Source organism: Streptomyces bugieae (genome assembly GCF_036352915.1).
In the GTDB taxonomy this organism is placed as follows: domain Bacteria; phylum Actinomycetota; class Actinomycetes; order Streptomycetales; family Streptomycetaceae; genus Streptomyces; species Streptomyces endophytica.
Genome location: NZ_JAZBJP010000018.1, coordinates 57,672 through 151,409 on the forward strand (window position 1 = coordinate 57,672; position 93,738 = coordinate 151,409).

The 93,738-nt window shown below is 71.1% G+C and carries 87 protein-coding genes, 1 tRNA gene and 2 pseudogenes (1 of these 90 cut by a window edge); 55 read left to right on the forward strand and 35 right to left on the reverse strand.

The window, feature by feature from the left end; genetic code table 11:
* Positions 1–1,255: the 5' portion of a DEAD/DEAH box helicase gene (locus tag V2J85_RS24710; protein ID WP_261956477.1), read on the reverse strand. Its footprint begins 1,112 nt before the window's first position; the window shows 1,255 of its 2,367 coding nt (coding positions 1–1,255); the start codon lies at positions 1,253–1,255; the stop codon falls past the left edge of the window.
* 162 nt (positions 1,256–1,417) lie between these two features.
* On the opposite strand from V2J85_RS24710, the gene bldG reads away from it, so the two are divergent.
* The 7 genes from bldG (at position 1,418) to V2J85_RS24745 (ending at position 8,645) form a co-directional block, all read left to right on the forward strand.
* Positions 1,418–1,759, forward strand: a complete 342-nt coding sequence (gene bldG, locus V2J85_RS24715; protein ID WP_004571875.1) for an anti-sigma factor antagonist BldG — start codon at positions 1,418–1,420, stop codon at positions 1,757–1,759.
* Between the two features lie 109 nt (positions 1,760–1,868).
* Positions 1,869–2,312: an ATP-binding protein gene (locus V2J85_RS24720; RefSeq protein ID WP_261956476.1), complete on the forward strand. Its 444-nt coding sequence runs from the start codon at positions 1,869–1,871 to the stop codon at positions 2,310–2,312.
* A gap of 595 nt (positions 2,313–2,907) precedes the next feature.
* Positions 2,908–5,313, forward strand: a complete 2,406-nt coding sequence (locus tag V2J85_RS24725) for a sodium-translocating pyrophosphatase (RefSeq protein ID WP_330822753.1) — start codon at positions 2,908–2,910, stop codon at positions 5,311–5,313.
* Positions 5,314–5,531: 218 nt separating this feature from the next.
* Complete coding sequence (locus V2J85_RS24730; protein WP_261956474.1) at positions 5,532–6,116, forward strand: small secreted protein; 585 nt, start codon at positions 5,532–5,534, stop codon at positions 6,114–6,116.
* A gap of 98 nt (positions 6,117–6,214) precedes the next feature.
* The gene (locus V2J85_RS24735; protein WP_330822754.1) at positions 6,215–7,765 is read left to right on the forward strand and encodes a DUF7059 domain-containing protein; all 1,551 of its coding nucleotides are present in this window, start codon (positions 6,215–6,217) and stop codon (positions 7,763–7,765) included.
* Positions 7,766–7,886: 121 nt separating this feature from the next.
* Complete coding sequence (locus V2J85_RS24740) at positions 7,887–8,084, forward strand: hypothetical protein (protein WP_261956472.1); 198 nt, start codon at positions 7,887–7,889, stop codon at positions 8,082–8,084.
* 156 nt (positions 8,085–8,240) lie between these two features.
* Positions 8,241–8,645, forward strand: coding sequence for a hypothetical protein (locus tag V2J85_RS24745; protein ID WP_330822755.1), 405 nt, complete (start codon positions 8,241–8,243; stop codon positions 8,643–8,645).
* Positions 8,646–8,715: 70 nt separating this feature from the next.
* Here the strand turns inward: V2J85_RS24745 and V2J85_RS24750 are convergent, their stop codons facing one another.
* The gene (locus V2J85_RS24750; protein ID WP_261956470.1) at positions 8,716–9,141 is read right to left on the reverse strand and encodes a DUF2752 domain-containing protein; all 426 of its coding nucleotides are present in this window, start codon (positions 9,139–9,141) and stop codon (positions 8,716–8,718) included.
* Positions 9,138–9,755 carry a hypothetical protein gene (locus V2J85_RS24755; protein WP_261956469.1) on the reverse strand — a complete coding sequence of 206 codons (618 nt, stop codon included), beginning with the start codon at positions 9,753–9,755 and terminating at the stop codon, positions 9,138–9,140. Before V2J85_RS24755 ends, V2J85_RS24750 begins: the two co-directional genes overlap by 4 nt.
* A 442-nt stretch (positions 9,756–10,197) precedes the next feature.
* On the opposite strand from V2J85_RS24755, the gene topA reads away from it, so the two are divergent.
* From topA to V2J85_RS24780, 5 genes are all read left to right on the forward strand, one after another.
* Complete coding sequence (gene topA, locus V2J85_RS24760; RefSeq protein ID WP_261956468.1) at positions 10,198–13,035, forward strand: type I DNA topoisomerase; 2,838 nt, start codon at positions 10,198–10,200, stop codon at positions 13,033–13,035.
* 136 nt (positions 13,036–13,171) lie between these two features.
* On the forward strand, positions 13,172–16,534 hold the full coding sequence (gene tmk / locus V2J85_RS24765; protein WP_330822756.1) for a dTMP kinase: 3,363 nt from the start codon (positions 13,172–13,174) through the stop codon (positions 16,532–16,534).
* Positions 16,535–16,831: 297 nt separating this feature from the next.
* Positions 16,832–18,085, forward strand: a complete 1,254-nt coding sequence (locus V2J85_RS24770) for a DNA polymerase III subunit delta' (protein ID WP_330822758.1) — start codon at positions 16,832–16,834, stop codon at positions 18,083–18,085.
* A gap of 366 nt (positions 18,086–18,451) precedes the next feature.
* On the forward strand, positions 18,452–20,041 hold the full coding sequence (locus V2J85_RS24775) for an alpha/beta hydrolase (protein ID WP_261956465.1): 1,590 nt from the start codon (positions 18,452–18,454) through the stop codon (positions 20,039–20,041).
* A 115-nt stretch (positions 20,042–20,156) separates the two neighbouring features.
* Positions 20,157–20,233 (forward strand) — tRNA-Thr (locus V2J85_RS24780).
* 44 nt (positions 20,234–20,277) lie between these two features.
* Here the strand turns inward: V2J85_RS24780 and V2J85_RS24785 are convergent.
* From V2J85_RS24785 to V2J85_RS24805, 5 genes and pseudogenes are all read right to left on the reverse strand, one after another.
* Positions 20,278–20,493: pseudogene (locus tag V2J85_RS24785) on the reverse strand (tyrosine-type recombinase/integrase); the annotation flags it as partial.
* A 226-nt stretch (positions 20,494–20,719) separates the two neighbouring features.
* Complete coding sequence (locus V2J85_RS24790) at positions 20,720–21,697, reverse strand: carbohydrate ABC transporter permease (RefSeq protein WP_261956445.1); 978 nt, start codon at positions 21,695–21,697, stop codon at positions 20,720–20,722.
* Positions 21,694–22,704 carry a carbohydrate ABC transporter permease gene (locus tag V2J85_RS24795; protein WP_330822759.1) on the reverse strand — a complete coding sequence of 337 codons (1,011 nt, stop codon included), beginning with the start codon at positions 22,702–22,704 and terminating at the stop codon, positions 21,694–21,696. The genes V2J85_RS24790 and V2J85_RS24795 overlap by 4 nt, the downstream gene beginning before the upstream one ends.
* A 132-nt stretch (positions 22,705–22,836) precedes the next feature.
* Complete coding sequence (locus tag V2J85_RS24800) at positions 22,837–24,318, reverse strand: extracellular solute-binding protein (protein WP_330822760.1); 1,482 nt, start codon at positions 24,316–24,318, stop codon at positions 22,837–22,839.
* 253 nt (positions 24,319–24,571) lie between these two features.
* Entirely contained in the window at positions 24,572–25,528 is a 957-nt protein-coding gene (locus V2J85_RS24805) for a GNAT family N-acetyltransferase (RefSeq protein ID WP_261956442.1), read from the reverse strand.
* Between the two features lie 426 nt (positions 25,529–25,954).
* On the opposite strand from V2J85_RS24805, the gene V2J85_RS24810 reads away from it, so the two are divergent.
* From V2J85_RS24810 to V2J85_RS24820, 3 genes are all read left to right on the forward strand, one after another.
* Positions 25,955–26,839 (forward strand): glycerophosphodiester phosphodiesterase, encoded by an 885-nt coding sequence (locus V2J85_RS24810; RefSeq protein ID WP_261956441.1) that lies wholly within the window; start codon positions 25,955–25,957, stop codon positions 26,837–26,839.
* Between the two features lie 484 nt (positions 26,840–27,323).
* Positions 27,324–28,589, forward strand: a complete 1,266-nt coding sequence (locus V2J85_RS24815; RefSeq protein WP_261956440.1) for an acyltransferase family protein — start codon at positions 27,324–27,326, stop codon at positions 28,587–28,589.
* A gap of 307 nt (positions 28,590–28,896) precedes the next feature.
* A complete protein-coding gene (locus tag V2J85_RS24820; RefSeq protein ID WP_261956439.1) occupies positions 28,897–29,847 on the forward strand; it encodes an arylamine N-acetyltransferase family protein in 951 nt (316 codons plus the stop codon).
* 176 nt (positions 29,848–30,023) lie between these two features.
* On the opposite strand, the gene V2J85_RS24825 is transcribed toward V2J85_RS24820, so the two are convergent.
* Together V2J85_RS24825 and V2J85_RS24830 are read right to left on the reverse strand one after the other, a co-directional pair.
* Complete coding sequence (locus V2J85_RS24825) at positions 30,024–30,452, reverse strand: RidA family protein (protein WP_410011368.1); 429 nt, start codon at positions 30,450–30,452, stop codon at positions 30,024–30,026.
* Positions 30,453–30,730: 278 nt separating this feature from the next.
* On the reverse strand, positions 30,731–31,600 hold the full coding sequence (locus tag V2J85_RS24830; protein ID WP_261956438.1) for a spheroidene monooxygenase: 870 nt from the start codon (positions 31,598–31,600) through the stop codon (positions 30,731–30,733).
* Between the two features lie 171 nt (positions 31,601–31,771).
* Between V2J85_RS24830 and V2J85_RS24835 the strand changes: the two genes are divergently transcribed.
* Positions 31,772–32,368 (forward strand): TetR/AcrR family transcriptional regulator, encoded by a 597-nt coding sequence (locus V2J85_RS24835; RefSeq protein WP_261956437.1) that lies wholly within the window; start codon positions 31,772–31,774, stop codon positions 32,366–32,368.
* A gap of 53 nt (positions 32,369–32,421) precedes the next feature.
* Here the strand turns inward: V2J85_RS24835 and V2J85_RS24840 are convergent, their stop codons facing one another.
* The 3 genes from V2J85_RS24840 to V2J85_RS24850 form a co-directional block, all read right to left on the reverse strand.
* Positions 32,422–33,495: an alpha/beta hydrolase gene (locus V2J85_RS24840; protein ID WP_261956436.1), complete on the reverse strand. Its 1,074-nt coding sequence runs from the start codon at positions 33,493–33,495 to the stop codon at positions 32,422–32,424.
* A gap of 118 nt (positions 33,496–33,613) precedes the next feature.
* Positions 33,614–35,296: a bifunctional 3'-5' exonuclease/DNA polymerase gene (locus V2J85_RS24845; protein ID WP_261956435.1), complete on the reverse strand. Its 1,683-nt coding sequence runs from the start codon at positions 35,294–35,296 to the stop codon at positions 33,614–33,616.
* Positions 35,297–35,404: 108 nt separating this feature from the next.
* The gene (locus tag V2J85_RS24850; RefSeq protein WP_261956434.1) at positions 35,405–36,553 is read right to left on the reverse strand and encodes a DNA glycosylase AlkZ-like family protein; all 1,149 of its coding nucleotides are present in this window, start codon (positions 36,551–36,553) and stop codon (positions 35,405–35,407) included.
* Between the two features lie 259 nt (positions 36,554–36,812).
* Between V2J85_RS24850 and V2J85_RS24855 the strand changes: the two genes are divergently transcribed.
* The 8 genes from V2J85_RS24855 to V2J85_RS24890 all read left to right on the forward strand — a co-directional run bounded on the left by V2J85_RS24855 (position 36,813) and on the right by V2J85_RS24890 (position 42,542).
* Positions 36,813–37,058, forward strand: coding sequence for a chaplin (locus tag V2J85_RS24855; RefSeq protein WP_261956433.1), 246 nt, complete (start codon positions 36,813–36,815; stop codon positions 37,056–37,058).
* 243 nt (positions 37,059–37,301) lie between these two features.
* Complete coding sequence (locus tag V2J85_RS24860) at positions 37,302–37,700, forward strand: rodlin (RefSeq protein ID WP_261956432.1); 399 nt, start codon at positions 37,302–37,304, stop codon at positions 37,698–37,700.
* A 363-nt stretch (positions 37,701–38,063) separates the two neighbouring features.
* Positions 38,064–38,297, forward strand: a complete 234-nt coding sequence (locus tag V2J85_RS24865) for a chaplin (protein ID WP_315975500.1) — start codon at positions 38,064–38,066, stop codon at positions 38,295–38,297.
* A gap of 315 nt (positions 38,298–38,612) precedes the next feature.
* Positions 38,613–38,867 (forward strand): hypothetical protein, encoded by a 255-nt coding sequence (locus tag V2J85_RS24870; protein ID WP_261956431.1) that lies wholly within the window; start codon positions 38,613–38,615, stop codon positions 38,865–38,867.
* A 346-nt stretch (positions 38,868–39,213) separates the two neighbouring features.
* Positions 39,214–39,615: a rodlin gene (locus V2J85_RS24875; RefSeq protein WP_261956430.1), complete on the forward strand. Its 402-nt coding sequence runs from the start codon at positions 39,214–39,216 to the stop codon at positions 39,613–39,615.
* A 478-nt stretch (positions 39,616–40,093) separates the two neighbouring features.
* The gene (locus V2J85_RS24880; protein ID WP_261956429.1) at positions 40,094–40,489 is read left to right on the forward strand and encodes a rodlin; all 396 of its coding nucleotides are present in this window, start codon (positions 40,094–40,096) and stop codon (positions 40,487–40,489) included.
* A 147-nt stretch (positions 40,490–40,636) separates the two neighbouring features.
* Complete coding sequence (locus V2J85_RS24885) at positions 40,637–41,248, forward strand: chaplin (RefSeq protein ID WP_315975460.1); 612 nt, start codon at positions 40,637–40,639, stop codon at positions 41,246–41,248.
* A 448-nt stretch (positions 41,249–41,696) separates the two neighbouring features.
* Positions 41,697–42,542: a nitrilase-related carbon-nitrogen hydrolase gene (locus V2J85_RS24890; protein ID WP_261956428.1), complete on the forward strand. Its 846-nt coding sequence runs from the start codon at positions 41,697–41,699 to the stop codon at positions 42,540–42,542.
* Positions 42,543–42,566: 24 nt separating this feature from the next.
* Here V2J85_RS24890 and tatA read toward each other — a convergent pair whose 3' ends face one another.
* Together tatA and V2J85_RS24900 are read right to left on the reverse strand one after the other, a co-directional pair.
* Positions 42,567–42,776, reverse strand: coding sequence for a Sec-independent protein translocase subunit TatA (gene tatA, locus V2J85_RS24895; protein WP_261956427.1), 210 nt, complete (start codon positions 42,774–42,776; stop codon positions 42,567–42,569).
* A gap of 57 nt (positions 42,777–42,833) precedes the next feature.
* Positions 42,834–43,079, reverse strand: coding sequence for a hypothetical protein (locus V2J85_RS24900; RefSeq protein ID WP_261956426.1), 246 nt, complete (start codon positions 43,077–43,079; stop codon positions 42,834–42,836).
* Between the two features lie 75 nt (positions 43,080–43,154).
* Between V2J85_RS24900 and rpmG the strand changes: the two genes are divergently transcribed.
* The 6 genes and pseudogenes from rpmG to V2J85_RS24925 all read left to right on the forward strand — a co-directional run bounded on the left by rpmG (position 43,155) and on the right by V2J85_RS24925 (position 45,750).
* Positions 43,155–43,319 carry a 50S ribosomal protein L33 gene (rpmG, locus tag V2J85_RS24905; protein ID WP_261956425.1) on the forward strand — a complete coding sequence of 55 codons (165 nt, stop codon included), beginning with the start codon at positions 43,155–43,157 and terminating at the stop codon, positions 43,317–43,319.
* Between the two features lie 5 nt (positions 43,320–43,324).
* Positions 43,325–43,576 (forward strand): type B 50S ribosomal protein L31, encoded by a 252-nt coding sequence (locus tag V2J85_RS24910; RefSeq protein ID WP_261956424.1) that lies wholly within the window; start codon positions 43,325–43,327, stop codon positions 43,574–43,576.
* The gene (locus V2J85_RS24915; RefSeq protein ID WP_261956423.1) at positions 43,576–44,724 is read left to right on the forward strand and encodes a CobW family GTP-binding protein; all 1,149 of its coding nucleotides are present in this window, start codon (positions 43,576–43,578) and stop codon (positions 44,722–44,724) included. Before V2J85_RS24910 ends, V2J85_RS24915 begins: the two co-directional genes overlap by 1 nt.
* 88 nt (positions 44,725–44,812) lie before the next feature.
* Positions 44,813–45,049: a 30S ribosomal protein S18 gene (rpsR, locus tag V2J85_RS24920; protein WP_261956422.1), complete on the forward strand. Its 237-nt coding sequence runs from the start codon at positions 44,813–44,815 to the stop codon at positions 45,047–45,049.
* Between the two features lie 31 nt (positions 45,050–45,080).
* Positions 45,081–45,405: pseudogene (locus V2J85_RS41415) on the forward strand (SRPBCC family protein); the annotation flags it as partial.
* A 105-nt stretch (positions 45,406–45,510) separates the two neighbouring features.
* Positions 45,511–45,750 carry a DUF397 domain-containing protein gene (locus V2J85_RS24925; protein ID WP_261956420.1) on the forward strand — a complete coding sequence of 80 codons (240 nt, stop codon included), beginning with the start codon at positions 45,511–45,513 and terminating at the stop codon, positions 45,748–45,750.
* A 213-nt stretch (positions 45,751–45,963) separates the two neighbouring features.
* On the opposite strand, the gene V2J85_RS24930 is transcribed toward V2J85_RS24925, so the two are convergent.
* Positions 45,964–46,458 carry an ATP-binding protein gene (locus V2J85_RS24930; RefSeq protein WP_261956419.1) on the reverse strand — a complete coding sequence of 165 codons (495 nt, stop codon included), beginning with the start codon at positions 46,456–46,458 and terminating at the stop codon, positions 45,964–45,966.
* A 313-nt stretch (positions 46,459–46,771) separates the two neighbouring features.
* Here V2J85_RS24930 and V2J85_RS24935 point away from each other — a divergent pair, with 313 nt between their 5' ends.
* The 3 genes from V2J85_RS24935 (at position 46,772) to V2J85_RS24945 (ending at position 50,392) form a co-directional block, all read left to right on the forward strand.
* Positions 46,772–47,635 (forward strand): helix-turn-helix domain-containing protein, encoded by an 864-nt coding sequence (locus V2J85_RS24935; protein ID WP_261956418.1) that lies wholly within the window; start codon positions 46,772–46,774, stop codon positions 47,633–47,635.
* A gap of 104 nt (positions 47,636–47,739) precedes the next feature.
* Entirely contained in the window at positions 47,740–49,197 is a 1,458-nt protein-coding gene (locus V2J85_RS24940; RefSeq protein ID WP_261956417.1) for an aldehyde dehydrogenase family protein, read from the forward strand.
* Positions 49,198–49,750: 553 nt separating this feature from the next.
* Positions 49,751–50,392 (forward strand): PadR family transcriptional regulator, encoded by a 642-nt coding sequence (locus V2J85_RS24945; protein ID WP_261956416.1) that lies wholly within the window; start codon positions 49,751–49,753, stop codon positions 50,390–50,392.
* Between the two features lie 205 nt (positions 50,393–50,597).
* On the opposite strand, the gene gad is transcribed toward V2J85_RS24945, so the two are convergent.
* From gad to V2J85_RS24965, 4 genes are all read right to left on the reverse strand, one after another.
* Entirely contained in the window at positions 50,598–52,013 is a 1,416-nt protein-coding gene (gad, locus tag V2J85_RS24950) for a glutamate decarboxylase (protein ID WP_330822763.1), read from the reverse strand.
* A 16-nt stretch (positions 52,014–52,029) separates the two neighbouring features.
* Entirely contained in the window at positions 52,030–52,659 is a 630-nt protein-coding gene (gene wrbA, locus V2J85_RS24955) for an NAD(P)H:quinone oxidoreductase (protein WP_261956414.1), read from the reverse strand.
* Positions 52,660–52,732: 73 nt separating this feature from the next.
* Positions 52,733–53,029: a DUF397 domain-containing protein gene (locus tag V2J85_RS24960; protein WP_261956413.1), complete on the reverse strand. Its 297-nt coding sequence runs from the start codon at positions 53,027–53,029 to the stop codon at positions 52,733–52,735.
* Positions 53,007–53,864 (reverse strand): helix-turn-helix domain-containing protein, encoded by an 858-nt coding sequence (locus V2J85_RS24965; RefSeq protein ID WP_261956412.1) that lies wholly within the window; start codon positions 53,862–53,864, stop codon positions 53,007–53,009. Before V2J85_RS24965 ends, V2J85_RS24960 begins: the two co-directional genes overlap by 23 nt.
* Before the next feature lie 117 nt (positions 53,865–53,981).
* On the opposite strand from V2J85_RS24965, the gene V2J85_RS24970 reads away from it, so the two are divergent.
* The gene (locus V2J85_RS24970; RefSeq protein WP_261956411.1) at positions 53,982–54,197 is read left to right on the forward strand and encodes a hypothetical protein; all 216 of its coding nucleotides are present in this window, start codon (positions 53,982–53,984) and stop codon (positions 54,195–54,197) included.
* 20 nt (positions 54,198–54,217) lie between these two features.
* On the opposite strand, the gene leuE is transcribed toward V2J85_RS24970, so the two are convergent.
* The gene (leuE, locus tag V2J85_RS24975; protein ID WP_330822764.1) at positions 54,218–54,925 is read right to left on the reverse strand and encodes a leucine efflux protein LeuE; all 708 of its coding nucleotides are present in this window, start codon (positions 54,923–54,925) and stop codon (positions 54,218–54,220) included.
* Between the two features lie 114 nt (positions 54,926–55,039).
* On the opposite strand from leuE, the gene V2J85_RS24980 reads away from it, so the two are divergent.
* Entirely contained in the window at positions 55,040–55,798 is a 759-nt protein-coding gene (locus V2J85_RS24980; RefSeq protein WP_330822766.1) for a MerR family transcriptional regulator, read from the forward strand.
* An 89-nt stretch (positions 55,799–55,887) separates the two neighbouring features.
* Here V2J85_RS24980 and V2J85_RS24985 read toward each other — a convergent pair whose 3' ends face one another.
* Entirely contained in the window at positions 55,888–56,256 is a 369-nt protein-coding gene (locus V2J85_RS24985; protein ID WP_261956408.1) for a YbjQ family protein, read from the reverse strand.
* A gap of 237 nt (positions 56,257–56,493) precedes the next feature.
* Here V2J85_RS24985 and V2J85_RS24990 point away from each other — a divergent pair, with 237 nt between their 5' ends.
* Positions 56,494–57,204: a DedA family protein gene (locus V2J85_RS24990; RefSeq protein WP_261956407.1), complete on the forward strand. Its 711-nt coding sequence runs from the start codon at positions 56,494–56,496 to the stop codon at positions 57,202–57,204.
* Between the two features lie 250 nt (positions 57,205–57,454).
* Positions 57,455–59,233: a threonine/serine exporter family protein gene (locus tag V2J85_RS24995; RefSeq protein ID WP_261956406.1), complete on the forward strand. Its 1,779-nt coding sequence runs from the start codon at positions 57,455–57,457 to the stop codon at positions 59,231–59,233.
* A 64-nt stretch (positions 59,234–59,297) separates the two neighbouring features.
* Here V2J85_RS24995 and V2J85_RS25000 read toward each other — a convergent pair whose 3' ends face one another.
* The 9 genes from V2J85_RS25000 to V2J85_RS25040 form a co-directional block, all read right to left on the reverse strand.
* Positions 59,298–60,176, reverse strand: a complete 879-nt coding sequence (locus tag V2J85_RS25000) for a hypothetical protein (protein ID WP_261956405.1) — start codon at positions 60,174–60,176, stop codon at positions 59,298–59,300.
* A gap of 144 nt (positions 60,177–60,320) precedes the next feature.
* The gene (locus tag V2J85_RS25005) at positions 60,321–60,518 is read right to left on the reverse strand and encodes a linaridin family RiPP (RefSeq protein ID WP_261956404.1); all 198 of its coding nucleotides are present in this window, start codon (positions 60,516–60,518) and stop codon (positions 60,321–60,323) included.
* Between the two features lie 129 nt (positions 60,519–60,647).
* Complete coding sequence (locus V2J85_RS25010; RefSeq protein ID WP_330822768.1) at positions 60,648–61,244, reverse strand: hypothetical protein; 597 nt, start codon at positions 61,242–61,244, stop codon at positions 60,648–60,650.
* Positions 61,241–62,257, reverse strand: coding sequence for an alpha/beta fold hydrolase (locus V2J85_RS25015; RefSeq protein ID WP_261956402.1), 1,017 nt, complete (start codon positions 62,255–62,257; stop codon positions 61,241–61,243). The genes V2J85_RS25010 and V2J85_RS25015 overlap by 4 nt, the downstream gene beginning before the upstream one ends.
* Positions 62,258–62,330: 73 nt before the next feature.
* Positions 62,331–62,678 carry a helix-turn-helix domain-containing protein gene (locus V2J85_RS25020; RefSeq protein WP_261956401.1) on the reverse strand — a complete coding sequence of 116 codons (348 nt, stop codon included), beginning with the start codon at positions 62,676–62,678 and terminating at the stop codon, positions 62,331–62,333.
* 40 nt (positions 62,679–62,718) lie between these two features.
* The gene (locus V2J85_RS25025) at positions 62,719–63,480 is read right to left on the reverse strand and encodes a class I SAM-dependent methyltransferase (protein WP_261956400.1); all 762 of its coding nucleotides are present in this window, start codon (positions 63,478–63,480) and stop codon (positions 62,719–62,721) included.
* A 310-nt stretch (positions 63,481–63,790) separates the two neighbouring features.
* Positions 63,791–65,275, reverse strand: coding sequence for a phytoene desaturase family protein (locus tag V2J85_RS25030; RefSeq protein WP_261956399.1), 1,485 nt, complete (start codon positions 65,273–65,275; stop codon positions 63,791–63,793).
* Positions 65,272–67,215 (reverse strand): ABC transporter ATP-binding protein, encoded by a 1,944-nt coding sequence (locus V2J85_RS25035; RefSeq protein WP_261956398.1) that lies wholly within the window; start codon positions 67,213–67,215, stop codon positions 65,272–65,274. The genes V2J85_RS25030 and V2J85_RS25035 overlap by 4 nt, the downstream gene beginning before the upstream one ends.
* Positions 67,216–67,631: 416 nt before the next feature.
* Complete coding sequence (locus V2J85_RS25040; protein ID WP_261957505.1) at positions 67,632–68,123, reverse strand: inorganic diphosphatase; 492 nt, start codon at positions 68,121–68,123, stop codon at positions 67,632–67,634.
* Positions 68,124–68,209: 86 nt separating this feature from the next.
* Between V2J85_RS25040 and dacB the strand changes: the two genes are divergently transcribed.
* From dacB to folE, 6 genes are all read left to right on the forward strand, one after another.
* Entirely contained in the window at positions 68,210–69,799 is a 1,590-nt protein-coding gene (gene dacB / locus V2J85_RS25045) for a D-alanyl-D-alanine carboxypeptidase/D-alanyl-D-alanine endopeptidase (RefSeq protein ID WP_330822771.1), read from the forward strand.
* A gap of 536 nt (positions 69,800–70,335) precedes the next feature.
* Positions 70,336–71,481 carry a zinc-dependent metalloprotease gene (locus tag V2J85_RS25050; protein ID WP_261956397.1) on the forward strand — a complete coding sequence of 382 codons (1,146 nt, stop codon included), beginning with the start codon at positions 70,336–70,338 and terminating at the stop codon, positions 71,479–71,481.
* Positions 71,482–71,672: 191 nt separating this feature from the next.
* Positions 71,673–72,680 carry a tRNA lysidine(34) synthetase TilS gene (tilS, locus tag V2J85_RS25055; RefSeq protein WP_330822772.1) on the forward strand — a complete coding sequence of 336 codons (1,008 nt, stop codon included), beginning with the start codon at positions 71,673–71,675 and terminating at the stop codon, positions 72,678–72,680.
* Positions 72,681–72,766: 86 nt separating this feature from the next.
* Positions 72,767–73,306, forward strand: a complete 540-nt coding sequence (gene hpt, locus V2J85_RS25060; RefSeq protein ID WP_030414979.1) for a hypoxanthine phosphoribosyltransferase — start codon at positions 72,767–72,769, stop codon at positions 73,304–73,306.
* A 282-nt stretch (positions 73,307–73,588) separates the two neighbouring features.
* Positions 73,589–75,601, forward strand: coding sequence for an ATP-dependent zinc metalloprotease FtsH (ftsH, locus tag V2J85_RS25065; RefSeq protein ID WP_261956395.1), 2,013 nt, complete (start codon positions 73,589–73,591; stop codon positions 75,599–75,601).
* 117 nt (positions 75,602–75,718) lie between these two features.
* Positions 75,719–76,324, forward strand: coding sequence for a GTP cyclohydrolase I FolE (gene folE, locus V2J85_RS25070; protein WP_030414981.1), 606 nt, complete (start codon positions 75,719–75,721; stop codon positions 76,322–76,324).
* Between the two features lie 79 nt (positions 76,325–76,403).
* Here the strand turns inward: folE and V2J85_RS25075 are convergent, their stop codons facing one another.
* Positions 76,404–77,519 (reverse strand): alpha/beta hydrolase, encoded by a 1,116-nt coding sequence (locus V2J85_RS25075; RefSeq protein WP_261956394.1) that lies wholly within the window; start codon positions 77,517–77,519, stop codon positions 76,404–76,406.
* A 141-nt stretch (positions 77,520–77,660) separates the two neighbouring features.
* Between V2J85_RS25075 and V2J85_RS25080 the strand changes: the two genes are divergently transcribed.
* From V2J85_RS25080 to V2J85_RS25125, 10 genes are all read left to right on the forward strand, one after another.
* Positions 77,661–79,502: a phosphatidylglycerol lysyltransferase domain-containing protein gene (locus V2J85_RS25080; protein WP_261956393.1), complete on the forward strand. Its 1,842-nt coding sequence runs from the start codon at positions 77,661–77,663 to the stop codon at positions 79,500–79,502.
* Positions 79,503–79,624: 122 nt separating this feature from the next.
* Positions 79,625–80,572, forward strand: coding sequence for a dihydropteroate synthase (gene folP / locus V2J85_RS25085; protein ID WP_261956392.1), 948 nt, complete (start codon positions 79,625–79,627; stop codon positions 80,570–80,572).
* A gap of 5 nt (positions 80,573–80,577) precedes the next feature.
* Positions 80,578–81,048 carry a nuclear transport factor 2 family protein gene (locus V2J85_RS25090; protein WP_261957503.1) on the forward strand — a complete coding sequence of 157 codons (471 nt, stop codon included), beginning with the start codon at positions 80,578–80,580 and terminating at the stop codon, positions 81,046–81,048.
* 414 nt (positions 81,049–81,462) lie between these two features.
* Positions 81,463–81,837: a dihydroneopterin aldolase gene (gene folB, locus V2J85_RS25095; RefSeq protein ID WP_030414985.1), complete on the forward strand. Its 375-nt coding sequence runs from the start codon at positions 81,463–81,465 to the stop codon at positions 81,835–81,837.
* Positions 81,821–82,417: a 2-amino-4-hydroxy-6-hydroxymethyldihydropteridine diphosphokinase gene (gene folK, locus V2J85_RS25100; RefSeq protein WP_261956391.1), complete on the forward strand. Its 597-nt coding sequence runs from the start codon at positions 81,821–81,823 to the stop codon at positions 82,415–82,417. The genes folB and folK overlap by 17 nt, the downstream gene beginning before the upstream one ends.
* A gap of 129 nt (positions 82,418–82,546) precedes the next feature.
* A complete protein-coding gene (locus V2J85_RS25105) occupies positions 82,547–83,032 on the forward strand; it encodes a DUF3180 domain-containing protein (RefSeq protein WP_261956390.1) in 486 nt (161 codons plus the stop codon).
* Positions 83,033–83,345: 313 nt separating this feature from the next.
* The gene (locus V2J85_RS25110; RefSeq protein ID WP_330822775.1) at positions 83,346–84,098 is read left to right on the forward strand and encodes an ABC transporter permease; all 753 of its coding nucleotides are present in this window, start codon (positions 83,346–83,348) and stop codon (positions 84,096–84,098) included.
* 3 nt (positions 84,099–84,101) lie between these two features.
* Complete coding sequence (locus tag V2J85_RS25115) at positions 84,102–84,818, forward strand: ABC transporter permease (protein WP_330822777.1); 717 nt, start codon at positions 84,102–84,104, stop codon at positions 84,816–84,818.
* 238 nt (positions 84,819–85,056) lie between these two features.
* Positions 85,057–85,992, forward strand: coding sequence for an ABC transporter substrate-binding protein (locus V2J85_RS25120; protein ID WP_330822780.1), 936 nt, complete (start codon positions 85,057–85,059; stop codon positions 85,990–85,992).
* Between the two features lie 64 nt (positions 85,993–86,056).
* Positions 86,057–87,409 (forward strand): coiled-coil domain-containing protein, encoded by a 1,353-nt coding sequence (locus V2J85_RS25125; RefSeq protein WP_419836829.1) that lies wholly within the window; start codon positions 86,057–86,059, stop codon positions 87,407–87,409.
* Positions 87,410–87,596: 187 nt separating this feature from the next.
* On the opposite strand, the gene V2J85_RS25130 is transcribed toward V2J85_RS25125, so the two are convergent.
* Together V2J85_RS25130 and V2J85_RS25135 are read right to left on the reverse strand one after the other, a co-directional pair.
* Positions 87,597–88,739 (reverse strand): NADH-quinone oxidoreductase subunit D, encoded by a 1,143-nt coding sequence (locus V2J85_RS25130; protein ID WP_261956385.1) that lies wholly within the window; start codon positions 88,737–88,739, stop codon positions 87,597–87,599.
* Between the two features lie 178 nt (positions 88,740–88,917).
* Positions 88,918–89,955 carry an SAM-dependent methyltransferase gene (locus tag V2J85_RS25135; RefSeq protein ID WP_261956384.1) on the reverse strand — a complete coding sequence of 346 codons (1,038 nt, stop codon included), beginning with the start codon at positions 89,953–89,955 and terminating at the stop codon, positions 88,918–88,920.
* Between the two features lie 172 nt (positions 89,956–90,127).
* On the opposite strand from V2J85_RS25135, the gene V2J85_RS25140 reads away from it, so the two are divergent.
* Positions 90,128–91,333 (forward strand): sensor histidine kinase, encoded by a 1,206-nt coding sequence (locus V2J85_RS25140; protein ID WP_261956383.1) that lies wholly within the window; start codon positions 90,128–90,130, stop codon positions 91,331–91,333.
* Between the two features lie 164 nt (positions 91,334–91,497).
* Positions 91,498–92,181, forward strand: coding sequence for a response regulator (locus tag V2J85_RS25145; RefSeq protein WP_261956382.1), 684 nt, complete (start codon positions 91,498–91,500; stop codon positions 92,179–92,181).
* Positions 92,182–92,269: 88 nt separating this feature from the next.
* On the opposite strand, the gene V2J85_RS25150 is transcribed toward V2J85_RS25145, so the two are convergent.
* Positions 92,270–93,379 (reverse strand): DUF5937 family protein, encoded by a 1,110-nt coding sequence (locus V2J85_RS25150; protein ID WP_261956381.1) that lies wholly within the window; start codon positions 93,377–93,379, stop codon positions 92,270–92,272.
* Between the last annotated feature and the right edge of the window lie 359 nt (positions 93,380–93,738).

Genomic DNA, 93,738 nt, shown 5'->3' on the forward strand with positions numbered 1-93,738 from the left:
GCGCGCCCTGCCCGGCCCGTCCGGCCCGGCCGGCCTGCTGCCACAGGGACGCGCGGGTCCCCGGATAGCCGGCGATGATCACGGCGTCCAGGCCGGAGACGTCCACGCCCAGCTCCAGCGCCGTGGTGGCGGCCAGGCCCAGGAGCGCGCCGCTGTGCAGGGAGCGTTCCAGGGCGCGGCGCTCCTCGGGCAGATAGCCGCCCCGATAGGCGGCGATCCGCGCGGGCAGCGAACGGTCCACCTCCGCGAGCCGTTCCTGGGCGATCAGCGCGATCAGTTCCGCGCCGCGCCGGGAGCGTACGAAGGCGACCGTGCGCACGCCCTGGACGGCGAGGTCGGTGAGCAGATCGGCGGTCTCGGCGGTGGCCGTGCGGCGCACCGGGGCGCCCTGTTCACCGTGCAGCTCGGTCAGCGGCGGCTCCCAGAGCGCGAAGACCAACTCGCCGCGCGGCGAGGTGTCCTCGGTGATCTCCACCACTGGCAGACCGGTGAGCCGGGTCGCCGCCCGGGACGGCTCGGCGGCCGTGGCGGAGGCGAGCAGGAAGACCGGCTCGGCGCCGTAGCGGGCGCAGACCCGGCGCAGCCGGCGGATCACCTGGGCGACGTGCGAGCCGAACACACCGCGGTAGGTGTGGCACTCGTCGATGACGACATAGCGCAGCGCGCGCAGGAAGGAGGACCACCGGGGGTGGGCCGGCAGGATGCCGCGGTGCAGCATGTCGGGGTTGGTGAGCACGTAGTTCGCGTACTGGCGGACCCACTCGCGCTCCTCGACGGGGGTGTCGCCGTCGTAGACCGCGGGCCGCACGGCGTTGCCCAGCGGGGCGGCCAGCTCGCGTACGGCGCGCCGTTGATCGGCGGCCAGGGCCTTCGTCGGGGCCAGATACAGGGCCGTGGCGCCCCTGCCGTTGGGCGCCTCCGAGCCGTCCAGAAGCGTGGAGAGGACCGGCGCCAGATAGGCCAGGGACTTGCCCGAGGCGGTGCCGGTGGCCACCACGACCGACTCGCCGCGCAGCGCGTGTTCGGACGTCCGTGCCTGGTGGGCCCAGGGACGCTCGATTCCGGACGAACGGATCGCGTCGATCACTTCCGGCCGGATCCGATCCGGCCAGTCGGCATGGCTGCCGATGCGCGGGGGCAAGTGCTCCGTATGAGTGATGCGCGCAGCGCGGGTCGCGCCCCGGGCGAGACGTTCGAGAATCATGCCTGGGGAAGGGCGCGCGCCCGCATCCGGCGGGAGTCGATTGGAGGCCATCGGCACCGAGTGTGTCACCGGAGTGACGGACAATGCTCAAAGGGCGTCGTGCACGCCTGCTGGTAAGTGATTGAATGCCATCGCGGCTGCCAGATCCGCCCCTACCTTCGGTGGGGAGGCCCCAGGGGGGCGACCGCTCGATAGCAAGGTGCTGGAGGATCCGTGGACCTGTCCCTGTCGACCCGGACCGTTGGCGACCGTACGGTCGTCGAGGTCGGTGGCGAGATTGATGTATACACCGCGCCCAAGCTGCGGGAGCAGCTGGTCGAGCTTGTGAACGACGGAAGCTACCACCTCGTGGTGGACATGGAACGTGTCGACTTCCTCGACTCCACTGGGCTCGGCGTCCTGGTCGGCGGACTCAAGCGGGTGCGCGCCCATGAGGGCTCGCTGCGCCTGGTCTGCAACCAGGAGCGCATTCTCAAGATCTTCCGTATCACCGGTCTGACCAAGGTGTTCCCGATTCACACCTCGGTCGACGAAGCCGTCGCAGCCACTGACTGACGGCTTGCCGGGCCCCCGCGCCGGCAGGCGCGGGGGAAGGAAGGAGTGGGGGGTACCGGACGGGTGTCCGGCCCCCTGCGTCGCACGCCCGCATATCGAGGGGGATGGCATGGCCACCGTCGAACTCCGTTTCAGCGCCCTTCCCGAGCACGTCCGCACCGCGCGACTGGTCGCGGCTGCCGTGGCACGGCGGGCCGGGGTGGACGAGGCCGTCCTCGACGAGGTGCGGCTCGCGGTCGGCGAGGCCTGCAGCCGGGCCGTGGGGCTGCACGAGAGCCATGACATCGCGTCGCCGGTGCGGGTGCTGCTGATCGAGGACGAGAAGAAGTTCTCGATCGAGGTGGGCGACGGCGTGCCCGGCGGGACCACCGCGGCGGGTGCCCGGGGTGCCGGCGAGGCCGAGGGCGCCGCGGAGAGCGACGCCGAGGGCGAGGACGAGATGGGCCTCGCGGTCATCAGCGGGCTGGTCGACGACGTCGAGGTGACCGCCGGTGAAGAGGGCGGCATGATCCGCATGAGCTGGCCCACGACGACGGCGGCAACGATCCCGTAGCCGCGACCGATGGCCGCCCTGCCGCGGCCCGTACCCGCTGGTACCCGTACTCGTACCGAGCGTCTGTCGTCTTCCTGGCGTGCCCCCGCACGTTCCTGGCGTGCCCCTGCACGCCGCTCTGCGCGGTGGCCGCGGGCTTCCGCCACCCGCTCCCCATGCGTTGCGATCCGGCCTCGATCTGACGGGTCCTCATGGGTCGTCGTGAGTTCTCACGGGCCCTCAGAGGGGCGTCTGTGGGCGGTGGGTCACCCGTTCGGCCGCGGCCGGGCGGCTCAATTCTCTCCGGGGTCACCCGTGCCCCATTCGGCGCAACGGCCGGGGACGGCGTCCTTGAGCAGCGGCGATCAATGCGCGACCAAGCGGTGATCGGTACGACGAAGAGATCATCTGTCGACGGTCAGTGAATTCGGCGCATTCCTTCGTCCGGGCGAATTCCGGGCGCCGTCTACCTTTTGATCTTCGCGACTACCGGCGAATTCCCTTTGAGGCGCCCTGTTTTGATCAACCGGGGCTCCCTACAATCCGTCCACATCTCTTGCTCAGGACGCCTGAGCGTGCTTCCGCGCGCCCATGTGCCAAACGTCAAGGAGGACGAATGGCGGGGCCTTACACCCCTCAGTTGCTTGACACCCCCTCTTTTCTGGCCGGGCCGTCACTGACCGCGGGCAACCGCGGCATCGTGCTGGTGATCGCCGTGGTGGCGCTGGCGGCGCTGGCCGTCGCGGCGGTGCTGGTCCGCCAAGTGCTCGCGGCCGGCGAGGGAACCGACAGTATGAAGAAGATCGCGGCGGCGGTGCAGGAAGGCGCAAATGCCTACCTGGCACGGCAGTTGCGGACCCTCGGCGTATTCGCGGTCGTGGTGTTCTTCCTGCTCATGCTGCTGCCCGCGGATAACTGGTCGCAGCGCGCCGGACGCAGCGCCTTCTTCTTGATCGGCGCGGCATTCTCGGCGGCCACCGGCTATATCGGCATGTGGCTCGCGGTGCGCAGCAATGTGCGTGTGGCGGCGGCCGCCCGGGAGGCCACTCCGGCCGAGGGCGAATCCCGGGAAAAGGATCTTACGGCGGTATCCCACAAGGCGATGAAGATCGCTTTCCGTACCGGCGGCGTGGTCGGCATGTTCACCGTCGGACTCGGTCTGCTCGGTGCGTCCTGTGTGGTCCTCGTCTACGCGGTCGACGCGCCCAAGGTGCTGGAGGGCTTCGGCCTCGGCGCCGCGCTGATCGCGATGTTCATGAGGGTCGGCGGCGGCATCTTCACCAAGGCCGCCGACGTCGGCGCCGACCTCGTCGGCAAGGTCGAGAAGGGCATCCCCGAGGACGACCCGCGCAACGCCGCGACCATCGCGGACAACGTCGGCGACAACGTCGGTGACTGCGCCGGTATGGCCGCCGACCTCTTCGAGTCGTACGCGGTCACCCTGGTCGCCGCCCTCATCCTGGGCACCGCGGCCTTCGGGGACGCCGGCCTCGCCTTCCCGCTGCTGGTGCCGGCCATCGGCGTGCTCACCGCGATGATCGGCATCTTCGTCGTCGCGCCGCGGCGCCGGGACCGCAGCGGCATGACCGCCATCAACCGCGGCTTCTTCATCTCCGCGGGCATCTCGCTGGTCCTGGTGGCCGCCGCGGTCTTCATCTACCTGCCGTCCAGCTACCGCGACCTGACCGGCGTCAGCGACCCCGTGGTCCTGGGCCACAGCGGTGACCCGCGGATGCTGGCCCTGGTCGCGGTCGCCGTCGGCATCGTGCTCGCCGCGCTGATCCAGCAGCTGACCGGCTACTTCACCGAGACCACCCGGCGGCCCGTACGGGACATCGGCAAGACCTCGCTGACCGGCCCGGCCACCGTCGTCCTCTCCGGCATCTCGGTCGGCCTGGAGTCGGCCGTCTACTCGGCGGTGCTGATCGGACTCGCCGTCTACGCGGCCTTCCTGCTGGGCGGCGCGTCCATCACCCTGGCGCTGTTCGCGGTGGCGCTGGCCGGCACCGGCCTGCTGACCACCGTCGGCGTGATCGTGGCGATGGACACCTTCGGGCCGGTCTCCGACAACGCGCAGGGCATCGCCGAGATGTCCGGTGACGTCACCGGTGACGGCGCGCAGGTGCTGACCGACCTGGACGCGGTCGGCAACACCACCAAGGCCATCACCAAGGGCATCGCCATCGCGACCGCCGTACTGGCCGCCTCCGCGCTCTTCGGCTCCTACCGGGACGCGATCGCCACCGCGGTACGCAACATCGGCCGGGCGGCCGGCGGCATGGGGCTCAGCCTGGACATCTCGCAGCCCAACAACCTGGTCGGGCTGATCCTCGGCGCCTCGGTCGTGTTCCTGTTCTCCGGGCTGGCGATCAACGCCGTGTCGCGGTCGGCGGGAGCGGTGGTCTTCGAGGTGCGCCGGCAGTTCCGGGAGAAGCCCGGGATCATGGACTACACCCAGACGCCCGAGTACGGGCGGGTGGTCGACATCTGCACCAAGGACGCGCTGCGCGAGCTGGCCACCCCGGGCCTGCTGGCGGTGCTCACCCCGATCGCGGTCGGCTTCTCGCTGGGCGTCGGCGCGCTGGGCTCGTTCCTGGCCGGGGCGATCGGCACCGGCACCCTGATGGCGGTCTTCCTGGCCAACTCCGGTGGCGCCTGGGACAACGCCAAGAAGCTGGTCGAGGACGGCCACCACGGCGGCAAGGGCAGCGAGGCACACGCCGCCACCGTCATCGGTGACACCGTCGGCGACCCGTTCAAGGACACCGCCGGACCGGCGATCAACCCGCTGCTGAAGGTGATGAACCTGGTGGCGCTGCTGATCGCGCCCGCCGTGGTGAAGTTCTCGTACGGCGAGGACAAGAACCTCGGCATCCGGATCGGCGCGGCCGTAGTGGCGCTCGTCGTCATCGTCGGCGCCGTGTACGTCTCCAAGCGGCGCGGGATCGCCGTGGGTGACGAAGGCAACTCCGAGGAGCCCGACGGCGTCGCCAAGTCGGCCGAGACGGCGGTGGCGTCCTAACCGGAACCGACCGTCGGAAGGGCTCGCGGACCGCTCAACTGGGCGGGTGGACGGCGCATTTTGCAGGCGCCGGACACCCGCCCTCGGTCTGCCCGGGTGGCCCTGCGCTCCTTGGTGCAAATGGCTGCAATGAGGGCCGGACCGGCTGCCCGACCCGGGGACCAGGCCGTTCGGACGTGTATGTTCCGGGGCCGAGAGCCATGGAAGGGACCAATCCGGTGAACAAGAAGCTTGTGGCTGCACTGTCCGGCGGGGCGGCACTGATGCTCGCGCTGACCGGCTGCAGCGAGGACAACAGCAAGAAGCTCAACGACTGGGCGAAGAGTTTCTGCGACCCCGCGCAGGCCCCGTTCAAGCAGATCCAGGACGCCAACGCCGCCATGCAGACGGCCGACAACGGCAGCACGGACTCCAAGAAGGTCCAGCAGACCGACTCGGCGGCCTTCCAGAAGATTTCGCAGGCGTACTCCTCGCTGGCCAAGTCCCTGCAGCAGGCCGGGCCGCCGCCCACCGACCAGGGCAAGCAGGCGCAGGAGAACGCGGTCAAGGAGCTCAACTCGCTCTCCAAGGGCTACGCGGACCTTCAGAAGCAGGTCAACAGCCTCGACACCTCGGACAAGCTCAAGTTCGCCGACGGGCTGCGTGACCTGTCCAACGGCATCAACAAGCTCAACAAGCAGAGCGAGGCCGCCTTCAAGAACCTGGAGGCCGGTGACGTCGGCGCCGCGATGGCGAAGCAGAAGGGCTGCCAGAACCAGGCCGCGTCCGGTTCCCCGGTGCCCACGCCGTCCAAGAAGTCGTAACGCCTCCGCGGGCCTTTCACCGGCCCGGCGACGCGCCCGGGAAGGGCGTGCCGCCGGGCCGGTGCCGATTGTCAGTGGCAGCACGGACAATGGTCGGTGTGAGTACGCACCTCCCCACCGCCGATGTCCAGGACCCCGAGAGCAACGCCCGCACCGCCCGGCTGCGCGAGGCGCTGCTGACCGCCGCCTTCACCGCCGACGGGCTGCTGGACCTGCTGGGCGCGCCCGCCTACGCCGCGCTGGCGCGCAACGAGACCGTCCCCGCGCTGCGCGCGACCCGCGGCGACAGCCCACTGGAGACCCTGGTGCGGCTGTTCCTGCTGCAGCGTCCGGTGGAGCCGGGCCGGGCGCGGGCGGCCCTGCCGGTCGAGGACTGCCTCGCCGACGGCTGGGTGGTGCAGGACGGCGACACCCTGCGCGCCACGGTGGACGTCCGCCCGTACGGCGGCCCCGAGGGGCAGGACTGGTGGATCGTCTCCGACCTGGGCTGCGCGGTCGGCGGCGCCGGCGGCATCCGGGGCGCCGGGGAGACCGAGCGCGCGCAGCTGGTGCTCGGCGTCGGCGGCGCGTCCACCACCCTCGCCGGGATCACCGTCCGCCGGCCGGTCGGCAAGGCGCTCGACCTCGGGACGGGCTCCGGCATCCAGGCGCTGCACGCCGCCCGGCACGCCACCCGGGTCACCGCCACCGACCTCAACCCCCGTGCCCTGCGGATCACCGCGCTGACGCTGGCGCTCTCCGGGGCCGGCGCTGCGGACCTCAGGAAGGGCTCGCTGTTCGAGCCGGTCGGGGACGAGACGTACGACCTGATCGTGTCGAACCCGCCGTTCGTGATCTCGCCCGTCGGGCCGGACGGCGCCCGGCTGACGTACCGGGACGGCGGGATGGGCGGCGACGACCTGTGCCGGATCCTCGTCCAGCAGTCCGCCGCGCACCTCAACGACGGCGGGTACTGCCAGATGCTCGCCAACTGGCAGCACGTCGAGGGCGAGGAGTGGCACGACCGGCTGCGCTCCTGGGTGCCGCGCGGCTGTGACGCCTGGATCGTGCAGCGCGAGGTGCAGGACGTCACCCAGTACGCCGAGCTCTGGCTGCGGGACGCCGGTGACCACCGCGCCGGTGACGAGGAGTACGCCGCGCGGTACGACGCCTGGCTGGAGGAGTTCGCGGCCCGTAGGACCAAGGCCGTCGGCTTCGGCTGGATCACGCTGCGCAAGTCCGGGTCCGACGCCCCGTCCGTCACGGTCGAGGAATGGCCGCATCCGGTCGAACAGCCGCTGGGGGACGCGGTCGTGGCCCACTTCGCGCGCCAGGACTACCTGAGCGCCACGGACGACGCCGCGCTGCTGGCCGGGCGCTTCCGGCTCGCCGACGGCGTGGTCCAGGAGCAGGTCGGGCTGCCGGGGGCCGAGGACCCCGAGCACGTGGTGCTCCGTCAGAACCGCGGTATGCGGCGGGCGACGAAGGTGGACACCGTCGGGGCGGGCTTCGCCGGTGTGTGTGACGGCACGCTGCCCGCCGGACGGATCCTGGACGCCATCGCCCAACTCGTCGGCGAGGACCCGGTGCTGCTGCGGGACCGTACGCCCGCCTCGATCCGGATGCTGGTCGAGCAGGGCTTCCTGGAGCCGGTGGCGGAGGAGAAGTAGGGAGGAGTAGGGAGGAGCCAGGGGGGAGCGGCGGGGACGGCACGGGGCTTCGCCCAGGACGGGCGGAAGGCGTTCATCCGGTGTTCGCCGGGATGCCGTCCCGGGGTGCCACGCTGCCCGCATGGAGAGAGGACCCGAGGCATTCGCCGGTGTGGCGTTCGCGCTGTTCGGCGCCGGACTGCTGGTGTGGACGGGGGTGTGCGCCCGGACCGGTACGCCGGTCGCCGAGGGGGTCAGCCGGCCGGTGGCCGCGGTCACCGCGCTGTTCGCGGGGGTGCTGTTCCTGGTCGTCGGGGGCTGGCTGCTGGTGGCGCTGTAGCCGGCAGCCGGAGGTCCGCCCGCGGTGTGCGTCCAGTTCCAGACAGTTCTGTTACAGATGGCCGATCTGTGACGGTACGCGGAACGTCCGCGGGCCGTCCGTCATGTTCCTCGGTGAAGGTCACCACGGCCCACACACCGACAGTGAGGAACTCTCATGAACCGCGCACTCCGCTACGCCACCGTCGGCGTCATCGCCGTCTCCCTGTTCGCCGGGGGCTCGGCCGCCGCCTTCGCCGCGCCGCAGGACCTGCACGCCGCCAAGCCGGTCGTGGCCACCGCCCCGGCCGCCGCGTCGCTGACCGCCAAGGCCAGCGTGAACTCCGTCAAGGCCTGGCAGGAGTTCCGGATCTCCGGCGCCGCCAAGGGCATCACGGCGGGCACCAAGGTCACCGTCCAGCAGAAGCAGGGCACCAAGTGGGTCTCGCTGCCCGCTCAGTCCCCGGTCGCCAAGAGCGGTGCCTACTCGGTGCGGGTCAAGCTCGGCATCAAGGGCGTCAACCAGCTCCGCATCGCCGCGGCCAGGACCGTCTCGCCGGTGGTCTCCGTCACCGTCCGCTGACCCGGGAAGTCTCCGTCACCGTCCGCTGAACCCGGCGGTCACCGTCGCCGTCGGCCGATGCCGCCGGGCGTCAGCCGGCGAGATTGCGGACGAGCATCCACACCGCGGCAATGCCGAACACCACGGCATTGCCGCGGCCGGTGAGCTGCAGCCGGTAGGCGCGCCCGCGCAGCCCCTGGACCAGCCAGCGCAGCAGGACGTACGCGATCGCCGGCACGCCCAGGACGAGCAGCACGGCGTTGTCGTGGAACGCCTGCACCGCATCGCCGTGCAACAGGTCGTACGCCATCCGTGTGCCGCCGCACGCCGGGCACAGCACCCCGGTCATCAGCCGGAACGGGCAGGGGATCAGCACCTGCCCGGACCGGTGCGGATTCGTGTGCCAGAGATAGACGGCGGCCGCCGCACCGGCGGCGAGGGCGAGCGACGCCCGCCGGACGGTGCGGCTCCGGATCGCCGCCCCGGAGGGCGGCCCGGACCGTTCCACGTCGCTCACACGCTCAGCGACCGTGCGTAGTTGACCTGGTTGAGCACGAACATGACCTGCTCGCGCGACTGCACCGGGACCATCGTCGAGTGGTGCCGGCCCCCGCTGGCCACCGTGACCTGCACGAAGCCGGTCGTCGTGCGCTCCTTCATCAGCAGGAAGAGCAGGCCCAGCAGGCAGAAGAAGAAAAAGATGATGGCGAGCACGACCGCGTGCGCCGGCATCTTCTCCTCGGTCCGCGACATGTCCGTCGCGGTCCACACGGCGCCCTTGAGCGGCATCGACCCGGTCGGCGTCATGATCGTGTCGCCGCTCACCGCGATGTCCCCGAGCGACAGCGCCATCCCGGCGGGCTGCGGACCTGCCTGGAAGCCGCCGGGGCCCGGCGGCGGGGGGCCGACCGGAGCGCCGGGGGGCGGGAAACCGGGCGGCGGGGGCGTCGAGCCGGGCTGCGGATAGCCGTACCCGGGCTCGCCGGGGCTGCCGCCCTGCGGATAGCCGTAGGCGGAGTCGGCCGGGGCGGGCGGCGTGGCGTACGGATTCTGGCCGGGCTGAGCGGGCTGAGCGGGCTGGCCGGGCTGACCGGGCTGCTCCGGTGGCGGTCCGGGGTACTGGTTCGCCATGGGTGAGATTCCCCCCGAGAGTGTCACGTGACGACGGCGGTACCCGGCCCGAGCGGTGGGCCGTGCCGTGTCCATCCTGCGCCCATCCTGCCAGCAGGCTCACCTGACGTATCAAGACGGTGACAGGATCCGGGGCCGCCTTGTGACAGTCGCCGTGGCGGCACGCGGACCGGGGATCCGGATCATGCGCGGGCCTCCGGGCGGCGCCGCGGGGCCGTCATGATCCAGATGGCGCGAGCCGGACCCGCGGTGGGCGGCTGAGGTGGTCCAGGCGGCATGAAGGCATGTAGTCGGGTTACCGTTCGAGTGGCGTTGCGGGGTTTTTCCGTTTGACACGGGGGCGGGAGGTACCGTCACACTCCGCAGCGTCAAGCGTCACCGCAGTGCGCCCCCGCATCCGGCCGGGGGGCATTTTCCGCGTCGACCGGAGAGAAGAGCGAAGTTGTCCCCGACCAGCGAAGCCACGAAGGGCGGCGGCCGCCGACTTGTCATCGTCGAGTCGCCTGCCAAGGCGAAGACGATCAAGGGCTACCTCGGCCCTGGCTATGTGGTCGAGGCCAGCGTGGGGCACATCCGTGACCTGCCCAACGGCGCGGCGGAGGTCCCGGCGAAGTACAAGGGCGAGCCCTGGGCCCGGCTCGGGGTGAACGTCGACGCCGATTTCCAGCCCATCTATGTGGTGAACAGTGACAAGAAGGACCAGGTCAAAAAGCTCAAGGAGCTGCTGGCCGAATCCGACGAGCTCTACCTCGCCACCGATGAGGACCGCGAGGGCGAGGCCATCGCCTGGCACCTCCAGGAGATCCTCAAGCCCAAGGTCCCGGTCCACCGCATGGTGTTCCACGAGATCACCAAGGACGCGATCCGCGAGGCCGTCGCCAATCCGCGCGATCTGAACCAGAAGCTGGTCGACGCCCAGGAGACCCGCCGGATCCTCGACCGCCTCTACGGCTACGAGGTCTCGCCGGTCCTGTGGAAGAAGGTCATGCCGCGGCTGTCGGCCGGCCGGGTGCAGTCCGTGGCGACCCGTCTCGTCGTCGAGCGGGAGCGCGAGCGCATCGCCTTCCGCTCCGCCGAGTACTGGGACCTGACCGGCACCTTCTCCACCGGGCGGGCCGGTGACCCGAGCGACCCCTCGACGCTGACCGCCCGCCTGAACAGCGTCGACGGCCGCCGCGTCGCACAGGGCCGCGACTTCGGCCCCAACGGGCAGCTCAAGAACAGCGACGTGCTCCACCTGGACGAGGCGAACGCCCGCGCGCTCGCCGCCGCCCTGGAGAACACCGACTTCTCGGTGCGCTCCGTGGAGTCCAAGCCGTACCGGCGCTCCCCGTACGCGCCGTTCCGGACCACGACCCTCCAGCAGGAGGCCAGCCGCAAGCTCGGCTTCGGCGCCAAGGCGACGATGCAGGTGGCGCAGAAGCTGTACGAGAACGGCTTCATCACCTATATGCGTACGGACTCCACCACGCTCTCGGACACCGCGGTCGCCGCGGCCCGGGCGCAGGTGACGCAGCTGTACGGTGCCGGCTACCTGCCGGACAAGCCGCGCACGTACGCCGGCAAGGTCAAGAACGCGCAGGAGGCGCACGAGGCGATCCGCCCCTCCGGCGACCGCTTCCGCACGCCCGCCGAGACCGGGCTGACCGGCGACCAGTTCAAGCTCTACGAGCTGATCTGGAAGCGGACCGTCGCCTCCCAGATGAAGGACGCGACCGGTAACTCCGTCACCGTCAAGATCGGCGGCACCTCCGCCGACGGCCGGGACGCCGAGTTCAGCGCGTCCGGCAAGACCATCACCTTCCACGGCTTCCTCAAGGCCTACGTGGAGGGCGCCGACGACCCCAACGCCGAGCTGGACGACCGCGAGCGCCGGCTGCCGCAGGTCGCCCAGGGCGACGCGCTGGCCGCCCGGGAGATCACCGCCGACGGGCACGCCACCAAGCCGCCCGCCCGCTACACCGAGGCCACGCTGGTCAAGGAGCTGGAGGAGCGGGAGATCGGCCGCCCGTCGACGTACGCGTCGATCATCGGCACCATCCTCGACCGCGGCTATGTCTTCAAGAAGGGCACCGCGCTCGTCCCCTCCTTCCTCTCCTTCGCGGTGGTCAACCTCCTGGAGAAGCACTTCGGCCGGCTGGTCGACTACGACTTCACCGCCAAGATGGAGGACGACCTCGACCGCATCGCCCGTGGTGAGGCACAGGCCGTGCCGTGGCTGCGGCGCTTCTACTTCGGCGAGGGCGAGGAAGCGAGTTCGGTGGGTGCCGCGTCGGACGCCGGCAACGGTGACGGCGACCACCTCGGCGGGCTCAAGGAGCTGGTCACGGACCTGGGCGCGATCGACGCCCGGGAGATCTCGTCCTTCCCGGTCGGCGAGGGCATCGTGCTGCGGGTCGGCCGCTACGGCCCGTACGTCGAGCGCGGTGAGAAGGACAGTGAGGGCCACCAGCGCGCCGACGTGCCCGAGGACCTCGCACCCGACGAGCTGACCGTGGCGTACGCGGAGGAGCTGCTCGCCAAGCCGAGCGGCGACTTCGAGCTGGGCATGGATCCGGTCAGCGGCCACCAGATCGTCGCCAAGGACGGCCGCTACGGCCCGTACGTCACCGAGATCCTCCCCGAGGGCACCCCGAAGACCGGCAAGAACGCGGTCAAGCCGCGCACCGCCTCGCTCTTCAAGTCGATGTCCCTGGACACCGTGACGCTGGCGGACGCGCTCAAGCTGATGTCGCTGCCGCGCGTCGTCGGCAAGGACCCCGAGGGCGTGGAGATCACCGCGCAGAACGGCCGCTACGGCCCGTACCTGAAGAAGGGCACGGACTCGCGCTCCCTGGAGGGTGAGGACCAGATCTTCAGCATCACCCTCGAAGAGGCGCTGGCGATCTACGCCCAGCCCAAGCAGCGCGGGCGGGCCGCCGCCAAGCCGCCGCTGAAGGAGCTGGGCACGGACCCGGTCAGCGGCAAGCCGGTGGTGGTCAAGGACGGCCGGTTCGGCGCGTACGTGACCGACGGCGAGACCAACGCGACGCTGCGGCGGGACGACGACGTCGAGACGATCACCCCCGAGCGCGGCTACGAGCTGCTGGCGGAGAAGCGCGCCAAGGGGCCGGCGAAGAAGAAGACGGCCAAGAAGGCGCCGGCGAAGAAGACGGCCGCCAAGAAGACGGTGGCGAAGAAGACCGCGGCCAAGAAGACCACCGCGAAGAAGACGACCGCCAAGAAGGCCACCGCGAAGACCGCGGCGGCCAAGAAGACGGCGGCTTCGGCGGAGGACTGAGGCCAGGACCGGGCCGGGCCCTGCGCCCCTGGTCAGGCGTGGTGTGCGGGCGGGCACGACGGACGCGTTCCGTCGTGCCCGCCCGTTTGTTCGGGCGGGCGCTCGACGGTGTGCGCCCTCCCGATAGGCTGGCGGGATGACGCGTGCCGAGCAGCCAACGGTCGTGACCCCCACTTCTGGCGCCCTAGCGGCGGATTCCCGCGAGCGCGCCGTGCGAGCCCTGCTGCGCTTCCCCCCACTGAAGCGGCTGTGGAGCGCCCAGTTCGTCGGGGGCATCGGCGATGCCCTGTCCATGCTTGTCCTGGTGGTACTCGCCCTGCAGGCGGCGCTGTACGTGCCGCTGGGGGGTGAGGCCGTCTTCGGCGGCGGCTATCGCGGTGCCGCCCTCGCGGTCACCGCGGTCTTCGGTGCCCGGATGCTGGCGACGCTGCTCTTCGGGGCCGTCCTCCTGGGCCCGCTGTCCGCGCTCACGGCGCCCTCCGGGCCGCTGGACCGCCGCTGGACGATGATCGCCGCGGACGTGCTGCGGCTCGCGCTGCTGGTCATCGCCCCCCTCTGGATCGACTGGACCCCCGGCAACGCCCTCGCCTGGGTGCTGGTCACCGTCTTCGTCACCGGCGTCGCCGAGCGCTTCTGGACCGTCGCCAGGGAGAGCGCGGCGCCCGGCCTGCTGCCCGCGCCGCCGCCCGAGGGCGCCGCGGTCCGGCCGCTGCCGGACAACCTGGACGCCCTGCGCCGCCTCTCGCTGCGCACCACCTTCGTCTCCCTGCCGATCGCGGCCGCCGCCCTGGTGGTCGTCACCCTCATCAGCAAGCTCCTGGGCACCGGCATCGACTGGTTCGACATCCACCAGGCGGCGCTCGCCTCCTATGTGGCGGCCGGCCTGTTCGCCGCCTCCGTGTCGATCCTGTACTTCATCGAGCTCCCCGGTGGGCAGACGCCGCGGCCGCGCTCCCCGCTGGAGGGGCTGCGCCGCCCGAAGGCCGCGAAGTCCGCGCAGGGCGAGCCGGCCGGCGTCGACAAGGGCCGTACGGGCGCCATCCCGCTGCTGGTCACGGCCTGTGCGGCGGTCGCCGCCGGGATCGCCGCGGCGGTCTCGCTGGCCGTGCTGCACGCCTACGACCTCGCGGGCGGACCGGCCTCCTTCGCCCTCCTGGTGCTCACGCTCACCGGCGGTACGGCCGCCGGCATCCGCGGCGCCCACCGGGTGCTGCCCGCGCTCTCCCGGCGCCGGCTGCTCGCCCTCGCGGTGGCCGCCACCGGCGTCGCCCTGCTGGCCATGGGCCTGGTCCCGGACCCGACGACCGTGCTCGTCCTCGCGCTGCTGGCCGGCGTCAGCGCCGGCATCGCCGCCCATACGGGACACGTCCTGCTGGACCAGGAGGCCGAGGAGTCCCGCACCGCCCGTACGACCGAGCACCTGCAGGCCGTCGTACGGCTCGCGATCGCACTGGCCGCCATCGTGGCGCCGCTGCTCGCCGCCCTCATCGGGCCGCACCACCTGGGCAACGACACCTTCGACTTCGCCTACGGGGGCGCCGCCTACACCCTGATGCTCACCGGCGCGCTGCTGCTGCCGGTCGCCGCACTGGTCCTCGGCAAGGTCGACGACCGGCACGGCGTCCCGCTCCGCCGCGACCTGCGGGAGGCGCTGCGCGGCGGCGACCCGGCGCAGGCGCCCGCGCCCACCGGCTTCTTCATCGCCCTCGAAGGCGGCGACGGGGCCGGCAAGTCCACCCAGGTCGAGGCGCTCGCCGAGTGGATCCGCAACAAGGGCCACGAGGTCGTGGTGACCCGCGAACCGGGCGCCACCGCCATCGGCAAGCGACTGCGCTCGATCATCCTGGACGTCGCGACGACCGGGCTGTCCGACCGGGCGGAGGCGCTGATGTTCGCCGCCGACCGCGCCGAGCACGTCGACAGCGTCATCCGGCCCGCCCTGGAGCGCGGCGCGGTCGTCATCTCCGACCGGTACATCGACTCCTCGGTCGCCTACCAGGGCGCCGGGCGGAACCTCGCCCCCACGGAGATCGCCCGGATCAACCGCTGGGCGACGGACGGCCTCGTCCCGCACCTGACCGTCCTGCTCGACATCTCCCCGGAGACCGCCCGGGAGCGCTTCACCGAGGCGCCCGACCGGCTGGAGTCCGAGCCCGCCGAGTTCCACCAGCGGGTCCGGGCCGGCTTCCTCACCCTGGCCGCCGCCGACCCCGCGCGCTATCTGGTCGTCGACGCCGGTCAGGACCCCGAGGCCGTCACCACCGTCGTACGGCACCGCCTCGACCAGGTGCTCCCGCTGTCCGAGGCCGAGACCAAGGCCCAGGAGGAGGCCCGTAGGGCGGCCGAGGAGGAGGCCCGCCGCCGGGCCGAGGAGGAGGCCGCACGCAAGGCCGAGGAGGCGCGCCTGGAGCGGGAGCGCCAGGAGCAGCTCGCCAGGCTGCGCGCCGAGGAAGAGGAGCGCAAGCGCCAGGAGGCCGAGCAGGCCAAGGCGCTGGAGGCCGCCCGCCAGGCGGCGGAGGCCCGGCAGCGCGCCGAGGAGGCCCGCCAGGCGGCCGAGGCCGAGCGCCAGCGCCGGGAGGCCGAGGAGCGGGCCCGCCAGGCCGAGCAGGAGCGGCTGCGCAAGCAGCACGAGGAGCAGGCCCGGCTGCGCAAGGAGGCCGAGGAACGCCGCCTGGAGAAGCAGCGCAAGGCCGAGGAGGCCCTGGTACGCGCCGAGCAGGCCCGGATCGCGGCTGCGGAGGCGGCGGCCGCGGCGGAGGCGAAGGCGGCGGCCGAGGCGGCCGCTGAGGTCGAGGCCGCGGAGGCGCCCACCAAGGAGACCCCGGTGGCGGACCTGCGCAAGCGGCTGGGCGAGGAGAGCGGCGACGGCTCCTCGTCCGGGTCGGCAACGTCGGGGGCCTCCGGTTCGGAGGTATCCGGTTCCGGTTCGGCGGGTGCCGAGCCGCACGAGCGGACGGAGTCGCTGCCGCGGCCCGAGGCGCGGGGCGGCAACGCGCCCGGCGCGGCGGACGAGACGGCGGTGCTGCCGTCGGTCCGCGACGCCGGCCCCGACGCGGGCACCGACGCCGAGCAGACGGCCGTCCTGCCGCCCGTACGGGACACCCGGCAGGGTGGTCAGGACGCCTGGCACCAGGACACCCGGCCGGAGCGGCAGGACGACCGGCAGGGCCGGAACGACTGGCAGGCGCGGGACACCCGGGGCGAGGACCCCACCGAGCGGGTGCCGTCGTGGATGTTCCGCAAGGAGACGTCGAGCGGCGCCTCGGCCCCGGAGTCGGGCGCCGAGCGCACCCGCGAACTCCCGCAGATCGACCCGTCCACGGGTCACCCGTCGGAGAACGCGCCGCGCGCCCGCCGGCGACCCGAATGGGCGGAAGAGACCCCGCTGGACGATCTGCCCACGCTCGCCGACGAACTGCTCGGGCCGCGGGAGGACGAGGACGCGGACGACGGCGCGGGCGACGACGGCCGCCGCGGGGGCCGGGGCCGGCGCCGCTAGCCCGGACGGGAGCCGTCGCGGAAGTCGTGGCAGGCACGGGCCGTGGCCGCAGTGGGAACACTGCGGCCACGGCCTTTTCGCGGCCTTCCGCGGGCCCGTGCGCCGGCTCCTCGGGCGGCCGGACGGGGCCCGCGCGGCCTCGTCCGGCCGCCCCGGCGCCGGCTTCCGGATTCGTTTGTCAGTGGGTTGCACCACAATGGGTCAGGTCGCGGGCGACGCGCGGACGGCGACCCCGGCCGCGGCGGCGACCGGCGGTCACAGACACGAAGGCACCGGAGAAGAGGAACGGCGGCAGCGATGGCGGTGTGGGACGACGTGGTCGGCCAGGAGCGGGTGACGGCTCAGCTGGCCGCTGCCGCGCGGGACGCGGACGCCCTCGTCACCGCCGAAGCGGAGGGCCGGGCCGGGGCATCGCAGGGCCGGCCCGGCACGCCGCCCGCGGGCGAGCGGGGCGGTGCCTCCCAGATGACCCACGCCTGGTTGTTCACGGGCCCGCCCGGCTCCGGCCGGGCCACCGCCGCGCGCGCCTTCGCCGCCGCCCTGCAGTGCGTCAGCCCCGACCGCGCCCTCGGCGGGGCCCCCGGCTGCGGCTTCTGCGACGGCTGCCACACCACCCAGGTGGGCACCCACGCCGACGTCGAGATCGTCCGTACGGACCTGCTCTCCATCGGCGTGAAGGAGACCCGCGACCTGGTCCGCCGGTCCTCGCTCTCCCCGGCCGGCGGCCGTTGGCAGGTGATCGTCCTGGAGGACGCCGACCGTCTCACCGAAGGCGCCGGCAACGTCCTCCTCAAGGCCGTCGAGGAGCCCGCGCCCCGTACGGTCTGGCTGCTCTGCGCGCCCTCCATCGAGGACGTCCTCCCCACCATCCGCTCCCGCTGCCGTCACCTCTCGCTGCGGACCCCGCCGGTTGCCGCGGTCGCCGACGTCCTCGTCCGCCGCGACGGCATCGCCCCGGAGGCCGCCGACCGCGCCGCCCGCGCCACCCAGGGGCACATCGGCCGGGCCCGCCGCCTGGCCACCGACGAGCGCGCCCGCGCCCGCCGCGCCGCCGTCCTGAAGCTCCCGCTCCGCGTCGACGACATCGGGGGCTGTCTCAAGGCCGCCCAGGAGCTGATCGACGCCGCGGGGGAGGACGCCAAGCAGGTCGCCGAGGAGGTCGACACCAAGGAGACCGAGGAGCTGCGCGCCGCGCTCGGCGCCGCCGCCGGGACGGGCGGCCGGCTGCCCCGGGGCACCGCCGGCGCCATGAAGGAGCTCCAGGACAAGCAGAAGCGCCGCGCGACCCGCACCCAGCGCGACAGCCTCGACCTGGCCCTGGTCGACCTCACCGGCTTCTACCGCGATGTCCTCGCCCTCCAGATGGGCGCCTCGGTCCCGCTCGCCAACGACGAGGTGCGCGACAGCCTGGAGCGCATCGCCGCCGGTTCCACCCCCCAGCGCACCCTCCGCCGGATAGAAGCGGTGATCGCCTGCCGCGAGGCCCTGGACCGCAACGTCGCCCCCCTCCTGGCGGTCGAGGCGATGACCGCCGCCCTCCGCGCCGGCTGAACCACCCGCCCCCGCCGCCCGTAAAGCCGCAGCGGACCCCACCGCCCACCCGACCAGCCACCGCCACCACTCCGCACCCGCCAACAGCCCACCCGCACCCGCACCCGCTCGTCAGCACCACCGAAGCGCCGCCCAAGCACCACCGAAGCGCCGCCCGAGCACCACCGAAGCGCCGCCCGAGCACCACCGAAGCGCCGCCCGAGCACCACCGAAGCGCCGCCCGAGCACCACCGAAGCGCCGCCCAAGCACCACCGAAGCACCGCCCGAGCCCCACCACCACGAGGTACCCACCACCCCCGACCACCGGCTCTCCCGGCTACCAGACCAGGCTCCAGCTTCCAGGGACCGCGACCAAGGGACCGTCCATGGCCACCAGCCGTCTGCTCCGCACCTCCGCCGCCGTCGCGGCGGCCACCGCTCTGCTGATCTCCGGCTGCTCCTCGGGCAGTTCGTCCCCCGATGCCCATGCGTCCTCCGGCCGTACGGCGGAGGCCGGCGCCCAGCGGCCCGCCGATGACGCCACCCTCCGGCCCCTGCCGGCCGCGATCCCGGCCAACCTGCGCCCGTACTACGACCAGAAGCTCACCTGGCATCCCTGCGGGGTCGCCGGCTTCGAGTGCGCGACGATGAAGGCCCCCCTGGATTACGCGCACCCCTCCGCCGCCACCGACCTGAAGCTCGCGGTGGCCCGTAAGAAGGCCACCGGCCCCGGCAGCCGGCTCGGCTCACTCATGGTCAACCCGGGCGGCCCCGGCGGTTCGGCGATCGACTACCTCCAGCAGTACGCCCCCCAGCCCGCGTCGGTCCGCGCGCGCTACGACATGGTGGCGATGGACCCGCGCGGCGTGGCCCGCAGCGAACCGGTCGAGTGCCTCACCAACCAGCAGATGGACCGCTACACCCAGACCGACCAGACCCCGGACACTCCGGCCGAGCTCAGCAAGCTCGTCACCGCGTACCGCGACTTCGCCAAGGGCTGCCAGGCCCGCTCCGGCAAGGTGCTCCGGCACGTCTCCACGATCGAGGCGGCCCGTGACATGGACGTCCTGCGCGCCGTCCTGGGCGACAAGAAGCTGACGTACGTCGGCGCCTCCTACGGCACCTTCCTCGGAGCCACCTACGCCGGCCTCTACCCCTCCCGCACCGGCCGCATCGTGCTGGACGGCGCCATGGACCCGGAGCTGGACTCCCGCACGATCAACCTCGACCAGACCAAGGGCTTCAACACCGCCTTCACCGCGTTCGCCGCGGACTGCGTCAAGAAGAAGGACTGCCCGCTCGGCCACAAGGACGCCGCGGACGCCGGCAAGCGGCTCGCCGCCCTGTTCAAGAAGCTCGACGCCCACCCGGTGGAGACCGGCGAGGCCCGCAAGCTCACCGAATCCCTGGCCACCACGGGCGTCATCGCCGCGATGTACGACCAGCGCGCCTGGCCGGTTCTGCGCGAATACCTCGCCCAGGCCGAGGCGGGCAACGGCCGCGGACTGCTCACCCTCTCGGACAGCTACTACGAGCGCGACCCCAGCGGCAAGTACGCCAACCAGATGTACGCGAACCCCGCCGTCAACTGCCTCGACCTGGCGCCCCCCTTCACCGGCCCCGACCAGGTCCGCGCCGCCCTTCCCGCCTTCCGCAAGGCCTCCCCGGTGTTCGGCGAGAGCTTCGCCTGGTCCGCGCTGAGCTGCGCGTACTGGCCGGTCAAGCCCACCGGCACGGCCCACCGCATCCCCGCCAAGGGCGCCGCCCCGATCGTCGTCGTCGGCACCACCCGCGACCCGGCCACCCCGTACGCCTGGGCCCAGGCCCTCGCCGCCCAGCTCTCCAGCGCCACCCTCCTCACCTACGAGGGCGACGGCCACACCGCCTACGGCCGCGGCAGCAGCTGCATCGACAACGCGATCAACACCTACCTCCTGACCGGCACCACCCCGCCCAAGAACAAGCGCTGCACCTGACCGCACCCCGGCCCACCGCGTGACCCACCCCACACCCCACCCGCCCACCTCTGACCAGCCCCGCAATCGGTTACGGACCACCCCTCACTGGTGTGTAGACTGGGCCGCGCACCACGCCGCCTTAGCTCAGTTGGCCAGAGCAACGCACTCGTAATGCGTAGGTCTCGGGTTCGAATCCCGAAGGCGGCTCCACTTGAAACCCCAGCTCAGATGGATTCTGAGCTGGGGTTTTGCGTTCAGCGGATGTGGCGCTGACGGCGAGCCCGGGCCATGCGGGTGTCGGCGGTCTCGGTTTCGGTCTCAATTGCGGGCCCCGGGCGGGGGATGAGGACGTCCCCCCTCCGCCGCATCGCGTCCGTCGGCAGGTGTGATCTGCCCTTCACGTACCGCCGGGTCCGGCTGATCTGGGTGTGCCGGAGGATCTCCATGATCGTGGGCATGTCCACGCCGATTCCGGCTTCCGTGCTTGGTGCACGTCCTGGCGCAGGGCTGTGGACAGCCGCGCTTGCAGCCCTTGTGCGTGATGCGGTCAGGCTGGCACAGAAGCTGCCCTTGCGGGGTGGAACAACCCCGCCTTCCGCCGCGGGGGAGGCCGAATGGGACTGATCCGGTGTGCCTCGGTCCGGACGAGGTGCCGCGTGTGCCGGGTGCCGGCCCGGCCCTGCCCTGTGTGCGGTGTTACTTGAGGCCGCTGAGCATGACCCCCCGGACGTAGTGCTTCTGCAGCAGCAGGAAGAGCAGCAGGACCGGCAGGACGCTGAGGACGAGGCCGGCCATCATGACGGGGACCATGCGGTCCGGATCGAGGTGGCTCTGCAGCAGTTGGATTCCCACCGGCAGCGTCATCAGCCGTGGATTCGCAGTGGAGACCAGCAGCGCCCAGATGTATTCGTTCCAGGAACTGACAAACGTGAGCAGGGCGAGCGTGACGGCGACCGGTTTGGTCTGCGGCAGCACGATGCGCCACCACACGGTGAATTCTCCCGCACCGTCGATGCGGGCCGCCTCCAGCATTTCGTCCGGGATGGACACCATGAACTGTCGCATCAGAAAGATGCCGAAACTGGAAACCAGGAACGGCATGACGAGGGCGGCAAGGCTGACCGTGAGGCCCGCGCCACCGCGGCCGAGCAGATCGTTCCCGCCGGCGGCCGGCCAGTGCACCAGGATCAAGAAATGCGGGATGAAGAAGAGGAACGGCGGAAACATCATCGTCGCAAGGACCAGCCGGAAGACGAGTTCCCGGCCGGGAAAGCGGAGTTTGGCGAGCGCATAGCCGGCGAGTGAGGAGGTGAGGAGGGTGGAGCCGGTGATCAGGACGGTGGCGAGCGTGCTGTTGCGGAAGAGGAGCGGAAGGTCCAATTGCCTGATCGCGGCTCGGTAGTTGGTGAGACTGAATGCCTCGGGGAGGAAGCGGTACGGGAGCTTTCCGTATTCGCCGGGGCCTTTGAACGACGTCATCAGCATGTCGAGGAACGGGATGACGGTGAGGGCGGCGCCGGTGATGACGATGGCGTACGAGAACCAGGGGGTTCGGTTTCGGAGCCGGAGCCGGAGCCGGGGCCCGAGCTGGAGCCGGATGCGTCGTCCGGTGGGCGGGTTACCGCTCGGCGTGCTCCCGCTTCTCCGCGCCCGCTCGTCCCGGTGCCCGCTCATGCTTCTTCGTCCTTTCGCCGGAACAGCCAGAGTTGCAGTGCAGTGATCACCGCGATGACCAGGAACAGTACGAACGCGGCGGCGCCGGCGATGCCCCAGTCGCCGTACCTGAAGGCCTGCTGATACATCTCCAGTGCTGCGACATTGGTCGCGTCGCCCGGCCCGCCGTCCCCCGTCATCACATTGATCAGGGCGAACGACTGGAGCCCGGCGATGAATTGGGTGAGGCAGACGAAGAGCAGGGACGGTCGGAGCAGCGGCAGTGTGATGCGCCAGAAGATGGTGCGATCTCCGGCCCCGTCGAGTTCCGCGGCCTCGTAATAGACACCCGGAATGGCGGTGAGGCCCGCGGTGAGAATGAGGATCGCCGATCCCGTGGAGGCCCAGGCCTGCACGACGATGACGGACGGCAGTGCGGTGTCGGGGTCCTGGAGAAAAGCGAGGGACGGCAGGCCCAGGCCGTTGAGCACCCCGTTGATCAGCCCGCCGGGTTCGTACATGTACTTCCACACATTGCCGACCGCCACCACCGTCGTGACGAGCGGAAGGAAGTAGAGGGTGCGCCAGAAGCCCCGGAAACGGAGACGGTTGATGCAGTGGGCGATGACCAGGGCACCGCAGAGTGCGAGCACCACCGTGCCGAAGGCGTACAGCAGCGTATTGGTGAGGATCGGGGTCAGGAAGGTGGAGCCACGGGCGAAGAGGGCCGCGAAATTGGCCATGCCGACCGGCCTGATATCGGAAAGGTCGAAGCCGGCCCAGCGTGACAGGGCCAGCAGCGCGGCGAACAGCAACGGCAGCACGAGGAAGACGAGAAAGAAGAGCAGGGTCGGCGCGAGGAAGAGATAGGCGATGACGGTCTGCCGGCGTCGTATCGCGCGGGAGGCACGAGGTACGGCCGGGGAGAGGCGGGGTACGGAGGTCGGGCGGCCGATGCGGTGTAGGGCGGGGCGTTGGGCAGGGGGCGGTGCGGATGGTCGGGCGGGGTCACCGACGGCTGGCGCCATTCGGCATCACCTCTCGATGACGAGGAGGGAGGGGAAAGGGGGAACGAGGGAAGGGGGGAAGGGGGAACGGGGGAAGGGGAGGGCGGAGGAGAACGGCGAAGGCGCGGCGAAGGCGCGGAGCAGGGCCGGTGTTCAGTACGGCCGGGAGAGTTCCTGGTCGACCTGTCTGCTGAGGGTGCGCAGCGCCGCGTCGACCGGGGTGCGGCCGGTCCAGACCTCCTCGATGTTCTTGCGCAGCAGGGTTTTGGCCTGTTGTGCGCGTGGACCGTTCGGTTCCGCAGCCGCGTAGTGCAGGGCGTCCAGGAAGGGGCGGAGGTTGGGGTCGACGGATGTGGCGCCGGCAAGCTCCAGCAGCAGCGTCCGCATATCGTCGGCGCGCCCCGTCATCGAACCCACCGACACCTGCAGCGCGCTCATCCTGGTGACGAGTGACCGCCCCTGCCATGACCTTCCGGCGCCGTGGACTGGCTTCCCTACGGCGCCGCCTGCCTTGCTCCCGTTGGCCGGGACCTTGGCCGCGTTGAGCCAGCGCAGGAATTCCCATGCCTCCTGCGGATGTTTGCTCCGCGCATTCACGCCCATCAGGAACCCCGTGGCGAGCGTCCCGCGGTCGTCCGCCGTACGGCCGGGCACCGGCGCCACCCCCACCTCGCGGTAACTCGCCCCCATCACGTTCCGCAGACTCGCCGTCCACCAGCCCGCATTGATGGCCATCGCCACCTGGCCGGCCGGAAAGGCCTTGAAGAGGGAGACGCCGGGGTCCGCGGCGCCCCGTTCGATGAGCCGGTGCTCCAGGTCGAGCACCGCGCGGCCGGCCGGGGAACCCAGGGCCGTACGCCGGCCGTCGGGCGTGAGGAAACGGCCGCCACGCGCGGCCAGGAGGGCGAGGGTCTGGCCCACGACCGTGGAGTCGTCACTGCGCGAAAGCCCGAAGCCCTGCACCAGCGTGTTGCCGTGGCGGTCGCGCCGGGCGGTGCGGTACGCCGCGTCCTCCAACTCCTCGCACGTACGCGGCGGCCCCGCGATCCCGGCGGCGTGCAGCAACCGCTTGTTGTAGTAGAGGCAGTAGGTCTGCACCTCCGTGGGATAGCCGTACAGGGTGCCGTCCACGGAGGCGCCCGCGACGGCCGCCGCGGAGTAGTTGCGGCGGATCTGCCGCGCGACCTCCGGGGGCGCCGGCCGCAGCACGCCGGCCCGTACGAGCTGTCCGGTCCACAGGCAGTACGGGTGGAGGATGTCGGGCTCCTGGCCCGCGGCCTGCCGCACCATGTACGTCGTCAGCAGATCGGGGAACGCGACGGCGGTGGTGCGGACCTGGATACGCCGGCGGGCCGTCTCCGCATCTGCGTCCGCGTCCGCGCGGGCGCCGCCCGCACCCGGACCCACACCCACACCCATACCCGCGCCCGCATTCCACGCGTCGACGGCGCCCTGCAGCGCCGACTTGAGGGGTTCGTTCGCGTAGTGCGTGAGCACGGTCAGCGTGACGGGCCCTGCTCCGCCCCGCCCTTCCTCCTCTCGACCGCCTCCGCCCTCTCGTAACGCCTCGTTCCCCGGTGCCGTGCAGCCGGCGAGGCCGGACAGCGCACCGCCCGAGGCCACCGCTCTGGCCATCGCGCCATTCGTCATGAGACTCGCCAGGCCACTCGCCATGCGACTCGCCAGGCGACTCGTGATGCCACCCGCCGTGCCGCCCACGGCACGCCCCACGAACGTCCGTCGCTTCATCCGGCCTCCCTCCGCCCCTCGACCGCACGCCCCCGCCGCCCTCTCCCCGACCTCACTCCCACTGCGACCTCACTCCCACCGAGCCCCTTACTCCCACCGGTCCCCTCACTCCCACCGCGACGTCACCCCCACCGCGACCTCACTCCGCCTCCCACCCCAGCACCGAGAAGGTCCGGGTCGTGGTGAACCCGTTCGCGCGGTACAGATGCCCCGCCGGGCTGTGTTCGCCGGTCCACAGGAACCACGCGCGGTGCGCGCCGAGCGCCCGCATCCGCTCCAGAGCCAGGTGGAGCAGCACCTTCCCCAGGCCGGCGCCGCGCAGCTCCTTCCGTACGCCGAAGGGGCCGAATCGCTCGGTCATCCCCTCGTACGCGCCGTGCACGGCCCAGCCCGCCAGGCGTCCGTCCGGTGCGTGGGCGACGACGATCCGGTCCAGCGGCGCACCGCCGGCCAGGCACTGCCGGATCGCCAGCGCCCAGTCGGGGGTGAACTCGTCGGCGGCCAGCGGGAGCAGCTCCACGAGGTCGTCGTCCTCCGGGGTGCCGAAGCGGAAGCCTCGTGCCACCAGGTCGTGCTGGTGGCGGCGGACCGTGTCCGGCATGCGGTGGCCGACCAGGTTGCGGTGCATCGCGGCCGCCTCGCAGCGGAGCCGGAAGCCGAGGTCCGCCATCAGCCGTGCGGCTTCGGGGTACGCGGCCCGGTCCAGGCCGGGGAGCACGTAGTGCGGGGTGTACGGGGCGAAGCCGACCCGGGTGCGGCCGTGCCCGCGCAGCCAGTCGAGGGCGTCGCGCAGCAGTCGGCGGCCCAGGCCCGTGCCACGGTGCCGAGGATCGACGAAGAAGAAAAGGATCCAGCCATCCTGCGGCTCCAGGTCGGTGCCGGCCAGCGGGGTGCGGCGACGCACCGCATACGCGGCGCCGACGACCTGACCACCGAGATCGGCCACCCGTAGTCCCTCGGGGGCGAAATTCGGATCGAGCAGGATCAGCGTGCGGAAACGGGCGGTGGTGATCGGGTCCTTTGGGGCGCTGCGACACCAGGCCGCCACTACGGCGGGCCCGTCACCACGACGGAAGGAACGCAGGCGCGGCTCCATCGGCACTCCCGGCGTCTCGGCGTACGGCGGGTACGGGGGCGGGGCCCCAGGCGGCCCAGACCGCGCCATGGCGCCGTACCGCACCGCCCCCGGCATACCGCAGAACCCGGCGCTTGGCGAGGCGGCCGGGCGCGGCCTCACGGATACGGCTGCCGGGTCACCGGAACGGACGCGTGCCCGCCGGCCGTTCACCGGTCTCCCCGCTCACCTCGCCCCCTCCTCCCACCACCGGCCCTGACCTGGGGAAACCTGCGGAGGGGCGCTGCGGCGAGCCAGCGGCGCAGCGGCCCGCGCCCGACCGTCACCGGACCGTCCGCGTGGCCGACCCGCCGGGCCGCAGGCACGTTGAAGGTCTACGAGTCCTCTGCGCCCACGGGCCTATGTGGCGGGGGCCCGGTGTGCGCGGGCCGAGCTGGAGGCTGCCGCATGCTTCGGAGATCGTTGCGGATACCGGCCGCCGGAGTCGCGTATCTGGTGACGGCGGCGATGTCGTCGTCGGCCATGGCGTCGGGGCCGGAGGAGTACGCGGACGTCACCGTGAGCAGCGGGGCGCGGGCCGGGCCCGGCACCCCCGCCGCCATGGTCATCGCGCACCGCGGTGCCTCCCGTTACGCGCCGGAGAACACGCTGGCCGCCGTGGACGCGGCACATCGCCGCGGCCTCATATGGGTGGAGAACGATGTGCAGCGCACCAAGGACGGCCGGCTGGTGGTGATGCACGACACCACGCTCGAGCGGACCACCGACGCCGCGAAGGTGTTTCCCGGGCGGGCGCCCTGGCGGGTGGGGGATTTCACGGCCGCCGAGATGGCGCGGCTGGATGCCGGGAGCTGGTTCGGCAAGCGGTTCGCGGGGGAGCGGGTACCGACGCTCGCCGACTATCTGCGGCGCCTGGACCGTAACGGGCAGCGCCTTTTGCTGGAGATCAAGTCCCCTAAGGACTATCCCGGAATCGAGGCTCAGGTCGTCCGGGAACTGCGGTCCCGCGGATGGCTGGATCGCGACCATGTGCGGAGCCGACTGGTGGTGCAGAGCTTCAGCGTGGCCACCGTGAAGACCGTGCACGAACTGGTGCCACAGGTGCGTACGGGAATCCTGGGGGCGCCCGATGTGCACAAACTGGCGGCCTATGCCCGCTTCGCCGATCAGATCAACCCCCGTATGTCCGCGCTGAGTTCGCGATGGCTGGCGGCGGTCCACCGGCTGCGCGGCCCGCACGGGCGCCCCTTGCAGGTCTACGCCTGGGACGTGGCGAAGAACACCAACGCGCGGTCCGTGCGCGCCAGAGGAATCGAAGGTGTTATTGAATAGCGGGTGGCGTCGCCGACGGTGCGCCGGCCGGCTCCGGCCCCTGACGGTGCGTGAAGGTGCTGTGGAGGGTGGATGGGTGCCGGGTGGCTGCCCCAGGCGGGGATTTACGTGATTCCCGCCGCGGAGCTAAGGTGCCTGAGATGTTCGACGCCGCCACCCTTCCCGTAAAAGAACTAAGACGCAGGATTTGGCTTTTGGGTTCCGATTTGCGGCCCGGCGCGGGCCAGCTTCCGGCTCCTCCCGTGGGCCCGTTCCGGGAGGCTTCTTGAACAACGATTTTCCGGTATACGGCCAACGGCGGGTCCCACTCCCCCCGCCGCGGCAGACGCCGAACGGCACGAACGACGGTTCCGGGGCCGGCGCCCCGTACTCCTCCTCGTACTCCTCGCCGTATTCCTCCGCGTCCTCGTATGCGTCCCCCTACGCGTCCCCGGCAGCAGCGACGGCCGCGACGACGATGGCGCCCGCCGCCTCGGAATCGTCCGTGTCCGAACGCGCCATGGGCGACCTCGCCATGGGTGAACGGGCCCTGAGCGACGGGGTCGTGGCGGACGGGTCGGTGGCGGAACGTTCCGCGGCACCGGCGGGCGGACGGGCCCCCGGCTCGGCCTCGCACGCCAGGCCCCGGGGCCGGGCCAAGGGCCGGATACAGGGCCGTGCCGTGAACGACGGCACCGTCGACGCCAAGGCCGGTGCCAGTGCCCAGGCCGCGGGCGGCGCCAAGCCGAAGTCGCGCGACGCGTTCTTCGACAACGCGAAGTACCTGGCCATCGTGCTGGTCGCGATGGGGCACTCGTGGGAGCCGCTCCGCGACGGCAGCCGGTCGGCGGCGGCGCTGTATATCACCGTCTACGCGTTCCATATGCCGGCCTTCATCATCATCTCCGGCTATTTCTCGCGCAGTTTCGATATGCGCAAGGACCGTTTGCAGCGGCTGATTACCGGCGTCGCCGTCCCGTACATCCTCTTCGAAGTCGCCTATACCTTCTTCAAGAAGTGGGCGGATAACGACCCGCACTACCCGATAAGCCTGACGGACCCCTGGTATCTGACCTGGTTCCTGCTGGCCCTGTTCATCTGGCGGCTGACCACCCCGCTGTGGAAGATCGTGCGCTGGCCCGTACCGCTGGCGCTCACCATCGCCGTCCTCGCGTCCGTCTCCCCGGACATCGGCGACGACCTGGACCTCCAGCGGGTGCTGCAGTTCCTCCCGTTCTTCGTGATCGGGCTGTCGCTGCGGCCCGAACACTTCAAGCTGGTCCGCCACAAGAAGGCCCGGATCGCGGCCGTCCCCGTCTTCGCGGGCGCCCTCGTCTTCGCGTACTGGGCGGCGCCGCGGATGAACGCCGCCTGGTTCTACCACCGGGACGCGGCACAGGAACTGGGCGCTCCGTGGTGGAGCGGCGCGGTGATGACGCTGGCGATGTTCGGGTGCTCGCTGGTACTGGTGGCGTGCTTCTTCGCATGGGTACCGGGCCGCACGATGTGGTGCACGGCGCTGGGCGCGGGCACCCTGTACGGCTATCTGCTCCACGGTTTCCTGGCAAAGGGATCGCGCTTCTGGAACTGGTACGACGTGCACTGGGTCCACACCCCGTGGGGCGCGGTGCTGCTCACCCTCGCCGCCGGCACCCTCATCACGCTGCTCTGCACCCCACCGGTCCAGCGGATGTTCCGCTGGGCCATGGAGCCGAAGATGACCTGGGCCTTCAAGAAGGACCCGGTGGAAATGGCCCGCGGCCGCACCTGACCACCGCCGAGAGCGGCAAGAACAGCACCAGGGGCGCCTGCGCCGCCGGGAATCCGGCGCGCGGGCGCCCCTGGCGCGTACGGGCTCCCACGCGTACGGGCTCCCACGCGTACCGCCGGTCCTGGCACCCGTGGCGCGTGCTTCCGGCCTGGCGCGTGCCTCCGGCTCTGGCGCGTGCCGGGGCCTCATCCGGGATGGACCTAGGTCGCCTCGGGGAAAGGCCTTAGGACGAATAGCCGATCCCGCCGCAGCGGCACTTCTCCTACGCTCGGAAGAGAAAAGACCAGGTCAACGGGGAGGACGAAGCGTGAGTACCAATGCCGCTTGGGGCGGTGATCGGCTGGACCTGGAGGCGTATCTCGCCCGCATCGGCTACGAGGGCGACCGCCGGCCCACCCTGGAAACCCTGCGCGCACTGCACGCCGCCCACCTGGCCTCGATCGGCTTCGAAAACCTCGAGATCGTGCTGGGCCGTCCCGTCCTGCTCGATCTGGAGTCCTTGCAGACCAAGATGGTCGCGCAGCGCCGCGGCGGCTACTGCTACGAACAGAACCTGCTCTACGCCTCCGCTCTGGACCGCCTCGGTTTCCGGATCTCCGGCCTCTGCGCCCGGCCCCGCATGGGCGACCGGCGCATCCGCCCGGCCACGCACGCGCTGCTCAAGGTCGAGCTGGACGGTGAGGACTGGATCACCGACGTCGGCTTCGGCGCCGAGGGGCTGCTCGAACCCCTTCCGCTACGGGACGGCGTCGAGTCCCACCAGGGGGAGTGGGCCTTCGACCTGGTCCACGAGAAGGAAACGGAGACGCGGAACGAGACGGAGACGGTGAAGGGGACAGAGACGGGCAAGGAGACGAAGACCGGGAAGGAGGCGAAGCCCGGGAAGGAGGCGGAGACGCAGGAGGAGGCGGACCCCGAGGCAGAGGCCTGGGTGCTCCGAACGCGCCACGCGGACGACTGGTTCGAGCTCTACGCCTTCGGGACCGAACGGCGCTTCCCCGTCGACTACGCGGTCTTCAACCACTACATCTCCACCCACCCCCGCTCGCCGTTCACCGGCCAGATGGTGGTGCAGCGCCCGAGCCGCGAGCTGCGCAGGACGCTGATCGGCCGGGAGTACGCCGTGACCCGCCCGGACGGCACCCGCGAAGCGCACGAGGTGAGCCCCCAGGAACTCCCGGACCTCCTGGCCACCGAATTCGACATCACCTTGACGGCAGCGGACGCGCGTGCACTGGTGGCGTTCCACGAACGCTGAGGGAGACACCCCTGGGCCGCTAAGGGAAGACCGTCTTAGACGGGCGGGCAGTCGCCTGCCCCCTGCCCCCTGCCGCCTGCCGCCTGTCGCCACACGCCAGGCGGCAGACGGGCAGCCCAGGCGACCTCTCGTCCCCTCCCCCTCCCCGCTACCAACTACCGGCCATCGGCGGTCAGCTACCGCACCACGGCGATCCCCTCGATCTCCACCAAGGCCGCCTCGTCCCAGAGCCGGGTCGCGCCGATCACGGCCATCGCCGGGTAGTCACTGCCGACCAGCCGCTTCCACACCCGGCCGATCTCGCGAGCGTGCCGGCGGTAGTCCGCGATATCGACGGCGAAGACGGTGAGTTTGGCGAGGTCCGACGGCGCCGCCCCGGACGCGGCCGCGACGTCCAGGAGGTTCGTCAGCGCACGCTCGAACTGCTCGACGATCCCGTTCCCCACGATCCGGCCCGTACCGTCCAGCGCGGTCTGACCGGCGAGGAAGACCAGCGTTCCCGGCGCGGCCCGGACGGCGTGACTGAACCCGGTGGGCGGGGCAAGGTGCGGCGGATTGATCCGCTCCAACTCCCCGTCGGACACGGCCTTCCGCCCACCATCCACCGAGTTACGCGCAACGGACGGGCCCAGCGCGTCACCGGCACCGTTCGCCGCCTGCTCCGACTCACCACTCATCTCACTCTCCGCACTCATCCCACGAACTCCCCTCCACCGCCAACTCGCATCGCACCCGCACCCGTCTCACACGCGTACTCGTCTCACACCCACACCCACCCCCACACCCAAACCCACACTCACATCCACGCTCCAGGGATTGAAGCCCGTCGGGGTGGGCCACCATCACACCCTGCCCCGAGCCGCCGCCGTCAGCACGCGCTTGATCAGTGCGCTTCCCCGCGGTGGGTGGCAGCAATGGCCGTTGCCGTTGTCGTGCCAGCAGTCGCCAGCGGGTCCCGGCCGTCCAAGGTGCCTTGGGCGGCATAGGGGAGGCAGCGTACGAATCCGGCCTCGTGGTGGAACGGTGCTCTCTGATGCGCCTGGATCGCTGCCTTGTGATCGGGCTGGGCGCTGCCGTACGCGTAGCGGCGCATCGCGTCCACGCTCTGCCATATGGAGAACGTGCTGACGAAGCGCGGTGGTCTGGCCAGGGCGAGGGACGCGAGCAGCGCGGGATCGGCGGCCGCTCGCCCGGCGGCCCGGGAGTTGGCGCGGAGGAACGGCAGGGCGCGACGGAGGCGGAGCTGTCCGAGGGTGAGGACGGCGACCGGGGTGGCGGCCGGGCCGGCCGCCACCCCGACTTGCCGCTCGCAGCCTCCCCGCCCGCGGCTTCCCGGCGCGCGATATTCCTGCTCGCCGTCTGCCTGCTCGCGGAATGCCTGGTCGCCGCCGTATTTCTGCTCGCCGCCGTATTCCTGGTCGTCATCCGCCGCTGTGCCGGGTGCGACCTCCACCGGCATTGCGCTCCACGATCCGGACATCCGGATGGGCCGTAGTCGTACGTGCCAGCCGTCTGCCAGCCGTTCCGCCAGCGCATGCTTTTCGAGGAAGCCGTCGAGTGCGGCGTCGTCGTCCCAGGAAGCGAGCAGGGCGACCCGGCCGGGGTGCAGCTTGGGTGGGCCGGCCGCGATGGCCCCGGTCAGTGTGGTCTCGGCGGAGCGCAGCCCCGGGACGGCGTCCGGATGCGGACGCGCGCGGAGGAGGGTGGGTACGGCGCGCGCTCCCACGTCGGCGACATGCAGGGAAATGATCACAGCGACCCCCGTATCCGGGCGCCTCACGGTGAGCCGACCCGTAAGTTACTTATGCGTATACCAAGTGGTACACGACCTAGTATCCTTCATCGCAGCGATGATTGCGAGAGGAATCGAGCAGTCGAAATCGGCCAAACGTGAGGGCTGGACGTGAGGGGTGGCGAGGGTCGTATGAGGGAGATCGACCGGGGGCGCGCGGCGCGCGCCGAGGCCAGGACGCGTATCGAGGACGCCGCCGCCCGGCTGTTCGCCGAGCGCGGCTACGCGGGCACGACCATCGGGGAGATCGCCGCCGAGGCCGGTCTGAGCAAACCCATGCTCTACCGCCACTTCGACTCCAAGCAGGAACTGCACCTGGCCCTGCTGGAGCGGCACCGCGACGAGCTGGCGGCCGCCCCGGTCCAGCAACTCCTGCACGGGGAGGGCGATCTGGACACTCGCATGAGGGCGATGTACGACGCCTGGTTCGGATATGTGCAGAGCCATCCGTACACCTGGCGGATGATGTTCCGCGACACCACCGGGGACGCGGAGGTCCAGGACTTCCATCGTGAACTGCAGCGCAGGCAGCGCGAGACGGACATGGCGCTGCTCCGCGAGTTCGCCCCCGGTCTGCCCGAGGGCGAACTGGAGCCGCTGGCCGAGGCGATCCGCAGTTCGCTCTACGGACTCGCCCTGTGGTGGCTGGACCAGCCCGACCGGCCACGGGAACTATTGGTGTCGGCGATGACCCGGATCACCCGTGGCCTGATGTCAACCGTCGAGTAGCCGGGGGACAGGCAGCTCACCGCGCCCGGATCGGCGCAGTGGGCGCAGCGCGCTCAGGCTTCCGCCCCCGCCCCTTCCGCCGGCTCCGGATAGAGCGCCGACCGCACATGATCCCTCCAGTGCGCCTTCGTCTCCCTCGCGAGGCGGGTTCCCGGAGCGTGCAGTTCGAAGCCGTGCCAGGCGCCGGGGACGTTGCGGACGGTCACCGGCACGCCCGCGTCCATCAGGCGCCGGGCGTACGCCAGACCGGTGTCCCGCAGCGGATCGAGATCGCAGACCATGACGTACGCGGGCGGCAGGCCGGAGAGGTCGGTGGCGCGAGCCGGCGAGGCATAGGCGTCCGGCACCGTCGTCCCCTCGGGGAGGTAGTGCTGCCAGACCAGGCGCACCGTCCGCAGGCTGTTCAGCCAGGGGTTCGGCGGGGCATCGGCCCCGGAGCCGGCGCCCGCGTCCTCCATGACCGCCGGGATCGGCTGCTCGGCGGCGCGGTCGTCCACGTCCGGCACGCACATCGACTGATAGACCAGCGCCGGACCGCCGCGATCGCGCGCCATCAAGGCGACGGCCGCGCTCAGCCCACCACCCGCCGAATTGCCGGTGACGGCGATCCGGTCCGCGTCGATCCCCAATTCGCCCGCCTGCTTGGCCGCCCACTCCAGGGCGAGATAGCAGTCCTCCACGCCGGCCGGGTAGCGGTGCTCCGGAGCGAGGCGGTATTCCACCGTGACGACAATGGCCGGCAGGTCACGACAGAGCGCGATCGCCGACCGGTCCTGACCGGGCAACGAGCGGCCGATGGCGTATCCGCCACCATGGAAGTGCAACACGGCGGGCAGCGGGTCTTCCCCCGCCGGACCCTCCGCGCCCTCCGCGCTCCCCGTACGCTCCGGCCGATAGACCTCGACCGTGAGGGCGCTCCCGTCCGGCCGCGCGATGTCGTACCGCGCGCTGCTCACCCCGGTCCGATCCGCCGGGCTCAGCGCCAGCAGCCCGAGGAACCTCTCGCGGGTGGCCTCGATGTCCTCGTACGGATTCGAGAACGGCCGCAACTGGCCCAGATAGGGGACGAGTTCGGGATGCACGGCACGACCGGGCGGGACGATCACAGGGAGTCTCTTCTCAGCCATATGCGTTTTCCTATCAGCGTTGAGGTGCGGAGGGGGCGGCATAGCGAAACCCGGGCGCGCAACAGAGGAGACCGCGAGGCAGGAGAGGCCCCTCACGCACGAAAGGGAAGGGTGCACCTCACTTCGCGTCGGCGTAGCACTCCACCACCGCCGTGGTGAAGGCGAAACGGACGGGCGTCTCGCCGAAGGCGGTCCGGCCCGCCGTCGCGGCCGCTGCCGTGATGGCCTCGGACACCTCGGCCGCCTCCTCCGCCGGGCAGTGCACGATCACCTCGTCGTGCTGGAAGAACACCAGCTCGGCACGGAGACCACCCGCCCACAGCGCCCGGCGCAACGCGGCCAGCAGCAGCAACGCCCAGTCGGCGGCGCTGCCCTGCACGACGAAATTACGGGTGAACCGGCCGCGGGCGCGGGCGGCCGCCGAACTGCCGCCGTACGCCGTGGACGGCTCCTCCTCCTGGGGCAGACCCGCCTCGTCGGGTGGTGCCATGGAGGCGGGCGGGCAGGTGCGGCCCAGCCATGTGCGCACCAGGCGCCCCTCCTCGCCCGCGCGTGCCGCGTCGTCCACATACGCCACGGCCGCCGGATAGCGGCGGCGCAGATCGGCCATGTGCTTGAGGGCGTCGCCCGACGTCTGGCCGTAAATCGCCCCCAGCAGGCCGAGCTTGGCCCGGTCCCGGTCGCCGCCGAACGCGCGGGCGGCCAGGCCCGCGTAGAGATCCTCGCCGCTGCCGGCCACCTCCATCAGCCCCCGGTCGCGGGAGACGGCGGCCAGCACCCGCGGCTCCATCTGGGCCGCGTCGGCGACCACCAGGCGCCACCCCGGATCGGCGCGCACCGCCCGGCGGATCACCTTCGGGATCTGCAGCGCGCCCCCGCCGTTGGTCGTCCAGCGGCCGGAGACCGTGCCCCCGGGAAGGTACTCGGGACGGAACCGGCCGTCGTGCACCCACTGCTGCAGCCACGCCCACCCATGGGCGGTGTGCAGACGGTAGAGCGTCTTGTACTCCAGCAGCGGCGCCACCGCCGGATGATCAACCTGTTGCAGCTCCCACTTACGGGTCGAGGTCAGCGAAATCCCGGCCCGGCCGAACGCCTTGATGATGTCGTTCGGCAGGTCGGGACGCACCCGCGCGCCCGGGCCGAACGCCCGGGACACCTCGTCCGCCAGCTCCGCCATCCGCCGCGGCTCCAGCCCACCCGGAAAACGCTCGCCCAGGAGCTCGTCGAGCAGCGCACGATGCACGTCCGCGCGCCACGGCACCCCCGTACGCCCCATCTCCGCGGCCACCAGCATGCCCGCGGACTCGGCGGCGAGCAGCAGCCGCATCCGCTCCGGATGCTCGGCCCGTGCCGTCCGCGCCACCTGCGCGGCATAGACCTCCGTCAGCGCCGACAACTCGTCCGTACCGGGCGGCAACGGCACCGGACCCGGCTCGAAGAGGGACGGCTGGGTCTCCGCCGTGCGCGGCGGAGCGTCCGGCGGTACCGGCAGGGAGCGCAGCCGCGCCCAGGCCGCGGCCAGCGACCGAGGCTGCCCCGACTGGCCCTCCTCATGGCCGATCAGCAGCGCCTCCGCCGCCTCCACGTCATAGCACCGCTCGACGCGCACCCCGGCGGCCAGCAGCCGCCGGTAGATCTCCGCGGTGGACCGCCACACCCACCGCTCGACCTCCGGCCGCGACCGCACGGCCCCGGCGAGCGACGGCTCGCTCACCACCGGCCCCGCCGCCCGGCCGTCCGGAGTGAGCGGGCAGAGACGAGCACCCCCGTCGCCCGTCTCCACCACCGCCCATCTCATGTCCTGAGTCTTGCACCAGGGTCTGACAATCGCTTTGACCTGCACGTTCGCCACACGGCAGCAGCGCAACCCGCCCCGGGCAGCCACGAACACGGTCGCGGCCGCGGCCTACCCCACCCGCACCACCAGCCGCCGTTCGCGGCCCGTACAGCGGGCCAGATGGGCGGCCTCCGCCTCCAGGCCCGCGGCCGGTACCGCACCGTGCTCCGCGAACAACGTCACGTCCACCGTCTCCTCGGTGAACTCCCATACGCCCGCCACACGGCCCTCGTGCACCACCACGGGCGAGATCCAGCCCCCGCTGCGGCTGACCGCCGTACGCCGCGCGGCGGCGATCAGCCGCGTATCGGCCGTCCCGGGACCGAGGACGTACTGATCGAAACCCGCCAGCAGCCGCACCTCCTGCGACGGCTTGATACGCGCCAACTCCGCCACGTCCGCACTCCGCACGTACGCCGTACCCCCACCCGCGCCCCCGTCCGTACTGCCGCCCTCGGCCTCGATCTCGACCGGTGCCAACCGGTTGCCGAGCGACGCGAACCACCCTCGGAGCACTGCGTTACGGGTCGCGCCGCGCAGCAGCCAGGCGTCGAACGTGGCCGGTGTGGCCGGACCGTGGGCCGCCAGGTACGCCGAGATCACCGCCGGCGCGGCCTCGTCCGGGTCCGGCACCCCTGGCCATCCGGGCACCCAGGAGCGCGGCGCGGTGAACGTGACGTTCTGCCCCTGCGGCGGGCCCTGGATCAACCGGCCCGTCCAGGCCAGCGGTTTGAGGACGGTGCCCCAGCCGGACGCCAGCTGCTCACCCAGACCTCCGAGGCCCGGCCGGGCCAGCACCGCGTCGATCAACTCCCGACGGGTCAGCACCTTCCCGTCGAGGATCTCGTCGACCGCCTCACCCAGGGCCACCATCTGCTGCGGACCCACCCCGAACGCCCGCTGCCAGGACGGTTTTTCCCACGTACGCGCCGCCCCCAGCAGTGCCAGATACGCCGCCGCCCCGTCGGCCGGCAGCAGATGCAGCGTGCCCCGCATCGCCCACGTCCTGACCAGGGAACGGGCCGCGAGCGCCTCCTGGACGACGCCGCGGCGGGGATCTTTCTGCCGTGTCGCCAGGGCGAGTTCGGCCGCGGAGGCAACCTGCGCCTGCACGCCGGCCAGTTGCCCGACGAGCCGCTCCACCGGGGCGGTCGTCCGCGGCGTCAGGCTCTGCTGCCGCAGCCGCCACGCCAGCACCTGCGCATGTGTCACCTTCATACCGCCATTGGAACCGACGCCACTGACAATCCGCTTCGACCAGGCCTGAGTTGGCGATATTGCGCAGCCGCGACGCGCACGGCGATGACGACGAGATGCCCGACAGGACGAGCTGCCGAACGCCAGCGGTCGCCAGATATGCGAGACGTCCCTTTCACCCGTTTGAGCCGCTACTTTTACCCCAGTTGGTGAGTTGAACTGCTTGTCGCTCTAAGGGGCGCCGCAAGTAATTGAATGCAGCTCAGCGAAGAGGTTCACCGTGAAGTTTGTCTCTAAGGCCGTCGTCCTGTCCGCAGCCGCGGGCATCGCCGTGGTGGGGGCGGCCGGTATGGCCAGTGCCACCGGCGGTGCCTCCGCCGCGGGTGGCGCCGTGAACTCCCCCGGTGTCATCTCCGGCAATGCCATCCAGATTCCGATCGACATCCCGATCAACGCGTGCGGTAACACCGTCAACATCATCGGACTGCTCAACCCGGCGTTCGGCAACAACTGCCTCAACCGCTGAGCAATGTAAAGAGGTTGAGGAGCCGGGCCGCTGACGCGGGCGGCCCGCCACGAAGGCCGGTACGTATTCCCGTACCGGCCTTTGTGTCGCCCACCACGCATCCGCGGCCGAACGGCCGCCCGGATGCAGTGATATGTGTCTATGGTTCCGCGGCATTCGGGTGAATCGGCGAAACCGCGCCCACAGAAGCGAGTTGACCAGGACGCTCCGGATACGGGCACTCCGCTTCGAGAAGGGTAAAACGTGATCAAGAAGGTCCTGGCCACGACGGCTGTGGCCGCGTCCGTCGTCGGCATCTCGGCGACGGTCGCACCCCAGGCGATGGCGATCGGCAACCACCACGGCACGTCGACGGTCAATGGCAACGGAGCCAAGAGCGCGTTCGGCAACTCCGTCACGCACGGCAGCATGAGCCCGCAGCTGGAGCTCATCCAGGGCTCGCTGAACAAGCCCTGCCTCGCTGTGGGCAAGGTGCCCGTGCAGATCCTGTCCGGCCTCCACGTGCAGGACATCAACGTGCTGTCCAACCCGCAGAACCAGCAGTGCGTGGACAACTCGACGCAGGCCAAGGGCGACGAGACGCTGTCGCACATCATCGACGACATCCCGATCCTGTCCGGGAACGGCGTCGGCAACCACTGAGCCGGCCAACGGCCGCAGGTCCGGACCGCCGGCTCTCACTTTCAGGGGGGTCCGGCCCTGTGGCGTCCCTTACGAACCGTAGGGGGCAGAAATTCTCGATCACCTTTTCGGTAGGAATTCGTATTCGGCGGGTACCTCGTTCGTTCGGACACCGGTGTTTTTTCCGCGTCGTATGCGCAGTGGCAATCCCCTGAAGCGGTCTTGCACCCTTCGGGCGATTCCGCCGAAAACCTCCGGGCAAGAGTTTCGTCCACGAGGAGAAATCGTTACCAATATCGGCAGCGGCGTTACGGGCGAGCAGATCAGCGCCCGTGCGATACGACGGTCGTGTTCGCTACGGACCCGCTGCAGGAAGGGCTGAAAGTGAAGTACGCAAAGGTCGCAGCAGTCACTGCCGGCACGCTCATGGCAGTGGGATCGGCTGCGCCGGCGTTCGCCGACGCGGGTGCCGCGGGCGCCGCCAAGAACTCCCCCGGTGTCATCTCGGGCAACGCCATCCAGGTTCCGATCCACATTCCGATCAACCTGTGCGGCAACACCATCAACATCGTCGCACTGCTGAACCCGGCGTTCGGCAACAACTGCCTGAACCACTGACTCGAAGGATTTCGAGCGATGTTCATGTGAACCGACCCCGGTGCGCGGTCCCTGTGCATCGGGGTCGGTCGGCATTCGCTCGGCCCCGCCGGACAGAATGCGTGCGCCACACCTTTCGGGTGGCGTTACCGGGAAGCCGGAACTTCATAGTTTCTCCGGGCGGCAGCACTCGTTAGTGAAGTGGAAAGCGGTGAACGGAGCAGCGAAGTGCATGCTCACGCGGCGTCGGCGTCGCGGGCCCGTCAAACACCGCCGGAGAAGGGACAGTTGAAAGTGAAGTACGCAAAGTCTGCGGCGGTTGTGGCCGGTTCCGTCATGGCGCTCGGTGCCGTCGTGCCCGCTTTCGCCGCCCAGCCCGGAGCCCCGCGGATGAGCCTCAACGGCGGGCTGACGGACGCGGTGAATTCGCTGCACAGCAAGCTGGACGGGCACCAGCTCGCGCCGGTGGCCAAGAAGGTCAAGCGCGCGGGGGAAAAGGTCAAGTCCGCCAATGCGAACCAGCTGATCCGTGGGGTCACCGGGGCGGCCAAGAGCATTCCGATGCTCGGCGGTCTGCCGCTCAAGCCGTAACCGGGGCGTACGTGCGGCACAGGCCGCCGACCATCGATCGTCGAGTGCAGGCGTAGCAAGCCGGCCGAGGACTTTCCGCGTAATGTGCCAAACCTCGATCGCGGGGATATCGGCGGGTCGTAGAACGCTCCTGTCCGGTTCCGTGTGCAGCGTGATGAGAACGCGCGAGAGACCGTCGCTCTCGCCCTGGATGCTTTCTCGCCGGATGGCGGTTTCGACAGTAAATCCGATCGGTAAGACGGATCAGGGCACCAGCGCATTTGAGTGAATGAGCACAACCAACCTCGCCCTGGTGAGTTGGGCAGATTGCCCGGCCCAAGGGTATCCCGAAACACGAAGGACCAAAATGATCAAGAAGGCTCTGGTGACCGCAGCCGCGGCTGCGTCCATTGTCGGCGTGGCCAGCGCTGCTGCCCCTCAGGCGATGGCGATCGGTAACCAGCACGGGACGTCTTCCGTCAACGGCAACGGTGCGGCGCAGTTCTACGGGAATTCGACCACGTACGGCTACATGAGCCCGCAGATTGGTCTGATCCAGGGCTCGCTGAACAAGCCCTGCCTCGCTTTGGGCAAGGTTCCCCTGCAACTCCTGGGCTGGCTGGCCCAGGTCCAGGACATCAACGTGCTGTCCAACCCGCAGAACCAGCAGTGCGTGGAAAACTCGACCCAGGCGAAGGGTGACGAGCCGCTGTCGCACATTCTGGACAACATCCCGATCCTCTCGGGCAACGGCGCCGGAAACCACTGACCGGCTGAGCAAACGCCCGGGCCGCCCGGCCCTCCTTCTTCCGAGCGGCCCGGGTTTTTGCTGTCCATCTCCGAGCCGGGGAATTGTTATTCGCTCGTTACTGAAATTCGTCGCATCCGGTCGTTAGGAAGGGTGTGTGGAGGGAAGCATGCCAATGCCCTTGCGAAATTGATGGGGTTGCCAGGGCATTGGCATGCCGGCCGGAAACGAGAACAGGGCCTGTGCAGCCGTTCGGCGGCGGCGCGGGCCCTGTGTTGTGGCGCGAGGCCTGATGAGCCGGTGAAGCGGGACAGCAGCAGAACACCGAAATTTCGGCGTGGATTTGTCGCATTGTCGTTTCGGGGCTGGTACGGGTGGCCTCTTTTCCAGAGGCGCGGGACAGCTATTCGGGTGACGTCACGCAACCCGTGGACGCGTGGCGGGTTGTTCAAATAGGGCTCCCGGGCCGGGAGTTCCGTCTCCTGAAGGGTTTGCGTGAATGAAGAAGATTATGGCGGGCGCGGCCGTGGCGGCGTCGCTGATCGGCATCTCCGTTGCGGCCGCTCCGCAGGCCATGGCGATCGGTGACCAGAAGGGCACCCAGTCGGTCAACGGGAACGGGGCGCGGTCGATCTACGGCAACTCCACCACGCACGGCAAGCTGAGCACCCAGCTCGGGCTCGTCCAGGGCTCGCTGAACCAGCTGTGCCTCGCTGTGGGCAAGGTGCCCATCCAGGGCGGGGCCCTGGGCCAGTTCCAGGACATCAACGTGCTGTCCAACCCACAGAACCAGCAGTGCGTCCAGAACTCGACCCAGGCGAAGGGCGACGAGACGCTGTCGCACATCATCGACGACATCCCGATCCTCTCGGGCAACGGTGTCGCCAACCACTGAGGACGGCCGACGGCTTCGGCCGTTGCACCGCTTGTGTCTCCGGGCGGTCGGCGCCGCGTACGCGCTGCCGGCCGCCCGGCCGTATTCGCACCACGGGGGGAGCGGGCCGCGGGCCCGTACGCAACGACTGCAGACGAGGGATGAGAGATGCGACAGAGCCTCAGGACCTGCGTGCTCATGGCCGCGGCGTCGAGCGTGCTCGGCGCGGGCGGCGGGACGGCGTGCGCGGACGCCGGTGCCGGGGGAGGCGCCTCGGGCTCTCCGGGGGTGCTGTCCGGCAACAGCATCCAGGTGAGCGTGGACACCCCGGTCAACGCGTGTGGCAACTCGGTCGACGGGGCGGCGGCGCTCAACCCCGCCATGGGCAACTCCTGCGGGAGCGGTGTGGCGCCCGCGCCGGCCGTACCGCCTCCTCCGGTGGCGCAACGGCCGCCCGTGTCGCCGGGGAAGGCGGCGGAGCCGGTGCGGCGTCCGGAGAAGGCGCGGGCGCGGCATGCGGCCCCCGCGCCGGTGAAGCCGGTGCCCGAGCAGGCGCGCCCGGCCGGCCACCAGCCCGCGCACGAGGCCGTGCACCGGCCCGCACCGCGGTCCGTACCGGATCAGCGGATGGGCGCCGTGGCCCGGGCCGGGGCGTCCGCGGGCTCGGCGCTGCTGGCGTCCACGGGGACCGGCGAGCTGGGGACGGCGGCCGGTGCGGGCGGGGGACTGCTGCTGGGCGGGGCGCTGCTGCTGCGCAGGGCCCGTACGCGAAGCCGGTGATGCGGCGCGGACGACGCTGATCACCGGGTGGCGGACGACGCTGATCACCGGTGGGGGAGGAAGCGCGCGGTGGCGTGCGGTGATTCCGGGGTGCCGGGGGCGCAGCGGCCGGCCGAGCGGGTCCGGCGGGCCGCTCGGCCTGGGCCGCCCGGTCGAGCCGGCCGTCGGCGTCACCGGACGGTTCGACCGCGGGCCGTCGCATCGCTTCCGGCGGGCGGGGCTGCGGCTGGAAGCCGGCCTTCCGGTGGTACGACGGATCGTGCGGATCAACGCCTGAGCGCACGCTCCGGCACGGGAAGGATCGTTCGTTCGCTCATTGGTGGGACCTGCCTCGCAGGGCGTTTGAAGTGCGCGGAAGCGGGAGTTTCGCGGGGTGGGTGCCGGGCGGTTCGGCCTCTGGCAAAATGGCGAAAAAGCCGCAAAAGTGATGAGTCGATGAGGTGGGGACATGCTCATTGCGCTGGCGCAGACCGACTGCGTGCTGGGCGAGGTGGCGGACAACCTCAAGACCGCCCATGAGCAGATCGAGCAGGCCGCGACCCAGGGCGCCGATCTCGTCGTCTTCCCCGAACTGAGCCTGCACGGCTACCACTTGGGCGCGCTCAAGCGCGACGAGTCCCTTCAGGCCAGCGATCCGCGGCTGCTGGAGCTGAGCACCCTGGGCCCCGACGTCCTCGTCGGCTTCCACGAGCAGACCAGCCTGCGCGCGTACAACACGGCCGCTCACTACGCGTCCGGCGCGCTGCTGCACGCCCACCGGAAGCTCTATCTGCCCAATTACCTCGCCTGGGAGGAGCGCAAGCACGTCAGCCCCGGGCAGTCGCTGCGCGCCTACGAGCTGAAGCGGTCCCGGAGCGGCGGCCGGGGCGCGACGCTGGTGTGCAACGACGCGTGGCAGCCGGTGCTGCCGTGGCTGGCGGTGCAGGACGGGGCGGAGGTGCTGTTCGTGCCGACCAACAGCGCGGCGAGCCTGGATCCGGAGGCGATGGACACCGGCCTGTACTGGGACACCCTGGTGTCCTATACGGCGAAGATGCTGCAGTGCTGGGTGGTCTTCGTCAACCGGGTCGGCAATGAGCACGGTGCGACGTTCTGGGGCGGATCGCGGGTGGTGGACCCGCGCGGGGCGGTGGTGGCGCAGGCGCCCAAGTGGGAGCCGGCGCTGGTCACCGTCGAGATCGACCTCGCCGAGGCACGCCGCCAGCGCCGGGCGGTGCCGCTGGTCGCCGAGGCCCGGCTGGGCCTGATCGACCGCGAGGTGCGGCGGCTGATCGACGAGGGCGGCGACCACTGACCGGGGCCGGGCGGCCGGCCGGGATCAGTGGCTGGCGGCGGACTCCGTACGGGGTTCCGCGCGGGGCGTCTCGGCGGCCCGGTCGTCCTTGAGGGCCTTGGCCTCGGACTTCAGGATCCGCATCGAGCGGCCCAGCCCGCGTGCCATGTCGGGCAGCTTCTTCGAGCCGAAGAGCAGCACCAGGACCGCGATGATCAGGAACAGGTGCCAGGGTTCGAAGGCGTTGCGGAGCATGGGCGCACTCGCTTCCGTCGGGGGGCCGCCGGGGGGTGGCGGGCGTTCTGTCCAGTATTACCCGGCCGCGCCGGGCGGTGCGGTCCGGGGGTCGCGGCCGGCGCCGGGCGGTGGAGCGGGGCGCCGGCCGGCGGGGCGGGCGCGGGTGGCGGCGCGACCCACTGCCGGTGTGCGGCAACTGCGGATGACGGCCCGGAGGACGGCCCGGCGGGCCGCGTAACAGGCGACGGCCGCCCGGCGCCGCGCGTTCCCCGTGATCCCGCCCTGCCGCGGCACCGAAGGCGTCGAAGGCATCGAGGGCATCGAAAGTGCTCCTTCCGGTAGAGGCCCAGGTCAGAGCCTATTGAAAATGGAAACCATTTCCGTATACTAGCCGGCATGGCCCGCAACGAACTACGCCCGGTCGTCAAGCTCCGGTCCACCGCCGGCAGCGGATACACCTACGTGACCCGCAAGAACCGCCGTAACGACCCCGACCGCCTGGAACTGCGCAAGTACGACCCGGTGGCCGGCCGGCACGTCACCTTCCGAGAGGAGCGCTGAGCCCCATGAAGTACGGAATCCACCCTGCCTACGGGCCGGTCGTCTTCCGCGACCGGGCCGCAGGCCACGCCTTCCTCACCCGGTCCACCGCCACCAGCGACAAGACCGTCGAGTGGGAGGACGGCCGCACCTACCCCGTCATCGACGTCGAGATCTCCTCGGCGAGCCACCCCTTCTACACGGGCACCGCCCGGGTGCTGGACACCGCCGGCCGCGTCGAGCGGTTCGAGCGGCGTTACGGCAAGCGGGCCCGCTGATGGACCGGCTGAACGTCGTGCTGGTGGGCGGACTGCACGCGGCCGCCCGGCGGGCCACCGTCGAGCGGCTGCTGCACTCCGTCCCCGGCAGCGTCGCCCTCCACCACGACCTCGCCCCGGCCGCCGACGGCACCGTCCGCCGCACGGTCCGCGACGCCGGCGGCACCCTCACCACCGGTGAGACACCGCTCGTCAACGACTGCGCCTGCTGCGCCCTGCGCGAGGACCTGGTGCCCGAACTGGAACGACTGGCCGCCGGCCGCACCTGCCGGCTGGCGGTCGTCGAACTGTGGGACTCCGTCGAACCCAAGGCGATGGCCGAGGTCATCACCGCCTGCGGCAGCGAGAACCTCGCGCTGACGCAGGTGATCACGGCCGTCGACCCCGCACTGCTGCTGCCCTACCTCGGCTGCGGTGACGACCTCGCCGAGGCCGGCCTGGCCGCCGCGGCCTCCGACCGGCGCACGGTCGCCGACACCTGGGCCCGGCAGCTGGAATACGCACCCGTACTGGCGCTCGCCACGGGCGACGAACCGGCCGACGCCGCCGACCTGGCGCTGCTCGCCCAGCTACACCCCACCGCCTGCCAAGTCGCCGTGGAATCCGGACAGTTGGCGGCCGCCGCCACCGCCGGATTCGACGTCGAGGCGGCCGCCGCCCGCCAGCACCCGGCCTGCGCGCTGCTGCCCCAGGAGGCCGACGCGGACGGCGTCAGCACCCTCGTCTGGCGACACACCCGGCCCTTCCACCCCGAGCGGCTCTACACCGCGCTGGAGGACCTGACCTGCGCCGCCGCGCGCAGCCGGGGCCGCTTCTGGCTGGCCGACCGGCCCGACACCCTGCTCTCCTGGGACGCCGCCGGCGGAGCGCTCTGCGTCGAGAACGCCGGGCCCTGGCTGGCCGCACTGCCGGACGCCGCCTGGGAGATGGTGCCGCCGATGCGCCGCGCGGCCGCCGCACTGGACTGGCACCCCGAGCACGGGGACCGCGCCCAGCACCTGGTCTTCACCTCGCCGGGACTCGACCGCGAGGGGCTCACGTCCCTCCTGGACTCCTGCCTGCTCACCGACGCCGAGTACGCGGGCGGGCCGCCGGCCTGGAAGAGCCTGCCGGCCGCCTTCGACGAGCTCCTCGATCCGGTTTCGTAGCTTCGGGGCCTTTCGGCAACAGCCCGCCGCACTTCGCCCTCCGCGCCCCTCCCCGCCCTCCTCGCCGTCCTTCGACAAGGAAGTTCCCATGCCCCGTCGGCACGACCCGCGCCGCCAGACCACGCCCCGCCCCAATCCGCTCGACGCGGCGGGCATCACGTACATCGACTACAAGGACACCGATCTGCTGCGGAAGTTCCTCTCGGACCGCGGCAAGATTCGCAGCCGCCGGGTCACCCGGGTCACCGCGCAGCAGCAGCGGCAGCTCGCCCGGGCGATCAAGAACGCACGGGAGATGGCGCTGCTGCCGTACGCCTCGCGGTGACGGGGGATCCCCTGCGCCATTCCGCGATGCGCCGGCGAAGGCCTGGCGGGCGCTGGTCGAGCCCGGGGTGATCGCCCAGTGGCTGATGCCCGGCGATTTTCGGCTGGCCGTGGGGCACCGCTACGAGACGCGGACCGCCGCGGCCGAACGCCGACTTCTCCGGCACGGTCGCCGCCGGGGTGGTCGCCTTCCGGCCGCGGGCCCTGGAACCCGGGGGACGTGGCACACGTCTCTTCCTCGTCCATGAGGGCTTCGGCCCGGACGGCCCGTACCAGGTACCGGCGCACCGCGTCATGGGCGGCGGCCGGCGATCGATCGTGGGGGAGTGCTTGGGGCAGGTGCTCGACGAGCTGTGACGGGAGCGGCACCGGCTGTCGTGCACGTGCATCTGCGCATGCATCCGCATGTGAACGCAGCTATGATCCCGGGCAGTTGACACCATTTCTCACCGGGAGAGCCCTGTGCCCCACGCATACAACGGCATGGCCGCAACGGATCTCCGTGACGTGACCTGGCAGAAGAGCCGGCACAGCAACTCCCAGGGCTCCTGCGTGGAGTTCGCCAAACTCCCCGGCGGTGAGATCGCGGTCCGCAACTCCCGCTTCCCGGACGGTCCGGCGCTCGTCTACACCCCGGCCGAGGTACGGGCCATGCTGCTCGGTGTCAAGGACGGGGAGTTCGACCACCTCGTACCGGACTGATTCGACCGCCTCGTACCGGCCTGAGCGGCTGCGCGACCGAGCGGCTACGGGGCTGAACGGCGCCACGCGTCGTCGCCACGTGCGTACGCGTCGCCGCCACGCGCGGACGCCTCGTCGGCACGTGTGTACGCGCCGTCGGCACATGCATATGCAAGGAGCGCCTGCCGGCATGGCGGGCGCTCCTCGGGTGCGACGGGTGGCGGGCACGGCCGGCTACGGCAGCCGGAACAGCGCCCACACGATCTTGCCGTGGGTGACGCCGGAGAGCGGGTGCCAGCCCCAGCTGTCGCTGAACGAGTCGACCAGATAGAGGCCCCGCCCCGATTCGGACGCCGAGTCCGCCGCGGAATCCGCCTCGCCGGCCACCGGTGAGTCGTCGCTGGGGTCCCGCACCGCACAGATCAGCCGCTGCGACCAGCGCATCAGATGGAGCCGGGCGGGCGGCGGGGCGTCGGCGTGCTCGGGGGCGGCGAGGACCGCATGTCTCAGGGCGTTGGTGACGAGTTCGGACACCACCAGCGCGACCGAGTCGAAGAGCTCGTCCAGTTCCCAGCCCTGGAGCGTGTCCCGGGTGAACTTCCGCGCGGAGCGCACCGATTCGTACCGCGGGGGGAGCGTGCACGACGCGGATCCGGAGACGGCCAGCGGGTCGACGGGAGGAAAGCCCTGCCATAACGGCTCGAGCATGGTCAAAACCTTGGTCCCCATGCGAGGCACTCCTGGCGTTCGCGGACGTCATGACCCTGGCCGGTTCAGCCGGATCTGGCGGATCTTTCACGAGCGTGCATGCGTGCGCCGCCTATGGTTCCCAATGTGCGAGACAGATGCAAGGGCAGATGCACGTGCACGCGCCTCGATTGCGGCAAAGCAGCCCGGTTTGACGGCAATTATCGCCACCGGTTCTTGTGGAGGGGTTGCGAGAGCGGCTCATATCAGTAACCGGATGAGCACTCAACGAAGCCTGAACGTGGCAGACTGCGGCCCACCATTGGACGGGGTGGGTCACAGGAGGGTCAGAGAGGTGTCCGCAAGTGAGTCGAGCGGGTCGGTGGTGCGGCGGATCCTGCTCGGGTCGCAGCTCCGCCGACTGCGTGAATCCCGTGGGATAACCCGCGAGGCGGCCGGCTACTCGATCCGTGCGTCCGAATCCAAGATCAGCCGCATGGAGTTGGGCCGGGTCAGCTTCAAAGCACGCGACGTCGAGGACCTGCTCGTGCTGTACGGAGTCAGCGATCCGCAGGAGCGCGAGCCGCTGCTCTCCCTCGCACGCGAGGCCAACGTCGCGGGCTGGTGGCACAGTTACACCGATGTGCTACCCAGCTGGTTCCAGACGTATGTCGGCCTGGAAGGAGCCACTTCGCTCATCCGGGTCTACGAAGTCCAGTTCGTACACGGGCTGTTGCAGACCGAGAGCTACGCGCAGGCCGTCATCCGGCGCGGTATGCCGGACGCCGCGCCCGCCGACATAGAGCGCCGGGTCGCGCTGCGCATGGAACGCCAGAAGCTGCTCGTCGCCGAGCGGCCCGCGCAATTCCACTGCGTACTCGACGAGGCCGCGCTGCGCCGCCCGTACGGCGAACGCGAGGTGATGCGCGAGCAGTTGCGGCATCTGATCGACGTATCCGAGCGTCCCAATGTGCGTCTCCAGGTCATGCCGTTCAGTCTGGGCGGGCACGCGGGGGAATTCGGCGCCTTCACCATGCTCGGATTCCAGGAATCGGGACTCCCGGACGTCGTCTTCCTGGAACAGCTCACCAGTGCACTGTATGTGGACAAGCCCGAAGAAGTGGCCCAATACGCACGGGTGATGGATCGCCTCCAGGAAGAGGGACCCAGTCCGGCGGAGACCAGAGACCTTTTGCGTGGTCTACTCCAACTTATGTGACGTCTATCCCATCTCATGTGACGCGTCGGTAGGATGCGCCCCATCAGGAGTCAGCACCCCCCAACTAGGCGCCCCGCGCGCCCTGTTCTCCAGATCGGGATGGCATGTCCTACTTCGACGAGTTGGCCTATCAGTTCATCGACGGTGAGTGGCGCTCCGGAAGCGGCTCGTGGGACATCGTCGATTTCAATCCCTACAACGGCGAGAAACTGGCCTCCATACCCTGCGCCACGGTCGAGGAAATCGACCAGGCCTACCGCGCCGCCGAGCGTGCGCAACGGGAGTGGGGCGCGGTCAATCCGTACACCCGGCGGCTGGTCTTCGAACGGGCCCTGCGGATCATCGACGACCGCGAGGCGGAACTGTCCGAGGCGATCGCCGCCGAGGTCGGCGGCACGCTCACCAAGGTGGGCTTCGAGCTGCACCTGGTCCGGGAATTCCTGCGCGAGGCGATCCAGCTGGCGCTGCGCGCCGAGGGCCGCATCCTGCCGTCGCCCATCGACGGCAAGGAGAACCGCCTCTACCGGCTGCCGGTCGGCGTCGTCGGTGTGATCAGCCCCTTCAACTTCCCCTTCCTCCTGTCGATCAAGTCCGTCGCGCCGGCCATCGCGCTGGGCAACGCGGTGGTCCTCAAGCCGCACCAGAACACCCCGATCTGCGGGGGCGGGCTGGTCGCCAGGCTCTTCGAGGAGGCCGGGCTGCCGGCCGGCGTGCTCAACGTCGTCGTCACCGACATCGCCGAGATCGGCGACGCGCTCATCGACCACCCCGTGCCCAAGACGATCTCCTTCACCGGCTCGGAGAAGGTCGGCCGCCATGTCGCCACGGTCGCCGCCGCCCACTTCAAGCACTCGGTGCTGGAACTCGGCGGCAACAGCGCGCTGGTCGTCCTCGACGACGCCGACGTCGACTACGCCGTGGACGCCGCCGTCTTCAGCCGTTTCGTGCATCAGGGCCAGGTCTGTATGGCCGCCAACCGGATCCTGGTCGACCGCGCCGTCGAGCGCGAGTTCACCGAGAAGTTCGTCGCCAAGGTGGCGTCCCTCAAGGTCGGCGACCCCACCGACCCGTCGACCCATATCGGCCCGCTGATCAACGAGGGTCAGGCCGAGGCAGTGTCCTCCCTCGTGGACCGCGCGGTCGCCGAGGGCGCGTCGGCGCTGCTGCACGGCGAGACCCACGGCACGCTCGTCGCCCCCAGCGTCCTCAGCGGTCTCCCCGACGACTCCCCGCTCCTCACCCAGGAGATCTTCGGCCCGGTCGCGCTCCTCGTCCCGTTCGACGGCGACGAGGAAGCCGTACGGATGACCAACTCCACGCCCTTCGGGCTCAGCGGCGCGGTGCACACCGGCGACATCGAGCGCGGGGTGCGGTTCGCCAAGCGCATCGACACCGGGATGTTCCACGTCAACGACGCCACGGTCCACGACGAGCCGATCGTCCCCTTCGGCGGGGAGAAGAGCTCGGGGGTCGGACGGCTGAACGGGGACGCGATGGTGGAGGCCTTCACCACCACCAAGTGGATCTCCATCCAGCATGGGCGGTCGGCGTTTCCGTTCTGAGGCTCTTCTGGGGGCCCCTCGGGTCTGACCCCATGAGGCTCCCTCGATGAGGCTCCCTCGGGTCTGACTCCATGAGGGCTCCTTGGGGTGACCTTGCCTGGGTGATCTGCGTGAGGGCCCCTTGGTTTGACCTCACCTGGGCGATCTGACTGACGCGGCCTGGACTGACACCACCTGGGCGGGTGCGGTGCCTTCGGGCCGGGCTGCCTCCTTCTTTTCCGGCAACGATTACGGAGGGTAGTTTTGTTCCCCTGAGAGTAGCAGAGAGTGAGGGGCGGGGGGAGGGGGATGGAAGGGCAGACGGACGGAAGGGCAGACGGACGGGTAGGTGGAAGGGTGGGAGGAGCCGGTGGCGTGGCTTGTGCGTTCTAGGCTGGGCGTGAGGGTCGGGGCTTCGTCCGGTGGCGGGCCCGGCCAGGCGTGATGCCGAGATGACGCAATGCCGACGCGATGTCGAGCCGACGCGATGTCGAGACGATGTCGAGACGGCGGGATGTCGAGGCGGCGTGTTGTCGGGTGGCGGACGCAGAGGTGACGGGACGCGAGGGGTGCGATGTCGGCGATCCGGCTGCTGGTACTGGGCGCCGTGCGGCAGCACGGGCGGGCGCACGGCTATCAGGTGCGCAACGACCTGGAGTACTGGGGCGCCCACGAGTGGTCGAACGCCAAGCCCGGCTCGATCTACCACGCGCTCAAGCAGATGGCCAAGCAAGGGCTGCTGCATGCGCACGACATCGCGCCCAGTACGGTCGGCGGTCCGCCGCGTACCGAGTACGAGGTGACGCCGGCCGGTGAGGCGGAGTATTTCTCGCTGCTGCGGGAGGCGCTCTCCCGGGCGGACCAGAAGTTCGACGTGCTGAGCGCGGGCATCGGCTTCGTGGTGGATCTGCCGCGGGACGAGGCGGTGGCGCTGCTCAAGCAGCGGGTGCGGGCGCTGGAGGAGTGGCGGTCCACGGTCACCGATTACTACACGCCGGAGGAGGGCCCGGGGCAGCTCGGCCATATCGGCGAGATCATGAACCTGTGGGTGCACTCGGCGGACAGCGGTGCGGAGTGGACCCGCGGGCTGATCGCGCGGATCGAGGGCGGGGCGTACGTCTTCGCGGGCGAGGGGGAGCCGTTCGTCGGGGTGCTCGCCGAGGGGGAGGAGAACCCGTACGCGACCGGGAAGCCTCATCCCGGGGATGTGCACTGAGACCTTCGAGGACGTTTGAGGGCGGTCCGAGGACCCTTTGTGAGGACCGTCGGGGCCCCTTTTTGTGAGGGCCGTCGAGGTCCCTTTGAGGGCCTTCGAGGCGGCAGCCGCTGCGGACCCTGCGCACCCCCCCCCGGGCCCCGGGTGCCTCTGCGGACCCCGCGCAGACCCGAACGGCGCCCCCTGGTGGTGGAACCGGCGCCCCCTAGTGGTGGAAGGCCGTGGCCAGGCGTTCCGGGCGGTCCAGGGGGGCGGTCTGCTGGCGGAGTTCCGGGAGGAGTTGCGTCAGGTCGGCGAGGAAGAGGTCGGCCAGGTCGTGGGAGAAGCCGTTGCGGCAGACGATCCGCAGGACGGAGAGGTCCTCGCGGTTCGGCGGGAAGGTGTAGGCGGGGAGCAGCCAGCCGCGTTCCTTCATGCGGCGGGAGACGTCGAAGACGTCGTACGAGGTGACGTGGTCGGCCGTGGTGAAGGCGAAGACGGGCAGTTGGTCGCCGCGGGTGAGGAGCGTGAAGTCGCCGAGGGCCTCGATGCGTTCGGCAGTGGAGCGGGCCACGTCGCGGGTCGCCTGCTGGACGGCGCGGAAGCCGGCCCGGCCGAGGCGGAGGAAGGTGTAGTACTGGGCGGCGACCTGGGCGCCGGGCCGGGAGAAGTTGAGCGCGAAGGTCGGCATGTCGCCGCCCAGGTAGTTCACGCGGAAGACCAGCTCCTCCGGCAGGGCCTCCATGTCCCGCCACAGCGCCCAGCCGACGCCCGGGTAGACCAGGCCGTATTTGTGGCCCGAGGTGTTGATGGAGGCGACCCGCGGCAGGCGGAAGTCCCAGGCCAGTTCCGGGTCGAGGAACGGGGCGATCATCGCGCCGGACGCGCCGTCCACGTGGACGGGGATGTCCAGGCCGCTCCGTTCCTGTACCTCGTCGAGCGCGGCGCAGATCTCGGCGACCGGCTCGTACGACCCGTCGAAGGTGGAGCCGAGGACGGCGACGACGCCGATGGTGTTCTCGTCGCAGAGGCCGACCGCGGAGGCGGCGTCCATGTGGAAGCGGTCGCCCTCCATGGGCACCAGGCGGGGCTCGACCTCCCAGAAGTTGCAGAACTTGTCCCAGCAGACCTGCACGTTGGCGCCCATGACGAGGTTGGGGCGGGCGCTGCTCGGGTAGCGTTCGGCGTTCCGTCGCATCCAGCGCCGTTTGAGCGCCATGCCGGCGAGCATGCCGGCCTCGCTCGACCCGGTGGTGGAGCAGCCGACGGCGGCCGACGGGTCGGGTGCGTGCCACAGGTCGGCGAGCATCGCCACGCAGCGCCGTTCCAGTTCGGCGGTGCGCGGGTACTCGTCCTTGTCGATCATGTTCTTGTCCCGGCACTCCGCCATCAGGACCCCGGCCTGCGGTTCCATCCAGGTCGTGACGAAGGTGGCGAGGTTGAGCCGGGCGTTGCCGTCCAGCATCAGCTCGTCGTGGACGAACTGGTAGGCGGTGTGCGGGGACACCGGCCCGTCGGGGAGGATGTTGTGGGGTGGTGACTCCTCCATGCCGGAGACCGGGTCGGCCTCGCCGTAGAAGGGGTTGACCGGACGTGCGGTGCGCTTCCGGTCGGATGCCGATGCGCCTTTGTGCAGAGTCAACTGTCGCCCCTTCGCGTCACGTTGCCGGCGCCAGGCCGTGCTTGATGGCTTTGGTGAACTTCACGACGCGCTGCGCCTGGATACGGGCGGCGGTGCGCGCGTCCTCGTCGAGCGGGGTCTCCGGGCCGCCGACGTGGGAGGTGCCGTACGGGTTGCCGTCCCGGTATTTCGCCGGGTCGGTGTAGCCGGGAGTGACGAGGATGCCGCCGAAGTGGTGGACGGTCTGGTAGAGCGCCAGCAGGGTGGATTCCTGGCCCCCGTGCCGGGTGGCGCTCGCGGTGAACCCGCTGTAGACCTTGTCGGCCAGCCTGCCCTGGTGCCAGAGGCCGCCGAGGGTGTCGAGGTACTCCTTGAGCTGGGCGCTGACGTTCCCGAAGCGGGTCGGCGTTCCGAAGATCACCGCGTCGGCCCAGAGCATGTCCTCGTGGGTGGCTTCCAGGATGTCCGCGGTGGCCTCGGCGTTGGCCGCCCACGCCGGGTTGGCGTCGACGGCGGTCTGCGGCGCGAGTTCGGCGGTCCGCCGCAGCCGTACGTCCGCGCCCGCGTGCTCGGCGGCGTCCGCGATCCACTGGGCGAGCGTGGCGATGGTGCCCGTCGACGAGTAGTAGATGACGGCGACGTGCACGTCGTGCGCGGGCAGGTGCATACGGCATACCTCCTCATGCCCGACAATACGGGCATGAGGAGGGTGGGGCCATTACCGTCGGCCCGACGGTGGCTCAGGCGCCGAGCGTGCCGTTCTTGACGGCGTCGACGAAGGCGGACCAGTGGGGGGCCGCGAAGACGAGCGCCGGTCCGTGCGGGTCCTTGCTGTCCCGGACGGGGACGAGGCCGGGGAGGTCGTCCCGGACTTCGAGGCAGTTGGCGCCGTCGGGGTTGCTGTGGCTGGACTTCCGCCAGTGGGCTGCTCCGATGAAGTCCTCGGCTACTTCGAGGCAGTCGGCGCCGTCTCCGTTGCTGTAGCTGCTCTTGCGCCAGGTGGCTGAGCTCAGGTCAATTCCTCTTCTGCGCTTCATTTCTGTAGCCCCTCGCCGCGTCCTCGATCATGGCCAGGGACGCCTCGGGTGGCAGTGCGGCGGCCCTGAGCCGATCGTACGACTTACGGTATGCCGCCACGAGCGGCGGGAAATCGAGGGCTTCACCGCTGAAGTCGGCTTCGACCCAGACCACGGGCGGCGCGTCTGCGAAGGTCATGATCTTGGCCAGGCCGCCAGTCATGAGCGGGTGGCCGACGGTGGTTTCCGGCAGGATCTGAAGAACGCTCTGGGTGGAGTGCATCACCTCGGCGATGTGCTCCAGTTGGTCGGCCATCTGCGCAGGCGGGAGCAGCGGGTTGCGGATCAGCGATTCGCGGAGGATCGCCCAGTACGTGGGGCGTTCCTCCTGCTGCCAGAGCCTCGCTCGCGCGAGCCGTGCGCGTACCGTCTTGTCGGCAGCGGCGGCCGGCTCCCACGGTTTCACGGCGCGGATGAGTTCTCGGACGTACGGTTCGGTCTGCAGCAGGCCGGGGACCACGTAGGGCGCCCAGTCCTCGATCGTTGCTGCGGCTTTCTCCATCTCGGGGATGTCCGCGTAGTAGCTCGGGTGCCCGACTTGGCGCGCCTTCCGGGCATCTTCACAACGGCGCTCGAAGAAGCCGTCCGTCCCCAGTTTCTGGTCCACATGACGGGCCAGGTCCTCCGGCATCCGTCGCTCTCCGCGTTCGATCTGGCTGAGGAAGGAGACGCCGCGGTAGCTGCCTTCCACCAACTGCTCCAGCGTCAGGCCGGCTTCCTCCCGCTTGTAGCGCAACTCGGCGCCGTAGAAGCAGGGGACGCTCACCGAACCGTCGGGGTCTTTCCGAGGGGGCATAACTCACCACCACTGTTTGCGGGTTGCCGTGCGCAACCCCAGTCCCTTCCACGCTACGCGGCGTGACGTCACGCTGTGAGGGATTCGTCACACAGTGCACAGAAGGGTGCCCAGCTCATGCTCAGCCATTTCCCTCACGACCAGGACGTCCACGACTGCACCGAGGCGCTGCGGACCGCGCTGCGGGCGCACGACATCACGTTGCCGTCGCTCGGCGTCGATCTGCCGGGGCTCGCGGGGAGTTACGCGCTGCCGCTCGTCGCGCTCGGGAGCTGCAACACCGAGACGGCGCGCAGGCTCACGGACGCGCTGCACCGGGCGGCAGCGCGGTAGCCGCGGGCAACGGAAGCGGGTCAGCTCGCGCTGGCCAGGGACAGCTTCGCGGCGAAGCCGAGGAAGGCCGCGCCGGCGCCCGCGGACAGGCCCGCGGTCAGGCGCCGGCGGCGGCGGAAGGTGGCCGCCAGGTACGTACCGCTGAAGATCAGGATCGACAGGTACGTGAAGCTGAACAGCTGGGCCCAGGCGCCCAGGGTCAGGAACGACAGCACCGGGTGGGCGTAGGCCGGGTCCACGAACTGCACGAAGAAGGAGATGAAGAAGAGGATCGCCTTGGGGTTCAGGAGGCTGACGATCAGCGCGCGGCGGTAGGGGCGTTCGGCGGCCTCCTTGCGGGACGCCGAGGACGCCGCGGATGCCGAGGGCGCCGCGCCGGCCGCCTCCGGGGTCTCCGCGCCGCGGGTCGCCTTCCGCGCCTCGCGGCCGCGCCACAGTGCCCAGGCGCCGCGCAGCATGCCGACCGCGAGCCAGGTCAGATAGCCCGCGCCGGCGAACTTGACGATGCCGAAGAGGACCGGGCTGGCCTGCAGCAGGGAGGCCACGCCGCCCGCGGACAGCGTCATCAGGACCGTGTCGCCGCACAGCACGCCGGCGGCCGCCCGGTACGCCACCCGGGGGCCGCGCCGGGCCGCCACCGAGACGACGTACAGCGAATTGGGCCCGGGCAGCAGAATGATCAGCGCGAGCCCTACCAGATATGTCGACAGATCCGTTATCCCCAGCATGGGCGGAAGGATCTCACCCCCGATTCCGCCGCCCCACCGCTTTTCAGAATCCGGACTTGCACCTCACGCGGCGTGAGGACACATCGTGGAGTGCGTACCGAGAAGGGAGCGGAAGTGAGCTATTCGGTAGGGCAGGTCGCGGCCTTCGCCGGGGTGACGGTGCGCACCTTGCACCACTACGACGAGATCGGGCTGCTGCACCCCGGTGAACGCAACCACGCAGGTCACCGCCGCTACGGCGACGACGACCTGGACCGGCTGCAGCAGATCCTGTTCTACCGCGAGCTCGGTTTCCCGCTCGACGAGGTCGCGGCCCTCCTGGACGATCCGGGCGCCGATCCGCAGGAACACCTGCGGCGCCAGCACGATCTGCTGACCGCGCGGATCGGCAAGCTCCAGGAAATGGCCGAGGCCGTCGAACACGCCATGGAGGCACGCAGGATGAACGTACGGCTCACACCGGAGGAGAAATTCGAGGTCTTCGGGGATTTCGACCCCGACGCGTATGCCGCGGAGGCCGAGGAGCGCTGGGGCGGCACCGACGGCTACAAGGAGACGCAGCGCCGGACGGCGGCGTACACGAAGGAGGACTGGAAGCGGCTGACGGCGGAATTCGACGCCATCCACCGCCGGATGGCCGATCTGCTCGCCGAGGGCGTGCCGGCGGACTCGGAGGCGGCGATGGACGTCGCGGAGGAGCACCGGCGGTTCATCGGCCGCAGCTACTACGCGTGCTCCCACGAGACGCACACCGGGCTCGGCGAGATGTACGTCGCCGACGAGCGGTTCACCGCCACCTACGAGGCGATCCGGCCGGGGCTCGCCGTGTACATGCGGGACGCGATGCTGGCCAACGCGGTCCGCCACCTGTGATCCGTACGGGCCGGGGGACCGCAGTTTTCCGCAGGGCGCCCCCGGCCCGTACGACGCGCGTCCGGGCGCCCGCCGGCCGGGGTGCCGGTTCAGGCCATGGGGGCGATCACCACGGCGGTCCCGTAGGCGCAGACCTCGGTGCCCACGTCGGCCGCCTCCGTGACGTCGAAGCGGAACATCAGCACCGCGTTCGCGCCGCGCGAGCGGGCCTGCTCGATCAGCCGCTCCATCGCCTGGTTGCGGGTCTCCACGAGGGTCTTGGTCAGGCCCCGCAGTTCGCCGCCGACCAGCGACTTCAGCCCGGCGCCGATCTGGCTGCCGAGGTGCCGGGAGCGCACGGTGAGGCCGAAGACCTCGCCGATGACCCGTTCCACGTGAAACCCGGGGACGTCGTTCGTCGTCACCACCAGGACGTCGGCCTGTGCGTGCTGTCCGCCGCCGTAATCCTCGATGCCCATGGGTGTGCACCTCCTCAGGGGCCAGGATCACCCGGGTCCGGGGGCACGGCCAGCGGTGGGGGAGCGGTCGGGTGGGACCCGGGGCGGGGGCCGGGGCGGGCGCCTGGAACCGAGGGGGGTCGCGGGGCGTTGATAGCTTTGGGCCGACACCCGGCGCCCGCGCCCGTTCCACAAGCTCGTGTCCCAGCTCGTCGCACCCGCACGATCCGGCGCCCTCGACCCAGGAGCCTTCACCCCGTGAATACTCTCGCGCTCGGCCCCCAGTGGCTGGACCCGGACTATCTGATCGCGACGTTCGGCCTGATCGGCGTCCTGGTCATCGTCTTCGCGGAGTCCGGCCTGCTGATCGGCTTCTTCCTGCCGGGCGACGCGCTGCTGTTCACCACCGGCCTGCTGGTCACGACGAACAAGATCACCCAGCCGCTGTGGGTGGTGTGTGTGCTGATCGTGCTCGCGGCGGTCCTCGGCGACCAGGCCGGCTACCTCTTCGGCCGCAAGGTGGGGCCGTCGCTCTTCAAACGGCCCGACTCCAAGCTGTTCAAGCAGGAGAACGTGGTGAAGGGCCATGAATTCTTCGAGAAGTACGGCCCGAAGTCGCTGATCCTGGCGCGCTTCGTGCCGATCGTCCGGACGTTCACGCCGATCATCGCGGGCGTGAGCCGGATGAACTACCGCCCCTTCATCACCTTCAACCTCATCGGCGGCGCGCTGTGGGGTGCGGGGGTGACGCTGATGGGCTCGCTGCTGGGCAACATCGCGTTCGTCCACAAGAACATCGAGATGATCCTGATCGCGATCGTGCTGATCTCGGTCGTGCCGATCGTGATCGAGTTCCTGCGCGCCCGCGGCAAGGCGAAGAAGGAAGCCCCGGCCGCCCCGGCCGGCCCCCGCCCGCACGGCGCGTCCCCCGCCGAACCGGCCCGGCGCGGCCGCCACGCCAAGCGCTGACCGACCGGCCCGGCACCACACCACCGACGCGAGCCCCCTCCGGCCTCCCCTCTCCCCCCAACGGGAGGGGACGGGCCGGAGGGGGCTTGTGTGTGGGCTTCGCTTCCGACCAACCACCACGGCGGGTCGGCCGGCGGCGTACGCGGACCCGCCCGCCACAGGCACGGCGGGCATGCAAGCATCGTGGGTAGGCGGCACAGTGCAGCGATTCGGCACAGCGCAGCGATACGGCACAGGAGGAGCGAACACCGTGGCGTCGGACCCACAACGCGGCCAGCGCAACAGCAACGGAAAGAGCGGCGACAGCGACGGAGGCCCCCGCGGCGGCAGGGGCGGCGCGGGCCACGAGGCGGCGGGCGAGGAGCGCAAGCCGGCCTCCGACGAGGCGCACAGCGCCTTCACGCCGCCGCTCGGCGTGCCGTACCCGCCGCTGCCCGAGGACGAGCACCCCACCTCGGAGTTCGCCCTGCCGGCGGGGCTGCGCCCGGAGCCGCCCGCCGAGCAGGAGGGCTCCGCGTTCACGCCGCCGGCCGGCACCACCACGGGCCAGACCCCGCTCCCGACGCCCGTGGGCGCGACCGCCATGGGCCTGGCCTTCACCCCGCCGCACGGCATCCCCACGGTCCGCCTCACCAAGGAGGCGCCGTGGCAGGACCGGATGCGCACGATGCTGCGGATGCCGGTCGGGGAGCGGCCGGTCCCCGAGCGCCGGGAGCGCGGCGACGAGGAGACCGGGCCGGCCGTCCCCCGCGTCCTCGACCTGACCCTGCGCATCGGCGAGATCCTGCTCGCCGGCGGTGAGGGCGCCGAGGACGTCGAGGCGGCGATGTTCGGCGTGGCGCACGCCTACGGGCTGGAGCGGGTCGAGCCGACCGTCACCTTCACCCTGCTGTCGATCTCGTACCAGCCGTCGCTGGTCGACGACCCGGTGACGGCCAGCCGGACGGTGCGGCGGCGCGGGGTGGACTACAACCGGTTGTCCGCGGTGTTCCGGCTGGTCGACGAGATCGCCTCCGAGGGGATCACCCTGGAGGAGGCGTACCGCGGGCTGGCCGAGATCCGCCGTAACCGGCACCCGTACCCGAGCTGGGCGCTGACGGTGGCCTCCGGGCTGCTGTCCGGTGCGGCGTCGATGCTGGTCGGCGGCGGGTCGCTGGTGTTCCTCGCGGCGGCGGTGGGCTCGATGCTCGGTGACCGGCTGGCGTGGCTGGCGTCCGGGCGGGGGCTGCCGGAGTTCTACCAGTTCGTGGTGGCCGCGATGCCGCCGGCGGCGGTGGGTCTGGCCTTCGGGCTCGCGCACTCCAGCGTGCAGGCGTCCGCGGTGATCACCGGTGGGCTGTTCGCGCTGATCCCGGGGCGGGCGCTGGTCGCCGGGGTGCACGACGGGCTGACCGGCTACTACATCACCGCCGCGGCCCGGCTGCTGGAGGTCGGCTATCTGATCGTCGGCATCGTCGTCGGCGTGCTGAGCGTGCTGTACATCGGGTTGCAGGTGAACCCGGGCCTGAAGCGGCTCAATCCGGAGCAGGCGCTGGGGGCGTACAACGAGCCGCTGGTGCAGACGCTGGCGTCGATGCTGCTGGCGCTGGCGTTCTGCGTGCTGCTCCAGCAGGAACGTCACACCGTGGCGTTCGCGACGCTGAACGGCGGGGTGGCGTGGGTGGTCTACGGCGCGCTCGCCAACGTCGCGGGGATCAACCCGGTGCCGGCCACCGCGATCGCGGCCGGTCTGGTGGGCCTGTTCGGGCAGTTGCTGTCGCGGTACCGGTACGCGTCCGCGCTGCCGTACGTGACCGCCGCGATCGGTCCGCTGCTGCCCGGTAGTGCCACGTACTTCGGGCTGCTCAACTTCGCCCAGGGGCATCTGCCGCAGGGGCTGACGTCGTTGGTGCAGGCGGCCTCGCTGGCGCTGGCCATCGCGGTGGGGGTCAACCTCGGTTCCGAGGTCGCCCGGCTGTTCCTGCGGGCGCCCGGGTTGCTGGAGGCGGGCGCCGGCCGCCGCGCGGCCAAGCGGACCCGCGGGTTCTAGCGGGCGGGCCCGCCGAGGGAAGAGGCCCCTCGGGGGGAGACACCCCCTGGGGGTGTCTCCCCGGTCAGGCCGCGCTCGCGGCCGGCAGTGCGCGCTTCGCGCCGCAGGCCAGGGCGCGCTTCGCGCCGTCGGCGAGCGCGGGCTTCTCGTTCTGCGCGAGGACGTAGAGGAGCGCCGGGTGCGTGGCGCCGAAGGCCAGCACGAAGCGGTTGAGTCCCATGAACTGCCCGATGCCCAGGTGGAAGAGGGTCATCGAGCCGAGCCAGGCCTTGGCCGCGGGCTTCGGCAGGACGAAGACCAGCGGGAAGCCGACCTCCGCGGCGACCGTTCCCCAGGTGATGAGCTTGCCCAGCATCGGGTACTTGTGCACGAGCTGGAAGATGCGCGGGTCGCCGTAGTTGTGCGTACGGATGACTCCGCTGAACGCCTCGCCGCTGAGCCACACCGGGGACACGAGCTTGACCACGCCGGACGCGACGTAGGAGATGGTCGTCTCCAGTGCCATGGCGCGCATGGCCACGTCGCGGGCCTTCTCACCGTCCTTGAAGGTGCCGGTCGAGGCGAGGACGACGTTGATCACCTGCTGGAGCTGGTCGGCACCGTCACCACCGAAGGGGGTGTGCAGCCGTCCGGCCGCGCCCGTCACGGCGAGGACGGCGCTGCCCGCCGTGCGTACCCCGCGCTTGTGGCCCCAGATCAGCGTGGCGGCAGAAGCACCCGCCTGCACTCCGTAGAGGGCGACCGCCGCCTTCTTGGAGCTGAGGGCGCGGGTCAGCCGGGGAAATCGCTTGGCGAACTTGGGGCGCATATTCGCCAGTTGGCCGCTCAGCAATTCACCGTCTTCGAACTTACGCGTCTGGCTCAGCATTTCCAGTGCGGAGACCAGCGTACCCAGCGAAGCCACTCGGCGTGCCGTGACCTCGGGCGGAGCGTCGAGGAACATGGATGGGTGCTCCTGATGATGTGATGCGAGTACGGTGGAATGGGAAGCGGCGGCACGGTATGCGTATCGGGCGTACCGTGCCGCCGCGTCTTTGATCAACCGGGGCTAACGGTGCCGGTCAGGCAGCACCGTCTGCCGGTCGGCTCAGCCGTGCTGGACGTTGTGCGTGACCTGGTTGAGCGCGATGGCGGTGGCGCAGGTGACCGCGATGCCGGCGGAGACGGCCTCGGGGGTCGCGACGGTGGCCAGCGGGGTCATCATGGTCGGCGCGGCGTCGGAGCCGATACGGCCCGGCTGCACGTCCATCAGGTTGGTGTTGGCGAATTCAGCCACAACAGACATTACTGTCCTCTTTCTCTCAGAAATCTCAGAGCGAGTTCTCCAGCCGTTCGGCGGGAGGGCGCGAACTCACGCGGTGCAGGGGCTTCCGAGTGAGCTCGCAGCTTCCGGCCGAGGGGGTTGATCGGCTCGCTAAGCCGCTACGGGAAACGCGGCCGCTTCAGGGGTGGCGTCACTGGCGTGGTCGCTCAGCGGGAATTGCAGGGAGACGAAGACCGGCTCGATCTCCCGGTCCCCGGGGGCCTTGAGGAACGACTGCATCAGCATGAACTGGCTGTGCGAGGCGCCCTCGGCATGGGGCAGATGGCGCTGGATGTAGCGGGAGAGCAGGCGGTAGCCGGACCCCAGCGTGACGAGGTGCAGTTCCGGTCCGAAGGCCACCGAGCGGCCGATGGTGTCCTGGCTCGCGTCGAACAGGGCCTTCGGGGAGCGGTTGCGGGCGTTCCAGGCCAGGGCGTACCACGGGCGGTCGCGGGTGATGGGCACTTCCTCCCATTCACCGGGCTCGCCGTCGACGATGTCCCGGTAGAGCAGGTGGTTGTCCTTGACTCCGGGGTTCGGCCCGAAGAAGCGCCAGTTCGGGACCGGTATCTGCCACCTCCCGCGCCGCAGGAGGTTGTCGAAGCGGTTCTCGGGCAGCTGCCCCGCCGCCGTCGCCACCAGCCAGGCGGCGAGCGACGCGGTGACGGCGACCGTCTTCACGCGCTCGGTGTTCACCTTCACGATCACGCCAGCTCCTCTTCCCGTTCCGCGGCACGCCTGCCGGCCGGGCGGTCCTTGACGGACTTCTCCCGCTCCGGGCCGGTCCCGGAGGGCGGTTCGCCGGCGATCACCTCCGCCACCTGTGCGGCGTGGGCCGGCACCGCGAGCACGGACTCGTGGTCCGAGCCGTCGATGAAGTGGTGCCGGGACCGCTTCGAGATGGCGGCGAGCCTGGCCTGGACCGCGTGGTGGGTGGCGTTGTCCCCGACGTTGTTCTCCGCGGTGACGACGGTCAACGGGCAGTCCAGGTCGGTCAGTTCGGGGAACGTCATGGCGTCCAGGTACTCCTGGCGGGCGGTGGCCCAGGCACGCGGGTGCGTCATGAACGCCGTGTAGCTCCGGTTGATCTGCGGGCGGTACTGCTTGTTCACGTTCTTCGCCGGGCGGAAGGCCGAGAGGCCGGCCCAGGCGTAGACCTGCTCCATCACCAGCGACTGGCGGGCCCACCGGTCGACGTTGGTACGGCGGGAGTGGCGCAGGCTGATCACTTCGGTGGCGTCGATCATGACCACCGCGGTCACGCCCTTCAGCGCGCCCGGATGCCGCGACGCGTAGGCCGCGACGAAGTACCCGCCCAGGGAATGGCCCGCCAGGACGACCGGGAGGTCGGCGATGTAGGTGTCGCGCAATTCCTGCAACAGCTCGAAGTGCCGGTGCAGACCGTATTGCGTGACCGGCGTGCTGAGCCCGTAGCCGGGACGGTTGAACCGCACGTATCCCATGTCGTCGGGAAGTGCGTCGCACACCCAGTCCCAGTATTCGTGGGGTGCGCCCAGGCCGTTGTCGAGCAGAACGACGCGCCGCGCCTGCGGAGGAATATGGACGGCGACCTCGACGAGGCCGCCGTCCGGCCTCTCGTGCAGCAGGTAGCGGCGCGCACGTTCGCGCCCACCGGTGAATCGCGTTACTGCGCCGGTCAGCAGGCTCGCGCCGGCCAGACCGGCCAGGCCGACGGCGAATTGGCGCTCAAGAGACGCCACATTCCCCTCCCCCGTGATTCGAAGTGGCTGTTGCCGAAAAACCTAACACGCGATTCCCGGATAAAATAACGAGTTAATTGACTCTTTGTGCCGGGTGAGTCCTGCCGCGGGGCAGCGGAACACGGATGCCCGCGCCGCGGCTGTGCTTGCGGAGTTCCATGTAGAGCTCGCCTATCGTGGCCTTCAGGTTGGCGATCTCCTGGGTGAGTTCGGCTATCCGGGAGGCATTCTCGGAGGTCTTGCCGCTCTCGCCGGCGAGGCCATTGCGGCCTCCCTCAATAAACTGCCGGCGCCAGTTCGAGACGGACTGCTCGGAGACTCCGGCCTCGCGAGCTGCTTCTGCTGCGGTCAGTTCACCGGTCACCACTCTCAGTACGAGAGCGAATTTCTTGTCGGCCGGCAATATCGGAGGACGTCCCACGTGCGACCCTCTTTCGTCATCCGTTTTCTCGGTGCTGCCCTCAGGGCTTGACGTAACAGCAGATGAACATCGGGGCGCGTTCGCTGTAGGGGCTGCCGTCCCAGTGCGCCAGATGGGATTCGGGCGTGAGGCCGGCCGCGCGGGCGTAGCCGTCGATGTCCTCCGGCGTGGTCAGCCGGGTGAGTTCGGAACCGACCCGGGTGGTGCCGTCGGCCTGGTAGAGGATGTGGGAGCAGTGCCACAGACCACCGTCGAGCAGGGTGGAGTGGGTCTGTACGCCGCTGCCGGGCTCCGGGTGGGGCATGAAGTAGGTGGTGCGGCTGAGGCCTTCGTGCAGGGCCACGACCGGCGGCTTGTTGTGCGTCTCGATGACGAGCCGGCCGCCGGGGGCGAGGAGGTCGGCCGCGCGTCGGACGGCCTGCTGCTGGTCCTCGGGAGTGGTGAGCACCGAAAGCGTCGCGCAGACGCAATACACCAGGGAGTAACGGGATTCCGAGGTGTAGGTGCGGATGTCGCCGTGTACCGGGGTGACGTCGCCGGCGCCGTCCGTCAGCTTGACGCGGAGCGCGTCCAGCATCTCCGGCGAGGAGTCCACGCCCGTTATGTGGCCGATCTTTTCGGAGAGCGGGAGGGCAATCCGTCCCGTTCCGACGCCGAACTCGAGGGTTCCCCCCTCGGGATCGGGATGGAGGGCCGCCAGCCCCTCGACGGCGGCGGCGGTAATCGCGTCGTCCGGAAGCAGTCGGTCGTACCAGCCGGCGAACTGGCGTCCGTAGCCTATGTCCTGGACTCCATTTTCCACCCGTGTTTCCCCTCTCTTCTGCCCCCACTGTCGATGCCCGGGGAACGTCAAGAAGACGAAGAGCGAGGCAAGGCGCGATACGTCACCAACGGGTGGCCGTACGGGAGAACCGCGGCCGGCTGCGTGGTTGGTCAGACCAGCAGCTGTGGTCGATCCCGCGATGACGTCTCAACGAAGTGTGGGGGGAGTAACTTTAGAACGAACGATATCAGCCACGTCAGCGGGCCCGCAATCGATTATCTGGCTCAATCCCCATGCCTCCAGGGCCGGTTGGGATTGGTTGACGCCGAAACAGATGAGTGTTCCTGCATTAGTTGGCAGGGCTGAATTGACGCGGTGTCGGCGAGAGTGACACGTCGGCTGCGGTGCGTATACCGAAACAATGCCGGAGCGCCGAGAGCGCCGCGAAATAGCCGGACATGCCGTGCACGCCGGGCCCCGGCGGGGTGGCCGAGGAACACAGGAAGACGCCGGGCAGCGGCGTGCGGTAGGGATCGAGGCGCGGCACGGGCCGGGCGATGCTCTGGTACAGCGTCATCGCGCCGGTGCCGATGTCCCCGCCCACGTAATTGGGGTTGTAGGTCTCGTACGACGCGGCGGCGACGGACCGGTGCGCGAGGACGGTGTCCCCGAAACCCGGGGCGTAGCGCTCGATGCGGGCCCGCACCAGCTCGAACGGGTCGGTGGGATCGCCGTTCGGCACGTGCGCGTACGCCCACACCGGGCGCTTCCCGGGCAGCGCGCGACCCGGATCGGTCGCCGCCGGGTCCACGACCAGGACGAAGGGCTCCCGGGTCCGGATCCGGCGGGCGGTCGCCGTCTCCTGCCGGACGATCTCGGCGCGGGTGCCGCCCAGGTGCACCGACCCGGCCCGGCCGACCGCGGGATCGGTCCAGGGGATCGGCTCGGAGACCAGGAAGTCGACCTTGGCGGCGCCCGGGCCGTAACGGAACCGCGCCAGGCCGCGCGCGTACGGGCGGGGCAGCCGGTCGCCGGCGAGCGCCAGGAAGTTCTTGGGGCTGGTGTCGAGCAACACCGCTCGTGCGCCGCCGAGTTGGTCCAGGTCCGTCACCTCGTGCCCGGTGTGGAAGACGCCGCCGTGCGCGGTGATGTCCGCGGCCAGCACCTCGGCGATCCGGGCGCTGCCGCCGCGGGGCAGCGGCCAGCCCGTGCCGTGCGCGAGGTGGCCGAGCAGCATGGCCACCGCGCCGCCCGCGAGGCTCGGCAGCTTGCCGACCGCATGGGCGGCGACACCGGTGAGCAGGGCGGCCGCCTCCTCGCCGGCGAAGTGCGCCGCGCCGAGCCCGGTGCCGTGCACCGCCACCCGGCTCGCCAGCAGCAGGGCTGCCGCGGGGTCCCCGGGCAGCCGGCGCTGCCCGTTCATGACCAGGTCGACGATGCCGTCGCTGTGCTCCAGCAGGGGCTCCATCAGCCGCCGCCAGCGCGGGCCGTCGGCGCCCAGGTGCGCGCAGGTCTCGGCCAGCGACCGGTACGCCAGGGCCGCGCGGCCCCCGTCGAGCGGATGGGCGTAGGCGATCTCGGGCTGCAGCAGCTCGACGCCGCGCTCCGCCAGGCCGAACGCCCGGAAGAACGGGGAGGCGGCGGCCATGGGGTGGACGGCGGAGCAGAGGTCGTGCGGCACGCCGCTGTCGAAGAGGGGCGCGGTGCGCAGCCCGCCGCCGATGGTCTCGGCCCGTTCGTACAGCGCCACCCGCAGGCCGGCGCGGGCCAGGACCACGCCGGCCGCGAGTCCGTTGGGGCCGGTGCCCACGACGGCCACGTCGGTGCCGTTCACCACTGCTCCTCGCTCCTGATGGGCCGGAGCCGGATGGTCTGTTCGTTGAGGGTGGCCGGCGGGAGCCCGCCGAAGGCCAGGGAGAGGGAGAGCGTCGTCTCCGAGTCGCGGGGGTGGTTGCGGTCCGGGACCCGGGCGGGGGCGCGGCCGCCGGAGTCGGCGTGCAGCTGGGAGCCGGCCAGTCGCCGGTAGAGCGCATCGCGGGTCATCAGGTCCTGGTGCCGGCCGGTGGCCCGGACCCGGCCGTCCTCCAGCACCACGATCTGCTCGGCGTCGATCACCGTGGAGATCCGGTGGGCGATGGCGATGACCGCGCAGTGCCGGGAGACCCGCTGCAGGACGTCGCGGAAGTCCCGCTCGGAGTCGGAGTCGAGGTGGGAGGTGGCCTCGTCCAGCAGCATGACCGCCGGCTTCTGCAGCAACGTGCGGGCGATGCACAGGCGTTGGCGCTGGCCGCCGGACAATCCGCTGCCCTGGTCGCCGAGTTCGGTGTCGAGACCTTGCGGGAGCTTGGCCACGACCTTGGCGAGCCCGGCCATCTCCACCGCCTGCCGGATGTCGTCCTCGCCGGCGTCGGGGCTGGCGTAGGTGAGGTTCTCCCGGACGGTGCCGCGCAGCGCAGCGCTGTCCTGCTGGACGTAACCGACCAGCCCGCGCAGGGCGTCGAGGGGCAGCGCCTCGATGTTCCGGCCGCCGACCAGGATGCTGCCGCCGCTGGCCGGATAGAAGCGTTCGATCAGCTGGAACAGGGTGGTCTTGCCCGCGCCGGACGGTCCGACGACGGCGGTGAGTCCGCGCGCCGGGACGTGGAACGAGACGCCGTGCAGGACCGGGGACCGCTCGCCCTGGTCCCCGCGCTCGTAGCCGAAGCGGACGTCGCGGAACTCGACCGCCGCCCGGCCGTGGGCCGCCAGCACCATCGGCGCGGCGCGCCCGGCGTCCGCCGTCCCGCCGCCCTCCTGGGGCATGTCGGCCAGCTCGTCGACCTTCTGGATGGCGGCCCGGCCCTGGACGAACTGGCCGACCGCCATGAAGAACATCACCAGCGGGGACACCAGCTGGAACAGGTACATGATGAACGTGGTCAGGGCGGCCATGGTCATCTCGCCGCGGGCCACCCAGGCCATGCCCACCCCGACGACGACGGCCAGCGCGCCCTGCGTGCCCACGTTCATGGACGGCGTCAGCAGGGCGCCGTAGGCGGTGCCCCGGATGCCGGACCGCCGGGCGTTCCCGGCCAGCGCGCCGATGCGGTCGGCCTCACGGGACTCGGCGCGGGACGCCTTGACCGTGGGCAGGGCGGAGAGCACGCGCTGGACGGCGGTGCCGAACGCGCCGATGTCGTCGCGGTTCTCCAGCGCCACCTTGCGCAGCTTCCGGGCGAGCAGCAGGGAGACCACGCTGGCGGCGCCGAGACAGCCCAGGGTGATGACCATCAGCCCCGCGTCGATGCAGAACATCAGCACCACGCCGCCCAGCACCGTGACGCCACTGGTGATCAGCTGGGTCAGGCTCTGCGAAAGGGCGATCTTCACCAGAGAGGTATCGGTGACCGTGCGGGTGAAGATATCGCCCTGCGGCCGTTTCCCGAATGCGGTGAGATCGGCGCGCAGCAGACGTTCGGTCAGGAGCCGGCGGACGTCGAAGACGATGTTCTCCCCGGCCCGGCCGATGACGTAGGCCTGGAGAGAGGTGAGCAGCGCGCCGGCGCAGAAAAGCGAGACGAGCCAGGTGATGGGGGCGCCCAGCGATTCGCCGCGGCCCGCCGCCTCGATCAGCCGGCCGATGGCCACCGGCTGGGTGAGCGAGGCGGCCACCCCCGCCAGGCCCAGTGCCACGCCCGCGACCAGCAGCGCGGTGTGCTGTCTGAAGACCGTGGCGACCAGTCCCGCGCGTGTGGTCCTGCCCCTCTGGCTTGCGCGGCCCACGCGATGTGCCATGAGTGCTCCCCCCGCTTTGACGACGGTCACGCGGTGCGTGACCCGGAGAACCGCCTTGCCTATTGGGGTGCTCTCGTCAAGGTGGCGAAGCTAGCATCGCCGCGCGCTGTCAACTTAGGGGTTAATTGGCCGCCGGGAGCGCGGTGCGCGGAATAGGCGGGGCCTATGCGGGGCCGCCGTAAGTTAATTTATCTGCCGCTTATTTGGCGATGATCACGGAGCAGCCGGGCGCGGCACGCAAACTTTACTCATTGCTTCCCGCTTTTTACCGGAGAACGGGAATTTCTCCGCGCGTCGCCACGCACACCGGCCGGCACAAACCCCCGGCACAAACGGACGAAGGGCGGCACCCGGTTGGATGCCGCCCGTTCGCGTACGAAATTCACCGGGCGCCGACCTGCGCCCGGGTGCTTCGATCAGTGCCCGCCGTGCGCCTCGGCGCGCTTGTACGAGGCCTCGATCTCGGCCTCGGCCTCCGCGCGGCCGACCCAGTTGGCGCCCTCGACGGACTTGCCCGGCTCCAGGTCCTTGTAGACCTCGAAGAAGTGCTGGATCTCCAGGCGGTCGAACTCCGACACGTGGTGGATGTCACGCAGGTGCTCCACGCGCGGGTCGGACGCCGGGACGCACAGCAGCTTGTCGTCGCCGCCGGCCTCGTCCGTCATCCGGAACATGCCGATGGCGCGGCACTTGATGAGGCAGCCGGGGAAGGTCGGCTCATCCAGGATGACCAGGGCGTCCAGCGGGTCGCCGTCCTCGCCCAGGGTGTTCTCGACAAAGCCGTAGTCCGCCGGGTAGCTGGTCGAGGTGAAGAGTCGACGGTCCAGGCGGATCCGACCGGTCTCGTGGTCCACCTCGTACTTGTTCCGCGAACCCTTCGGGATCTCGATGGTGACGTCGAACTCCACGGGTGGCTCCTCCATGATCAACACATACGTCTGGTGATTAAGTGTCCCCCACGCAGGTGTGTGGTGGCGAAAGGGGCTGGTCCGAGGTGCCGGAGACCAGGAAATGGCAGGTCAGATGGCAGTCGGCGCAGCGTTCGGCGCAGCGCACCGCACGGGAGGCGGCCGACGCGGCCGGGCGCTCGGCCCGGGCGGCGGCCGGCACCGTACGGCAGGCCTGGCAGGACACCCCGCGGCACACCCGGCAGACCTGGCGGCTGACGGCGGTCTCCGCAGCCACCGGCCTGACGGCCGCGCTCGTCGCGGTGGCGGCGGCCGGCCCGTGGGACTCCGGTCAGCGTACGGCCGAGCGGGCCGAGGCGGCGGTGGTCGACGGATCCAGTGGTGAGCATCACGCCGCCGAGCCCGACCGCCCGGCGCCCAGCGCCGCGCCCGTCCTGCCCGCGCTCGGCGTCCGCCCCGCCGCGGGCGCCGGCCGGGGCGCGGCACCGGTACCGACCGGCGCCGGGCTCGCCGACGCCCTCGCGCCGCTGCTCAAGGACCCGGCGCTGGGCCCGCTGCGCACCGCCTCCGTGGTGGACGTCGCGGCCGGCCGCGAGGTCTTCGGCTCCGGCCAGGGCAAGGCCGCCACCCCGGCCTCCACGGTCAAGCTCGCCACCGCCGTCGCCGCGCTGTCCGCCCGCGGCCCGGAGCACCGCATCGACACCACCGTCGTCACCGCCGGCAAGGACCGCATCGTCCTGGTCGGCGGCGGCGACCCCACGCTCACCGCCCGCGCCCCGCAGCAGACCGCCGCCGAGCAGCCCGCGAACCTCCGCACGCTGGCCGACGCCACCGCCCGCGCGCTCAAGCGGCGCCACCTGACCACGGTGGGCCTCGGGTACGACGCCTCCGCCTACTCGGGGCCGGTCGACCACGCCTTCGGCCCCGACGAGAACCTCGCCCCCGTCACGGCGCTGATGACCGACGAGGCCCGCCTCGACGACAGCGACCACGGCCCGGCGCCCCGCGACGCCGACCCCGCCGGGACCACCGCCCGCACCTTCGCCGACCTCCTCCACGAGCGCGGCATCACGATCGACGGCACCCCGAAGGGCGCCAAGGCACCCGCGCACGCCGAGCGGCTGGCCGCCGTCCACTCCCTCCCGCTCTCCTCCCTCGTGGAGCGGATGCTCACCTACAGCGACAACGACATCGCCGAGGCGCTGGCCCGGCAGGCCGCGCTCGGCTCCGGCCAGCCGGCCAGCTTCGCGGGCGCCGCCAAGGCCGTCCACGACGCCCTCGCCCGCCAGCACCTGCCGCTGGCCGGCGCGGTCTTCAAGGACGGCAGCGGCCTGGACCGCGGCGACAAGGTGTCCGCCGCGCTGCTCTCCCGCCTCCTGCTGCAGGCCGCCGCGCCCGACCACCCGGCCCTGCGGTCCGTGGTCACCGGCCTCCCGGTGGCGGCCTTCACCGGCACCCTCAGCAGCCGCTACACGGGCCAGAGCGCGGGCGCCGGCGCGGTCCGCGCCAAGACGGGCACGCTCACCGGCGTCAACACCCTCGCCGGCACGGTCGTCGACGCCGACGGCCGCCTCCTGGTCTTCTCCTTCATGACCACCGGCACGACGGATGCGCCGGGCGCGCAGCGGGCACTGGACAACTTGGCTTCTGCGGTGGCGAATTGCGGTTGTCGTTGACTTCCCACGTACTTGGCCGTCCCGCCGCGGGGCTTGCTCGCCGTTGCGCGCTTTGCGGCGCCTCCCACGTACCTGTCTGCGGCGCCGCGGTTGTTTCTCGCCGTTGCGCCTGCGGCGGGCTGGGTTGTTGTCGGGTGCGGTGACGGGCCTCCGGGGCCGGTTGTGTGGACTGCTGACGCTTTACGTCCACACAACCGGCCCCTCCGGCCCGTCCCCTCCCGTGAGGGGGAAGGAAACGGTGGTGGGGGTGCACGTAATGCCCGCGAGCGTGCAGCCGACTGATCAGGCCTGCCCCCAACCAGCTAAGAACTCCCACTCACGGGAGGGGCTGGACCGGAGGACGAAGTCTGGAGGGCCGGCACCGCACCCGACAGCACCGCGCCCGCCGCCAGGCGCAACGGTGAGACGCCCCGCGGCGGGGCAGGTGGCTACGTGCGGGGCGCCGCAAAGCGCGCAACGGTGAACAACACCCGCGGTGCCGCAGACAAGTACGTGGTCGGCTACCCCGTGGACTCACGGGCCCGTACCGTGAAGTCATGACGAGCATCGGTGGAACCGAGATGGTCGACTGGAATCTCGCGGTCGCGACCGCGACCCGGTTCGTGCGGCCGGGCCCAGAGGTGAGCCGGGACGAGGCGCGGGCGATCGTCGCCGAGTTGCGCAGGCACGCCAAGGCGTCCGAGGCGCACGTGCGGGCGTTCACGCGGCTGGCGCAGCCGGACGCGCAGGGCGAGGTGCCGCACGACACGCCCGTCCTGGTCGTGGACCGGCCCGGCTGGGTCAGGGCGAACGTCGCCGGTTTCCGGGCGGTGCTCAAACCGCTGCTCGCCAAGATGGAGGACCGCCGCTCGACGGTCCCCGGTGGCGCGGTGCTGGGCGCGGTCGGCGGCAAGGTGACCGGCGTGGAGCTGGGGATGCTGCTGTCGTTCCTGGCGTCGCGGGTGCTCGGCCAGTACGAGACGTTCGCGCCGCCCAGCCGGGACCTGCCGGCCGGTGAGCAGGGCGGCCGGCTGCTGCTGGTCGCCCCGAACATCGTCCACGTCGAGCGCGAGCTCGAAGTGGAACCGCACGACTTCCGGCTGTGGGTGTGCCTGCACGAGGAGACGCACCGCACCCAGTTCACGGCCGTGCCGTGGCTGCGCGACCACATCGAGGGCGAGATCCAGTCGTTCCTCGGGGAGACCGACATCGATCCGGGCACCCTCCTGGAGCGGCTGCGGGAGGCCGCCCAGTCACTGGCAGGCGCCCGGCCCGAGGGCGAGGAGGAAGAGGACGGCGGCCGCTCGCTCGTCGATCTCGTCCAGACGCCGGCCCAGCGCGAGATCCTGGCGCGGCTTACCGCCGTGATGTCCCTCCTGGAGGGGCACGCGGATTACGTGATGGACGGGGTGGGGCCGGACGTCGTGCCGTCGGTCGCCGAGATCCGGGAGAAGTTCCAGAAGCGGCGGGCCAGCGGTGCCGGGCGGCTCGACCAGGCGCTGCGTAAACTGCTCGGCCTGGACGCCAAGCTGCGGCAGTACCGCGACGGCGAGCGGTTCGTCCGCGCGGTCGTCGAAGAGGTCGGGATGGACGGCTTCAACCGGGTCTGGACGTCGCCGAACACCCTCCCCACCAAACAGGAGATCGCCAAACCGGCGGACTGGGTCGCGCGGGTGCACCGGAAGGCGGACGGGGCGCCGTAGGCAAACGTTGTGAGCTGGGCACACCGCGTGGCAGTAGAGCGCCCCTTCAATCACCCGTCTGAGGGACCGTTACCGATGGATAGGCGTGCAATGCTCGGGGAACCGCTCGCCTCTGTCACCATCTAGGCACTCTGTGTGACGAAAAGCCCTCACCGGCCGAGGCACCCCCAGCTGAACGATTGGAAACGGACATGGGTCCCCATCCAGCGGTCGCCGCGATACGCCTGGCGGTCCGCCGCGTACTCCACGACGTGCTCACCCACCACAGCGCACAGGACCGGCACGAGCCCCCGCTCGTGCTCGTCGCATGCTCCGGCGGCGCCGACTCGATGGCGCTCGCCTCCGCCCTCGCCTTCGAGGCGCCCAAGCTGGGCGTCCGGGCCGGGGGCGTGACCATCGACCACGGCCTCCAGGAGGGCTCCGATCTGCGCGCCGCCGAGGTCGCGCTGCGGCTGCGGGCCCTGCGCCTCGACCCGGTCGAGATCGTCGCCGTCACCGTCGGCCGCGAGGGCGGTCCGGAAGCCGCCGCCCGTGACGCCCGGTACGCCGCCCTCGACGCGCTCGCCGAGCGCCACGGCGCCGCCGCGGTCCTGCTCGGTCACACCCGCGACGACCAGGCCGAGACCGTGCTGCTCGGCCTCGCCCGCGGCTCCGGTACCCGTTCGCTCTCCGGTATGGCCGCCACCAGCGGCACCGGCGGCCGCTACCGCCGCCCCTTCCTGGACGTCGACCGCCAGACCGCCCGCAAGGCCTGCCTGATCCAGGCGCTGCCCGTCTGGGACGACCCGCACAACTCCGACCCCGCGTACACCCGTTCCCGGCTGCGCCACGAGGGCCTGCCCGCCCTGGAGAAGGCGCTGGGCAAGGGCGTCGTCGAGGCGCTGGCCCGGACCGCCCAGCTCTCCCGCGACGACGCCGACGCCCTGGACGCCTGGGCGGCCGACGCCGAGGGCACGGTCCTCGACGACACCGGCAGCCTCGACGTCGCGGCCCTGTACGCGCTGCCCCCCGCGGTCCGCCGCCGGGTGCTGCGCCGGGCCGTGATCGGCGCCGGTTCCCCCGCCGGTTCGCTCTTCGCCCGCCACATCGAGGAAGTGGACCGGCTGATCACCGCCTGGCGGGGCCAGGGCGCCATCAACCTCCCCGGGCGGGTCGGTGTCCGGCGGCAGGGTGGCAGACTTGTCATCCGGCAGGGCTGAGCCGCAGACGCTGCCTTGCATCTGAAGTCTCACGGCTGACGTGAACACCGAACCGAGCGAGAGTGGCACGGGTGGACGACAAGGACATGGGCTCCGACCTTCAGTCGGTACTCATCAGCAAGGAAGAGATCGACGCGAAGCTGGCCGAGCTGGCGGCCAAGATCGACGCGGAGTACGCGGGCAAGGACCTGCTCATCGTCGGTGTCCTCAAGGGCGCGGTGATGGTGATGGCGGATCTGGCGCGCGCGCTGTCCACCCCCGTCACGATGGACTGGATGGCCGTGTCGTCGTACGGCGCGGGCACCCAGTCCTCCGGTGTGGTCCGCATCCTCAAGGACCTCGACACCGACATCAAGGGCAAGCACGTCCTGATCGTCGAGGACATCATCGACTCCGGCCTGACCCTGTCGTGGCTGCTGTCGAACCTCGGCTCGCGCGAGCCGGCCTCCCTGGAGGTCGTCACGCTGCTGCGCAAGCCGGAGGCGGCCAAGGTCGCCATCGACGTGAAGTGGATCGGCTTCGACATCCCCAACGAATTCGTCGTGGGATACGGCCTGGACTACGCGGAGAAGTACCGGAACCTGCCGTTCGTCGGTACCCTCGCGCCCCAGGTCTACGGCGGCTGACGGTGCCCGCGCGCCCGTCCGGCCGGTGGGGCCGGACGGGTCCGGCGCAAACTGCCGCGGCCCGGCGGGAACCCTTCGCGGCCGCCCGCCGTTGGAGCAGGGAGAGCTAAATCCCCGGGCGCATGTTCTCTGTCGGCGCAGGCGCCGGGTGACAATGCTGGGGTACCGTCCGAAGGCAGTTCTTTTTTCGGGCCAGTAATACACCGTACGCACGACCAGCCCTCAGCGGGCGTTGTGCCTCACTGTGGCAGGAGGGACGGGGCCGACAACGGCTCCGTATGGATGGACGTGAAGCGATACTTCCGTGGGCCGGTCATGTGGATCGTGCTGGCCGTCCTCGCCGTGGTCGTGTTGATGCAGGTCGTCGGCTCGTCCGGCGGCTACAAAACGGTGGACACCGGTCAGGTCGTCAAGGCGATCGCTGACAACAAGGTGAAGTCCGCCGAGCTGACCACCGGCGATGAGAACAAGATCAAGGTCGAGCTGTCGGGCTCCAACAAGGTCGACGGCTCCAACAAGATCCAGGCGAGCTACATCGGCGACCAGGGCGTCGATCTGGCGAAGAACCTGCAGGCCAAGTACCAGACCGGCGAGATCAAGGACGGGTACACCGTCTCCCCGTCGAAGCAGAACCCGTTCGTCAGCCTGCTGGTGACGCTGCTTCCCTTCATTCTGATTCCGATCGCCTTCCTGTTCCTGATGAACCAGATGCAGGGCGGCGGCTCCCGGGTGATGAACTTCGGGAAGTCGAAGGCGAAGCTGCTCACCAAGGACACCCCCAAGACGACCTTCGCGGACGTCGCGGGGTCGGACGAGGCCGTCGAGGAACTCCAGGAGATCAAGGAGTTCCTGCAGGAGCCGGCCAAGTTCCAGGCGGTCGGCGCCAAGATCCCCAAGGGCGTGCTGCTGTACGGCCCGCCCGGAACGGGCAAGACGCTGCTCGCGCGCGCCGTCGCCGGCGAGGCGGGCGTCCCGTTCTACTCGATCTCCGGCTCCGACTTCGTCGAGATGTTCGTCGGTGTCGGCGCCTCCCGGGTCCGTGACCTCTTCGAGCAGGCCAAGGCGAACGCCCCGGCGATCGTCTTCGTCGACGAGATCGACGCCGTCGGCCGGCACCGCGGTGCGGGCCTCGGCGGTGGCCACGACGAGCGCGAGCAGACCCTGAACCAGCTCCTCGTCGAGATGGACGGCTTCGACGTCAAGGGCGGCGTGATCCTGATCGCCGCGACGAACCGGCCGGACATCCTCGACCCGGCGCTGCTGCGTCCCGGCCGTTTCGACCGGCAGATCGCCGTCGACCGTCCGGACCTGCAGGGCCGTCTGGAGATCCTCAAGGTCCACCAGAAGGGCAAGCCGGTCGCCCAGGACGTCGACCTCTCGGCCGTCGCCAAGCGCACCCCCGGCTTCACCGGTGCCGATCTGTCGAACGTCCTGAACGAGGCCGCGCTGCTGACGGCCCGGAGCGACGAGAAGCTGATCAACAACCACTTCCTGGACGAGGCGATCGACCGCGTCGTGGCGGGCCCGCAGAAGCGGACCCGGATCATGTCCGAGAAGGAGAAGAAGATCACCGCGTACCACGAGGGCGGACACGCCCTGGTCGCGGCGGCCTCCCCGAACTCCGACCCGGTCCACAAGATCACGATCCTGTCCCGCGGCCGGGCCCTGGGCTACACCATGGTCCTGCCCGACGAGGACAAGTACTCCACCACCCGCAACGAGATGCTCGACCAGCTGGCGTACATGCTGGGCGGCCGCGCGGCGGAGGAGCTGGTCTTCCACGACCCGACCACCGGTGCCGCCAACGACATCGAGAAGGCCACCGCCACGGCCCGCGCGATGGTCACGCAGTACGGCATGACCGAGCGGCTCGGCGCGATCAAGTTCGGCACCGACAACTCCGAGCCCTTCCTGGGCCGTGAGATGGGTCACCAGCGCGACTACTCCGAAGAGGTCGCCGCGCTGGTCGACGAAGAGGTCAAGAAGCTGATCGAGACCGCGCACAACGAGGCGTGGGAGATCCTGGTCGAGAACCGCGACATCCTCGACAACCTCGTGCTGACCCTCCTGGAGAAGGAGACCCTCGGCAAGGAGGAGATCGCGGAGCTGTTCAAGCACGTGGTCAAGCGCCCGGCCCGCCCGGCGTGGACCGGCTCCTCGCGGCGTACGCCGTCCACCCGCCCGCCGGTGCTCTCGCCCAAGGAGCTGGCCCCGGCCAACGGCGCCGTGACGGCGGCCACCGTCTCCACGGAGAAGAAGGTGGAGGCCACGGAGGAGCAGCGCCCGGAGAGCTGATCCCCAGGCCCCACGGGCCCTGGAATACATACCGCGCCCCCCAGGTTTAGCCTGGGGGGCGCGGTATTTCCGCGATGGAGACCGCGTTCGAGCGGGCGCAGAAGGAACGAGGCACATATGACGGACCCTGTGACGCTGGACGTCGACGGCACGATCGGTACGTTCGACGAGAAGCGGGCCGAGAACGCCGTCCGCGAGCTGCTGATCGCGGTGGGCGAGGATCCGGACCGCGAGGGTCTGCTGGAGACGCCGGCGCGGGTGGCCCGTGCGTACAAGGAGATCTTCGCCGGGCTCTGGCAGAAGCCGGAGGACGTGCTGACGACCACGTTCGACCTGGGCCACGACGAGATGGTGCTGGTCAAGGACATCGAGCTGGTGTCGAGCTGTGAGCACCACCTCGTCCCGTTCGTCGGTGTGGCGCACGTCGGCTACATCCCGTCCGCCGACGGCAAGATCACCGGGCTGTCGAAGCTGGCCCGCCTGGTGGACGTGTTCGCCCGGCGCCCGCAGGTGCAGGAGCGGCTGACCACGCAGATCGCGGACTCCCTGATGGAGATCCTGGAGCCGCGCGGCGTGATCGTCGTCATCGAGTGCGAGCACATGTGCATGACCATGCGCGGGGTGCGGAAGCCGGGCGCGAAGACCACGACCTCGGCCGTCCGCGGTCAGCTGCGCGACGCGGCGACCCGGGCCGAGGCGATGAGCCTGATACTCGCGCGCTGACGCCCCCGGAACGGCGACGGGGCGGCACACCGGCCGCCCCGCCACACGGTGGGCCCTGTGCCGGGCCCGGCGCGGGGGATCACGCCTTGAGGTGGTTCCCCAGCCATTCCAGGGCCGCGGGGATCTCGCGGCGCCAGGTGTTGAAGTTGTGGCCGCCGCTGTCGAGGATGATCGACGAGACGCGGGTGGGCGACTTGGTCTGCTCGATGAAGCGGAGCGTCTGCTTGTAGTTGCCCTCGCCCTGCTTGCTGCTGGTGACCAGGAGGTTCACCGGCGGCGCGGGCAGGTGCCGCTGACGCCACAGCAGGTTGTTCTCGCGCTCCAGCCGCAGGTCGCCGCCGAAGAGGTCACCGGTGGTGGCGTCCAGCGGGGCCTTGTAGGCGCCGGAGAGGGCCACCGCGGTGGAGTACGCCTCGGGGTGGCGCATGGTCATCTTCAGCGCGCAGTAGCCGCCGGTGGAGTCGCCGATGACGCCCCAGCTCTTCGCCTGGCGCCCTATTCGGTAGTGCTCGGTGATGTCCGCGCGCAGGTCCTTGGTGAAGAAGCTCTCGGTCTGCGGGCCGTTCGGTATGTCCACGCACTCGGTGTCCCGCGGCGGCGCGACGGTCGGCCGCATCATCACCAGGACGGTGGGCCGCATCCGGTGTTCCTTGAGCAGGCCGTGCTGGGTCTGCGGGAAATGCAGCTTTTTGTAGAGGGCCTCGGCGGTGCCCGGGTAGCCGGTGAGCACCAGCGCCGCCGGGAATTTCTTCTTCGCGTATTTCTTCTGGAAGTACTGCGGCGGCAGATAGACGAACGCCGGGCTGGCGATCTTGGAATGCTCGCCGCGGATGAGCACCTTGTCGATACGGCCGGCAGAGGAGGGCCGGGAGCCGTTCTGGACGCTGATGCGTTCGGTGCCCAGCATCTGCAGCTTGGTGCCGTTCGGGCCGGTCTGGTAATTCGTCACCACACCCGGCTCCTGCTCCTGGCCGAAGAGGTCGGCCCAGGAGGCGTAGAAGCCGAAGGAGTTGTTGGCGAACAGGCCGACCGCGGCGAACAGGGAGAGCTGGGTCGCCAGCAGAAGCCCGACCCGGCCGAGGACGGCGCGCCAGTTCCCCTTGGACAGGCGCGGCCAGAGCCAAACGGTGAGGATGAACAGTGCCACCGCGACGAGGACGGCAAGAAGCAGCACTTTCTTGCTGGTGAGACCCATGTGGTGCTTTCTTCCGGGCGGCCGGGTCATCCGTACCGCTGGTGGAACCCCGAGCCCTGAAACGCCGTCATACAGGGCGCAAAAAGTCCAGATGCTGCGACTAGGCTCGCACGTCTTCTCGACCGGGGCGACGGGAAAGTGATGTCTGACAGGCTAGATGGCGAAAAGTCGGAGAAGGTTGCGTGGCGAACGCCACGCTGGCTCCGCGGCCCACGGCCGGAAGCGGTGCCCGGGCTCATCGGCACCGCCGGCGCGGCCGTCGGCCTGCTGAACCTGATTGCCGGCGTGTTCCCGCGCTTCCGGCACAGCAGGGTGCACGCCCTGGCCGAAGTGCTGCCGGGCGCGGTGAGTCCGCTGGCGGCCGCCGCCTCCATCGTCGTCGGCATCCTGCTGCTCCTTCTGGCCCACGGCCTCAAACGGCGTAAGCGGCGGGCCTGGGGGGCGGCGGTGGCGCTGCTCCCGGTGGGTATCGCCGCTCAGTTGGTGTACCGTCACTCCGTTTTCGGCGCGGTGCTCTCGACCGCGCTGCTGGGCTTCCTGGTGTGGCACCGGAAGGAATTCGCGGCCCTGCCCGACCCGCGCAGCCGCTGGAAGGCGCTGGCCAACTTCGTGGTCCTGGGCGGCGCGAGCTTCGCCATCGGCATGGTGATCGTCAGCTCCCACCCGGGCAAGATCGTCGGGTCGCCGTCCTTCCTGCAGCGCGCCGAGCACGTGCTGTTCGGCCTCTTCGGCTTCGAGGGCCCGATCGGTTACACGAACCAGGTCGACTACACCGTCGGCTACTCCCTCGGCGCGCTCGGCCTGCTGACCGTCGCCACCACCGCCTACCTCGCCCTGCGCCCCGAGCACCCGGCGGCCCGGCTGACCGAGGAGGACGAGCGGCAGCTGCGCGAGCTGCTGGCCCGGCACGGCGGCCGGGACTCGCTCGGCTACTTCGCGCTGCGCCGCGACAAGGGCGCGGTCTTCTCCCCGTCCGGCAAGGCCGCGGTCTGCTACCGGGTGATCTCCGGCGTGATGCTCGCCAGCGGCGACCCGATAGGCGACGTGGAGGCCTGGCCGGGCGCCATCGAGCGCTTCATGGAGGAGGCGCGGGCGCACTCCTGGACCCCGGCGGTGCACGGTTGCAGCGAGACCGGCGGCCAGGTCTGGACCCGCGAGACCGGCATGGACGCGCTGGAGCTGGGCGACGAGGCGATCGTCGACGTCGCCGACTTCACGCTGTCCGGCCGGGCGATGCGCAACGTGCGCCAGATGGTCAAGCGCATCGAGCGCAACGGCTACACCACGCAGGTGCGCCGGGTGCGCGACCTGGAACCGGAGGAGCTGGAGCGGGTACAGAAGGCCGCCGACGCCTGGCGTGACACCGACGAGGAGCGGGGCTTCTCCATGGCGCTGGGCCGCATCGACGCGGTCAAGGACGGCGACGCGGTGATCGCGACCGCGCATCTGGCCCCGGCGGAGGGCGAGGAGCCCGGCCCGTTCGGTGACCTGAAGGCGTTGCAGTACTTCGTGCCCTGGGGCACGGACGGCATCTCGCTGGAGCGGATGCGGCGCGACCGCAGCGCCGACCCCGGCATGAACGAGCTGCTGATCGTCGCCGCCCTGCAGACCGCGCCGGACCTGAAGATCAAGCAGCTCTCGCTGAACTTCGCGGTCTTCCGCTCCTACCTGGAGCGCGGCGAGAAGCTCGGCGCGGGGCCGGTGATGCGCATCACCCGCGGGACGCTGCTGTTCCTGTCGCGCTGGTACCAGATCGAGTCGCTCTACAAGTTCAACGACAAGTTCAGCCCGCGCTGGGAGCCGCGCTTCGTGGTCTTCCGCACCACCCGGGACATCCCCCGCATCGGCCTGGCCACCATGCAGGCCGAGGGCTATCTGGAGCTGCCGCGCGTACTGCGCCGCAGGAAGGCCGCGGAGCCGCGGCCGTGCGCGCACACGGTGGAGCCGGTCCGGACCGCGGAGGCGGTCGAGCGGGTGGCCTGACGGACGCCCGGACGGCCGTCCGGCGGGGGCGGCGCGGGGTGCCCCGGTGGTACGGCCCGCGGCCGTTCCCGGCAGGCGGCGGTCGCAATCCGGCCGGTCGGCACACGGCCTACGCTGGTCCCATGAGTACCTTGCGTGGCCGGGTGGCCGGACTGCCGGACTGGGACCGCTGCGCGGTGATGGGCGTCGTGAACGTGACGCCCGATTCGTTCTCCGACGGCGGCGAGTGGTTCGACACCGAACTCGCCGTCAAACACGGCCTGGACCTGGTGGCCCAGGGCGCCGACCTGGTGGACGTGGGCGGCGAGTCGACCCGCCCGGGCGCGGCGCGGGTGGACGAGACCGAGGAGCTGCGGCGGGTCGTCCCGGTCGTACGGGAACTGGCCGCGGCCGGCGTCGTGGTGTCCGTCGACACCATGCGCGCCTCGGTCGCCGAGCAGGCGGTGCGGGCGGGCGCGCGGCTGGTCAACGACGTCAGCGGCGGGGCCGCCGACCCGGCGATGGTGCCGGCGGTGGCCGCGCACCACGTCCCGTTCGTCGTGATGCACTGGCGCGGCCAGTCCATCGACATGAACAACCGGGCCCGCTACGGCGACGTGGTCGCCGAGGTCGTCGACGAGCTCGGGCAGGCCATGGAGCGCGCGGTGGCCGGCGGCATCGACCCGGAGCGGATCGTCATCGACCCCGGCCTGGGCTTCGCCAAGCAGGCGGAGCACGACCTGGCCCTGATCGCCCGCCTGGAGCGGCTGCGGGCGCTGGGCCGGCCGCTGCTGGTGGCGGCATCGAGGAAACGGTTCCTGGGCAGGGTGCTGGCGGGGGACGAGGGAGCGGCCCCACCGCCGGCCCGGGAGCGGGACGCGGCGACGGCGGCGGTATCGGCGATGGTGGCGCGAGAGGGGGCCTGGGCGGTGCGGGTGCACGAGGTCAGGGCGAGCGCGGACGCGGTGCGGGTGGCCCGTGCCGTGGAGGGCGCGGCGGCAGCGGCCGCCGCGGGAGACCCGGACGCGGCCCCCGGGGCCGGCGGCGGGGAAGCGGGCGGGACGACGGCGACCACGACGGGAGCGGTGTGAGCGGCTTGGGCCCACGGACGGACATCGAGCTGGTCGAGCAGGCGAACACGACCCTGTACGAGACCATCGAGCGCGGCGATCACGAGGCGCTGTCCGAGCTGTGGCTGGACGGTCAGGTGAGCGTGGTGCACCCCGGGTGGCCGGTGCTCCGCGGCCGCGGCGAGGTGCTCCGCTCGTACGCCCTGATCATGGCGAACACCGAGTACATCCAGTTCTTCCTGACCGACGTCGAGATCGACGTCATGGGCGACACCGCGCTGGTGACCTGCACCGAGAACATCCTCAGCGGCGGGCCGGCCGAGGACGACGGGTCGGTGGGGCCGCTGATCGGCCAGCTGGTCGTGGCGACGAACGTCTTCCGGCGCACGGACGACGGCTGGCGGGTGTGGTCGCACCACGGGTCGCCGGTGCTGGCGGACCGCGAGGACGACGAGGACGAGGGGGACGAGGGGGAGCCGGACGCGGACGGGGTGTGAACGGGGCATGCCGGGGGCGTGGCCGGCGCGTGCCGGTGGTGTGCCCAGGGGGCGACCGGTGTGTGAGCCTTGCCATGGCCGTCCGGACTTGCGCCGATGGGCCGGTTCTGTGCCGGCGTCAGCGGTGGACGTCAGCCATATGGACGGGGGCGCACCCGTTCGAGCCAAGTGCGCGACGGGTAGGGGTGGGGCGCGGACCAGGGGGTAAGAGGCGCGCGGACGATCTCCCGGCCCGCTCGATGCGGCACGCCTAGCAGCAGGACGGGGTCTTGTCCATAGCCCCCGTGGGCGAGGACTGTCGGTGCTCGAAGGTAGATTCGATGGCGGGGCAGTGTTGCCGGATCGCTCCGGCGCCTGCCCGGAACCGACGAACAGTGGCGCCAGAGGTGCCGTGGACCAGTGGGAGTGATTCGCGTGGATCGTGTCGCGCTGCGTGGGCTGAAGGCCCGAGGCCACCACGGGGTGTTCCCGCGGGAGCGCGAAGAAGGCCAGACCTTCATCGTCGACCTGGTACTCGGTCTGGACACCCGCCAGGCGGCCGCCTCCGACGATCTCGCGAAGACCGTGCACTACGGCGTCGTGGCCGAGGAGGTGGTGGCCGTCGTGGAGGGCGAGCCCGTCGACCTCATCGAGACCCTGGCGGAGCGCATCGCCGACCAGTGCCTCAAGCACGAGGGCGTGCAGGAAGTGGAGGTGGTGGTGCACAAGCCGGACGCGCCGATCACCGTCCCCTTCGACGACGTGACCATCACCATCACTCGGAGTCGAGTACATGAACACCAGCAGTGACCCGACCGTACAGCCGGTGCCCGCCTCCGTCGTGGAGCAGGTGGACGCCGCCGATGTGACGCTCTCCAACCCCAAGCGCGCCGTGATCTCCCTCGGCAGCAACCTCGGCAACCGCCTGGAGACCCTCCAGGGCGCCGTCGACGCACTGGAGGACACCCCCGGTCTGCGGGTCAAAGCGGTCTCCCCGGTGTACGAGACCGAGCCGTGGGGCGTCGAGCCGGGCAGCCAGCCGTCGTACTTCAACGCCGTGGTGCTGATCAAGACGACGCTGCCGCCGGACTCCCTCCTGGAGCGCGGGCACGCCATCGAGGAGGCCTTCCTGCGGGTCCGCGACGAGCGCTGGGGGCCGCGCACCATCGACGTCGACATCGTGGCCTATCAGGGCATCGTCTCCGACGACCCGCGACTGACGCTGCCGCACCCGCGCGCCCATGAGCGCGCCTTCGTCCTGGCGCCGTGGTACGACATCGAACCGGAGGCGGAGGTTCCCGGGCGCGGTGCGGTGGCCGAGCTGCTCTCGGCGGTCGGCCGCACGGGTGTGCTGCCGCGCGCGGACCTGGAACTCCGGCTGCCGGAGTAGGCGTTGGACCCAAGGAGCCGTGGCGTCGGCGCGGTCGTCGGACCCCACTGACGGCGACGGCGGCGGTGCGGCGACGAGGACGGCCGTGGTGGCGGTGAAGGGCAGGACGGTGCGAGGGGCGATCGCTCGGTGAAACAGCTACACATCAAGGTGCTCGTCGGGCTGTTCCTGGCAGCCGGGGTGCTGGCCTGGGGCGGCGCCCGGCTGTGGGACTCCTTCGGCACGCTCCCCAGCGTGCCGGTGGCCGCGCCCATCGTGCTGGCGTTCCTCGCCGCCGTGCTCGCCGGCACCGCCTTCGAGTTCCGCGGACGGCTGCGCGCCCAGCGGGAGCGGCGGCCCGGCGCCAAGGGCGTCGATCCGCTGCTGGCCGCCCGTGCGGTGGTCTTCGGCCAGGCGAGCGCCCTGGTGGCGTCGCTGGTGGCCGGGCTGTACGGCGGTGTCGGCGTCTTCCTGCTGACCGCCGGCCTCGATGTGGAACCCCGCCGGGACCAGGCGATCTACGCCGGTCTGTCGGTGGTCGCCGGCGCGGCCGTGGTGGTCGCCGCGATCTTCCTGGAGCGGGTCTGCAAGCTTCCGGACGACGAGGGCGACGGCGGGGCGGACGCGCGGGTCTGACCGCGGAGTGACACCGGGCGGGGCCCGGTCTGCGACAGCGAGACGCTGCGCGGGCCGGGCCCCGCGGCGTTCGTGCCCGTACTTCCGGTCGTGAACGGGGCGTTGCGGGTGGATGGCGATACGCACCGGTGGCGGCGGGACCGGTGCGATTGTCAGTGGTCGGGTCTAGGGTCGGTCGCAACGACATCGAAAAGATGAGCGAACGGGTTGCGCCACGGCGGAGTGCCACACCGGGTGACCAACGTGGCGTGACCGACGCGGCGTGACCGACGTGGCGTGATCGGGGCGAGGACCGGCGGGGGAGGTGACGGCGATGAGCAGCCGGGCGGGCGGGGTGAATTGCCTGGAGGCGAACGACTGGGTGTGCGGTGAGTATCTGCGCACCCGCAGCCAGGAGTTGACGGACGCCACGGTCCAGCACATCGGCATCACCGCCGTGTCCGTCGCGCTCGGCCTGCTGCTCGCCTTCCCGCTGGCGCTGGTGGCGCGCCGTTGGCGGGGTGCGGCCGGGCCGGTCCTGGGGCTGACGACGGTGCTGTACACGATCCCGTCGCTGGCGATGTTCGCGCTGCTCACGCCGGTCTTCGGGGTCTCGGCGGCGGTGGTCGTGACGGGCCTGGTGCTGTATTCGCTGACGATCCTGGTGCGCAACCTCCTCGCCGGTCTGCAGGCGGTGCCCGCCGGGGTGCGGGAGGCCGCCCGCGGGATGGGGTACGGCCCGGTGCGGCTGCTGTTCGGCGTCGAACTCCCGCTGGCGATACCGGCGTTGGTGGCCGGGCTGCGGATCGCCACGGTCTCGACGGTGGCGATGACGACCGTCGGCTCCGTCGTCGGCTACGGCGGTCTGGGCAATCTCATCGCCAGCGGGATGGCCGGATTCTTCAAGGCCGAGGTGCTGACGGCCTCGGTGCTGTGCGTGCTGCTGGCGCTGGTCGCCGACGTCCTGCTGATGGCCCTTCAGCGGCTGCTGACGCCCTGGACGCGGGCCGGTGGCCGGGCCGGGGTGCGGAGCAGGGCGGTGGCGTGGGCGCGCGGCCGGGCCCGTGCGGTGAAGGCGGTGGGCTGAGCGATGGGGGTGATCGCGGGGGCCTGGCAGTGGCTGACGACGGCCGCCAACTGGGCGGGCGAGAAGGGCGTGACGCACCGCCTCGCCGAGCACGTCCGGCTCAGCGCGGTGTGCCTGGCCCTGGCCTGCCTGATCGCGCTGCCGGTGGCGCTCTGGCTGGGCCACCTCGGCAAGGGCGGCGCGCTGGCGGTCAATCTCGCCAACATCGGGCGGGCGGTGCCGACGTACGCGGTCCTGGTGCTGCTGACGCTCAGCCCGCTGGGCCGGCACGGCGACTGGCCGACGGTCCTCGCGCTGGTGCTGTTCGCGGTGCCGCCGCTGCTGACCAACGCCTATCTCGGGATGCGGGAGGCGGACCGCGATGTGGTCGAGGCCGCGCGCGGCATGGGCATGTCCGGGCCGCAGGTGCTGTTCCGGGTCGAGATACCGCTCGCCTACCCGCTGATCATGACGGGTCTGCGGTCGGCCACGGTCCAGGTGGTGGCGACGGCGACGCTGGCGGCGCTCGCCGGGGGCGGGGGCCTGGGCCGGATCATCACCGCCGGCTTCGGCAACTACGACACCGCACAGGTCGTCGCGGGCGCGCTGCTGGTGGCCGTCCTCGCCCTGGCCGTGGAGGGCGCCCTCGTCCTCGCCGAGCGGCTCCTCGACCCGATGCGGGGCGGCCGGCGGGCCAGGCGGTCCGCCCCGGCCCGAGCAGAGCCGATACCGGCGGACTGACGACCGGCGGGCTCCCGGACCGACTGACGGACTCCCGGACCGACTGACGGACTCCCGGACCGACTGACCGACTCCCGGACAGGCTGACGGGCCGGCGGACTGACGGGCCGGCGGGCCTGCGGACTTACTTACTGACTGACTGACTGACGGGCTGAAGGGTTGAAGGGGTAACCAAGTGGCATCGACGAGAAGCAACACGGCACGCGCGGCACGCACGGCACGCACGGCACGCACCGCGGTGGTCGCGGGCACGGTGGTGGCGGTGGCGGCCGGGCTGGCCGCGTGCGGCGGCCCGACGCTGGAGGAGAAGGGCGGCGGCGACGGCAAGGGCGGAAAGCGCGGCGAGATCGTCATCGGCTCGGCGGGTTTCACCGAGTCCAAGGTGCTCGCCGAGATCTATTCCCGGCTCCTGCAGGACGCCGGTTACCGCACCCGGGTTCAGACCCTCGCCAATCGTGAGCTGTATGAACCGGCCCTGGAGAAGGGCCAGATCGACGTCGTTCCCGAATATGCCTCCACGCTCGCCGAATTCCTCAACGCGAAGAAGAACGGCAGCAAGGCGAAGCCGGTCGCGTCCGGCGACATCGGCAAGACCGTCGCGGCACTGAAGAAGCTCGCCGGGCCGCGCGGACTGAAGGTGCTGCCGGCCGGCCGTGCGACGGACCAGAACGCCTTCGCGGTGAGCCGGGAATTCGCCGCCCGGTACAAGCTCTCCACCCTCTCCGACCTCGGAGAATCGAAGCAGAAGATCAAACTCGCCTCGGGTGAGGAGTGCGAGACCCGGGTGTTCTGCAAGCCGGGCCTGGAGAAGACGTACGGCATCGACATCACGGGCCTGGACCCCAAGGGAGTCGGGACGCCGCAGGCCAAGCAGGCCGTCAAGGACGGCACCGATCAGCTGGTGCTCACCACGACCACGGACGCCACGCTCGACAGCTTCGGACTGGTGCTCCTCAAGGACGACAAGCGGCTGCAGAACGCCGACAATGTGCTGCCGGTGGTGAATGCCGAGAGCGCCGGGGACAAGCGGATCGAGAGCGCCCTCGGGAAGCTCACGCGCGCTCTGACGACCGAAGACTTGATCGACTTGAACCGCAAGGTGGATGCCGAGCGTCTCAAGCCCGCGGATGTCGCGCGGTCGTATGTGGAGTCCAAGGGACTGGTCAGGAAGTAACCAGCCGGAAACGGATTTGTGGGCCGGGCCCCATAGATCCCGCACGCACGGTAAGTTTCTGGCCATGCCACGAGGACGCCACCGCCATTCCCCACCCCTCCACCGGCTGCTTCCTCCCACGACGGTCGCCGGTGTGTCCCTTGTCTGCGCCGCGGGCCCGTGGTTTGTCGGCGATGATCTGGTCCAACGCGTGCTCGCCGCGGGCGCGGCGGCCGCGGCCGTCACCGGCGCCGTCCTGCTGCGGAGCTGGGACCGCAAGGCCGGCCGACGGGTCGCCGAACTCACCCGCGCCCGGGTGCGCGACGAGTGGCGCACCGAGGAACGGATAGCCGAGCTCGAAACGGACCTCGAGGAGTCCCGCGAGCTGCGCACCGCCCTCGACACCAAGTTGCGCGCCAAGCGCGCCGAACTGGCCCGGCTGCGCAGCGAACACGCCGAGCTGCTCCGCCGTTACGCCACCGCCGAGACCGAGCGGGCCAGCGCCCTGGAGGGCCGCCGGCTGCTCGCCATAGAGGCGACCGCCCCGGCCCGGGCACTCCCGGCCGCCGCCGGCGCCACCCGGGCACCCGAGTCCGCGGGAGCGACCAAGGCCACCGCCCCTGACGCCCCGGCAGCGGACCGCCGGGGACGGGCGGACCGTCGGACGTCGGACCGTCAGGCGTCGGACCGTCAGGCGTCGGACCGTCAGGCGTCCGCGGACCGCGAGGCATCGGGCCGGCCCTCGACGGACCGGCCGGCGCCGGCCCCGACCGCCGCGGCGTACGCGCAGGCCGACCAGGCGCTGTGTCAGCTGGCGCGCAACGCCGCCCGGCAGCGCGCCGCCGCCGAGCGGCCCGCGCAGCCCGCACCGGGTGGCCGCTCCGGCCAGGACGGGGACAACGGCCAGGGGAACGGCCAGGCGGCCGCCGCACAGCGCACGGGCGGCGCGCTTCCCGCCCGTACGGCCCCCGCCGCCGGACCCGCGCTCCGCCCGGTCCCGTCCGCCGCCGCGGTCGCCCCGTCCCGTCCCACCGCCCCGCGCACCGTGGGCGGCTTCGACTTCTTCGGCAACGCGACCGCCCCCGGCCCCCGTCAGCTGCCCGCGCCGCTGGAGGACGACCTGGCGGACGTCGTCGGCGACGAGGCCCTCGCCGAGCACTCGGCCCGTACGGCGGCCCGTACGGCCCTTCCCGGGGCCCGTACGGAGACCGCGGACGCGCCGGAGGCCGGTGCCGCGCGGGCCGCCGGTGAGCGGGCTGCGGACGACGAGCGGGACGCGGAGGAGCCGGCGTCCGGGGCACCCGCCGAGGGTTCCCAGGACGGTGCGCCGACCGCGGACGGCGCGACGACCAGCGGCGCCGGCGAGGTAATCGACCTGACCGCCCACGACGAGACCGAGCAGCTCGACCTCGGCGCCCTCCGGAGCGCCATTTCCTGACCGCCGTTGTCCGACCGGCGGGCTCCCGACCGCCCGCCCTCGCTCTGCACTCGGCCCCGAAGCCCGACCGGCCCCGAAGCCCGACCGGCTCCGGGGCCGAGCGGTTTTCGGGGCCGAGTGGATTCGGGACCAGTGGGGGCCGGCGTCGCGACACCGTTGTCCACAGGCTGTGGACAACGGTGTCGCTCTACTTGTCGATGTCGCCGACGACGAAGAACATCGAGCCGAGGATCGCGACCATGTCGGCGACCAGCGTCCCCGGCAGCAACTCCACCAGCGCCTGGATGTTGTTGTACGACGCGGAGCGCAGCTTCAGGCGGTACGGCGTCTTGTCGCCCTTGGAGACGAGGTAGTAGCCGTTGATGCCGAGGGGGTTCTCGGTCCAGGCGTACGTCGTGCCCTCGGGCGCCTTCAGTACCTTCGGCAGGCGCTGGTTGATCGGCCCCGGCGGCAGCTCCGCGATCCGGTCCAGGCAGACGTCGGCGAGATCCAGCGCGTTGTGGCTCTGCTCCAGCAGGCACTCGAAGCGGGCCAGGCAGTCGCCCTCCTCACGGGTGACCACCTTGAGCGTGGACGCCAGCTCCCCGTAGGCGAGGTACGGCTCGTCCCGCCGAAGGTCGAAGTCGACGCCCGAGGCACGGGCGATCGGCCCGGAGACGCCGTACGCGTGCACCGTCTCCGGAGCGAGCACCCCGACGCCCCGCGTCCGGCCGCGGAAGATCTCGTTACCCAGCACCAGGTTGTCGAAGACGTCCATACGGGAGCGCACGTCCGCGACGGCCTGCCGGGCCCGGCCCAGCCAGCCGGCCGGCAGGTCCTCCTTGAGGCCGCCGACGCGGTTGAACATGTAGTGCATCCGGCCGCCGGAGATCTCCTCCATGACGGTCTGGAGCTCCTCGCGCTCACGGAACGCGTGGAAGACGGGGGTGATACCACCCAGTTCGAGGGGGTACGAGCCGAGGAACATCAGGTGGTTCAGCACGCGGTTCAGCTCGGCCAGCAGCGTCCGCGTCCACACCGCGCGCTCGGGCACCTCCATGCCCAGCATCCGCTCGACGGCCAGCACCACACCCAACTCGTTGGAGAACGCCGACAGCCAGTCGTGCCGGTTGGCGAGCATGATGATCTGGCGGTAATCGCGGGCCTCGAAGAGCTTCTCGGCCCCCCGGTGCATGTACCCGATCACCGGCTCGGCGTGCTGGATCCGCTCGCCGTCCAGGACGAGGCGCAACCGCAGCACACCGTGCGTGGAGGGATGCTGCGGGCCGATGTTCAGCACCATGTCGGTGCTCTCCGCCGCGCCGCCGATGCCGACCGTCGTCTCCGTCATGGGAACAGTTTCGCAGCCCGCCACCCCGGGGGACGCCCTGGGCCTGCGCCGTCCCACCCCTTGGAACGCCTCGCGGCCGCCCGCCGGAACGCCTCCGTCCGGGAGCCGCCCCACGGCGCGAGCAGGCCCGGCCCTCGCCGCTGGGCGGGGCCCGGCCGCACGGCTCGAGCACCCGGCCTCACGGCTTGAGCAGGCCCGCGCACTCCCCGCCCACCGGCTCCACGAGCCAGCCGAAGCCGCCGAGACCCGCCGGATCGGTCAGTTCCGCCGCCGCACCGGCCCTACCGAGGGCCCGGACGTACGCGGCCGGGTCGGTGGACGCCAGGGAGAGCGGCGGACGCCGGCCGTCCACCCCCAGGGCGTGCAGCGCCTCGCGCTGGGTCAGCAGCTCGGCCGACGGCCCGGCGCACGCGTCCAGCGCCACATGCGCGGTGATGTCACAGCTGCCGTCCGGGACGGGGCGCACCTCGCGGCCGTCGCGGAAGCCGGTGAGGGTGCCGAAGGGCGGGCGGTCCTCCCGCGCATGCGCGTAGTCGGCGGCGACCGCGAGCCCGGCGCGCAGCGTACGGACGGCCCGCGCCCACGCCTCGTCCCGAGGACGCCCGACCTCCGCCCGGAGCCCGGGGGAGGGCGCGGTACGGCCGGTGCCAGTAGTGGACGGGGCCGGCAGGGGCGACCACCAGCGCCGCAGCCACTCCGCGTCCGCGCCGTCGACCGGCTCGCCCAGCCGCTCCGTGCCGTCCGCGCGGACCAGCACCCGGCGGGCCACACCGTCCCCGTCCGTCTCGACGACGTCCACCGGCACGTTGTCGAGCCATTCGTTCGCGAACAGCAGCCCGGTGACCGAGCCCGGCGCCGGCAGCTCATCCCGCCAGTCGATCCGCGGATCCAGCCCCTCGGGGCGCGCGGCCCGCTCGACGGCGTACGGGCGGAGCCGGGCGGCCACCCCGTCCGGCAGCGCGGCCAGCACCCCCGTCAGCAGCTCACCGCGGCCCGCGCCCACATCGACCAGCGCCAGCTCCGCCGGATGGCCCAGCGCGCCGTCCACCCGGCGCAAAAGCCCGGCGACGGCACCGGCGTACAGCGGGGAAACATGCACCGACGTGCGGAAATGGCCGGCCGGACCGGGGCCGCCGGACCGCGTGTAGAAGCCGTCGTCCGCCCCGTACAGCGCCCGCTCGGTCGCGTCCCGCCAGCCGCACCACTCATTCGTCACCACCCCACGGTACGGGCGGGGCACCGGGTCAACCCACGGGTTGATGTGCAGGCCGTCCCCCGGTCCGACACATTTGCCGCATAGGGTCTCCACCTTGGGGAGTAGAGCTGACGTAGAGGATCGCCCCTCCGGTTGACTCGTACACCTATCCGCTCTGCCTACGCTGGGTTACGTGCAGCGCCTCTATGACTTCCTCCGCAGGCACCCGACGGGAGTGGACACCTTCTGGGCCGTCCTTCTCCTCGGGTTCACCAGCCTGTGGATCGTCGCCGACATCGGCGGCATGCGCCAGCTCCCCGCCGCGATCTTCACGGTCGGCCTCTGCCTCGTCGTGGCGCTGCGCCGCAAGGCCCCGGTAAAGATGCTGCTGCTGACGGCCGCCATCGGCGTCGGCCAGCTGATCTTCGACATCCCGCCCAACCTGGGCGACTTCGCGATGTTCGTGATCACGTACACCGTCGCGTCCGGCACCTCCACCGCCCGCTGGGCCTCCCGCTGCGCCCTCCTCGGCGCCCTCGTCGGCCCGGCCCTGTCCCTGGTGCGCTTCGGGGAAGGGCCCGGGAACCGGCAGCTGTGGGAAATGCTGTTCTTCACGGCGCTGCTCACCGTCCCCTTCGTACTGGCCTGGGTCCTCGGCGACTCCGTGCGCACCCGCCGCGCCTACTGGGCCCAGCTGGAAGAGAAGGCCGCCCGGCTGGAGAAGGAGCGCGAGACCCAGGCCCGCATCGCGGTCGCCGCCGAGCGCGCCCGGATCGCCCGCGAACTGCACGACGTCGTCGCCCACAACGTCTCCGTCATGGTCGTCCAGGCCGACGGCGCCGCCTACGTCCTCGACGCCGCGCCCGAACAGACCCGCCAGGCCCTGGAAACGATCTCCGGCACGGGCCGCCAGGCACTGGCCGAGATGCGCCGCCTGCTGGGCGTGCTGCGCACCGGCGAACAGTCCGAAGGCGGCGAATACGTCCCCCAGCCCGGCGTCGAACAGCTCACCGACCTCATCGACCAGGTCCGCGGCGCCGGACTGCCCGTCGACTTCCGGGTGGAGGGCGAACCACGCCCCCTGCCCAGCAGCGTCGAACTGACCGCGTACCGCATCGTCCAGGAAGCGCTCACCAACAGCCGCAAACACGGCGGCCCCGACGTCACCGCCACCGTCCGCCTCACCTACCAGGACGACGACCTCGAACTGCTCGTCGAGGACGACGGCCGCGGCGCGCAGCACGAGCTCTACGAATCGGGCGGGGCGGACGGCCTCGGCCACGGCCTGATCGGCATGCGGGAACGGGTCGGCATGGTCGGCGGCACCCTGATAGCCGGCCCGCGCCCGGGCGGCGGATTCCGCGTCAGCGCCGTACTCCCCCTGAAACCGGGCCGGTGAGAGATGTGATGCGGTGAGCCGAGCAGGTCGTCCCCGCGGCGGCCCGCTCGACACACACAGCCCACGCGACCCCACGCGCCCCACTGCGCCCTGCCCGCCCCGCTCCACCCGACCGCCCTGCCCCACCCGCTCCGCCCATCAGCCCACGAAGGGACCCCTGACCCATGACCATCCGCGTGATGCTCGTCGACGACCAGGTGCTGCTGCGCACCGGGTTCCGGATGGTGCTGGCAGCCCAGCCCGATATGGAGGTCGTCGCCGAGGCGGGGAACGGCGCCGAGGCACTGGAGGTGCTGCGCTCCACCCAGGTCGACGTGATCCTCATGGACGTCCGGATGCCGCATCTGGACGGCGTCGAGGCCACCCGCCGGATCTGCGAGGGCGGTCAGAACGAGGACGCCCCCAAGGTGCTCATCCTGACCACCTTCGACCTGGACGAGTACGCCTTCTCCGCGCTCAAGGCCGGGGCCAGCGGATTCATGCTCAAGGACGTACCGCCCGGCGAACTGCTCGCGGCGATCCGCGCGGTGCAGAGCGGCGACGCCGTCGTCGCACCGTCCACCACCCGCCGGCTCCTCGACCGCTTCACGCCCATGCTGCCCGCCACCTCCGGCGAGCCCAGCCGCCCCGAGCTGGAGCGGCTCACGGACCGCGAGCGCGAGGTGCTGCTGCTGGTCGCCCAGGGGCTGTCCAACGGCGAGATCGCGGCACGGCTGGTGCTGTCCGAGGCGACGGTCAAGACGCACGTGGGCCGCATCCTGACGAAGCTGAGCCTCCGCGACCGGGTCCAGGCGGTGGTACTGGCCTACGAGACGGGCCTGGTGCGGGCCGGCGGGGCGGGGGCGTAGGAGGCCCGTAGCGGGGCGTAGGGGGCCGACGGGTACGTAGGGCTGGGGAGGCGGGGCGCCCAGGAGTCGGGGAGGCGCCGGGGAGGCCTCAGCGCAGTACGCCCTCCAGGAAGTCGCTGCCCAGCCGGGCCACCACCTGGAGGTCCAGCTGGTGCAGCACATAGCGCCCACGGCGCCGCGTCTGGATCAGCCCGGCCTTCTTCAACGTCGTGACGTGCCGCGACACCTCCGGTGAGGTGATGCCGTACGCGTTCGCCAGCTCCCCCGTCGTATGCGGCCCCCGCGCCAGCGTGCGGCACAGCTGCATCCGCATCGGATGCCCCAGCGCCTCCAGCCGCTGCTGGGTGAGTTCGAGGGTGACCGGCGCCGGCAACTCCCGGCCGGCGACGGGGTACTGGATCACCGGACGCCAGCCCGGGGCGTGACTGACCAGCAGATGCGGCCAGCCGAACGATGTCGGCAGGAACGTGACACCGGGATCCCCGGGGTTCGCGAACGCCGTCGTACGGCCCCTGGCGAGCTTGTCCACCACGATGCGGACGCCGCCGCTCCCGTCCTGCGCCTCCTCCAGCGACAGCGCGGTCGAGGTCGCGGGCAGCGTCTCGGCCAGGCCCTTGCGCCGCAGCAGTTCGGTCTTGTGCCGGGCGTCGGCCGCCAACTGGATGCCCACCCGGCGCCAGATGTCCCCGAAGAACGCGTCCTCGCAGTCCTCCAGCAGGCGGCGCAGCCAGATCCGCAGGCCGTCGGGGTCGGTGAGCATCCGGTCGGTGAAGGCCGCCTGCCGCGGACCGCGCGCGGCGGCCATCTCCCGTACCCGCGCCCGTTCTTCGGCATCGACCAGCGGCGACGGCGTGCAGCGGGTGTACGTCGTCGAGCAGGAGATCTCGAACGCGGCGGCCACGAACCGCTCGTCGTCGATCTTGTCGAGCTCGTCCAGTTCCTCGGCCAGCGTCGATCCGGGGCGGGCCGGCAGCAGGATGTCGGAACGGGAGGACCGCCACAGGAAGTCCGCCTCGCACAGCCGGTCGGCGAGGTCGGTCTTCAGGGCCGCGTTCGTGGCGGTGACCCAGCCGTGCAGCCCGGGGTGGTGCCCCGGCTCCGACAGCGCGTGCAGCGCCGCGGCCAGCTCCGCCAGGGGAGAGGGGGCGAAGACGATGCGCTCCGAGGGCAGCCCGGTGATGTCGATGACGTTGGCCATACGCCCATCATGCGCGAGCCCGCGACCTGCACGGTCGTCGATTGACGGCTCCCGTCAATCGATGCGCCACCGGCGGGCCGACCGTTCCAGAGTGGCGGCATGAACGCGAACCAGCAGCACCTTCTCGACGCCTACCGAGCCGCCCGACGAGGCGAGACCACCCCGCCCCTCCCGGGCGCCCACACCGTGCGCACCGTGCGCGAAATCCGCTGGTGGCGACGCCTCCGGAGGGCGGCACTGGGAACCTCGGGCGCGGAGCGGGGTGCGGGGCGGGGCACCGGGCGGAACGCCGCGGGCGCCGGACGGGGAACCCCAAGTGCCGGGCGGGGTGCCGGCGTGGGGGAGTGGCGGGGGCGGGA

Excerpts from the sequence above, each read along its gene's own strand:
- V2J85_RS24720 (WP_261956476.1), top strand. The coding sequence starts at position 1,869 with ATGGCCACCGTCGAACTCCGTTTCAGCGCCCTTCCCGAGCACGTCCGC.
- V2J85_RS24725 (WP_330822753.1), top strand. The coding sequence starts at position 2,908 with ATGGCGGGGCCTTACACCCCTCAGTTGCTTGACACCCCCTCTTTTCTG.
- V2J85_RS24740 (WP_261956472.1), top strand. The coding sequence starts at position 7,887 with ATGGAGAGAGGACCCGAGGCATTCGCCGGTGTGGCGTTCGCGCTGTTC.
- V2J85_RS24745 (WP_330822755.1), top strand. The coding sequence starts at position 8,241 with ATGAACCGCGCACTCCGCTACGCCACCGTCGGCGTCATCGCCGTCTCC.
- V2J85_RS24755 (WP_261956469.1), bottom strand. The coding sequence starts at position 9,755 with ATGGCGAACCAGTACCCCGGACCGCCACCGGAGCAGCCCGGTCAGCCC.
- tmk (WP_330822756.1), top strand. The coding sequence starts at position 13,172 with ATGACGCGTGCCGAGCAGCCAACGGTCGTGACCCCCACTTCTGGCGCC.
- V2J85_RS24770 (WP_330822758.1), top strand. The coding sequence starts at position 16,832 with ATGGCGGTGTGGGACGACGTGGTCGGCCAGGAGCGGGTGACGGCTCAG.
- V2J85_RS24775 (WP_261956465.1), top strand. The coding sequence starts at position 18,452 with ATGGCCACCAGCCGTCTGCTCCGCACCTCCGCCGCCGTCGCGGCGGCC.
- V2J85_RS24790 (WP_261956445.1), bottom strand. The coding sequence starts at position 21,697 with ATGAGCGGGCACCGGGACGAGCGGGCGCGGAGAAGCGGGAGCACGCCG.
- V2J85_RS24795 (WP_330822759.1), bottom strand. The coding sequence starts at position 22,704 with ATGGCGCCAGCCGTCGGTGACCCCGCCCGACCATCCGCACCGCCCCCT.
- V2J85_RS24800 (WP_330822760.1), bottom strand. The coding sequence starts at position 24,318 with ATGGCCAGAGCGGTGGCCTCGGGCGGTGCGCTGTCCGGCCTCGCCGGC.
- V2J85_RS24805 (WP_261956442.1), bottom strand. The coding sequence starts at position 25,528 with ATGGAGCCGCGCCTGCGTTCCTTCCGTCGTGGTGACGGGCCCGCCGTA.
- V2J85_RS24810 (WP_261956441.1), top strand. The coding sequence starts at position 25,955 with ATGCTTCGGAGATCGTTGCGGATACCGGCCGCCGGAGTCGCGTATCTG.
- V2J85_RS24835 (WP_261956437.1), top strand. The coding sequence starts at position 31,772 with ATGAGGGAGATCGACCGGGGGCGCGCGGCGCGCGCCGAGGCCAGGACG.
- V2J85_RS24840 (WP_261956436.1), bottom strand. The coding sequence starts at position 33,495 with ATGGCTGAGAAGAGACTCCCTGTGATCGTCCCGCCCGGTCGTGCCGTG.
- V2J85_RS24845 (WP_261956435.1), bottom strand. The coding sequence starts at position 35,296 with ATGAGATGGGCGGTGGTGGAGACGGGCGACGGGGGTGCTCGTCTCTGC.
- V2J85_RS24850 (WP_261956434.1), bottom strand. The coding sequence starts at position 36,553 with ATGAAGGTGACACATGCGCAGGTGCTGGCGTGGCGGCTGCGGCAGCAG.
- V2J85_RS24870 (WP_261956431.1), top strand. The coding sequence starts at position 38,613 with ATGGCGCTCGGTGCCGTCGTGCCCGCTTTCGCCGCCCAGCCCGGAGCC.
- V2J85_RS24875 (WP_261956430.1), top strand. The coding sequence starts at position 39,214 with ATGATCAAGAAGGCTCTGGTGACCGCAGCCGCGGCTGCGTCCATTGTC.
- V2J85_RS24880 (WP_261956429.1), top strand. The coding sequence starts at position 40,094 with ATGAAGAAGATTATGGCGGGCGCGGCCGTGGCGGCGTCGCTGATCGGC.
- V2J85_RS24885 (WP_315975460.1), top strand. The coding sequence starts at position 40,637 with ATGCGACAGAGCCTCAGGACCTGCGTGCTCATGGCCGCGGCGTCGAGC.
- V2J85_RS24890 (WP_261956428.1), top strand. The coding sequence starts at position 41,697 with ATGCTCATTGCGCTGGCGCAGACCGACTGCGTGCTGGGCGAGGTGGCG.
- tatA (WP_261956427.1), bottom strand. The coding sequence starts at position 42,776 with ATGCTCCGCAACGCCTTCGAACCCTGGCACCTGTTCCTGATCATCGCG.
- V2J85_RS24900 (WP_261956426.1), bottom strand. The coding sequence starts at position 43,079 with ATGCCCTCGATGCCTTCGACGCCTTCGGTGCCGCGGCAGGGCGGGATC.
- rpmG (WP_261956425.1), top strand. The coding sequence starts at position 43,155 with ATGGCCCGCAACGAACTACGCCCGGTCGTCAAGCTCCGGTCCACCGCC.
- V2J85_RS24910 (WP_261956424.1), top strand. The coding sequence starts at position 43,325 with ATGAAGTACGGAATCCACCCTGCCTACGGGCCGGTCGTCTTCCGCGAC.
- V2J85_RS24915 (WP_261956423.1), top strand. The coding sequence starts at position 43,576 with ATGGACCGGCTGAACGTCGTGCTGGTGGGCGGACTGCACGCGGCCGCC.
- rpsR (WP_261956422.1), top strand. The coding sequence starts at position 44,813 with ATGCCCCGTCGGCACGACCCGCGCCGCCAGACCACGCCCCGCCCCAAT.
- V2J85_RS24930 (WP_261956419.1), bottom strand. The coding sequence starts at position 46,458 with ATGGGGACCAAGGTTTTGACCATGCTCGAGCCGTTATGGCAGGGCTTT.
- V2J85_RS24940 (WP_261956417.1), top strand. The coding sequence starts at position 47,740 with ATGTCCTACTTCGACGAGTTGGCCTATCAGTTCATCGACGGTGAGTGG.
- V2J85_RS24945 (WP_261956416.1), top strand. The coding sequence starts at position 49,751 with ATGTCGGCGATCCGGCTGCTGGTACTGGGCGCCGTGCGGCAGCACGGG.
- wrbA (WP_261956414.1), bottom strand. The coding sequence starts at position 52,659 with ATGCACCTGCCCGCGCACGACGTGCACGTCGCCGTCATCTACTACTCG.
- V2J85_RS24960 (WP_261956413.1), bottom strand. The coding sequence starts at position 53,029 with ATGAAGCGCAGAAGAGGAATTGACCTGAGCTCAGCCACCTGGCGCAAG.
- V2J85_RS24965 (WP_261956412.1), bottom strand. The coding sequence starts at position 53,864 with ATGCCCCCTCGGAAAGACCCCGACGGTTCGGTGAGCGTCCCCTGCTTC.
- V2J85_RS24970 (WP_261956411.1), top strand. The coding sequence starts at position 53,982 with ATGCTCAGCCATTTCCCTCACGACCAGGACGTCCACGACTGCACCGAG.
- leuE (WP_330822764.1), bottom strand. The coding sequence starts at position 54,925 with ATGCTGGGGATAACGGATCTGTCGACATATCTGGTAGGGCTCGCGCTG.
- V2J85_RS24985 (WP_261956408.1), bottom strand. The coding sequence starts at position 56,256 with ATGGGCATCGAGGATTACGGCGGCGGACAGCACGCACAGGCCGACGTC.
- V2J85_RS25000 (WP_261956405.1), bottom strand. The coding sequence starts at position 60,176 with ATGTTCCTCGACGCTCCGCCCGAGGTCACGGCACGCCGAGTGGCTTCG.
- V2J85_RS25005 (WP_261956404.1), bottom strand. The coding sequence starts at position 60,518 with ATGTCTGTTGTGGCTGAATTCGCCAACACCAACCTGATGGACGTGCAG.
- V2J85_RS25035 (WP_261956398.1), bottom strand. The coding sequence starts at position 67,215 with ATGGCACATCGCGTGGGCCGCGCAAGCCAGAGGGGCAGGACCACACGC.
- V2J85_RS25050 (WP_261956397.1), top strand. The coding sequence starts at position 70,336 with ATGACGAGCATCGGTGGAACCGAGATGGTCGACTGGAATCTCGCGGTC.
- tilS (WP_330822772.1), top strand. The coding sequence starts at position 71,673 with ATGGGTCCCCATCCAGCGGTCGCCGCGATACGCCTGGCGGTCCGCCGC.
- hpt (WP_030414979.1), top strand. The coding sequence starts at position 72,767 with ATGGGCTCCGACCTTCAGTCGGTACTCATCAGCAAGGAAGAGATCGAC.
- ftsH (WP_261956395.1), top strand. The coding sequence starts at position 73,589 with ATGGACGTGAAGCGATACTTCCGTGGGCCGGTCATGTGGATCGTGCTG.
- folE (WP_030414981.1), top strand. The coding sequence starts at position 75,719 with ATGACGGACCCTGTGACGCTGGACGTCGACGGCACGATCGGTACGTTC.
- V2J85_RS25075 (WP_261956394.1), bottom strand. The coding sequence starts at position 77,519 with ATGGGTCTCACCAGCAAGAAAGTGCTGCTTCTTGCCGTCCTCGTCGCG.
- V2J85_RS25080 (WP_261956393.1), top strand. The coding sequence starts at position 77,661 with ATGTCTGACAGGCTAGATGGCGAAAAGTCGGAGAAGGTTGCGTGGCGA.
- folP (WP_261956392.1), top strand. The coding sequence starts at position 79,625 with ATGAGTACCTTGCGTGGCCGGGTGGCCGGACTGCCGGACTGGGACCGC.
- folK (WP_261956391.1), top strand. The coding sequence starts at position 81,821 with ATGAACACCAGCAGTGACCCGACCGTACAGCCGGTGCCCGCCTCCGTC.
- V2J85_RS25110 (WP_330822775.1), top strand. The coding sequence starts at position 83,346 with ATGAGCAGCCGGGCGGGCGGGGTGAATTGCCTGGAGGCGAACGACTGG.
- V2J85_RS25115 (WP_330822777.1), top strand. The coding sequence starts at position 84,102 with ATGGGGGTGATCGCGGGGGCCTGGCAGTGGCTGACGACGGCCGCCAAC.
- V2J85_RS25125 (WP_419836829.1), top strand. The coding sequence starts at position 86,057 with ATGCCACGAGGACGCCACCGCCATTCCCCACCCCTCCACCGGCTGCTT.
- V2J85_RS25130 (WP_261956385.1), bottom strand. The coding sequence starts at position 88,739 with ATGACGGAGACGACGGTCGGCATCGGCGGCGCGGCGGAGAGCACCGAC.
- V2J85_RS25145 (WP_261956382.1), top strand. The coding sequence starts at position 91,498 with ATGACCATCCGCGTGATGCTCGTCGACGACCAGGTGCTGCTGCGCACC.
- V2J85_RS25150 (WP_261956381.1), bottom strand. The coding sequence starts at position 93,379 with ATGGCCAACGTCATCGACATCACCGGGCTGCCCTCGGAGCGCATCGTC.